The 115,343-nt window shown below is 54.5% G+C and carries 97 protein-coding genes (2 of these 97 only partly in view); 48 read left to right on the top strand and 49 right to left on the bottom strand.

The window, feature by feature from the left end; translation table 11 throughout:
- From ACZ5BW_RS02070 to ACZ5BW_RS02060, 3 genes are all read right to left on the bottom strand, one after another.
- Positions 1–373: the start of an O-antigen ligase family protein gene (locus ACZ5BW_RS02070; RefSeq protein ID WP_464542056.1), read on the bottom strand. The gene continues 869 nt to the left of window position 1, outside the view; the window shows 373 of its 1,242 coding nt (coding positions 1–373); its start codon is at positions 371–373; the stop codon falls past the left edge of the window.
- A 202-nt stretch (positions 374–575) separates the two neighbouring features.
- Positions 576–1,880, bottom strand: a complete 1,305-nt coding sequence (locus tag ACZ5BW_RS02065) for a sugar-transfer associated ATP-grasp domain-containing protein (RefSeq protein ID WP_464542054.1) — start codon at positions 1,878–1,880, stop codon at positions 576–578.
- Between the two features lie 185 nt (positions 1,881–2,065).
- Positions 2,066–3,019: a Kdo hydroxylase family protein gene (locus tag ACZ5BW_RS02060; RefSeq protein WP_464542052.1), complete on the bottom strand. Its 954-nt coding sequence runs from the start codon at positions 3,017–3,019 to the stop codon at positions 2,066–2,068.
- A gap of 317 nt (positions 3,020–3,336) precedes the next feature.
- Between ACZ5BW_RS02060 and ACZ5BW_RS02055 the strand changes: the two genes are divergently transcribed.
- The 6 genes from ACZ5BW_RS02055 to ACZ5BW_RS02030 all read left to right on the top strand — a co-directional run bounded on the left by ACZ5BW_RS02055 (position 3,337) and on the right by ACZ5BW_RS02030 (position 11,179).
- On the top strand, positions 3,337–4,689 hold the full coding sequence (locus ACZ5BW_RS02055) for a hypothetical protein (protein ID WP_464543750.1): 1,353 nt from the start codon (positions 3,337–3,339) through the stop codon (positions 4,687–4,689).
- Between the two features lie 105 nt (positions 4,690–4,794).
- On the top strand, positions 4,795–6,699 hold the full coding sequence (locus tag ACZ5BW_RS02050; protein WP_464542050.1) for a glycosyltransferase family 2 protein: 1,905 nt from the start codon (positions 4,795–4,797) through the stop codon (positions 6,697–6,699).
- A 96-nt stretch (positions 6,700–6,795) separates the two neighbouring features.
- A complete protein-coding gene (locus tag ACZ5BW_RS02045; protein WP_464542048.1) occupies positions 6,796–7,884 on the top strand; it encodes a phospholipase D-like domain-containing protein in 1,089 nt (362 codons plus the stop codon).
- Positions 7,885–8,010: 126 nt separating this feature from the next.
- Positions 8,011–8,895: a surface carbohydrate biosynthesis protein gene (locus tag ACZ5BW_RS02040; RefSeq protein ID WP_464542046.1), complete on the top strand. Its 885-nt coding sequence runs from the start codon at positions 8,011–8,013 to the stop codon at positions 8,893–8,895.
- Positions 8,896–9,098: 203 nt separating this feature from the next.
- Positions 9,099–9,977, top strand: a complete 879-nt coding sequence (locus tag ACZ5BW_RS02035) for an N-acetylneuraminate synthase family protein (RefSeq protein ID WP_464542044.1) — start codon at positions 9,099–9,101, stop codon at positions 9,975–9,977.
- A gap of 17 nt (positions 9,978–9,994) precedes the next feature.
- Positions 9,995–11,179 (top strand): HAD-IIIA family hydrolase, encoded by a 1,185-nt coding sequence (locus tag ACZ5BW_RS02030; protein ID WP_464542042.1) that lies wholly within the window; start codon positions 9,995–9,997, stop codon positions 11,177–11,179.
- Here the strand turns inward: ACZ5BW_RS02030 and ACZ5BW_RS02025 are convergent.
- From ACZ5BW_RS02025 to ACZ5BW_RS01995, 7 genes are all read right to left on the bottom strand, one after another.
- Positions 11,136–12,122, bottom strand: a complete 987-nt coding sequence (locus tag ACZ5BW_RS02025; protein WP_464542040.1) for a hypothetical protein — start codon at positions 12,120–12,122, stop codon at positions 11,136–11,138. The two genes, ACZ5BW_RS02030 and ACZ5BW_RS02025, sit on opposite strands and share 44 nt — an antisense overlap.
- Positions 12,119–13,081 (bottom strand): diacylglycerol/lipid kinase family protein, encoded by a 963-nt coding sequence (locus tag ACZ5BW_RS02020; protein ID WP_464542038.1) that lies wholly within the window; start codon positions 13,079–13,081, stop codon positions 12,119–12,121. The genes ACZ5BW_RS02025 and ACZ5BW_RS02020 overlap by 4 nt, the downstream gene beginning before the upstream one ends.
- A gap of 50 nt (positions 13,082–13,131) precedes the next feature.
- On the bottom strand, positions 13,132–14,331 hold the full coding sequence (locus ACZ5BW_RS02015; protein ID WP_464542036.1) for a CDP-alcohol phosphatidyltransferase family protein: 1,200 nt from the start codon (positions 14,329–14,331) through the stop codon (positions 13,132–13,134).
- Between the two features lie 128 nt (positions 14,332–14,459).
- Positions 14,460–15,524 (bottom strand): LPS export ABC transporter permease LptG, encoded by a 1,065-nt coding sequence (lptG, locus tag ACZ5BW_RS02010; protein ID WP_464542033.1) that lies wholly within the window; start codon positions 15,522–15,524, stop codon positions 14,460–14,462.
- Positions 15,521–16,597, bottom strand: a complete 1,077-nt coding sequence (gene lptF, locus ACZ5BW_RS02005) for an LPS export ABC transporter permease LptF (RefSeq protein WP_464542031.1) — start codon at positions 16,595–16,597, stop codon at positions 15,521–15,523. Before lptF ends, lptG begins: the two co-directional genes overlap by 4 nt.
- Before the next feature lie 41 nt (positions 16,598–16,638).
- Complete coding sequence (locus ACZ5BW_RS02000; protein WP_464542029.1) at positions 16,639–17,526, bottom strand: nucleotidyltransferase family protein; 888 nt, start codon at positions 17,524–17,526, stop codon at positions 16,639–16,641.
- The gene (locus ACZ5BW_RS01995; RefSeq protein ID WP_464542027.1) at positions 17,527–18,681 is read right to left on the bottom strand and encodes an N-acetyltransferase; all 1,155 of its coding nucleotides are present in this window, start codon (positions 18,679–18,681) and stop codon (positions 17,527–17,529) included. It abuts the gene before it with no gap.
- Between the two features lie 394 nt (positions 18,682–19,075).
- On the opposite strand from ACZ5BW_RS01995, the gene ACZ5BW_RS01990 reads away from it, so the two are divergent.
- The 3 genes from ACZ5BW_RS01990 to ACZ5BW_RS01980 all read left to right on the top strand — a co-directional run bounded on the left by ACZ5BW_RS01990 (position 19,076) and on the right by ACZ5BW_RS01980 (position 21,010).
- Entirely contained in the window at positions 19,076–19,330 is a 255-nt protein-coding gene (locus ACZ5BW_RS01990; RefSeq protein ID WP_464542024.1) for a hypothetical protein, read from the top strand.
- A gap of 186 nt (positions 19,331–19,516) precedes the next feature.
- Positions 19,517–20,737 carry a beta-ketoacyl-ACP synthase II gene (gene fabF, locus ACZ5BW_RS01985; protein WP_464574180.1) on the top strand — a complete coding sequence of 407 codons (1,221 nt, stop codon included), beginning with the start codon at positions 19,517–19,519 and terminating at the stop codon, positions 20,735–20,737.
- Positions 20,738–20,752: 15 nt separating this feature from the next.
- Positions 20,753–21,010: an acyl carrier protein gene (locus ACZ5BW_RS01980; protein WP_464542020.1), complete on the top strand. Its 258-nt coding sequence runs from the start codon at positions 20,753–20,755 to the stop codon at positions 21,008–21,010.
- A 107-nt stretch (positions 21,011–21,117) separates the two neighbouring features.
- Here the strand turns inward: ACZ5BW_RS01980 and ACZ5BW_RS01975 are convergent, their stop codons facing one another.
- Both ACZ5BW_RS01975 and dprA read right to left on the bottom strand, forming a co-directional pair.
- Positions 21,118–23,664 (bottom strand): DNA topoisomerase III, encoded by a 2,547-nt coding sequence (locus ACZ5BW_RS01975; RefSeq protein ID WP_464542018.1) that lies wholly within the window; start codon positions 23,662–23,664, stop codon positions 21,118–21,120.
- 279 nt (positions 23,665–23,943) lie between these two features.
- Positions 23,944–25,062, bottom strand: coding sequence for a DNA-processing protein DprA (gene dprA / locus ACZ5BW_RS01970; protein ID WP_464542016.1), 1,119 nt, complete (start codon positions 25,060–25,062; stop codon positions 23,944–23,946).
- A gap of 277 nt (positions 25,063–25,339) precedes the next feature.
- Here dprA and def point away from each other — a divergent pair, with 277 nt between their 5' ends.
- The 11 genes from def to fba all read left to right on the top strand — a co-directional run bounded on the left by def (position 25,340) and on the right by fba (position 39,682).
- Entirely contained in the window at positions 25,340–25,843 is a 504-nt protein-coding gene (gene def / locus ACZ5BW_RS01965) for a peptide deformylase (RefSeq protein WP_464542013.1), read from the top strand.
- 211 nt (positions 25,844–26,054) lie between these two features.
- Complete coding sequence (gene fmt, locus ACZ5BW_RS01960) at positions 26,055–26,993, top strand: methionyl-tRNA formyltransferase (RefSeq protein ID WP_464542011.1); 939 nt, start codon at positions 26,055–26,057, stop codon at positions 26,991–26,993.
- Positions 26,990–28,318 carry a 16S rRNA (cytosine(967)-C(5))-methyltransferase RsmB gene (gene rsmB / locus ACZ5BW_RS01955; RefSeq protein ID WP_464542009.1) on the top strand — a complete coding sequence of 443 codons (1,329 nt, stop codon included), beginning with the start codon at positions 26,990–26,992 and terminating at the stop codon, positions 28,316–28,318. Before fmt ends, rsmB begins: the two co-directional genes overlap by 4 nt.
- A complete protein-coding gene (locus ACZ5BW_RS01950; protein ID WP_464542006.1) occupies positions 28,296–28,913 on the top strand; it encodes a DUF4390 domain-containing protein in 618 nt (205 codons plus the stop codon). The genes rsmB and ACZ5BW_RS01950 overlap by 23 nt, the downstream gene beginning before the upstream one ends.
- Positions 28,913–31,144, top strand: a complete 2,232-nt coding sequence (locus tag ACZ5BW_RS01945) for a sensor histidine kinase (RefSeq protein WP_464543749.1) — start codon at positions 28,913–28,915, stop codon at positions 31,142–31,144. The genes ACZ5BW_RS01950 and ACZ5BW_RS01945 overlap by 1 nt, the downstream gene beginning before the upstream one ends.
- Before the next feature lie 58 nt (positions 31,145–31,202).
- Positions 31,203–32,453 carry a sigma-54-dependent transcriptional regulator gene (locus tag ACZ5BW_RS01940; protein ID WP_464542004.1) on the top strand — a complete coding sequence of 417 codons (1,251 nt, stop codon included), beginning with the start codon at positions 31,203–31,205 and terminating at the stop codon, positions 32,451–32,453.
- A 138-nt stretch (positions 32,454–32,591) separates the two neighbouring features.
- Entirely contained in the window at positions 32,592–34,607 is a 2,016-nt protein-coding gene (gene tkt / locus ACZ5BW_RS01935) for a transketolase (protein ID WP_464542002.1), read from the top strand.
- A 79-nt stretch (positions 34,608–34,686) separates the two neighbouring features.
- Positions 34,687–35,688, top strand: a complete 1,002-nt coding sequence (gap, locus tag ACZ5BW_RS01930; RefSeq protein ID WP_464542000.1) for a type I glyceraldehyde-3-phosphate dehydrogenase — start codon at positions 34,687–34,689, stop codon at positions 35,686–35,688.
- A 129-nt stretch (positions 35,689–35,817) separates the two neighbouring features.
- Positions 35,818–37,005 carry a phosphoglycerate kinase gene (locus ACZ5BW_RS01925; protein WP_464541998.1) on the top strand — a complete coding sequence of 396 codons (1,188 nt, stop codon included), beginning with the start codon at positions 35,818–35,820 and terminating at the stop codon, positions 37,003–37,005.
- A gap of 57 nt (positions 37,006–37,062) precedes the next feature.
- The gene (gene pyk, locus ACZ5BW_RS01920; RefSeq protein WP_464541996.1) at positions 37,063–38,517 is read left to right on the top strand and encodes a pyruvate kinase; all 1,455 of its coding nucleotides are present in this window, start codon (positions 37,063–37,065) and stop codon (positions 38,515–38,517) included.
- A gap of 100 nt (positions 38,518–38,617) precedes the next feature.
- A complete protein-coding gene (gene fba / locus ACZ5BW_RS01915; protein WP_074705074.1) occupies positions 38,618–39,682 on the top strand; it encodes a class II fructose-bisphosphate aldolase in 1,065 nt (354 codons plus the stop codon).
- 208 nt (positions 39,683–39,890) lie between these two features.
- On the opposite strand, the gene ACZ5BW_RS01910 is transcribed toward fba, so the two are convergent.
- The 5 genes from ACZ5BW_RS01910 to ACZ5BW_RS01890 all read right to left on the bottom strand — a co-directional run bounded on the left by ACZ5BW_RS01910 (position 39,891) and on the right by ACZ5BW_RS01890 (position 46,133).
- Positions 39,891–41,450, bottom strand: coding sequence for a CYTH and CHAD domain-containing protein (locus ACZ5BW_RS01910; protein WP_464541993.1), 1,560 nt, complete (start codon positions 41,448–41,450; stop codon positions 39,891–39,893).
- 75 nt (positions 41,451–41,525) lie between these two features.
- Positions 41,526–43,601, bottom strand: coding sequence for a polyphosphate kinase 1 (gene ppk1, locus ACZ5BW_RS01905; protein WP_464541991.1), 2,076 nt, complete (start codon positions 43,599–43,601; stop codon positions 41,526–41,528).
- Positions 43,602–43,655: 54 nt separating this feature from the next.
- Positions 43,656–43,928 carry an oxidative damage protection protein gene (locus ACZ5BW_RS01900; protein WP_464541989.1) on the bottom strand — a complete coding sequence of 91 codons (273 nt, stop codon included), beginning with the start codon at positions 43,926–43,928 and terminating at the stop codon, positions 43,656–43,658.
- A 106-nt stretch (positions 43,929–44,034) separates the two neighbouring features.
- On the bottom strand, positions 44,035–45,363 hold the full coding sequence (gene argA, locus ACZ5BW_RS01895) for an amino-acid N-acetyltransferase (protein ID WP_464541987.1): 1,329 nt from the start codon (positions 45,361–45,363) through the stop codon (positions 44,035–44,037).
- Between the two features lie 2 nt (positions 45,364–45,365).
- Entirely contained in the window at positions 45,366–46,133 is a 768-nt protein-coding gene (locus ACZ5BW_RS01890; RefSeq protein WP_464541985.1) for a 16S rRNA (uracil(1498)-N(3))-methyltransferase, read from the bottom strand.
- 225 nt (positions 46,134–46,358) lie between these two features.
- Between ACZ5BW_RS01890 and ACZ5BW_RS01885 the strand changes: the two genes are divergently transcribed.
- The 3 genes from ACZ5BW_RS01885 (at position 46,359) to prsT (ending at position 51,001) form a co-directional block, all read left to right on the top strand.
- Complete coding sequence (locus ACZ5BW_RS01885) at positions 46,359–46,916, top strand: thioredoxin family protein (protein WP_464541983.1); 558 nt, start codon at positions 46,359–46,361, stop codon at positions 46,914–46,916.
- Positions 46,917–46,919: 3 nt separating this feature from the next.
- Entirely contained in the window at positions 46,920–47,702 is a 783-nt protein-coding gene (locus ACZ5BW_RS01880) for an inositol monophosphatase family protein (protein ID WP_464541981.1), read from the top strand.
- A gap of 509 nt (positions 47,703–48,211) precedes the next feature.
- On the top strand, positions 48,212–51,001 hold the full coding sequence (prsT, locus tag ACZ5BW_RS01875) for an XrtA/PEP-CTERM system TPR-repeat protein PrsT (RefSeq protein ID WP_464541979.1): 2,790 nt from the start codon (positions 48,212–48,214) through the stop codon (positions 50,999–51,001).
- A 36-nt stretch (positions 51,002–51,037) separates the two neighbouring features.
- On the opposite strand, the gene ACZ5BW_RS01870 is transcribed toward prsT, so the two are convergent.
- The 4 genes from ACZ5BW_RS01870 to ACZ5BW_RS01855 all read right to left on the bottom strand — a co-directional run bounded on the left by ACZ5BW_RS01870 (position 51,038) and on the right by ACZ5BW_RS01855 (position 53,009).
- A protein-coding gene (locus tag ACZ5BW_RS01870; RefSeq protein WP_464541977.1) for an IS630 family transposase occupies positions 51,038–51,983 on the bottom strand; the annotation gives its coding sequence in 2 pieces (ribosomal slippage) (positions 51,038–51,658 and positions 51,660–51,983; 945 coding nt in all).
- A 77-nt stretch (positions 51,984–52,060) separates the two neighbouring features.
- Positions 52,061–52,324, bottom strand: a complete 264-nt coding sequence (locus ACZ5BW_RS01865; protein WP_464541975.1) for a lysozyme family protein — start codon at positions 52,322–52,324, stop codon at positions 52,061–52,063.
- A complete protein-coding gene (locus ACZ5BW_RS01860; RefSeq protein WP_464541973.1) occupies positions 52,324–52,737 on the bottom strand; it encodes a hypothetical protein in 414 nt (137 codons plus the stop codon). Before ACZ5BW_RS01860 ends, ACZ5BW_RS01865 begins: the two co-directional genes overlap by 1 nt.
- A gap of 62 nt (positions 52,738–52,799) precedes the next feature.
- Positions 52,800–53,009: a hypothetical protein gene (locus ACZ5BW_RS01855; RefSeq protein ID WP_464541971.1), complete on the bottom strand. Its 210-nt coding sequence runs from the start codon at positions 53,007–53,009 to the stop codon at positions 52,800–52,802.
- A gap of 474 nt (positions 53,010–53,483) precedes the next feature.
- On the opposite strand from ACZ5BW_RS01855, the gene ACZ5BW_RS01850 reads away from it, so the two are divergent.
- The 3 genes from ACZ5BW_RS01850 to ACZ5BW_RS01840 all read left to right on the top strand — a co-directional run bounded on the left by ACZ5BW_RS01850 (position 53,484) and on the right by ACZ5BW_RS01840 (position 58,877).
- A complete protein-coding gene (locus ACZ5BW_RS01850; RefSeq protein WP_464541969.1) occupies positions 53,484–54,311 on the top strand; it encodes a methane monooxygenase/ammonia monooxygenase subunit C in 828 nt (275 codons plus the stop codon).
- 481 nt (positions 54,312–54,792) lie between these two features.
- The gene (locus ACZ5BW_RS01845) at positions 54,793–57,621 is read left to right on the top strand and encodes a ribonucleoside-diphosphate reductase subunit alpha (RefSeq protein WP_464543748.1); all 2,829 of its coding nucleotides are present in this window, start codon (positions 54,793–54,795) and stop codon (positions 57,619–57,621) included.
- A 29-nt stretch (positions 57,622–57,650) separates the two neighbouring features.
- Entirely contained in the window at positions 57,651–58,877 is a 1,227-nt protein-coding gene (locus tag ACZ5BW_RS01840; RefSeq protein WP_464541967.1) for a ribonucleotide-diphosphate reductase subunit beta, read from the top strand.
- Positions 58,878–58,962: 85 nt separating this feature from the next.
- Here the strand turns inward: ACZ5BW_RS01840 and ACZ5BW_RS01835 are convergent, their stop codons facing one another.
- Together ACZ5BW_RS01835 and ACZ5BW_RS01830 are read right to left on the bottom strand one after the other, a co-directional pair.
- The gene (locus ACZ5BW_RS01835) at positions 58,963–59,142 is read right to left on the bottom strand and encodes a hypothetical protein (RefSeq protein WP_464541965.1); all 180 of its coding nucleotides are present in this window, start codon (positions 59,140–59,142) and stop codon (positions 58,963–58,965) included.
- Between the two features lie 254 nt (positions 59,143–59,396).
- The gene (locus ACZ5BW_RS01830; protein ID WP_464541963.1) at positions 59,397–59,600 is read right to left on the bottom strand and encodes a hypothetical protein; all 204 of its coding nucleotides are present in this window, start codon (positions 59,598–59,600) and stop codon (positions 59,397–59,399) included.
- 872 nt (positions 59,601–60,472) lie between these two features.
- Here ACZ5BW_RS01830 and ACZ5BW_RS01825 point away from each other — a divergent pair.
- From ACZ5BW_RS01825 to ACZ5BW_RS01795, 7 genes are all read left to right on the top strand, one after another.
- Positions 60,473–60,751, top strand: coding sequence for a hypothetical protein (locus tag ACZ5BW_RS01825; RefSeq protein WP_464541961.1), 279 nt, complete (start codon positions 60,473–60,475; stop codon positions 60,749–60,751).
- 267 nt (positions 60,752–61,018) lie between these two features.
- Positions 61,019–62,407, top strand: coding sequence for a class II fumarate hydratase (fumC, locus tag ACZ5BW_RS01820; RefSeq protein ID WP_464541959.1), 1,389 nt, complete (start codon positions 61,019–61,021; stop codon positions 62,405–62,407).
- 52 nt (positions 62,408–62,459) lie between these two features.
- Complete coding sequence (locus ACZ5BW_RS01815) at positions 62,460–63,689, top strand: patatin-like phospholipase family protein (RefSeq protein ID WP_464541957.1); 1,230 nt, start codon at positions 62,460–62,462, stop codon at positions 63,687–63,689.
- A 46-nt stretch (positions 63,690–63,735) separates the two neighbouring features.
- Positions 63,736–64,467, top strand: coding sequence for a TerC family protein (locus ACZ5BW_RS01810; RefSeq protein WP_464541955.1), 732 nt, complete (start codon positions 63,736–63,738; stop codon positions 64,465–64,467).
- A gap of 30 nt (positions 64,468–64,497) precedes the next feature.
- Positions 64,498–64,923 (top strand): universal stress protein, encoded by a 426-nt coding sequence (locus ACZ5BW_RS01805; RefSeq protein ID WP_464541953.1) that lies wholly within the window; start codon positions 64,498–64,500, stop codon positions 64,921–64,923.
- A 56-nt stretch (positions 64,924–64,979) separates the two neighbouring features.
- Positions 64,980–65,468 (top strand): pilin, encoded by a 489-nt coding sequence (locus tag ACZ5BW_RS01800; RefSeq protein WP_464541951.1) that lies wholly within the window; start codon positions 64,980–64,982, stop codon positions 65,466–65,468.
- A gap of 266 nt (positions 65,469–65,734) precedes the next feature.
- Positions 65,735–66,184 (top strand): hypothetical protein, encoded by a 450-nt coding sequence (locus tag ACZ5BW_RS01795; protein WP_464541949.1) that lies wholly within the window; start codon positions 65,735–65,737, stop codon positions 66,182–66,184.
- On the opposite strand, the gene ACZ5BW_RS01790 is transcribed toward ACZ5BW_RS01795, so the two are convergent.
- Positions 66,172–66,636, bottom strand: coding sequence for a sodium:proline symporter (locus ACZ5BW_RS01790; protein WP_464541947.1), 465 nt, complete (start codon positions 66,634–66,636; stop codon positions 66,172–66,174). The genes ACZ5BW_RS01795 and ACZ5BW_RS01790 overlap by 13 nt on opposite strands.
- A gap of 204 nt (positions 66,637–66,840) precedes the next feature.
- Between ACZ5BW_RS01790 and ACZ5BW_RS01785 the strand changes: the two genes are divergently transcribed.
- From ACZ5BW_RS01785 to ACZ5BW_RS01750, 8 genes are all read left to right on the top strand, one after another.
- Complete coding sequence (locus ACZ5BW_RS01785) at positions 66,841–67,401, top strand: YqgE/AlgH family protein (RefSeq protein ID WP_464541945.1); 561 nt, start codon at positions 66,841–66,843, stop codon at positions 67,399–67,401.
- Positions 67,402–67,553: 152 nt separating this feature from the next.
- Entirely contained in the window at positions 67,554–68,777 is a 1,224-nt protein-coding gene (locus tag ACZ5BW_RS01780) for an RNA-guided endonuclease InsQ/TnpB family protein (RefSeq protein WP_464541943.1), read from the top strand.
- A 62-nt stretch (positions 68,778–68,839) separates the two neighbouring features.
- Positions 68,840–69,295, top strand: coding sequence for a Holliday junction resolvase RuvX (gene ruvX, locus ACZ5BW_RS01775; RefSeq protein ID WP_464543747.1), 456 nt, complete (start codon positions 68,840–68,842; stop codon positions 69,293–69,295).
- Complete coding sequence (gene pyrR / locus ACZ5BW_RS01770; protein WP_464541941.1) at positions 69,282–69,791, top strand: bifunctional pyr operon transcriptional regulator/uracil phosphoribosyltransferase PyrR; 510 nt, start codon at positions 69,282–69,284, stop codon at positions 69,789–69,791. The genes ruvX and pyrR overlap by 14 nt, the downstream gene beginning before the upstream one ends.
- A complete protein-coding gene (locus ACZ5BW_RS01765; protein ID WP_074975559.1) occupies positions 69,784–70,734 on the top strand; it encodes an aspartate carbamoyltransferase catalytic subunit in 951 nt (316 codons plus the stop codon). The genes pyrR and ACZ5BW_RS01765 overlap by 8 nt, the downstream gene beginning before the upstream one ends.
- Before the next feature lie 5 nt (positions 70,735–70,739).
- Complete coding sequence (locus tag ACZ5BW_RS01760) at positions 70,740–72,014, top strand: dihydroorotase (protein WP_464541939.1); 1,275 nt, start codon at positions 70,740–70,742, stop codon at positions 72,012–72,014.
- A gap of 61 nt (positions 72,015–72,075) precedes the next feature.
- On the top strand, positions 72,076–74,184 hold the full coding sequence (locus ACZ5BW_RS01755) for a M3 family metallopeptidase (protein WP_464541937.1): 2,109 nt from the start codon (positions 72,076–72,078) through the stop codon (positions 74,182–74,184).
- Between the two features lie 206 nt (positions 74,185–74,390).
- Positions 74,391–74,957, top strand: coding sequence for a cytochrome P460 family protein (locus ACZ5BW_RS01750; protein WP_464541935.1), 567 nt, complete (start codon positions 74,391–74,393; stop codon positions 74,955–74,957).
- A 343-nt stretch (positions 74,958–75,300) separates the two neighbouring features.
- Here ACZ5BW_RS01750 and secA read toward each other — a convergent pair whose 3' ends face one another.
- Complete coding sequence (secA, locus tag ACZ5BW_RS01745) at positions 75,301–78,054, bottom strand: preprotein translocase subunit SecA (protein WP_464541933.1); 2,754 nt, start codon at positions 78,052–78,054, stop codon at positions 75,301–75,303.
- Positions 78,055–78,144: 90 nt separating this feature from the next.
- Positions 78,145–79,062 carry a M23 family metallopeptidase gene (locus tag ACZ5BW_RS01740; RefSeq protein ID WP_464541931.1) on the bottom strand — a complete coding sequence of 306 codons (918 nt, stop codon included), beginning with the start codon at positions 79,060–79,062 and terminating at the stop codon, positions 78,145–78,147.
- A 25-nt stretch (positions 79,063–79,087) separates the two neighbouring features.
- Here ACZ5BW_RS01740 and ACZ5BW_RS01735 point away from each other — a divergent pair, with 25 nt between their 5' ends.
- The gene (locus ACZ5BW_RS01735; RefSeq protein WP_464541928.1) at positions 79,088–79,540 is read left to right on the top strand and encodes a DciA family protein; all 453 of its coding nucleotides are present in this window, start codon (positions 79,088–79,090) and stop codon (positions 79,538–79,540) included.
- A gap of 440 nt (positions 79,541–79,980) precedes the next feature.
- Here the strand turns inward: ACZ5BW_RS01735 and ftsZ are convergent, their stop codons facing one another.
- The 18 genes from ftsZ to ACZ5BW_RS01645 form a co-directional block, all read right to left on the bottom strand.
- Positions 79,981–81,150 (bottom strand): cell division protein FtsZ, encoded by a 1,170-nt coding sequence (gene ftsZ, locus ACZ5BW_RS01730; protein ID WP_464541926.1) that lies wholly within the window; start codon positions 81,148–81,150, stop codon positions 79,981–79,983.
- A 157-nt stretch (positions 81,151–81,307) separates the two neighbouring features.
- On the bottom strand, positions 81,308–82,546 hold the full coding sequence (gene ftsA, locus ACZ5BW_RS01725; RefSeq protein ID WP_464543746.1) for a cell division protein FtsA: 1,239 nt from the start codon (positions 82,544–82,546) through the stop codon (positions 81,308–81,310).
- Between the two features lie 79 nt (positions 82,547–82,625).
- The gene (locus ACZ5BW_RS01720) at positions 82,626–83,336 is read right to left on the bottom strand and encodes a cell division protein FtsQ/DivIB (RefSeq protein WP_464541924.1); all 711 of its coding nucleotides are present in this window, start codon (positions 83,334–83,336) and stop codon (positions 82,626–82,628) included.
- The gene (locus ACZ5BW_RS01715) at positions 83,326–84,246 is read right to left on the bottom strand and encodes a D-alanine--D-alanine ligase (protein ID WP_464541922.1); all 921 of its coding nucleotides are present in this window, start codon (positions 84,244–84,246) and stop codon (positions 83,326–83,328) included. The genes ACZ5BW_RS01720 and ACZ5BW_RS01715 overlap by 11 nt, the downstream gene beginning before the upstream one ends.
- Positions 84,236–85,282 carry a UDP-N-acetylmuramate dehydrogenase gene (gene murB, locus ACZ5BW_RS01710; protein ID WP_464541920.1) on the bottom strand — a complete coding sequence of 349 codons (1,047 nt, stop codon included), beginning with the start codon at positions 85,280–85,282 and terminating at the stop codon, positions 84,236–84,238. Before murB ends, ACZ5BW_RS01715 begins: the two co-directional genes overlap by 11 nt.
- Positions 85,283–86,764, bottom strand: a complete 1,482-nt coding sequence (gene murC / locus ACZ5BW_RS01705; protein ID WP_464541918.1) for a UDP-N-acetylmuramate--L-alanine ligase — start codon at positions 86,762–86,764, stop codon at positions 85,283–85,285. It abuts the gene before it with no gap.
- A 63-nt stretch (positions 86,765–86,827) separates the two neighbouring features.
- Complete coding sequence (gene murG, locus ACZ5BW_RS01700; RefSeq protein WP_464541916.1) at positions 86,828–87,901, bottom strand: undecaprenyldiphospho-muramoylpentapeptide beta-N-acetylglucosaminyltransferase; 1,074 nt, start codon at positions 87,899–87,901, stop codon at positions 86,828–86,830.
- Positions 87,902–87,920: 19 nt separating this feature from the next.
- Positions 87,921–89,081, bottom strand: a complete 1,161-nt coding sequence (gene ftsW, locus ACZ5BW_RS01695) for a putative lipid II flippase FtsW (protein ID WP_464541913.1) — start codon at positions 89,079–89,081, stop codon at positions 87,921–87,923.
- Positions 89,082–89,085: 4 nt separating this feature from the next.
- Positions 89,086–90,540 carry a UDP-N-acetylmuramoyl-L-alanine--D-glutamate ligase gene (gene murD / locus ACZ5BW_RS01690; protein WP_464541911.1) on the bottom strand — a complete coding sequence of 485 codons (1,455 nt, stop codon included), beginning with the start codon at positions 90,538–90,540 and terminating at the stop codon, positions 89,086–89,088.
- A gap of 10 nt (positions 90,541–90,550) precedes the next feature.
- Complete coding sequence (mraY, locus tag ACZ5BW_RS01685) at positions 90,551–91,636, bottom strand: phospho-N-acetylmuramoyl-pentapeptide-transferase (protein ID WP_464541909.1); 1,086 nt, start codon at positions 91,634–91,636, stop codon at positions 90,551–90,553.
- An 88-nt stretch (positions 91,637–91,724) separates the two neighbouring features.
- Positions 91,725–93,137 carry a UDP-N-acetylmuramoyl-tripeptide--D-alanyl-D-alanine ligase gene (locus tag ACZ5BW_RS01680; protein WP_464541907.1) on the bottom strand — a complete coding sequence of 471 codons (1,413 nt, stop codon included), beginning with the start codon at positions 93,135–93,137 and terminating at the stop codon, positions 91,725–91,727.
- Positions 93,134–94,708, bottom strand: coding sequence for a UDP-N-acetylmuramoyl-L-alanyl-D-glutamate--2,6-diaminopimelate ligase (locus ACZ5BW_RS01675; RefSeq protein ID WP_464541905.1), 1,575 nt, complete (start codon positions 94,706–94,708; stop codon positions 93,134–93,136). The genes ACZ5BW_RS01680 and ACZ5BW_RS01675 overlap by 4 nt, the downstream gene beginning before the upstream one ends.
- Complete coding sequence (locus ACZ5BW_RS01670) at positions 94,705–96,468, bottom strand: peptidoglycan D,D-transpeptidase FtsI family protein (RefSeq protein ID WP_464541903.1); 1,764 nt, start codon at positions 96,466–96,468, stop codon at positions 94,705–94,707. The genes ACZ5BW_RS01675 and ACZ5BW_RS01670 overlap by 4 nt, the downstream gene beginning before the upstream one ends.
- The gene (gene ftsL, locus ACZ5BW_RS01665; protein ID WP_464574179.1) at positions 96,465–96,764 is read right to left on the bottom strand and encodes a cell division protein FtsL; all 300 of its coding nucleotides are present in this window, start codon (positions 96,762–96,764) and stop codon (positions 96,465–96,467) included. The genes ACZ5BW_RS01670 and ftsL overlap by 4 nt, the downstream gene beginning before the upstream one ends.
- Before the next feature lie 58 nt (positions 96,765–96,822).
- Positions 96,823–97,773 carry a 16S rRNA (cytosine(1402)-N(4))-methyltransferase RsmH gene (gene rsmH, locus ACZ5BW_RS01660; protein ID WP_464541899.1) on the bottom strand — a complete coding sequence of 317 codons (951 nt, stop codon included), beginning with the start codon at positions 97,771–97,773 and terminating at the stop codon, positions 96,823–96,825.
- A 4-nt stretch (positions 97,774–97,777) separates the two neighbouring features.
- On the bottom strand, positions 97,778–98,221 hold the full coding sequence (gene mraZ, locus ACZ5BW_RS01655; protein ID WP_074706155.1) for a division/cell wall cluster transcriptional repressor MraZ: 444 nt from the start codon (positions 98,219–98,221) through the stop codon (positions 97,778–97,780).
- Between the two features lie 437 nt (positions 98,222–98,658).
- A complete protein-coding gene (locus tag ACZ5BW_RS01650) occupies positions 98,659–100,908 on the bottom strand; it encodes a RelA/SpoT family protein (protein WP_464541897.1) in 2,250 nt (749 codons plus the stop codon).
- Positions 100,909–100,931: 23 nt separating this feature from the next.
- On the bottom strand, positions 100,932–103,331 hold the full coding sequence (locus ACZ5BW_RS01645; RefSeq protein ID WP_464541895.1) for a DNA internalization-related competence protein ComEC/Rec2: 2,400 nt from the start codon (positions 103,329–103,331) through the stop codon (positions 100,932–100,934).
- Positions 103,332–103,543: 212 nt separating this feature from the next.
- On the opposite strand from ACZ5BW_RS01645, the gene ACZ5BW_RS01640 reads away from it, so the two are divergent.
- Positions 103,544–104,677 carry an RNA-guided endonuclease TnpB family protein gene (locus tag ACZ5BW_RS01640; RefSeq protein WP_464541893.1) on the top strand — a complete coding sequence of 378 codons (1,134 nt, stop codon included), beginning with the start codon at positions 103,544–103,546 and terminating at the stop codon, positions 104,675–104,677.
- A gap of 204 nt (positions 104,678–104,881) precedes the next feature.
- Positions 104,882–105,478 (top strand): DUF2062 domain-containing protein, encoded by a 597-nt coding sequence (locus tag ACZ5BW_RS01635; RefSeq protein ID WP_464541891.1) that lies wholly within the window; start codon positions 104,882–104,884, stop codon positions 105,476–105,478.
- A 614-nt stretch (positions 105,479–106,092) separates the two neighbouring features.
- On the opposite strand, the gene ACZ5BW_RS01630 is transcribed toward ACZ5BW_RS01635, so the two are convergent.
- Complete coding sequence (locus ACZ5BW_RS01630) at positions 106,093–106,380, bottom strand: Nif11 family protein (RefSeq protein WP_464541889.1); 288 nt, start codon at positions 106,378–106,380, stop codon at positions 106,093–106,095.
- A gap of 85 nt (positions 106,381–106,465) precedes the next feature.
- Positions 106,466–107,362 carry a GNAT family N-acetyltransferase gene (locus ACZ5BW_RS01625; protein WP_464541887.1) on the bottom strand — a complete coding sequence of 299 codons (897 nt, stop codon included), beginning with the start codon at positions 107,360–107,362 and terminating at the stop codon, positions 106,466–106,468.
- A gap of 376 nt (positions 107,363–107,738) precedes the next feature.
- Between ACZ5BW_RS01625 and ACZ5BW_RS01620 the strand changes: the two genes are divergently transcribed.
- A complete protein-coding gene (locus ACZ5BW_RS01620; protein ID WP_464541885.1) occupies positions 107,739–108,488 on the top strand; it encodes an IS5 family transposase in 750 nt (249 codons plus the stop codon).
- Between the two features lie 4 nt (positions 108,489–108,492).
- On the opposite strand, the gene ACZ5BW_RS01615 is transcribed toward ACZ5BW_RS01620, so the two are convergent.
- Complete coding sequence (locus tag ACZ5BW_RS01615) at positions 108,493–111,291, bottom strand: hypothetical protein (RefSeq protein ID WP_464541883.1); 2,799 nt, start codon at positions 111,289–111,291, stop codon at positions 108,493–108,495.
- Positions 111,292–111,640: 349 nt separating this feature from the next.
- Between ACZ5BW_RS01615 and ACZ5BW_RS01610 the strand changes: the two genes are divergently transcribed.
- From ACZ5BW_RS01610 to ACZ5BW_RS01600, 3 genes are all read left to right on the top strand, one after another.
- Positions 111,641–111,973 carry a hypothetical protein gene (locus ACZ5BW_RS01610; protein WP_464541881.1) on the top strand — a complete coding sequence of 111 codons (333 nt, stop codon included), beginning with the start codon at positions 111,641–111,643 and terminating at the stop codon, positions 111,971–111,973.
- Between the two features lie 334 nt (positions 111,974–112,307).
- Entirely contained in the window at positions 112,308–113,429 is a 1,122-nt protein-coding gene (locus ACZ5BW_RS01605) for an ImmA/IrrE family metallo-endopeptidase (RefSeq protein ID WP_464541879.1), read from the top strand.
- A 15-nt stretch (positions 113,430–113,444) separates the two neighbouring features.
- Positions 113,445–114,245: a hypothetical protein gene (locus tag ACZ5BW_RS01600; RefSeq protein ID WP_464541877.1), complete on the top strand. Its 801-nt coding sequence runs from the start codon at positions 113,445–113,447 to the stop codon at positions 114,243–114,245.
- A gap of 87 nt (positions 114,246–114,332) precedes the next feature.
- On the opposite strand, the gene ACZ5BW_RS01595 is transcribed toward ACZ5BW_RS01600, so the two are convergent.
- Positions 114,333–114,584: a type II toxin-antitoxin system RelE/ParE family toxin gene (locus ACZ5BW_RS01595; RefSeq protein WP_464541875.1), complete on the bottom strand. Its 252-nt coding sequence runs from the start codon at positions 114,582–114,584 to the stop codon at positions 114,333–114,335.
- Between the two features lie 306 nt (positions 114,585–114,890).
- Positions 114,891–115,343, bottom strand: the 3' portion of a protein-coding gene (gene lolD / locus ACZ5BW_RS01590) for a lipoprotein-releasing ABC transporter ATP-binding protein LolD (protein ID WP_464541873.1). It continues 225 nt past the right edge of the window; 453 of the gene's 678 nt are visible here — the last part of the coding sequence; the start codon falls outside the window, past its right edge; its stop codon occupies positions 114,891–114,893.

The raw sequence follows: 115,343 nt of genomic DNA, 5'->3' as shown, positions 1-115,343 counted from the left end.
GCAGGCCGGCAATTGCCCATGATAGGCGGTCTTTATTGAGAAGCGATAAAAACGGGATGAAAACCAGGAAGCCGAAATATCGTCTCCATTTCAATCGTCCTGCCTCCGGATAATCGCCCCAAAGGAGCCCTAACGCCACCACGGCACATAGAAGGAGTATTCCCAGCACGAGCGGCTCTCTAATGATCTGACCGAGCCTGCGAGGGCCGTTATCGAGAATCCAGACGAAGGTCAGAAGAATGCCGGTGCCCAGGCTCAGCCATTTGCTCCATAAAGCGATCCCGAAAAACAGCAACACAAACTTTACGGCCACATCTTGCCACGCGCGCACGTCGTGTGCCGGACTGCAAGGAACTGCGGCTTTCTCACTCATGGAATATGGCTCATGCAAGGGATATAAAAGACACGAAGAGCGGGAATATAAGCAAATAACAGCAGAGAAATCAGTGCTGGTCAGCCAGCGCCATCAAGGAAGGCATGAATAGGCTACAAATGTCATCGCAATCATGCTTGAGCCGAATCCCTACCCGCTCTGACCAACTTCATCAAACACCGGTTTGATTCTTTGGATCTGCTTAAAAAGGCTGATGCATAGCCTCGACGGTGCGTTTCAGGTTGAATGCCAGAAGCTTCCCGAACCGCTCGTTACCGAGCGGGCACCGGCCTATCCGCTGGATCATGTCCAGATCCGGTGCCTTGTTGATTCCCATCATGCACGGCCCGCTGTCGAGCAGGGCGACATCCCAGCCAATCACCACCTGGTCGGAGAACGCGCTCTCATGCGCATGTCGAACCAAGTCGAGCAACTCGGTCCAACACGGGAGCTTGCGGTGCAGAATCTGCACGCCTGTCTTGTGATGCCGCTCGTACCATCCTTCTCCCGTAAGTCCCCACGCTCCGCAGGTGCCATTCCCCAGTTCGCCGGTATGAAGATCAATGCTGGCTGCGACGCCGCCCCTGTGAAAGTTGTCGACAACCACAGTCTCATTCTGCGCCATTCGAAAAACCGCATTGGTTGCTTCGAATTCCCCCCGTTCATTGCGGCAGCTCATCACTCGTACCGTCGCGAGGGCACCATTTGCAAGGTCGGCAACCTCCCTGTGGGTGATGAGCCGTGGCTGCACCAGGAAAGACCTGCGCCGTGATGCCTTGCACAGGCTTTCCAGCACCTCCTCGGCAGTGGCATGTTTACCATCGTTGCGCCGATACTGCCCCGAACCCAGATAATCCCAGCGCATCGCATTTCTTCCATTTTCGCCCTGCAGCGGTTTCACGAACAGATCGGTCTCCGGAAGTCCTGAATCACGCCAATCAATCGATTTGATCTTCCCCTTTGAGACAATCAAAAACACAGGGGCCGTGGTTATGGAGAACTTACGGCAGCGTGACAGGAAGCATAGTTTGTCCTTGATGCAGGAGGTGCTGCGCTCCGCAGGGATGGGGAGGCCGCCATTGTAGTCACGAAGGATGCGGTAGAGGCAGGTTTTTACTTCAAAACGGTTGATGTATTCAGAAGCGTGCTGCCGCTTGTCATCGTCATGCAGCTCGAAAATATAATACCAGGGGGGCAAAATCGCGCATTGCAGCGCGATCTCAACCTGCTCCCGGACTTGCCGGATTATCCCTTTCCCGGTCTGCTTCTTTATCGCCCGTCCATTAAGCACAGTGAAGGCGATAACCAGTACCAGAGTGACGAATGGCGCAAACGGTAGAGCCGCATACATGAGGATGCGTTCGCGGAACCCGGCTTCCCGCCAGCTTTCCCGCCGAAAGCATCGATGGACAAAAGTGGCGGCTGAGTTATCGTCAGGCAGGGAGGAAAACGTCCACATTGCACCGCTCAATGCCTGCGTAATTCTGTCGATACTCCAGGCGCTCATTGTATTCCGTCACTGGCGTTGAGTGTCTGGGGCATAGGTGATAAGGTTGTGGACTGATTCAGATGGATAACCGTCGAGATCATCCCGCTGCTTTCGTCCCGGTTTTCATCCCGATGACTGCCCGCATGATTTTATCGGATCCTGTGCCCCCTCTCACTGGCACCTTCCGCGGGCACCTCTCACGCTTAAACCAGAGCCTCGCCCGCCAACCTCTCCAGAATGCGCAATGACGAACGCGAGGAATCCTTCATCGCCTCAACGGGCAGATAGAAGGTCTGATCGAGGCTATGCTGCCCCGATATGGCCCCATGCAGCACCAGATCGGTGATCGCAATCCAGCTCGCGCCTGCTGGAAATTCCATGATCTTGCGCGGTGCCGTCTGCTGGTACTCCTTGTCGCGCATGCCGAGCGAACGCAGCGTTGCAATATAGCGGTCGTATGGAGTCTTGGGACCGTCGATGATACCGAGGCGGCCCAGGATAGAGGTGATCCAGCTCGGTTCACTTGGGTGCGCGGCAGGCAAAAAGCGCCGAACGAAGGGCTCAAACGGTTCGCCGAGCTGCCAGATACGCAGCCTGTCAGTGGGATTGATATTGGAGAACACGCGCAGCATGCCTCGCCCCTGGGTGGGATAGCCGTAGCTTGAATCAATGTGCAGGGATTGGATGTTATTACGGGGGAAAGGACGATAGGTAACGCGTTTCCGCTCCAGGGCTCCCTGGTAGCTGGGAAACAATTGAGTGATGACACTCTCTGTCCATTTGCTGTAGCGCGACATCATCGCCTCGATCTGAGGACGGGCTGAGTCCTTGACCTGAGCCCGCATCATCTTCCCACGCACTTGAGCATAATGATACTTCTTGATACGCCCGCGCTCTGGATCAAAAATGATGGTTGGACGCCCATCCTCGACATCTGGCGTTCGGGACAGGATATTCGCCGTGTCAGAGATCAACTCCCGCTCCTGACCGGACAACTCAAATCCACTTTTCGGCAGATAAATGACACCACCCCCTTCCAACGTGTCGATTGCCGCACGCTGCAACTCGGGTGTCCTCAGGTCGGCTCCCGGCTCTATCGTCAGCATCTGCACGGTATCACCTTCCTGATATCCCGCATCCAATTCCTTATTTATCATGATGTTCCTTGATCTGTTGGACGTATGAATAGTCTATAAGTAAAGTAATATATCAGCGGGAAAGCGGCAATGACTTCGGTCACTGAATTTGAACATCGATAAAGAACCTGCGCGATCACATTAACATATAAATTTAATGATCGGAATAAAACCAGCCGTGCTATACCAAACATAAGAAACTGCGACAACAGCTTCCATAGGGAAGCCCCGCAACAACTGACGATCTGAAACAGCTGTACCGTCTTCATACCTGGTTGCTGGGAATCATCAATGGCGCAAAACAACCTTCCGGCGTAAGCCTTTCCCTCAATTCCTATATGAAAGCGCTCGTTTTTCTCAGACATTACAATGATATAGACCATATCACACCGGTTATCTCAAAATGGCTTGAGTCTGGTCACCGGTGCGATGTCGTGTTGATAGGCAATCCGAAATTCCGTAATGATTACCGCGTTGAATTTCTGGATACGCTGGAGGGGGCGCGTGTTGCCCATATTCGCGATCTCCTGCCCTCCCTGGAATTTTTAGGATGGCGGCTACAGACACTGCTGCTGGCCAGCCGCCTCCGACGCTCCATAATGGGGTCGCTCGTCGATGCGCTTGCCCGCACGTACAGTTTGGATCGGCGTCAATCAATCTGGCGCAGCACTGCCGTCAGATTGCTGGAACGCAGTTTCACCTCTGCTGACAGAGGCGTAGTGGTGTTTGACTGGATCACAAGGGATTCGCCTGTTTCGGTGGAATGGGTTGAAGTGGTTGTTTCCCTCGCGCGCAGCAAGGGCTTGGGCACGGTGTCGCTGCCGCACGGGGACAGTCCGCATACCAGCCAGCTGATACGGCATCACGAGTGGAGTCTCAAGGCGGATTCCCTCTACTCCGCAGCAAGCATATTCGACAAGCTGGTGGTGCCCAACGAGTTATGCGCGGAACGTTTTCGCCCATTCCTGGACGATCAATCCATCGCCGTCCTCGGCTCCCCCCGCTACTGTGATGAGTGGCTGGTGAAATTGGCGGAACTTTCTCCTGTCCCGCCAGCGATCCTCTCTCAGAAGGGACTCCCTCGGAAGGAACCGAAAGGGACGGAGGAGTCCACAGAGACCGAAGGCCTTAAAGTCGTGATATTTCTGAGAAAGAGTAACTTTACGACCTTCTGGGAAGAGGTCGAGGAAATAGTGGGAATGATTGCAGCTTTTCCGAACGTGGAACTGGTGATCAAACCTCATACCCGTGGCGGCTGGAGACAACCTCTGACCAGAAACCTCTCGTTGCGTGGCCTTCCCAACGTGAGCGTGGCGCCCGACCACATTCATTCCATTCATCTGATGAACTGGGCGCATGTCATTATCGATCTTGCCACTTCGGTAGTATTTGAAGCAGTCAAAGGAAAAAAACCGGTGCTCGCTGCTGACTACTTGCACGCCGGTCGCTCTACTCTGGCGCATTTCATGCCGGAGACGGAATTGAAGTGTCGGGATGACGTATGCCGGAGAATCGATGGATTTCTTTCCAATGGTTGCGATTCATTCTATGTAGAGGAACACCGGCAACGCTTCATCAACGAAATGCTTCACGTGGGCGGGTCCGATGTATTGCCGCGTTATGTGGCGCTGCTTGAAACACAAGCGCAGGTATCGAGGACTGAAAACAGGCGAAAAGACGTATTCATGTGACTGAACCTTAAAAAATACTGACTTTGCTCCTATAATTAAACTTGCTTATCCGCGAGGAGGCGAGGAGCTAAGGCGGCCTCAGGTACACAACGATAAAAAGGAAACATGATGCCGCAGACATACTCTCCATCAGTCAGCGTAGTGGTTCCCACCTATGAGCAAGCGCGGTTCATCGGACGCGCGCTGGACAGCCTGCAGGCGCAAGTTCTGACGGATTGGGAAGCAATCGTCATCGACGACGGTTCACGGGATACTACCGCGGAAGCCGTATCGGCATACCTGGGCGACACGCGCATCCATTATTATCGCTTTCCCGAAAATCGGGGGTTGGGTCACGCCCTGAATGAAGGCATTGCCAAAGCAAAAGCATCGCTCATCGCTTACTTGCCAACCGATGATGTTTATTACCGCGATCACCTGCACAGCCTGAAAACATGCCTCGAGACGCAGAAAGGCGCTGTTTTGGCTTGTTCAGGCGTTCGCCACCATTACAACCGCGAGGCCGCTGGGCAGATTCCGGAATTTCCTTTGCAACTGGTACAGTGCATGCATCGGAAAATGCCGGTGCGCTGGGTGGAGCGCGCAGAACTGGAGTCGGATGATCTCGAGCGCCTCTACTGGAGCCTGCTGCGGCCCCTCGGCGCTTTTGCTGAAAGCGGAAGTCTTACCTGCGAGTGGGTCTCCCACCCGATGCAACGGCACAAGATCATGCAGGAACCGGAAGGCGGCATCAACACGTTTCGCTCCCATTATCGTGTCAAAGAACCGCTGCGCTTTCATACATCCGTAGGCCATCGGATCGATGAAGCAGACCACTACCGGAAAATGCGTGAACGGCCGGATACCCCCCGTGCCGACAACGGGTTGAAAATACTTCTGGTCGGAGAACTGGCCTATAACGCCGAGCGCGTGCTCGCCCTGGAAGAGCGGGGGCACAAGCTGTATGGCTTGTGGATGCAGAACCCGTACTGGTACAACGCGGTGGGGCCGATGCCTTTCGGACATGTGGAAGACCTGCCGCGCGACAACTGGCGCGAAGCAGTGAAGCAGGTGCAGCCCGATGTTATCTATGCGTTGCTCAACTGGCAGGCGGTGCCGTTTGCCCATGAGGTATTGATGGCCACTCGCGGCATTCCTTTCGTCTGGCATTTCAAGGAGGGGCCTTTCATTTGCCTTGAAAAGGGAACCTGGCCGCAACTGATCGACCTGCACCGATATTCGAATGGGCAGATCTTCTCCAGCCCCGAAATGCGGGATTGGTTTGATACTATCATTCCTGGCCTGTCGCTGGATAAACCCACCCACGTGCTGGATGGAGACCTGCCCAAGCGTGACTGGTTTGATCAGTCACCCGCGCCGCTACGTTCCGCCAGCGGAGGGGATATTCATACCGTATCGCCGGGGCGACCCATCGGTCTGCATCCGCATCATGTTGCGGAGTTGGCCCACCATGGCATTCATCTGCATTTTTACGGGGAGATAACCCATGGACAATGGCTGCAATGGATTGAAAAAACCCAGGCACTGGCACCAGGCTACCTGCATTTACATCCGAACGTGGACCAAAGCCACTGGACTGCCGAGTTTTCCCAATATGATGCAGGCTGGCTGCACCTCTTCGAAAGCAGCAACGGAGGGGAAATCAGGCGGGCAAACTGGGATGACCTGAACTACCCGGCACGACTCAGCACCCTTGCAGCAGCTGGGCTGCCGATGCTGCAGAAGGCAAATGAAGACGCATTCGTCGCCACCCGAACGTTGGCAAAGCAGCTTGGCGTTGGGATTTTTTTTGACACCATGGATGAGCTCGCCGCGCAGTTGCGCGACCGCAAACAGTTGCGAGCGACGCGTGAACGGGTCTGGCAGCAACGACACCTGTTCACGTTCGATCATCATGTACCGGAACTGGTTGATTTCTTCCGCCTCGTGATAGCGTCCACTTCCAGGAAACAGACGCGCACCAGAACTGCAGTAGAATCCGCTCACCTGCAAAGCCGCAGACTGGCATGAAAACATCGAATACCAGAATCTCACCCTCAGGATCATCCCTTAATTGAGCAAGCCGTTTGCACATTTCCCCAGACCCTCTTCAGTTCGATAATCGAGGTGGAGACCCAGGTTCCGTTCGAGATTCACTTTGGCGGCCCGGACCGGCCATCGGGCTACTTGCGCGATGTATTGGCGGCCCACATCGCTGCCGTACCCGGCGGAGGGACCATCGATTGGGTTACTTATTATTTCCGCGATATGCGCCTGGCGGAAGCACTTGTTCAAGCACACAGACGGGGAGTGAAAGTGACGGTGGCCCTGGAAGGAAAGCCGCGCGTTCCCTATGCCAACGATGAAGTAATTGCTCTGCTTTCCCAGCCCGGCGGTCTCGGAAAAGCGCTGCGCATCATCCGCGTTCCAGGTATTCCGGCACCGGCGGGAAAATCCTGGAAACCACAGTTGCACGAGAAGCTCTACTGTTTTTCGCATCCTGCGCCCATCGCCTTTGTCGGCTCTTTCAACCCATCAGGAAACATGCCTGACGAAAACCCGGAAATCATCCGTGAGTTGGGGGATCAGGACAGAGGACACAACGTGCTTGTCGGAATCCTCGATCCAATACTGGTCGCGCAGTTGACGGCGCATGCCCGGTGCTTGCACCGCGTACCCCCCGGCCTCCTGTACCGCTTCTCTGTCCGTGCAAATGAGACAATTCGCGGAAAGGACGCGGCCGTTTATTTCTGGCCTCGCATACATCCGCACCCGGTGGTGCAGTTCCTGGCCGGTGTGCGTGAGGGCGCACAGGTACGCCTCGTCGCATCCCACATCAGAACTGAACGCGCAGTTGAAGTCATGACCGCGCTTTCGCGGCGCGGAATAACGGTGCAGGTTCTTGCCGAATCAACGCTGAGGCGCGTAACAGCAAAGGTAGAGAGGCGCTTTTCAGCCGCCAACGTGCAATTTTCACGTTTCCAGGACCCGGAGAATCTGCCGATGCACCTCAAGTTTGTACTGGTGGAGGATGGCGATCATGTGTTCACCATTTTCGGCAGTTTCAACTGGACCAAGCCGTCATTCTGGCTCAATCATGAGATTGCCGTCATTTCCAGCAATCCCAGGCTTTTTCGGGCTTTTGCCGCGCGATGGGAAGTATTGAAAAACGAGACAAACCCGAAAGCCGTAGATAGTCTAAAATGTCCTGATTGAACTCCTAAAATAGCCTATGGAAAATTCTGTTTCGACGCTTATCATTCCCGTGGAAAGCCAGGTACGCGAACTGGATGCCAAATCCTTCTTTCCTGCGTCGCGGCTGAGCGGGGCTTTCCCGTCATCATGAGTTCACGCGCATACGCCCACTTCGAACCGGCGTCGATTCCACGCGGCGTTTATCTTGCGAAGAGCATGCGCAGCTTGAGCAACACCATGTTCAGAATCGTGCGTCAGCTCGGTCATGAGATTGTTGCCTGGGAAGAAGAGGCTCTCGTGCACCCCCCGGCGGATACCTATTTCACTCTCCGGCTTTCGCCAACGACGATAAAAAATGTGTCCCATGTAAATGTGTCCCATGTATTCGCATGGGGGCAGGAAAACGTCGACCTGCTTCGGCAGTATCCGGCTTTACCTGCGAACATGCAGATCCACATCACGGGAAATCCCCGCGGCGACATCCTTCGAGGTGAAATGCGCCCCTACTTCGAGACGGAGGTGCAAAGACTGCGAAATCTGCACGGAAATTTCATTCTTATCAATACCAATTTCAGCGATGTAAATCCTTTTATCGGAAGTATCGGCCTGTTTCAGCCGGAGAAAAAGGGAGGGGGAAAAGCACGCCGCGGTCAATCGGGAATCGGGATGAGCCGTGCGTTTGCCGAAGAGCTGTGGGATCACAAGCAGGCGATACTCAGAGATTTCACTCAGCTCATCCCGGCGCTCGAACGTGCATTCCCCGATCTCAACATCGTTGTTCGCCCTCATCCGAGCGAAAACCACGAGATTTATCACGATATTGCCGCACAGTGCGAGCGAGTGGCGGTAACAAGCGAAGGAAACGTGATCCCCTGGCTTCTCGCCGCAAAAACCATGGTGCACAATGGTTGCACGACCGGGCTGGAAGCTTATGTTCTGGGAGTACCGGCAATATCCTACCTGGCCACCGTTTTCCGCAGATTTCAGTGGCCGAGATCGAGCAGAGAATCGCTCGTTTCGGAAAATTACTGAATCGCTTCGGCACTATTCGCGTGGAGCAACACTCCAAGCATCTGTTCTGGATCAGGCGGTTGAATACCCAGTAGCAGGGTGTTTTTCGAAAAATGGAGAAAAAGCGTCATTTCGGAACGGAAAAGATAGCATTGAATGGACAGCCGCATTGCAGTTAAATTTTCGCCATCCCATCGCAGTATCTGTGTACAGATCGAATACTTATGAAAACCCCATCAGTGGTAGCCGAGATCGGCTGTAATCATAAAGGCGATATCGAAATCGCCCGGGAAATGATAGGAATTGCCGCAACCTTCGCCAAATGCGATTTCGTCAAGTTTCAGAAACGCTCGAACCGGGAATTGCTCACCTCCGAAGAATATAATGCCCGGCATCCGAACCCGCAGCACAGTTATGGCAACAGCTACGGGGAGCATCGCGAGTTTCTGGAATTCGATGTGGACCAGCATCGGCTGCTGCAGAAATGGTGCGAGGAGTTTGGAATAGGCTACTCCACATCAGTCTGGGACCTGACCTCGGCAAAGGAGATCGCCGGTCTCAACCCGGAATTCATCAAGATACCCTCGGCATGCAACCTGCATTTCCCGATGCTGGAGTATCTCGCAAAGAACTATGGTGGGGAAATTCATATATCGCTCGGCATGACCACTCCCGCCGAGCAGGAGCAGATCGTGCAATTGATGGAGAAGCATGGAATCGCCCACAGGGTTGTGCTGTACGCCTGCACTTCCGGCTACCCCGTTCCTTTCGAGCAGGTCTGCCTGCTCGAGTTACAGGCGCTGGAGGAGAGATTCGGGGCACGCATCAAGGAAATCGGCTTTTCAGGCCATCACCTTGGCATTGCGGTGGACATTGCCGCCCTCACGTTGGGCGCCTCATGGATCGAGCGGCATTTTACGCTGGACAGAACGTGGAAGGGCACTGACCATGCGGCCTCGCTGGAACCCGACGGGTTGCGGAGACTGGTCCGTGACACCCGCGCGGTATCCAGGGCGCTTACTTTCAAGAATGCGCCGATAGTGGAAATCGAAGTCGCACAGCGTAATAAGCTCAAACGTATCCAAGGGATTCACTTTCACTAGTGCGCTGGGTAGCTTTCATGCCTCTGCGCGCACATTCGAAATCGATTATCGAAAAGAATGTGCGCAACATCGCGGGACGGCCGTTATTCGCATGGAGCCTGGAACAGGCGATCGCATCGCAGTGTTTCGATGATGTCTATGTTGCGACCGATTCTCCCAAGATCCGGAAAGCGGTATTGGAGGAATTTCCATCAGTGACGGTTCTGGAACGCTCCGCCGCAACCTGCACGGACACGGCCAGTACAGAAAGCGCAATGCTCGAATTTCAACAGCAGGTTCCCTTTGACGTCATGTGTCTTATCCAGGCGACCTCCCCGCTCACGCGGGCAGACGATTTTCGCTCCGCCAGGCATAAGTTTCTGGCAGAAAACCTTGATTCCCTTCTGACTGCTGTGCCTTCAAAGCGCTTTTTCTGGAGCGTACATGGCGCACCCGTCAACTACGACCCGATGCACCGACCAAGACGGCAGGACTTCGAAGGATATCTCATGGAGAATGGCGCTTTTTACCTGACGCGGGGGAAATTGCTGGAGGAATGCGGTTGCCGGCTAGGGGGGCGTATTGGCGTCCATGAAATGGACGCCGAGAGCGCAGTCGAAATTGACGATGAAACTGACTGGATCGTTGTAGAACAACTCCTGCTCAAGCAGAAACGCCAGGCGGTTAGCACCGTCGCGGCGGAAATCGAGGCGTTGGTGCTCGATGTAGATGGCACGCTGACCGACGGCGGGATGTATTACGGACCCGCCGGTGAAGCCCTGAAGAAATTCAATACCCGGGACGCGCACGGACTGAAACTGCTGCGGGAGAATGGCATCCGGGTCGGTGTCATCACCACCGAAACCAGCCCTTCGGTCGAGGCACGGATGAGAAAACTCGGGATTGATGAATATTACCCTGGCGCCCGTGACAAATTCGCTCTTCTTTTGCAACTGGCGACACGCTGGTCGATTTCATTGCAACACATCGCCTACATTGGCGACGATCTCTGCGACCTGGAATGCATGCGGCGGGTCGGTGCTGCGTTTTGTCCCGTGGACGCTGTTCCGGAAATCATGCAGCAGGCACATCATGTCTGCGGGCATACCGGAGGGAATGGCGCAGTGCGGGAAGCCTGTGACCTCATTCTCAAAGCACGCACGTCAATGCTTGCCGCAGTCAGCGCATCACGCCTCGCCGCAACAGGCGCCATGAAACTTTAAAACCCCACAACAGGGGATGACGCCGCAGCATAGGGGTCACTTCGACGCGAACGCCGGTATGGCGCTCGATTTTCCAGGCGGCATAACTGATGCTGTCATGAAAGGTAAAAGCCGCCTTGGACAGCCGCAGCACGGACAGGACTTTTCCCTGCCAACGCCGCAGCCGCCAGTGCCAAAGCGACTTCTGACGTTCTGCATCGCCTATCAGACATTCGTAACCTCCATCCGGCAGGGGCCTCAATTTTCCTGCCAGTGCCGGTATTGCCAGAGCAGTCAGGCGTGAATAGACCTCCAGGTCCATCTGCGCGAGCTGGCGCGCACGGCTTGCTCTCTCGGGCCGCAATTCTGCGGCGTAAGTCTGGGCCAATCCATTGGTCCAGATCATTTCGGTGGTGATCACTGTGGCCCCGGAACAATCGAGAGTGGGCAGAGTGGATCCGAGAAAAGTGACGACCGCATGGGCCAGAGACTCCGAAATTCGCTTGCGAGCAGCCTCGTCGCGGAAAAATAATAACCTCGAGGGCTGAGCAAAACGCGCCCAGAGATAAGGGTGGAACCAGCGGCGGGTCCCCTGCTCGAAGTCCGCCATCGAAACCACGGCATATTTGGCACGAAACGTTTTCTCCTCTTGGGATATCTCCAGATAAAAGACATTCGGAGGCAGCAATGCGTTGAAATAGCGCAGGTAGCGCTCCGGGTAAGCACTGCTGTAACTGCTCACGACCGCGTAAAAATCGACCACCCCATCCCCTATCTCACGCGCGCGCAGGCACGATCCATAAAGAAGCACAGCGTCGAGGGCTGAACCGAAGCGCAATTTCAACGCCTCGAGCAAAACGAGAAAATCCGCGGATACCGTATTTGAACTCAGTGCCGTCATCTCCGAAATCAAACCCGCTGGAAGCGGCGGATCCGCTGTTGCAGGCCCTTGAAGCATACTCATGATTTTGCGTTTGCGGCTGCCCTCCCCGCCACCAGAAAGGTGATCGGGCCAGCAGGCGTAATGCGCAAGGGTCCACTCTGGCTGTCGGCACGATAGGACTCGCCGTCGACGATGTAATCGTCATCGATCAGCAGCTCCATCCCATCAGTGTTGTAACTATGATAACCATCCTTGTCCTTGAGATCGTTTCCACGCCCTATCAGCAACCGGAGCACGGAGCGCAGGGGAAGCTGCCGCTGCTGCCTGACGAATGTGACGTGCAGCGGCTCCGGCTGCTCGCCCCAGTACGGCCTCATGCCGAACAGCAGGCGGTCGAGGGTGCTGGCGAAAAGAAACGCGAAGGTTCCGTGGTGTCGGGGCAAGGTTTTCTCGGTAATGGTCATCCGGACCGGTGCCCATGCTCCCTGACGCCGTCCGAGCAGGAAGCCTGCAACATAGCCGAAGGTGATAAGGGCAGAGTAGATTTCTCCGGTAATACCCAACCGCTTTATCCTGCTCTGGGAAAAGATCACAGCGCGGGCGATGAGTCCCACGCCGAAGAACATTCCATAAACCTTCCCCGCGCCGGACTGCTCTATGCAAAGAACATGACGCTCCACGAGTGCGAAGGGGAAATCTTTTTGAAAACAGGCGCCCAGTTGCTGCAGGACGGATTCCGGGCTGCCGCTTATGCCGAGATCGAGCGCAGTCATGTTGGTTGTACCGCCCGGCACTATCGTCAGAACAGGCCACTTCACCAAAGGCTGAGTGGCGAACAGATGGCACAGTACACCCTGCACTGTGCCGTCCCCGCCGATAATTACCAGCAGATCCGTACCAGCGTTCACGAACGCATCCACCGAGGCGCTGATTTCGTGTGCGTTCGTCACTTCCCTGCAGGCGCCGGAAATCTCGCCTGCGGCGCGCCGGATCGCCTCCTTCCGCTTGCGAATGCGCCCGCTGAGCGGATTGAAAAGCAATCCGACAGATCCTGTTCCGGACTTCAATCTATCGACCCGTGATCTTTCTGTCATCTACGTGATCTTAAAGGTACAAAAATACGAACGACCAACTTTCCTTCATCCTGCCCCGCAACGATCTCCTCAAACCAGGAATGCAAGGGTCCACGCGACCGTCGCGATAGCCATCCCATCGCTACTCTCACTGCGAGAAAACCGGTCGAAAGCAGGTGCCAGATCACGACGGACAAGAGTCCGATATCCGGCCTGCCTGCCAACCAACCGAATGTCAGCAGAACCAGGTTGGGATTGCGGCGGGCAGTAATGAGCCGATTGAAGGAATCCAGTGGACGCCAGATGAAAATATCGAATGACGCGACCCAGAACTGGAATGCCCCCTCACACAGCCGCCCACCGATGTAACCGATAAGAATCAGCCCGAATAATAGCGGCAGATGCGAGGATAAGGAATAGTCGGCGGACAACCCCATGCCCCAGGCAATGTACCAGAGCGGTGGATGAATGATATCCAGGCCGTGGTCGAGCACATCACCGAAGCGGCTGGAGGTAACGGTTACCCGCGCCAGTTTGCCGTCGACGGTGTCCAGGAAGGTCATGAACCATCCCATCACCAGTCCCAATCCATAGAGACCGTACCAGAACGCAACCCCGGCCAGCACGGCAAACAAAAGACTGAGGAGCGTAATATGGTTAGGCTGCAAGCCCGCACGTATGCAGAAGCGCACCGCTCGAAACGCGGGCGCCGGCCACAGCCACTTTGTCACAAAATCGGTCACCCCTTTGTAAGACCGCTTGAACAGCTCTGATTCGAGATTGCAGCGGCTATTCCTTCTGATCGGCAAAACGTAAGGAGCATCTCTTTTCTTGAGATTCTGGCGCAGACTTGGCAGATCGAGGTCTTTCAGCTCATAACGCGGCAAGGAAGAAAGGGTTTGCCCTTCTCCTCCGCGCGCAAATTCGTCAAACTCCTGTTGCATGTTCTCGCCGGAAATTCGCACTGCGACCGGCTTATTCTCATCGCTGACGAGCATAAGATCCGTTTTTGCTTTGATCAGCGCGTCCAGTACGATAGCGTCAAAAAGATAATCTCCGCGTAAAAGCAGTGCCGAGGCAGGAGGGGGAATCCGTGCGGGATTGTCGGCCAGCCTCGTCCCGGCAAACGCCTTTAACATGCGCTGCAGACGTTCCCGGCCACTCAAACCCCAGATATCGGTTTCGCTATCGCCAATGATATGGATATAAACAGGCATCGACGAATCCGCCGGTTGCTTGATTATCTCTGCGTCTGGATTTGTCAAATTGATAGGTTTCGCAAGTCCTCCCGCGAGATTGCGGCAGGCATTCAGGTCAAGAAAATCGTGAACAAATCCGGGGTTTATTAAAAAATTCGCCGTAACCAGAAATAAGCCACGGCGATCAGCACCACCCCTGGAAGAAGTGCGCTCAGCGCGGGATTCAAATGCAGCAACAAGCCGGCATTGGCAATGATCTGATCGAACAGATAGACGCTGATTCCGAGCATTGATGCGACCACGAGCCTGTTGCCGAGCCCCGTCCGCACCGATCCAAAAACAAAGGGAATCGAAAGCAACAGCATTGCGATGGTCGTGAGGGCACCGCCCGCCTTGCGCCACAGGGCAAGCTCATAAGCATCCGACTCCTGACCTGTAGCGCGCAGAAAATGCACATGTAAAAATAACTCGGCGGGCGAGAGACTTTCCGGCGATTTGGTCAATGTCGAGATATCCTCCTCCTTCAGGAAGGGTTCCCAGGGTACCGATTCTCTGGTTACGATCTCCACGGCGTTACCGTTGAATGTCTTGATGACGACGTCCTTCAACTCCCACAACCTCTCATTTATGATATCAGCATACTTGGCATACGTATAGCGTAACAGGAAACCATTGTCGTCAAAATGCATTATTTCGATGTTCGCCGCCCTTCCCGCATACAACATTTCTCCGATTCGCAGTATATTCCGCTCATCCCGCGTCCATATCCCTAATTGTTTGCCAAGCGCGGCACTCTTCTCAAGCGCGGCTGCGCGGGATGAAATGGCCTTCTGCTGAAATTGCGGCGCCACGAACTGATCCAGTACAGTAATAAGCAGTAAAAGAACTATTCCAACGGCAACGGGCGCGAGGCTGATGCCCAGCGGAGATACACCTGCTCCCCGTAACGCCGTGAGTTCCGATCCGACGGCAAGCCTTCCCAATGCAGTTACATTGCCCATCAATGCGATGAAGGGTGCGAGTTGAATAAACCGTCGAGGCAGCAGTAGAGCCGTGTAAAGAAACGCATCCTTGATGCTGTATGTGCCCTTTCCCACGTCATCGAGCTGATCCAGCAAATCAAGGAAACCGAAGAGCGGCAGAAGCACCGCAGTAGCGATTCCCAGACCCATCAAAACCTGGAGCGCCAGGTAGCGGTAAATTATGGTCATCTGCGCAGAGGCAGCTTCCGCCAGAAACCGGGCGACAATAACGAGATTGCAAACAGCAGCATGACAGCATAGAGCCACCACACCCCCGGCACCCTGCCGATCGTGCCCTGCTCGACCCAGGTCTGGGCCAATCCGCTCAAAATATAGTAGATGGCGAAAACCAGAGCTGCCAGATAATAAGTCTTGTCCCCCTTTGTCTGGCGGGGTGAAGCGCGGCTGAAGGGCACCGCTATCAGCGCCAGCAGGATCGTTGCTAACGGGCGCGACAGCCGCCACTGAAGTTCGGCAGTATCCCGTGGCCGATCGGATTGCATCAATGCGGCGGTAGGGGCAGCCTTGCGCCTGTAATCCATTACGTTTCCGCTGTCCGTGAAATAAACCAGCTTTTCAAACTGGACGACGGTATCGCCCTTTCCGGTGTGCGATAGCCGGTAAATAGAGCCATCCAGCAGATGTATCTGGGGGCGCTGGCCGAACACAAGCTCAGGCTGGTAAGCCTTCCTGGCAAGAATGATCTCGCTGCTGTCATGCTTGTTCAGATAGTGGAATACCTCTCCCATCTGCTTGCCCGAGCTATCCTTGGCCTGTACATAAATCACCCGGCCTTTTTTTTCGCTGCCGTAGAAACGCCCAGCGCGGAACCGATCCGTATTCAACTCTGCCTCTGCCTGGGCATTGAGCAGGTAGCTTTCCTCATACGCCCATGGACGCGCAAAAATGGAAAGAAAACCACTGATAAGCCCCACAGGAACCGCAACGATGAGCACTGCATAGATAATGCGATGTTCACTGACTCCGGCGGAACGCAAAACGACTATTTCCTGGTCCCGGTGCAGGCGGCCCAGCCCCATGATGACAGCCACGTACAGGGCAATGGGCATCAGCACTTCCAGTGCGATCAGCGTTTTCAGAAACACGAGCCTGAGCACGGGGACAAGGCCAAGCGAATCTGTCACTGCCCCGGCCAGAAAACGGGCAGTGCTGAAACTTGCAAACAATGTCGCGAGAATCACGGTGACTACCATAAACGGTATCAGCAGTTCCCGCGTGATATATCGTTCTATTATTTTCACGTTGCCTGTCGCCGTTGATCGGAATTCAAGCCTCTCACATTTCAGGGAGTGGGTTCGCGCAAATCGGCCCCTCCTCCGGCAGCCGGCGCCTTGCCCGCCAGTACCGACTCCGCAAGTACCAGATCTGCAACCTTGTCCACATCGACCCCCGCCTGAGGATAAGGCAGGAATACCGGATGCGCCCTGATGGCGGTTTTTCTTCTGACTGCTCTCAATCCTCTTTCTATCGTCAATAATCCCAGCAGATAATAGAAGACAGTCGCGAACCCGAAAGTCTCCATGATCAAGCGTACCGGTCGCTTGCGCAGGTCTTCCGCACGTTGCCAGAATGATACGAGACCGCGGCCGCGGTCATTGAGAAAGGCATACAGGTTGCAGCCGCAGACATTCGCATCCTTTAACCTTATTACCGTTCGCCTTGCCCCGGGAAACGCAGCTGCCACATCTTCATATTTGACCACCCCCACAGCAGCATCGCAATCCGACGCCTGCAAGTTGCGAAGAAAATATTGCACGATGGCCGGTGTCAATAACGCATGATCGGCTGTGGTCAATAATACCGGGTCCTCCTGATTCACCTGGGAGAGGCCGCTGCGCGCGCTGCGACTGGGAGAATCGAGATTTGGCAGCCAGACGACGCGCCCACTGCGAATACGTTCCTCCAGCTCCGGACAAGCGGGCAGCAAAGACTTCGGTGGCCCGCACAAAATAATGCTCTTCACCATGCCGCTGGCTTCCAGCGCGTCCAGTACGCGGATGATCATCGGGATTCCCCCGACGCGCGCGAACGCCTTGCAGGGCGCTCCCGTTTCCACAGAGATGGGATCGCGAGCCGTGCGGTCCGCTGCCAGCACCACGGCGGTGAACAGATCATTCTTTTTCATTGCATCGTTTACCGATTCCAGTTCTTCAGTTGCTCCATCCGGCATTCACAGCATCTTCTGGTAAATCCGGTAGCGTTTATACTCCCTGCAGCCCAAACTATCCAGAATGGCACGCATGGGCTTGTTATCCTCAAGTATCCAGGATAATTCCATTGCCTTCACTCCCATGACTCTTCCGAGTTCCCTCGGCGCGTCGATGACCATGAAGGCAAGCGCCATACCGAGCGGAGTACTATGGAAGCGCTTGCGTACTCCCATTAATGGTATGCGACCGGTATGCACTCCTCCCCTGGATCTGATTCGGACCAGTCTGATCCAGCCAAACGGAAATAAGTGTCCGTTCAGTTCGGCAAAAATTTCGTTAAGGTTTGGCAATGCCACCATGAAAGCGGCGGGCATGCCGTCGACCTCCGCAATCTGGATACAATCATCGGGTACGAGCAAGCGAAGGCTTGCGCCAAGTTCTGCGAACTCCGCCTGGGTAAAAGGAACGAACCCCCAATTCTCGGACCAGGCATCGTTGAATATATCACGCAGGACTTCCAGTTCCTCGCCGAACTTGTCGCGACGCAGGGTCCTCAGGCGCACCTGATCCGCAAATTTACCGATCAAGGCATCCATCAGCCGCGGCACCTTGAAATCCAGCTCTATCCAATAGGCAAGCAGATCCTTTGCCTGTTGATACCCCTGTTCTTCCAGCAGGCGACCATACCATCTGCGGGAATGTGGCATCATCACCACCGGGGGGGTATCAAAACCTTCCACCAATATGCCGCATTCCTGGTTGATCGATAAATTGAACGGACCGGTCACATGCCTCGTCTGCTGCGCGCTCAGCCATGCCTCAGCTGTCTGGACGAGCGCGGCGGAAACTTCCTTATCATCTATGCACTCGAACAGACCGAAATGTCCGGTATCGCCGCCGTAGCGTTCCCGATGCAGCTGATCGATCTGGGCGCTGATCCTTCCCACCGGCTGATCACCCCTGTATGCAATCCATGCCTGCCATTTTCCGTGCTTGAAAAAGGGGTTGAATCTCGAAAAATGCAGACGTCGTTCCAGCCGCAAAGGGGGCACCCACATGGGATCATCAGCGTAAATACTCCAGGGAATATCGATAAAAATCCCCATTTCCCGGTAGCTTCTGACCGGATGGACAATGACTTCCGAGAAGTTTGGGCCGCTAATCTTTTTTTTCATGCAAAACTGGACAAGTAATGGTCAGATGTGGATATTCCATGGGTGCATTGGGTCCAGAGACCGGAAGATGTTTGCACCGTGAAAGGCTGCACGCCGGAAATGAGCTGACGGAAGACCGAAACGTTTCTGCTTTACCCAGTCCCGGCAGGAGCCAGTCTATACCCTGCGGACAGGGCAGATATGTTAACTTGTTAACTCGATGACATCTTGTTGACGTGTGATATTATAATTGGCGGTCTGCTACCTGGCGCGGATTTCAGCATTTATCCCTGCCATCTCCGAGCGCTCAGTCCGGAGAATGAGCGGCAGTATAGCGAATGAAGTAAAAGGAAAAGAAGAAAACAGCGACTGGCAGTGGATTCTGTAACGATTATTTGCGGAAGGTTGATTATTGATGGAAAGTTCTGAGTATAGCCTGCTAGTGTCTCTCGCCCTTATTCCTGTCGTTATCGGGCTGCAATTATGGGTAAGAAACCGCCGCAGGCGCCGGCGCAACGAAGCCGGGCAACAGGAATTCGATAGCCTGGCTGCAACGCTCTTGTCAGCGCTTATCGAAGGAGTAGCCGTCATCTCGAGTTTATTACTCGTCATCTGGATTATGGGAGGCATATTGAGATACCTGTTCCCAATGATATTCAACGCAAAGTAGCAATACGAGTGTCCTGTGCAACCGTGAAGCCCGGAAACCTTCGGGCAATGGCCGGCCAACGATTCCCGGGGGATTCCGCTACTCATTGCGCTGCCCATTGCACAATGAGAACTCACCTGTTCACTGCATTTGAATATCTCCACATAATGAGGTTGGGCAGATTCTTATGATTATTTCCGGTTTTGTATGCGTGTAGCCGTCACAGGGATGGGAGTTGTTTCCCCCATTGGCATCGGGATTGACCAGTTCTGGTCAGCGGCTGTCAATGGTGTGAGCGGAATAAAAAGAATAACCAGCTTTGATGCATCGAGCAGGCGTTCCCAAATTGCAGGAGAAGTGGCGGACTTTGACCCTTCAACCTTCCTCTCCCAAAAGTATATCGAGCAAACCGACAGGTTCACCCAGCTTGCCCTGCTTGCTGCGCATCTTGCCCTCGAGGACGCCGGCGGGCTTGATGCTTATGAATCTCGCCGCATTGGGGTGAGCATAGGTTCGGGAATGGGCGGTTTTTCCACCTTCGAATCGTCCGCGCTGCGCAAGTTTCGGAACCAGCCGGTACCGCCTTTCACCGTACCACGCACAATGGCCAACTCCGCCGCCGCCTGGATCGCGATCAAGCATGGGTTCAAAGGCATGAACCTGACCTCCAGTACAGCTTGCTCTTCGGGGGCCAATGCCATCGGCGCGGCACTCGATCTCCTGCGTGCAGGAAGAGCGGACGTGGTGGTTGCCGGCGGCGCTGAAGCGTGTGTATTGCCGCTCACCATCAACGGTTTTGAGATATTGCATGCCCTGACCACCACTTCCAACGACAATCCAGCCGGAGCCTCGCGTCCTTTCGCAAAAGGCCGCGATGGTTTTGTCATGGGAGAGGGTGCCGGAATACTGATTCTCGAGAAGGAAGAGCAGGCCCGCAGCCGGGGAGCGAAAATATATGCCGAGCTTGCCGGCTATGGACAGGCATGTGATGCAACGCATATCGTAATGCCCGACATGGAAGGCCAGATAGCTGCCATGCGGGAAGCCATCCGTGACGCCGGAATGGAGCCGGATTCCATTGAGTATATCAATGCGCATGCGACTTCCACGCCGTTGGGCGATACAGTCGAAACGCGGGCGATAAAAAATCTTTTTGGAGCGCGCGCCGCCGATATTGCCATCAGCGCCACCAAATCGATGGTAGGACATTCCATTGGCGCCTCGGCAGCAATCGGCAGTATCGCCACCATCATGGCGCTTCATACCGGCACCATCCATCCGACCATCAATCTTGATGAGGCTGATCCCGAATGTGACCTCGATTACACCCCCAACGTTGCGCAGAAAAGAAGTGTCCGCACCGGCTTGTGTAACGCTTTCGGATTTGGCGGCAACAATGCGAGCATCCTTTTCACAACCCTTGCATGAAGGAAGAGACTAGATATGGACACAGCGGAGATTGAAGCAAAGGTCGTACAATTCATTGCCACAAAAGTCGAGAATATCGATGCTTCCACTATCAACCGGTCTTCAAAATTTGAAGAGCTTGGGCTCGACTCCATGGATACGATCCAGCTTCTGTTTGACGCTGAAGATGCGTTTGGCATCAATTTCGATAGCGAGGAAGCAAAGGGATTCAGCACCGTAGGAGATATCGTCTCCTATATCGAAACCCATCAGCCCTCAGCAGCCTCCCAATAAAGGATGAGCGTTACGCAATCACGCTCTTTCCCTCTTCTTTCATTCTCTCAGTCCTCCGATCTCCCGACACGGGTCTTCACGAAGCAGGCTGCGCTCCACTGCCCTTCTCACCTCGTTTTCGCGGAGAGGGTTTTTTTCAATGGCGCAGCCCTCGCCCTCGATTTCGACACCTTTGCTTCCTCCGTCTCTGCCGGGGTTTTAACCTTTGCCTCCTTCACTTCGAACTCGAACCCGATTTTTCCGTCCTTGCCGGCAACGAGATAGGCTGAAAACGGCCTGCCCTTCTTGGAAATAAACTTTGTCAGCAAATCCGTTTTGCCGGTTTGCAACAGTTTCATAACCTGCTCGCGCTCGAGCGGTCGCGAGAGAATGATTTTCCCTATTCTAAAGCTGCACGTGTGCGCAGAACCGAGCGATTTTTCGCACAGGTAGCTCATGCCGTGATCGAATACACGGCCGCTGCAGCGGGGACACTTTCCGAGCGGTTCCTGCCCGGAAAAATCAACCTCTTCGGCATCCTGCTCCCCGTCTGCGCCGAAATCGAACTTCATTTCGAACTCATCAGTCAGTTTGATGTTGGCGTTGAACAACCGTCCCATCTTGCTCCGAAAACCCTGGAGAGGTCCCACCTCGCGCCGGGTAATGAGTTGTTCCATTTCCGCCGTTTCAAATTGTCGTCCCGCCAGAATTTTCCATAGCGCGAAATCACATTTCTGGCACTGAAATTTTTTATATGTCTCCTGAATCACGCCGCCGCATTTCGGACAGGGCGACTTGAGCGTCGAAAAATCTCCACTGATGGTTTCACCGCGATGACTTTTTGCCTGTTGTACGATATGGCTCGTCATCTCCGCGATTTCCGCCATGAACTTGTTGCGTTCGAGCTTTCCCTGTTCAATCTGGCGCAGCTTGTATTCCCAGTCCCCCGTCAGTTCAGGCGAAGTGAGTTCCGGTACTTTCAACCCGCGCAACAGGGTGATGAGGGAAAAGGCCTTGGCAGTAGGATGCAGTTCCCGTCCCACACGCTGGATGTAGTTTTCCGATACCAAGCCTTCGATAATGGCCGCACGTGTCGCCGGCGTGCCGAGTCCCTTTGCGCTCATGGCTTCCCGCAGTTCTTCATCTTCCACCCATTTACCCGCGCCTTCCATGGCGGACAACAGCGTGGCTTCATTGAATCGGGGGGGCGGCCGGGTCTGGTTCGAAGCAACCTCAATTTCCTCGGCGATCACCGATTCACCCGGCTCCAGCTTGACCAGAGTCGAACTGTCCTCTGTGCCCGAAGGCTGCGCCTCCTTGCCGTAAACGGCCTGCCAGCCGGGATTGACCAGGACCTTGCCTTCCGTCTTGAAGGGCTCGTTCTCCACTCGCGTGATACGGGTGGTAACGAGAAATTCAGCCGCTGGATAAAATATCGCGAGAAAACGCTTGACAACAAGATCGTACAGTTTTGACTCCACCTCGTTCAAACCCCGGGCTTCAATGGTCGTAGGAATGATCGCAAAGTGGTCGGAGATTTTTGCATTGTTGAATATACGTTTATTGGGTTTCACCCAGCCCGCTTTGAGAATCTGCCCGGCAAATGTGCTGTACCTCGTATTTTCTAGAGAACCCAGGGTTTCCTGGACGGTAGCAATATAATCCTCCGGCAGAGCCCGCGAGTCCGTGCGTGGATAAGTCAACACCTTATGCTTTTCATATAATGCCTGTGCCAGTGCGAGCGTAGTCTTGGCGGAAAAGCCGAAACGGCCGTTGGCGTCGCGCTGCAAACTGGTAAGGTCATAGAGCAAAGGGCAGGTTTCGGTAGCAGGCTTACATTCTTCGGTGACGACGCCGAATTTGCCGAGGCACTTGGCGCGGATAGCTTCCGCAGTCGCGTGATCCCATAGTCGCTCCGGTTTTTGCTCATTGTCTTTTTTGGCTTTCGTGAACGACTCGTCGAACCAGCGACCCTTATAGCTTCCTTCCCGGACGGAAAACGTTGCATGCACTTCCCAGTAGCTGCGAGGGACAAATTTCTTGATGATGTCCTCGCGCTCGATCAGAATCGCCAATGTAGGAGTTTGTACACGTCCCACCGTGGTTTTATGGAAGCCGCCTTCCTGCGAATTGAATGCGGTCATGGCGCGTGTGCCGTTTATGCCCACCAGCCAGTCAGCTTCCGAGCGGCTTACCGCTGCTTCCGCCAATGGCCACACGTCCTCATCATCCAGCAGCTTATTGAAACCCTCCCGGATGGAAGTGGGCGTCATCGATTGCAGCCATAGTCGTTTAACCGGTTTTCTGGTTCCAACATGGCGAGTGATGTAGCGAAAAATCAGTTCCCCTTCCCGGCCTGCATCGCAAGCATTGATCAGCGCGTCCACATCCTTCCGCTTGATGAGCCTGGTCAGAAGCTTCAGCCGCGATTCGGTTTTCTCGATGGGATTGAGGTCAAAATGCGGTGGAATGACAGGCAGATTCGTAAAGCTCCATTTCCCTCGCTTGACTTCGTGTTCAGGAGGAACCGCGAGCTCAAGCAAGTGCCCTACGGCAGACGACACGACATATTCATCGTTCTCGAAGTAATCGGTATGTTTCGTGAATCCGCCCAGGACACGCGCAATGTCTGCGGCAACAGAAGGCTTCTCGGCAATGATTAAAGTTTTACCCATGAAACTCCTGTAAATGTCGCGCACCTCCACGCGATTCATCAGCATAACAGGTGGCAGGCAAAAATAGATAGCACTGCCAGCGACCCGGAACCAAAAACGTCATCATGATAGGAATGCCCGAAAACAGGCAAGCTGAACAGAAAAACAGCCATGCTTCTCCGCACGGAATCATGCCTTCCGCACCGGTCGCTGCAGCTTTTGCAATTTCTTCCGGCCCCGCGTTACCTCCTCCAGACTTGGTTATCACATGGAAACCGTACACACCTCGAACACCGTAACCTACCGGAGCCGCTGGTAACGCCCGCCGGGAAGACTGGCGATTATGCCGTCCAGTTCAAGCGTCAACAGCATCGCCGATACCGTTTCTACCGTCAAGCCGCTACGAATGCAGAGGGTATCGACATCGATGATGTCGTGGCTGAGGTGTTTCAACAGCAAAAATTCTTCTCTTGCAGCCTCATCACATTCCGGAATGAGGGCGGGAGCTCCAGGTAGGCAGCCGAACTCCTCCAGAATATCCCCTGCGCTTTCCACCAGCTTGGCGCCCTGCTTGATGAGTGCATGGCATCCCCTGGACAAGGGCGAGTGGATGGAGCCCGGAATGGCGAATACTTCGCGCCCCTGCTCCAACGCCTGTCGCGCGGTGATAAGAGAACCGCTCTGCACCGCAGCCTCGACCACAAGGCACCCCCTGCTCAGGCCACTGATGATGCGATTGCGACGCGGAAAATTGCTGCCGATGGGAGGCGTACCCAGCGGAAACTCGGAGACAAGCGCACCCTTTTCCGCCAACTCATGCGCCAGCTTGCGATGGCTTGCGGGATAAACGATATCCAGTCCGGTACCCACCACGGCAACACTCCCTGCCCTTCCTCGCAGCCCTCCACGATGTGCTGCGGCATCCACGCCGAGCGCCATGCCACTGGCGATGCAAAACCCCGCATTGCTCGCTGCCTCGGCAAAAGCTTCTGCATTGGAAAGACCTTGGGGCGTAGCATTCCGGCTGCCGACAATGGCAAGCATTGGTGTGTTCAGCAAACCACGTCTTCCTTTGACGTAGAGAAGCGGCGGAGGATCGGGGATATTGAGTAACAGTGCGGGATAATCCGGATCTGCCAGAGTGATGACGGAATTCTGCGGGTCTTCCAGCCATCTGAGCGAAGCGCCCAGCTTTTGCGGGTCAGCTCCCCCGATAATGCTGTGCGCCACCTTCCTTTTAACCACGCGTTCCAATGAAGCCATGCTCGCCGAAAGAATTGCAGCGGGACTGCCAAAAACCGCAAGCAGACACCTCGTCGACTCGTCACCCAGGCCATCGATCAAATCCAGAGCAAGCCAGGATTCGATATCCGGTTCGATATTCCGCTGCGAAATTACCTGGTCAGGTATTGATGACATGGCCTTTTCATCCCGTAACTGCGGCCGGTGGTCTTCATTCCTTCACCACTGCAGAACTCATGGTGATCAACCTGGAGGCAAATCTCCGATTACCGTCATGACAGGACAATCTGATGAGATATAGGAACTTAGCAGTGATTGAAGGTCGGAGAAAAGAAGGTTGCGTAAATCAGGATATAATATATCCGAAGGAATCCTGCGAGGGTGCGGCGGACGATCCGCTATCAGGCATCGCCTTGAATTTTGCATTCAGTTTCTTTTATGTTCAAGCCTTTTTATGGCGTTATTAAAAATATTGCAATATCCTGACGAACGGTTGCACACCATTGCGGCCCCGGTTCCCGAAGTCACCGATGAAATACGCGTCCTGGTGCAGGATATGGCGGAAACCATGTACGCCGCTCCGGGAGTCGGGTTGGCTGCCACTCAGGTGGATGTGCACAAGCGCGTTATCGTAATCGATATTTCCAATACCCAGGACCAGCTGCTTGTGCTGATCAATCCGGAAATCACCGCACGCGACGGAGAATCGGACTATGAGGAAGGCTGTCTGTCCGTACCTGGCATATTTGGCAAGGTACAGCGTGCTGCGCAGATTACCGTTGAAGCACTGAACAAGAACGGCGAGCCCTTCACGCTGGATGCCGACGGCCTTTTGGCGGTATGTATCCAGCATGAAATGGACCACCTGCTGGGAAAAGTATTTGTGGAGTATTGGTCACAGATGAAGCAATCGAGGATTCAGGCAAAATTCCGGAAACAGCGCCGAAAGGTGATGTAGCAGACCGCGTAAAAATTTATATCTTTATTGTGCGTCTCTTGCAAGCTTTTGGTACATTCCACGGCGCATTTCCCTGTTTCCACAGCAACCCCAATGCAACCCGCAATGCGAGATTATCCGGAGAGTTTGCTGACCGGCGCTGGCAGCGGGAAGGGGATGCGAACACTGACAGCCCTTTCTTGCGGTCGAGCGCCTGCTTCTGCCTATCCCCATGAGAATCATTTTTGCCGGAACGCCTCCTTTCGCCGCTGTCGCGCTTGAAGCGCTGGCAGATGCCGGACACGAAATTGCACTGGTGCTGACCCAGCCGGATCGCCCTGCCGGAAGAGGCATGAAAAATGTTCCCAGTGCAGTGAAGTTACTGGCGCAAAAGCACGGGTTTGATCTGCTGCAACCCTCCTCCCTCAGCCAACCCGAGTTGCATGCGCAACTCGATGCCATCGGGGCGGATATCATGATTGTCGCCGCGTATGGATTGATTCTGCCTTTCTCCGTTCTGAATATTCCGAAACTTGGCTGCGTCAACATTCATGCCTCGTTACTGCCCAGATGGCGCGGAGCAGCTCCGATCGAACGCGCGATTCTGGCGGGAGACCGGGAAACAGGAATTACGATCATGCAAATGGATCGCGGTCTCGATACCGGCCCCATTCTGCTGGTACGAAGTATTACAATCGCAAAGGAGGATACTGCCGGAACATTGCATGAAAAGCTTGGGCAACTGGGAGCGTCCTGTATCGTAGAGGTGCTGGCTTTGTTGCAGCAAGGAAAAATTATCGCCACTCCCCAGAATGATCTGGCGGCGACATACGCCTCCAAACTGGAAAAGGTGGAAGCCGAAATTGACTGGCGGATGGATGCTGAAAACATTGATCGCGCAGTGAGGGCCTTTAATCCTCGTCCTGGCATGCATTCCACCGTGAATGGAATTTCCATGAAAGTGTGGCAGGCCAGCGTAGATACTGCAGAGGCAGATGAAAAACCGGGGGAAATCGTTGCAGTAAGGCCAGACGGAATTGTCGTTGCATGCGGCAAGCATGCCTTGGTATTGGAGATCGTGCAAAAATCCGGAGGTAAAAAATTAAGGTCCGCTGAATTCCTTCTGGGGCATTCTCTGCAGCGGGGCGATCGTTTTGAAAGCCGGGAATGATCAGGACCCAGCGCCTGGCCGCCACCGCTGTTGAAAGAGTGCTGAGCGGCGCGAGTCTGACAACCGTTTTGCAGGAAACCTGGCGCAGCCACAGCGGCCTCTCTGACCAGCAGCGCGGTGCGATTCAGGATTTAAGCTATGGCGTACTGCGCTTTTATGGTCAACTGGACATATTGCTTGGCTTATTGCTGAACAAGCCACTGAAGGATCAGGGTTTGCGCTACCTGCTGCTGGTGGGACTGTATCAGCTTCAATACAGCAAAACAGCGCCGCATGTCGTAGTGGACAGCGCGGTATCCGCTTCCTGCAGTCCCTCGATCGATAGCAGGAATAGCAGGAACACGCGGGATCCTCGGCATGCGAAAAGTGTAGGCGGACTGGTCAATGCGATATTGCGCAACTTCTTGCGCAAACGTCCTGCTCTGCTTGAACAAACGGCGGCAACCGATGTAGGAAGGTATTCTCATCCACAATGGTGGATCGACAGACTCCATGCGCAATATCCCTCACGCTATCAGGCTGTACTGGAAACTGCCAATCGACGGCCGCCCATGGCGCTCAGGGTCAATCGGCGGAGAACAAACGTTGAAGCCTATCAGAACCTGCTGCACAATGCCGGACTGAATGCCCGGCGACCGGAAAACGACTGGACAGAAGAGGCGCTTGAACTATCTCACCCCGTCCCAGTGGAAAAACTGCCGGGATTCGGTCAAGGCCTGGTATCAGTTCAGGATGTGGCCGCCCAAATGGCAGCGCCGTTACTATACCCCCAGAGCGGAATGCGCGTGCTGGACGCCTGCGCTGCGCCTGGCGGGAAAAGCGCTCATCTGCTTGAGTTGGCCGATCTGGAATTGATCGCAGTTGACAATGATGGCGAGCGGGTAGAACGGCTAAAGCAGAATTTCACTCGTCTCGGCCTCAAGCCTTATCGCATCATTCAGGGCGACGCCACGCACCCGGAGGAGTGGTGGGATGGAAGGCCATTCGATCGCATCCTGGCTGATGTCCCCTGTTCTGCGTCCGGGGTGGCGCGGCGTCATCCCGACATCAAATGGCTGCGGCGCGAAAGCGACCTGGCGCAGTTTGCCGAGATACAACGTAAAACGCTGGATGCCCTTTGGCAAACCCTGGTCAAAGGCGGCAAATTGCTCTATGTCACCTGTTCCATATTCGCAGAGGAAAACGGTCTTCAGGTGGAAAGCTTCCTGAATCATCACCCCGACGCTCGTCTGCTGCCCTTTTCCGTGCCAGAAATAGTCGACGGGCAGTTGTTGCCGGATCCCCATCACGACGGTTTTTTTTATGCATTGCTTGAAAAGCTCTGATTTCCTGGCGCGTCTCCTACGCATGACAGCGGCAATGCTGCTGCTTGTGCTCATAGGACAGGCATCCAGCGCACATGCGGAAGCACGCATAGAAATCAAGTCGGTCAGAATCAAACCAGTGGAAGGCGTCTACGAGTTTGACGCCGATTTCCAGATCACTCTCAATCACAAACTGGAGCACGCACTGGAGAAGGGTATTGTGCTTTATTTTGTCACGGAGCTCGGCCTGGTGAACTCACGCTGGTACTGGTTCGATAAAAGAGTAGGCTATAGCAGGGTACGCGAAGGGTTGAGCTACTACGCACTGACCCGCCAGTATCGCCTGACGCGAGGGGCATTGTCACAGAGCTTCGGTTCGCTCAACGACGCGTTACAGGCGTTGAGCCGCGTGCGGGACCGGCCGATCAACGCGAGTGAAGAATTGATCCCGGACGCGGAATATACCGTGGAATTGCGCATGCGTCTCGACATAGCGGCGCTGCCCAAGCCGTTCCAGGTGGAAACGCTTGGCTCCCGGGAATGGGATCTTGGTTCCGGTACTTTGCGATGGGATACCCGCCTACCCCCCCAGAAGCTGCAGGACAGCAGCAAATGATGAAATACCTCATCATCGCCGGCGTGGTGCTGGGGGCGATCATGCTGTTCCTGCTCGCGAGCGCTGGCGCCGATACCGGGCTCTTTGACCGTAAATACAGGCTTCTGATCAGGCTCAACGCCGGGTTGGTGCTGTTCCTCATGGCAATCGTCGGATACCTGCTATGGAGGCTCAGACGCAGGCTTCAGGCAGGCGTATTCGGTTCCAGGCTGGCGCTGCGCCTGTTGCTGATCTTCTCGCTGATGGCGGTGCTCCCGGGTGTCCTGGTCTATAGCATATCAGTCCAATTTCTGGGAAAAAGCATCGAATCGTGGTTCGACGTAAAAGTGGATCGCGCTCTGGAAGGCGGATTGGAACTGGGACGCACCATTCTCGACAGCCGGCTGGAAGATCTGCACAGAAAAGCCGATCTCGCTGCGCTTGCATTATCCGAGCAAACGGGGCCCTTGCGGCCGGCATTGAACCAGCTCGTTCATCAAACGCAGGTGCGGGAAGCAGTCCTGTTTGATCACGAAGGTAACGTCGTTGCATTTGCACGTGCGGACACGAGTGAAACCGTACCTGACGTGCTCAGCACGACGTCAATGCATCAGATCAGGACGGAGAACGGGTACAGCACGATTGAATCAATTCCCGGCGAGGGTTTGTACCTGAAGGTATGGTCACCTATCGATGTTCCCGGCGTAAGAAACAATACGCGCATTCTGCAGTTGACGCAGCCCGTGCCGAAACAACTGGCAGAAGACGCGGAAATAGTACAGGCAGCCTATCGGGACTACCAGGAATTGCTGCTGTCGCGCGAAGGTCTCAAACACCTCTACGGGGTGACCCTGACGCTCGCACTGCTGCTTGCGCTTTTCTCTGCCCTGGCCGCCGCATTCCTGATCAGCGAGCGGCTCAGCGCGCCCCTAGGAATGCTGGCGGAGGGCACGCGAGCAGTGGCACAGGGCGACTTCAGCAGACGTCATCCGGTACGGAGCCGCGACGAACTTGGCGTACTGACCGAATCATTCAATCTCATGACTCAGCAGCTGGAGGAAGCGCGGATAACTGCCCAGCACAATCAGCAGGAAGTGGAAAGTGCGCGGGCTTATCTGGAAAATATCCTGGCCAATCTTTCCTCGGGCGTCCTGGTATTCGATGAAAGCCTGCGCTTGCGCACAGCCAATCTGAGCGCGGAGCAAATCCTGAACGTTCCACTGCCCGGCCTGGAAGGATTGACGATCGAGGAATGCGCGATGCGTGAATCCGGGTTGAACGCTTTCGCATATGGAATTCTGGAAGGATTTCACCCGGAAATAAAGGGCGAGTGGCAGCGCCAGGTGGAGCGAACGAGAGAGGGCACGCGTCAGGTCCTGCTGCTACGAGGAACATGGCTGGCGCATGTGCCGGGCGGAGGAGGCGTCGTCGTGTTCGACGACATCACCCATCTGCTGGAAGCTCAGCGCGCAGCAGCCTGGGGAGAGGTGGCGCGGCGTCTGGCGCATGAGATAAAGAATCCCTTGACCCCGATACAACTGTCCGCCGAACGCATACAGCACAAGCTTGCCGCGAAGCTGAATGACAATGATGCTCAAATTCTGCAGCGTTCCACCGAAACGATTGTCAATCAGGTGGAAGCGCTCAAAAGGATGGTCAATGAATTCAGCGAATACGCGCGCGCCCCTGAACCCGAATTTCACCTTCTGGATTTCAATGCGCTGGTACGGGAAGTGCTCGCCTTATATGAAAGCCCAGCCACAGCAGCGCCGGATAATCGGCAACCGCACATCGATCTGGTTCTGGCGCCCGACCTGCCGATGATGAAAGGGGACTCCGCGCGACTGCGCCAGGTGATACACAATCTCCTGCAGAATGCCCAGGATGCGCTGGCCGGTTTGGCTCAACCCGCAATCATGATACAAACGGAAACCCTGTCCTCAGGAATACGTTTCACCGTCAGCGATAACGGCGGGGGATTTCCTGAACAGGTGAGAGCACGGGTATTTGAACCCTATGTGACAACAAAACCGAAAGGAACCGGACTCGGTCTTCCCATTGTAAAAAAGATAATCGAAGAACACAGGGGAACGATTCAGATTGAAAATATGCAGCCGCACGGTGCGCGTATTTCAATCATACTCCCCGTCTCGCCGGACAAGCTCGTGGTTTCTCTCAAGGATAGATGGCTCCGACCGATCGCGGCCAAACCTGCGCTTTCACTTTTCTGTGAAATGCAGTCAAAAGAATGAGAGGTAAGGCTTGACGTTCAATTTCATTTCCGTGGCAAGCAAATCCATTCCTGGAATTATGAGCAACAATACGATACTGATCGTCGACGATGAAATCGGCATCCGCGAGCTTTTGTCCGAAATCCTGCGCGATGAGGGTTATCGCGTCGCCCTCGCGGAAAATGCCGCACAGGCGCGCGCGTGGCGGAAACAGGCTCGTCCTGATCTGGTATTGCTGGATATCTGGATGCCGGATACTGATGGCATCACCCTGCTGAAAGAATGGGTCAGCAGCGGACTTCTCACCATGCCCGTTGTAATGATGTCAGGGCATGGCACAATCGACACCGCGGTAGAAGCCACGCGTATGGGGGCAGCGGCCTATCTCGAAAAACCGGTACCGCTGCAAAAACTGCTGAGCACAGTCGGCCGCGCATTGCGCAGCGGACAGGCCAAGCCACGCATGACGCTTCCCCTGGCGAGCCTGGGACGCGGGGCGCTGATTACAGACCTGAAAAGACGACTGGAACAGGTTGCCAGCCTCACGACACCGGTGCTGCTCATAAGTGAACCGGGGACTGGCGTGGAGCTGTGTGCCCGCTTTCTGCACCAGCCGAATACACCATGGGTAGAACCCGATACCCTCGCCGCCCTGTCGAATGCTCCGTTTGAGTTACTTGAACAGGCAAAAGGAGGATTGCTTTTTCTCAAGGAGATCGGCGAACTCAACAAACTGGCGCAAAAAGGACTGCTGCTGCTGCTGGGCAAGCTGGAAAGATACAGTGTCCGGCTCGTATGCGTGACCTCCATGCCGCTTGCCAGCCTGGCGGCCCAAGGGGTCTACGACCCAAGGCTGTATGAGATGCTGAGCGGACTTTGCATTAACGTGCCTGCATTGAGGGAGCATCGGGAAGACATTCCCGAGCTCGCGACCCAGATACTCTCGCGTTACATCGAATCGGGAGACGTCCCGTTGCGACAATTCAGCACCGCTGCCCTCAACTGCCTGCGAAATCACGACTGGCCGGGAAATCTCTCACAACTGACAGGCGCAGTGCATACCCTCGCACTGACCTGCACCAGCGATGAAATATCGGCAGAAGACGTAAAGCAGATGCTGGCCCCTTCCTCGCCTTCACAGGCAGTGGGAGGCATTCCGCTCGACATACCGTTGCGTGAAGCGCGGGACATGTTCGAAAAAACGTATTTTGAACAGCTTATCGAGCAGGAAAACGGCAATATGACCCGAGTGGCGGAACGCGCCGGCCTGGAGCGCACCCATCTGTACCGCAAACTCAAACTGCTCGGTATCAGACTGCGCGGCAATTGAGATTCATTCTCTACGATCGAGCTTGTCATATTGTCTGACATCCTATCTTAAGCGATAATAATGGTTTTGCCGACCCGCACCGCTACTTGAGCGGTGTTTTTGTGTGCGTATAAATTGTTGAGCTAGGAGTCCATGTTCATGGGAACATTTCGAGATTTTGAAGCGCCGGTATTCAAGAACCTGACCAGCGCCATTCGTGCACTGGCGATGGATGCCGTGCAAAAAGCCAACTCGGGGCATCCGGGAATGCCTATGGGCATGGCTGAGATCGCTGAGGTATTGTGGATACATCACCTACGCCATAATCCGGCAAATCCGAAGTGGGCCGACCGTGACCGCTTCGTTTTGTCAAATGGACATGGATCCATGCTCATCTACGCCCTGCTGCACCTCACGGGCTACGATTTGCCGATGGAGGAAATCAAGCGCTTCCGTCAGCTTCATTCCAAGACTCCCGGCCATCCGGAATATGGTTATACACCGGGCGTCGAGACGACCACAGGTCCGCTGGGCCAAGGGATCACCAATGCTGTGGGAATGGCTCTGGCAGAGAAAATACTTGCCTCGGAATTCAACCGTCCCGGCTTCGATATCGTCAATCACCATACCTACGTATTCCTGGGCGATGGCTGTCTGATGGAAGGTATTTCCCATGAAGCCTGCTCGCTTGCAGGCACATTGGGATTGGGCAAGCTGATCTGTTTTTATGACGACAACGGTATTTCCATCGATGGACATGTAGAGGGCTGGTTCACAGACGACACGCCCAAACGCTTCGAAGCCTATGGCTGGCATGTTGTGCCGAATGTCAACGGACATGACCCGGTAGCGGTAGAAGCCGCCATCGAGGCAGCCAAACAGGCGGTGGACAAACCCTCCATGATCTGCTGCAAGACCGTGATCGGGATGGGCTCACCCAACAAGGCAAATACTCACGAGGTGCATGGCGCGGCGTTGGGCGACGTGGAAATAGCTGCTGCGCGTCCGCACATCGGCTGGAATCACCTGCCATTCGAAATCCCCGAGGATGTCTACCAGACCTGGGATGCGCGCGCAAAAGGGCAAAGACTGGAAGACGGCTGGAATCACAAGTTTGCGGAGTACGCTGCGAAATACCCGGCTGAGGCGGCTGAGTTCAGCCGGCGGATGGCAGGCGAACTGCCGGAGGGGTGGCAGGAGCACGTGGATGCACTGGTCGCCCGTGTTGATGCGAAGGAAGAAACCATTGCAAGCCGCAAGGCATCGCAGAATGCGATTGAAGGGCTGGCGCCCAAGTTGCCGGAACTGGTCGGCGGCTCGGCAGACCTGGCCGGATCGAATCTTACCCTCTGGTCGGGTTCAAAAGGCATCGTCCGGCAGGATGGCGGCAACTACGTATATTACGGCGTGCGCGAATTCGGCATGAGCGCCATCATGAACGGACTGGCGCTGCATGGAGGAATCATTCCTTACGGCGCCACCTTCCTCATGTTCTCGGAATATGCGCGAAATGCGCTTCGCATGGCTGCCCTGATGAAAATACGCTGCCTGTTCGTATTCACCCATGATTCCATCGGCCTGGGCGAAGATGGTCCTACGCACCAACCGGTGGAACAGACCGCGACATTACGCTACATCCCCAACATGGATGTATGGCGCCCGTGCGATACGGTTGAATCGACCGTTGCCTGGGCACGGGCAATCGATCGCAAGGACGGCCCCTCCACACTGATTTTCAGCCGCCAGAACCTTCCCTTTCAGAAACGCGAAGGGAACACGATCAAGCTGATCGACAAGGGCGGCTATATCCTGTCGGAAGCGTCTGACAACCAACCGCGGGCAGTCATCATTGCCACAGGTTCGGAAGTCGGCCTGGCGATGATGGCGCAAAAAGCGCTGGCCGAAACGGGAATTCATGTGCGCGTCGTTTCGATGCCCTGCACAAACGTATTCGACCGCCAGGATGTCGATTATAAGAACAGCGTGCTGCCCAAGGGTATAGGGCGCGTGGCGGTGGAAGCAGGCGTGACGGATTACTGGCGCAAGTATGTGGGTCTGGAGGGAGCAGTGGTCGGTATCGATACCTTCGGTGAGTCCGCGCCAGCTGGAGAGCTGTTCAAGCACTTCGGCATCACCGTAGAGAATGTGGTAAAGGCGGTAAACAGCGTCATTTAATTCTGACCAATTGCCAGCCGAAACGCGGAGGAAATTTTCTCCGCGCCGGGATTCTTTTTTTATCCAAGGAGTGTAAAACATGACAATCAAGGTCGGTATCAATGGATTTGGCCGTATCGGACGAATGGTTTTCCGCGCGGCAGTCCAGAATTTTCCGGATATTGAGGTCGTTGCCATCAATGATCTGCTTGAGCCCGACTACCTCGCCTATATGCTGCAGCATGATTCCGTGCATGGCCGTTTCAAGGGGGATGTTTCGATCGAAGACAGTACCCTCATTGTCAATGGCAAAAGAATACGGCTGACAGCGATTAAAGACCCGGCTGAACTGAAATGGGGAGAAGTCGGTGCTGAAGTCGTGGTTGAGTCGACCGGCCTTTTCCTCACCAAGGAAAGCTGTCAGAAACATATTGCCGCAGGCGCAAAGAAAGTCATCATGTCTGCGCCGTCGAAAGACGATACACCCATGTTCGTATATGGAGTGAATAACGATACGTATGACGGTCAGGCGATTATTTCCAACGCCTCATGCACCACGAACTGCCTCGCTCCCGTTGCAAAGGTACTGAACGACACCTTTGGCGTCAAACGCGGCCTGATGACGACGGTTCACGCCGCCACCGCAACCCAGAAGACGGTGGATGGTCCTTCCAACAAGGATTGGCGCGGTGGTAGGGGTATTCTGGAAAACATCATTCCCTCCTCTACCGGTGCGGCAAAAGCCGTTGGCAAGGTTATCCCGGAACTCAATACGAAGCTCACCGGCATGGCTTTTCGCGTTCCGACCTCTGATGTTTCCGTGGTGGATCTTACCGTTGAACTGGAGAAGGAAGCCAGCTACGAAGAAATCTGCGATGCCATGAAGAAGGCATCCGAGGGATCGATGAAAGGTGTGCTGGCCTATACGGACCAGAAGGTTGTTTCCACCGATTTTCGGGGCGAAAGCGCAACCTCGATCTTCGATGCGGAAGCGGGAATGGCTCTGGACGGCAATTTTGTAAAAGTGGTTTCCTGGTACGACAATGAGTGGGGCTACTCCAGCAAGATTCTGGAGATGGTCCGCGTTGTGGCCGGCAAGTAGCAGAGGACGAATTCGTCACAAGGGGAAGAAACCCGGGATCATTTTTCTTCCCCCCTGATCCCTGTCCTTCTCTTCAATTCATCATAAGGAATCTCAAACTTCCTTATGTCTTAAAACTTGGAGTTCCCAGTGTCCGTCATTAGAGTCACCGACCTTGATCTGAAAGGCAAGCGCGTGTTCATCCGCGCCGACCTCAATGTGCCCGTGAAAGATGGCAAAGTTACCTCCGACGCACGCATAAGCGCCTCCATGGGCACCATCGACTATTGCCTGAAGCAAGGCGGCAAAGTGATGGTTACCTCCCATCTGGGACGACCGGAAGAAGGCGTATGGTCAGAAGAAAACTCGCTCAAACCGGTAGCCGACAATATTTCCGAGCGTCTCGGCAAGCCCGTGCGCCTGGTCAAGGATTGGGTGGACGGCAACTTCGACGTTGCCGAAGGCGAACTGGTCATCCTCGAAAATTGCCGCTTCAATAAGGGGGAAAAGAAAAACGCGGATGAAACGGCGCAGAAATATGCAAGGCTGTGTGATGTGTTTGTGATGGATGCTTTTGGCACAGCGCATCGTGCCGAGGCGTCGACCTATGGCATTGCCAGATACGCTCCTGTTGCCTGCGCTGGCATTCTCCTTACAGAAGAGCTGGACGCGCTGACCAAGGCGTTGTTGGATCCAGCCCGTCCCATGGTGGCAATCGTCGGAGGCTCGAAGGTCTCGACAAAACTGACCGTCCTGGAATCCCTGTCGGAAAAAGTGGATCAACTGGTGGTGGGCGGCGGCATCGCCAATACCTTCCTCAAGGCGGCGGGAAAGAACGTTGGAAAATCCCTGTGTGAAGATGATCTGGTTCCCACCGCCAAAATGCTCATGGAAAAAATGACAAAGCGGAATGCGACCATTCCAATTGCCGTTGATGTTGTTGTCGGAAAAAAATTCGACGCCAGTGAACCGGCGGTATTGAAGGATGCAGGTGCGGTAACGGATGACGATATGATATTCGATATCGGCCCGAAGAGCGCCCGCGAGTTGTCGGACATCATCATGAAAGCCGGTACCGTAGTATGGAACGGCCCTGTCGGAGTGTTCGAGTTCGATCAGTTCGGTGAAGGCACCAAAACCATCGCCATGGCTATCGCCGATACCGACGCCTTTACCCTGGCAGGGGGAGGAGACACCATTGCCGCTATCCAGAAATACGATATTTATGACAAGGTTTCTTACATTTCCACTGCGGGTGGGGCCTTTCTGGAATTTCTGGAAGGCAAGAAGTTGCCTGCCGTGGAAATACTCGAACAGCGCGCAGCCGGCAGCAGATAGGCCCAGGTAGCGAAATATGCGGATTGATACGCCGATTCAACGCGTGCCCTCATCAGAATGATTCGAAGAACAAAAATCGTAGCAACACTCGGTCCGGCATCCCGAGATGCAAAGGTGCTGGAGCGGATGATAAACGCCGGCGTTGATGTAGTCCGTATCAACTTTTCCCATGGGACCAGGGAAGAGCATATCGAAGGTGCCGAGTTGGCGCGCTCCCTGGCACGCGCCGCTGGTCACGCGGTGGGTGTGCTGGCGGACCTGCAGGGGCCCAAGATTCGAATCGGCAAATTTGAAAATAATAAAATTCTGCTGAAAACGGGCGATCAATTCATACTCGACGCCGAATGCGAGCTTGGAAACCAGGAACGGGTGGGCCTGGATTACAAGGAATTGCCCAGCGATGTCGAGACCGGTGCAACGCTGATCCTGGATGATGGACGCATCGTGCTCGGCGTTTCCGAAGTCAAGGGAAGCCAGGTTTATTGCGTGGTTGAACAGGGTGGAATACTGTCCAACAACAAGGGAATCAACCGCAAAGGCGGCGGTCTGAGTGCGCCTGCCCTCACCGGCAAGGACGTGGAAGATATCCGGACGGCCGCAGCGCTTAAAGCCGATTATCTGGCGGTATCATTTCCCCGTTCTGGCGATGATATGCGCTGGGCGCGCGATGTAATGCGCGAGGCGGGCGGAAAAAGTTTATTGATGGCGAAGATCGAACGATCGGAAGCCATCTTGGCGCTGGATGACATTCTGGAGGCCTCCGATGCAATCATGGTTGCGCGCGGAGACCTTGCGGTAGAAGTAGGCGATGCAGTGGTGCCGGCATTGCAAAAACGGATGATCCGCACTGCCCGAACCAAGAACAAGCTGGTGGTAACCGCCACACAGATGATGGAGTCCATGGTCAGCAGTCCCATCCCCACCCGCGCGGAGGTATCGGATGTAGCAAATGCGGTACTGGATGGCACTGATGCGGTGATGCTGTCAGCGGAATCCGCCACAGGGCAATATCCCGTTGAAGCGGTTGCGGCAATGGCAAGGGTATGCCTGGAGGCGGAAAAGGAATACCTGGTAAGCAGTGAAAATCGACGGCTGCAGGGCGGCCTGCCCGATAATATCGAGGAAGCGATTGCCCGTGCGACCATGTTCACCGCAGGAGGATTGAAGATCAGAGCCATTGCGGCGCTTACGCAAAGCGGCAGGACCGTGTTGCTGATGTCGCGTAGGAGTTCCACCGTGCCCATATTCGCGTTGAGCCCGCAGGAGGATACACGGCGCAAGATGACGTTATTTCGCGGCGTGTATCCGGTCAAGTTCGGCGGAGGTTCGAACGACCCCGAAATCATCCTGAATCACGCCGAAAACGAGTTGCTCAGGCGTGGCGCGGTGCGTAATGGCGACCTGATCATCATGACCATCGGTGAACCGGTGGGTAAGGCAGGCGGCACCAATACCATGAAAATAGTGAAGGTCGGCGAGCACAGGAAGCAGGAACGGAAGGTGGAATCCTGAGCACGGCGCAGCAGATTTCGCCATCCCGGGTTTTTCACTGCCCGTGATTCACGGGGTCCCGGTGGCACCATATACTGATTCTAACTTTGAGGAGGTTCTAATGGCACTCGTATCATTGCGTCAACTTTTGGATCACGCGGCAGAAAATGGCTATGGCCTGCCCGCTTTCAACGTCAACAACCTGGAGCAGATTCACGCCATCATGCAGGCCGCGGATGAATGCGACAGCCCGGTGATCATGCAGGGCTCAGCAGGCGCGCGCAAATATGCTGGCGAGCCTTTTCTGCGCCATCTCATTGCTGCGGCCGTAGAGGCATATCCGCACATTCCCATCGTCATGCACCAGGACCACGGAGCTTCGCCAGCGGTTTGCGTCAATGCCATTCGCAGCGGTTTTTCCAGCGTCATGATGGATGGATCCCTGGAAGCGGATGCGAAGACGCCCTCTTCCTATGAATACAACGTTGAAGTCACAGGCAAGGTGGTGGAAATGGCACATGCAGTGGGTGTTTCCGTCGAGGGTGAACTCGGGTGTCTCGGTTCCCTGGAATCCGGCATGGGGGAAGCGGAAGATGGCCATGGCGCCGAAGGCAAGCTGTCTCATGATCAACTGCTGACCGATCCGGAGCAGGCAGCCGACTTCGTCAAGCAAACGGGCGTGGATGCGCTGGCAATCGCCATCGGCACCTCTCATGGCGCATACAAGTTTACGCGCAAGCCAACTGGAGATATTCTCGCCATCGAGCGCATAAAGGAAATTCATGCGCGCATCCCCAATACCCATCTGGTAATGCATGGCTCCAGTTCCGTGCCGCAGGATTGGCTCGACATCATCCGTGAATATGGTGGAGAGATGAAAGAAACCTATGGCGTTCCGGTCGAGGAAATCCAGGAAGGCATCAAATACGGCGTACGCAAGGTCAATATCGATACCGATATCCGGTTGGCAATGACCGGTGCGATACGTCGCCATCTTGCCAAGAACAAGAGCGAATTCGACCCGCGTAAATATCTCAAGGATGCGACTGCCGCAGCCAAGGACATTTGCAAGGCGCGCTTTGAAGCATTTGGCTGTGCAGGGCAGGCGGCCAAAATCAAACCTATCGCGCTGGACAACATGGCAGGCAAGTACGCGAAGGGGGAATTGAAGGCTGTCATCAAGTAATCAGGTAAACTGACAGTTCCACCAGTTCAACCGTCAGTACTGGTTTTATAAGCAACTGGAATTCGAACGAGATAAAAGGCGAACCAATACGGTTCGCCTTTTTATTACCGGAGGTTGAAGTGCCCGGTCGAATTGCTCGAACTTCCAAAGCTGCCGGCTGGCCCCGATCTTGCACTTGCAATCACTACCCCGGCAGGCACCCGGGCGGCTACCAGAACACCTCCTTTTTCTCGAAATCCCCCCATACCTCATCAAGCTCACTTCTTTTCGTCAGCCCACGCTGGGCGATCCAACCAAGAACAATACCTTTTGCTTCGCACTCGCCGCCTTTCCCACCTTTGTCCTCCATCATGCCGACTTCATTCAGCAATCGTCCGGTCACGGCAGTGTCAATTACCGCGCCCAGCGCTTCCTGCAGCACGGTCAGAGACTTGATGTAGCGCTTCACCTTTTTTCGGCGGTACAGATCTGAGAAAAACTCGGCGGTATATCGCTGCTCTTTCACCGCAATACGCAGGGCATGCACTCCTTCTGTACTCTGCCTGTCCGCTTTTTTGTAATATTTTTTCAATTTTTCGTGCCCGTGCGACAGCGCGTTATCTGCGAATTTCTTCACCGACCATTCCAGCCGGATCTTTCGCGATTCACTCCGCTGCGGATCAGGTGCCGGAACCCAAGTCTCCGCGTTCAACCCGGCACCCAGCCTCAGCATCGCTTCCGTATAGCGAGTAGATTCTACCGCCTCACGCGCCGCATCATTGCGGTTTCGCCGCATCTGCTCGCACTCTTCCCATAAGGCAGAAGTGCCGGCATGTTCATGAAAGCAGTCCCTCACTTCGCTTAACGTTTCCGACATGAATACATCCCAGTCCCGCGCCGCCCCGAGAGAACGCGACAGCCATTTCAAGTCCGGGATCGCAGAAGCAAACGCAGTTGCATCGAATGCCTGGGTAAAAACACGGTGCGCTGTACGCACCCTGCGTAATGCCACGCGCATCTGATGCAGATACTCCGGATCCTCGCTTTGCAGCATGCCTGCTTCGTTGCCCTGCAGATGATCCAAGCAATTCCATGCGATCGCCTTGAATGCTTCGTCCAACTTCATTTCCGTCTCGAGTCGAACAGGCACTGCTTTGATCGGCGCGGATTTGGAGTCGACAGCGAGCCTATAGCCACGCTCGGCTTTGCTTGCATTTTCCAACCTGAAAGGAATGGTGTGCAGTATATCCAGCGCGAACTGGTATAACGCTTGCGCATTTCCGGACTTCAGTTCCAGCTCGATTTCGCAAATCCCCCGGGTGAAATCAGCCGGTGTTCTGATTACTCCTTGATCCAGCGAAAATTCGATCTCGCTTCCGTCCACCAGGCGCAACATGCGTGTGCTGCGCTTGAAGTCGGTGGTAAACAGGGCAAGCAATTGACCGTGCGATTCGGCATCGCCGAACAGGCGGATGAGAGACGGATCAGATATTTGGGTGAAATCGGGTTGTCCTGTCGGCACCATGGACTCCCATTCATGACGCTGGTGCAATCCAAGGGCAACATCACCCCCTCCTTTGATGGACTGTATCCATTTTTTTCCGATATGGCGCAACCGGAGCGCCATTTGATGCTTCTGAAGATACAGATCAGGGGTGTCGTAATAGGCGGTGAAAAGTTTTCGGCTAACGGGGCGAGAAACGGTAAGGGATGCCAGTAACGGATCATGTCGAAGCCGGCCGACATCCTCGGGTGACAATCTTAATTTGAGTTCGATTTCGAGCGGCACGATTCTTTTCCGACTATTGCCTGGAACGACTACTCGCTGCCGGACGAAACGCCATGCCTCTGAGGGCTGCCGTCTCTATTGCGCGGCGGCCAGTTCCATCAGCAGCGTCTCCTGAGCGCTTCGCTTCTTGCTCTGACCGGGATGCTTCAAATGATAACGGCCGTCGCTGTCCATTTCCCATGCCTGGCAATTGTCCTTCAGGAATACATACAGGCCTTCTTCGAGCACGCGCTTTTTCAGCTTTGGCTCCAAAACCGGAAAGCAAATCTCGATCCTTCGAAAAAAATTTCGATCCATCCAGTCGGCGCTGGAAAGGTAGATGTCGTAAGCGCCGCCATTGCGAAAATAGAAAATCCGGCTGTGCTCGAGAAAGCGGCCGATAATGGAGCGTACCCGAATGTTTTCTGAAAGCCCTTTGATGCCCGGCCGCAAGGCGCATACCCCGCGAACAATGAGATCGATCTTTACACCTGCCTCGGAAGCGGCATAGAGTGCCTTGATGACTCCCGGTTCCAGCAATGCATTCATCTTTGCGACAATCCGGGCTGGCTTCCCTGCTCTCGCATTTTGCGCTTCATTGTCGATGGATGCGATCATCTGGCTATGGAAACTGAAAGGGGATTGCCAGAGATACTGGAGTTTCCCCGCCTTGCCCAGGCCGGTGAGCTGCGTGAAAACTTCATTCACATCAGCGCAGAAATCCTCCCGGCAGCTGAACAAGCTGAAATCGGTATAGAGCCGGGCTGTGCTTGCGTGATAATTCCCGGTGCCGACATGGATGTAACGGCGCAAGCTGCCTTCCTCACGCCGCACTATCATTGCCATCTTTGCGTGCGTCTTGTGCCCTACCACTCCATAAACCACATGCGCCCCCACATTCTCCAGCCGGCTGGCCCAGTTGATATTGGCCTCTTCATCAAAACGAGCCAGCAGTTCCACCACCACCGTCACCTCCTTTCCGCTGCTCGCCGCCGCGATAAGCGCAGCCATGACCTGGGAATCGGCGCCGGTACGATATACAGTCTGCTTGATCGCCACCACATCCGGATCGGTTGCAGCCTGCTGAAGGAAATGAATTACCGGCTGGAACGACTGGTAGGGATGGTGTAACAGGATATCGTTCTTGCGAATCAACTGAAAAATGTCAGACGCTTTTTTCTTTTGCAGCGTCACCGGCAAACCCGGAATGAAAGACAGGTATCTCAGATCGGGCCGGTCTATGCGTTCAAAGACGTGCATCATCCGCGCCAGATTCACGGGTCCCTCTACCTGATAGAAATCCTCCTGGGCAAGAACGAGTTGCTCCAGTAGAAAGGCCGACATATGCGGTGGGCAATTGTCCGCCACTTCCAGCCTCACCGCATTGCCGAAGTGCCGTTGCGGCAGTTCGCCCTGCAGCGCAATACGCAGGTTCTTGACCTCTTCCTCATCCACGAACAGATCGCTATTGCGCGTGGCGCGGAATTGATAGCAACCCAGCACATTCATCCCAGCGAATAATTCCCCTACGTGCGCATGCAGAATGGAAGAGAGAAATACAAAATTATAAGCACTGCTGCTAATTTCAGCCGGCAACTGAATCAGCCTGGGCAGCACGCGCGGGGCCTGCACGATAGCAATTCCGGAATTACGCCCGAAGGCGTCCTTGCCCTCGAGTTCTACCGCAAAATTCAGACTCTTGTTAAGCACCCGGGGAAAGGGATGCGAAATGTCAAGGCCGATAGGAGTCAGCACCGGCATCATTTCGCGAAAAAAGTAAGACTTGATCCAGGCACGCTGTGCGTCATTCCAGGTGGCGCGCCGCAGAAAGTGGATCCCCTCGCTGGCAAGGCCCGGCAAGATCTGCTGGTTCAGCAACGCGTACTGCCGCGCCACCAGCGTGTGCGTCTGTTCGCTCACCAATCTGAATATCTGATGCGGCAGCATGCCAGCCGGATCAAAACCGCGGGTATCGAGTTTGATCTGCTCTTTGATCCCCGCAACACGAACCTCGAAGAATTCGTCCAGGTTACTGCTGACAATGCAAAGAAACTTCAGGCGCTCAAGAAGCGGGGTCTCCTCATTTTCGGCTTGGGCAAGCACCCTCCGGTTGAATTCAATCTGGCCAACCTCTCGATTGAGGAACTGAGCGGAAACTCTGGAATCGGTCATACCGTCTCTGAATGTGTCCAATGCAGTCACTTCAAGCTGCCGTGCTATCTGACACTATTTGGCAAGAGGTACATAGCCACGAGGCTGTTCCGCGCCGCTTCCGAAGAAATATGCCTCGAGCTGTTCTGCCAGATATTTGCGCGCCTTGATGTCCGACAGATTCAAATGATACTCGTTGACCAGCATGGTTTGGTGCCTGATCCAGCCTGCCCATGCCTCTTTCGAAACATTTTCAAAAATACGCTTTCCCAGCTCGCCTGGATAGGGTGGAAAATCCAGACCTTCCAGCTCCCGCCCGAGCTTGATGCAATTCACGGTTCTTGCCATTGCTTTCTCCGAAATATACAAATGTAGACCAGAGCGCTGCCGTGCGCTGCACTCTTCGATTACCACGACAGGATGGTCGATCCAGCAGCCAGAATCTGATCGCCGGTTAAAGCGGTTTCACAAATACCTTCGAGCGCCGTTGATAATTGTATAACCCCTGCTTCACCTTGGGTAATTGACCGACGTCTGCTGCAAGGAAGCCGCGTTCGATAAACCAATGGGCTGTCCGGGTGGTAAGAACGAACAGTTTTTTACTGCCCTGGGATCTCGCCTTCATCTCGATAGCCTTGAGCAACGCATCTCCACAGCCCGCACTGCGATAATCCGGATGAACGGTAAGGCAGGCGAGTTCGCCCGCCTTGTCGTCCGGGAAAGGATAGAGCGCAGCACAACCGACAGTCATGCGGTCATGCTCGATCACCACGAAGCGATCAATTTCCATCTCCAGTAACTCGCGGCTCCGCCGCACCAGCGTCCCATCCGCTTCGAGGGGCTCAATCAGTTGCAAAATCGCGCCGACGTCCTCTATTCGTGCATCCCGCAGGTTTTGCAACGGGCCTTCCGATATCATTGTCCCGATGCCGGTATGCGTGAACAGCTCCTGTAATATAGCACCGTCCACGTGGCGGCTTATGAGGTGGATGCGTGATACCCCGCGTTCACAGGCATGCAAGGCAAAAGGCAGATAAAGCTGGGCATCCTCTGCAAGCTTTACCCTTTTCCTGCCAAATTCCTTCAGCAAGCTCTTGCCCTCCGCCACCGTCAGTTCCCGCAGCAGCAACGCCTGTTCACTGTCAACAGCACTCTTTTCGATCCCCTGGGTATCCATCAGAAATATGAGTTTCTCGGCCTTGAGGGCGATCGCAGCCTCAGCTGCGACATTTTCCAGTGTCAAATTAAAGATCTCGCCGGTAGGCGAGTAGCCAAGTGGCGACAGCAACGCCAATTCACCTTGCTCGAGCCGCGAGCGGATGGCGGAAGTATCCACCTTGCGTACTTCTCCGGTATGCATCAGGTCGATGCCCTCTATCACGCCGATTGGCCGTGCAATCACAAAGTTGCCGCTGGCGACGCGAATCGCAGCGTTGGCCATCGGTGAATTTGGCAAACCCATTGATAGCAATGCTTCGATTTCGACGCGTACCCGCCCTATCGATTCCTTGACGCATTGCAATGCAGCCGCGTCGGTGACGCGCATACCCCGGATATATGTCGTCTGCAAGTCATGTTCGTTTAAGCGCGATTCGATCTGCGGGCGCGCACCGTGCACCAGCACCAAGCGTACGCCTAAGCTGGCAAGCAGATTGAGATCGTGTACGAGTTCGATGAATTTCCCGTCCGCAACGACTTCCCCGCCGAAAGCGACCACGAAAATTTTATGGCGAAAGCTGTTGATATAAGGCGCTACCGACCGGAACCAGGCCACGAAATCCATGATCAATAATCACCCCATAGCGCCTGCATTGCCCCCACTGCCGCCAGTGCGGCACTCTCCGTCCGCAGTATGCGGTTACCCAAGCGCAATGGGATAAAACCCGCAACCATTGCAGCCGCTTCCTCATCCCGCGTAAACCCTCCTTCGGGTCCCACGAGCAAAATGATCGAGCTGATATTTGAAGAGTGCTTGAAATCCCGCAAACCCTTTCTTGCAAAAGGCGAGAGCATGAAGCAAGCATCGGGGGAAAGACTGTCGCTGGATGTTCTGCATGATTCGGTTTGCGTACCCAGCCAGTTCTGGAGAGTCGCAAGCTGCAGCACTTCCGGCACACGGTTTCTGCCGCACTGCTCGCATGCGGAGACAACGACTTTTTGCAAATGACTCACGCGTTTTTCCCCGCGTTCACCACTGAGCCTCACGACGCTCTGCTTGGTAATGAGAGGCTGAATTCGGGTTACGCCCAGTTCGACTGCTTTCTGTACGATCCAGTCCATCTTTTCACCCATGCATATGGCTTGAGCAAGCAGGATGGTGAGCGGGGATTCGCGCTCGACCTGTACATGCCTTTCGACTACAACAGCTACACCCTGCTTGCTGATTCGCGAAATGACAGACGTGAATTCTCCACCGTCGCCATTGAACAACACCACTTCATCGCCTGGCTCGAGTCTCAGAACGCGCGCGGCATGATGCGCAACTGCTGAGGGCAATTCCAAGACCTGTCCCGCAAGAATCTCCACAGGGCAGTAAAAGCGGGGAAGCGTCATTGCATATTCAGTATCAGACGGTGGAGCAATCAATGTGCCTTTCTCATGATAGTATTGTCGTTTCAGCAGTCCTGCTTGAACAAGCGCTGTCGAGATAGCCGCGCTGCTTTCAATTATATCCGCACGACAAGCTTCTGCGAAAAGACACCGCTCTGCTTCTGCCTGGATAGCGCAGGAAACGACATCTGGTATTCGTTATAAGAAAATGAAATCTGGGGAGAAAATATGGCGAGCCTGGAAACACCGGTCTGTGATTTCGGCTGGAAAGCAATTGATTTCGATTTACCGGGAGTAGATGGAAAACAATACAATCTGGCCTCGGTCAAGGGTGAAAAAGGGTTGCTGGTGATGTTCATCTGCAATCATTGCCCTTATGTGAAGGCTGTGCGCGAACGCATCATCCGCGATGTCAACGAATTGCGTGAGCAGGGTATCGGCGCTATCGCAATCATGTCGAACGATCCATCGGACTACCCCGAGGATTCATTTGAAAACATGGGGCGCGTAGCCCGAGAATATGCCTACCCCTTTCCCTATGTCTGGGATGAAACCCAGGAAGTAGCAAAGGCATATGGCGCAGTCTGCACGCCGGATTTTTTCGGCTTCAACCACAAACTCGAATTGCAGTATCGCGGACGCCTGGATGCTTCCCGCAAGGAAGCCGCGCCGGTGGACGCACGACGCGACCTTTTCGAAGGAATGCTTGAGGTCGCCCGCACCGGCGCCGGTCCCGAGGACCAGATTCCCAGCATCGGCTGCTCCATCAAATGGCGAGCGGACTAGCCGGTGATTGATGCAGTTATCGCTGCTGTCAAAGCAGTTGCCCAGCAGGAAATTCTGCCGCGCTATATGAAAGTTGCGCGGCAGCGCAAGGTCGATGGAAGCCTGTTTACGGAAGCCGATCTTGCCACGCAGGAAACACTCTCGCACGAGTTGAGAAAGATCTATCCCGGTCCGGTGGTGGGAGAAGAAATGACGGAAAACGAGCAGGTCGCGCACTGGCGGGAAGGCGATGCGGGACTTTGGTGCATGGATCCGATAGACGGGACTTCCAATTTCGTCAACGGATTGTCCTACTTTGCCGTTTCAGTAGCACTGATGCGGCACGGCAGAAGCGTTCTGGGAGTGGTTTACAATCCAGTGGCGGATGAAATGTTCTACGCCGAAAAAGGCAGGGGTGCCTACCTGAACGGGGAAAAATTGCCGATAAAGGAGGATGTACCGCCGCTATGGGCGGCAATCGCGAGCGTGGACCTGAAACGGCTTGGTCGCAGGCTTGCACAGGAAGTCTCTACGGCAAAGCCGTTTTCTTCCCACCGGAATTTCGGATCCTGTGCCCTGGAATGGTGTTACACCGCTGCCGGACGTTTTGACTTGTATCTGCATGGCGGACAAAAACTATGGGACTACGCCGCGGGCAGCCTGATCCTGGAAGAGGCAGGCGGCCACATGTGCGGCTTGAACGAGGATGATTTCTGGACCGAGCCGCTCTGGCAACGCTCAGCCATTGCCGCTCTCGATCTGAATCTTTTCATGCAGTGGCGCGACTGGGTGCGCGCACATCGATAGCCTGCGGCCCTGAGCGGCTCACAACTTCGAATGCGAAAAGATTGGCAGGAGCTCCCTCCTTTGAGCTTTGGGAGGAAAATTGCTTGTCCACAGCCTCCATCCAAATCCCACAATACGCAATATTATACTATAGACCACTCTGCTCCCGCAGCCTTAGCAACCGCCGATAGCCAGTGCAAACGAACCGGAAGCACAAGATCATCTTTTCTACACGATAGCTTGATCTCTTGCTATATTTCTACGCTAAGTTTACTCGAACTCTGCCATTTAACGCGGAATATCAAGAAAGCCGGGGCGAACGAACTTATCCCGTCGCACTTTATATTCAGGCTGATGAGCCGTAATAGCACTGGCAAAACCAATGGAAAGCATGGGCATCGATTGTCCTCCTGAAATCGAACAGTCCCCGTTTCACTGGGACCGCGCAGAGGTGTAAAGTTGAGTGCTGGCTGCAGAGATGCAGGAGTTTGAAGGTGGACCTGGTCGCTGATTCGAAGAAGGGAATTTACATGCGCGCTTTTAGAAAGACTGCATTAAAAAAGACGGGGCTGATGCTCGCAATCGCTGCCGCCCTCACCACAGGGAGCATGCAAGGCTGTAACAAAGCGGGGGATCCGGCGAAGCTGATGGCGGATGCGAAGCGCTACGAAGAAAGCGGGGATCACAAGTCAGCCATTATCCAGCTAAAAAATGTCTTGCAGCAGAACCCGGATAATTCGGAAGCGCGGTATCTGCTTGGCGCAATATACAACAAGACTGGGGATTTTCAGTCTGCAGAAAAGGAGCTTCGCAAGGCATTGAGCCTGGATATGGATGCCGGCACGGTGCTGCCCGAACTGGGACAAACCCTGCTCAGGCTAGGCGCCTATCAACAAATCCTGGATGAAACGAAGGAACTGGCCGACAAAACAAAGTCAGCGCAGATACTCACGCTCCGGGGGAACGCGCAGCTCGGATTAGGCAAGGCTTCGGAAGCAAAGACACTGTTCGAGCAAGCACTTGGACAAAATCCGGATTCTGCCGACGCGTTAATCGGCCTGGCGAAATATTCCCTGCGGCAAAGGGATGTGGAAGCCGCAACCCATTTCTCGGAACAGGCGGTTTCCCGGAGCCCGCAAAACGTCGATGCCTGGTTGTTCAAGGGCGACCTTCTTCGGATGCAAGGCAAATCCGGGGAAGCTCTGGCTGCCTATGACCAGGTGGTGAAGCTGAAGCCGAACGCGAGCATTGCCTATATCAACAAGGCATTCATCGAAATTGGAACGGGCAAGTTCGAGGCGGCAAAGGCGGATATCGACGCTGCACGCAAGATCAGTCCCAGCTTGATGGTGTTCTATACCCAGGCTTTGCTCGATTTCAGTCAGAAAAAGCCTGCTGCCGCGCTGGAATCGCTCCAGCAGATACTCAGTAAATCGCCGGAGCACATGCCCAGCGTGTTGCTCGCGGGCGCAGTACAGTTTGCTCTGGGATCCATGCCGCAGGCGGAACAACACCTGAAATATTATCTGGAGAAGGATCCCGGAAATGTCTACGCGCGCAAGCTGCTTGCTTCCGTGATGTTAAAAAATGGCGAGACGAAACGCGCGATCGACATCCTGACCCCATCGCTCAAAAATGTGAAGGAGGATCCTCAGTTGTTCGCTTTGGCTGGAGAAGCTTACATGCAAGCCAGGGATTTTGCGAAAGCCACGGAATATTTTGAAAAGGCCAGCGATATCGCACCAAGAAGTGCGATGCTTCATACTGCTTTAAGCATGAGCAGGTTGGGACAAGGGGAGAGTGCGCGCGCCATCTCCGAACTGGAAACAGCGACAAAACTTGACCCCAAATCGCCACGCGCAGGAATCCTGCTGGTCATGACCCATTTACGCCTCAAGGAATTCGACAAGGCGCTCGCCGCGGTAAAGGCATTGGAGAAGGAGAATCCGGATAATCCGCTCATTCAAAACCTGAAAGGCGGTGTATATCTTGGCAAGAACGATATAGCGAATGCTAGAGTGAGCTTTGAGAAAGCGCTTGCCATCCAGCCATCCTACTTTCCAGCTGCCGCTAATCTGGCCCAACTGGATGTGCAGAACCACAAGCCGGAGATGGCTAAGAAACGCTTCGAAGCCATTCTGGAAAAAGACAAAAAGAATAGCCAAGCCATGGCCGCGCTGGCTGGCCTTGCTCTCAGCCAGGGACAAAAAAAGGAGGCGACCGAGTGGCTGGAACGAGCAATGCAAGCAAATCCGGATATCCTTCAGCCAGCCACCCTGCTTGGATCACATTATCTTCGTTTGGGCGAAAAGCAGAAGGCGCTGGCTCTCGCCAAGAAACTGGAAGGGACACATGCCAAGGAACCCGCGGTGCTGGATTTACTGGCACAGGCTCAACTAGCCAACAATGACAGATCAGGCGCCCTAGAGAGCTACACCCGCCTCGCTGCCGTACAACCGGAGTCGGCGCTTGTTCAATTCCGCATCGCCTCCATTCATATGGCAATGCAAAACCTCTCCGCCGCATCAGATGCGCTGAAAAAATCGCTGACTATAAAACCCGATTATCTGGCTGCACAATTGGCGCAGATCAAGATTGAAGCAGAACAGGATAATTATGAGAAAGCAATTGCGATGGCGCGCCAAATCCAGAAACAGCATAAAGGATCACCCGCGGGTTATATAGCCGAGGGCGACCTGTTGCTGAAACAGAAAAAACCTGCACTTGCTGCAAGTGCCTATGAACAGGCATTCGCGATTAATAAAAACCCGGCCTTATTGATCAAGCTCCACGCATCGCTCAGGCAGGCGGGAAAAGATAAGGAGGCAGACCTTCGCTTGACCGAATGGTTGAAAAAACACCCAGATGATTTACCTGCTCGAATGTACCTCGCGGACACGTTTCTCACAGAAGGAAAACTGACTGCCGCAGTCGAGCAATATCAAACTGTCCTGAAAGAGCAACCGAAGTTTGCTCCAGCACTCAATAACCTGGCTACCGCTTATCAGCGCCAAAAGGACCCTAGGGCCTTGGAATATGCGGAAAGGGCATATCAGCTAGCTACGGAAAACCCTGCCATATTGGATACCTTGGGGTGGATATTAGTCGAACAGGGAAATGCTGCCCGTGGGCTCCCGCTCCTTCAAAAGGCAACGTCGCTAGCGCCCGAGGCGCCGACAATCCGGTACCACTTGGCACATGGGCTGGCTAAATCAGGCGACCAAGCTAAAGCCAGAAAAGAACTTGAATATGTGCTTGCCAGCGGAAAGCATTTTGCTGAAATCGATGAGGCGCGAGTACTGTTGAAACAGATACAGTGAGTAATTAGAGCGTTTTTCTTCTAGAGCATTTCTCGTTTAGTTGGATACATATCCGGAGTTGGCGAAGTAGTTGCGGCATTCCTGGGGCCGGATGGTTTCAATAATGCGGCCGATGGCGACCCAGAGAGCATCAAAGGATCGTTCGGCAGCTTTACGCAGGAGGGTTTTGATTTTGGAGAAGGCCTGCTCGATAGGGTTGAGGTCGGGAGAATAGGGCGGCAGATAAAGGATTCTTGCGCCTTTGTCCTCGATCATTTCCCGGACACCCGCGACCTTGTGGCTGCCCAGGTTGTCACAGACGACAATATCGCCTTGCTTGAGCGCGGGGCAGAGCCGGGTTTCCACATAAGCCAGGAAAGCTGCGCCGTTCATGGGAGCATCCAGGCACCACGGCGCAACCAGGCCGTCAAGATGCAGGCCGGCAACGAAAGTCATGGTTTTCCAGTGACCGCCGGGAGCGTGGTCATGGCATCGCTCTCCCACAGGGCAGCGTCCATGCTGCCTCGTCATGTTCGTGCTTGCTCCCGTTTCATCGAGAAAGATCAGGCGCCCGGGGTCGCAGGTCTTTTGCCAGTCCCGCCAGGCGAGCCTTGCCGCCGCCACGTCAGCACGCTCTTGTTCGCTGGTCCGCAGTGTTTTTTTTATAACTGTATCCCAGCGAGCGGATAAACCGGTCAACGGAGGAGATGTGGACACGAACCCCCAAAGTCTCTTCAATCCAGTCGCGCAGCCCCGCAAGCGTTATTCCCTTGTCCTCCAGAAGCTTGCCCCTGACCTCCGCGGCATGGGCTTGCAGCGCATGACGCCGGTAGCCCCCGATCCTGCGCGGGGAAACGCTCCCTTCCTGTCTCCACAGGCAGGTTATCTTCGATACAAAGGATGGGCTGACTGAATATTTATCGGCCACGGCCCTGACACTCAGGCCCTTGTCCACGTCCGCCACAACCCGGCGGCGCAAATCCCCGGAATAAGCTCTCGGCATGTCTCACCTCCACCCTAATCCTCTCCTATTTTGACGCACAGAGGAATCCCCCCGATTCCAACTAGAAGAAAAACGCTCTAGGCGACGAGCGCATAGGAATAACATTCCGGTTGTGCCACATGCTCGGATCTGATGCCGTACTTGGCCAAATCGGATAAATACACAGTATTGAACTGCATCGGGCGGATATCGTAGGTATCGTTCGAGTTTTTCACACACTGCCCTGGCTTGCCGCTCTCCTTTTCCGCTATGGCGAGAAGGATGTTTGCGGGGACTTCATACGTAATCGCGGCCTCAATCGAGCAAGAGACCCGCTCCGGCAAATCGGGGGGTAGATCCATCACTCCCCTGCCCTCTTACTTACTGTCCCGGAAAGCAGCTGCTTCCGCTTCGGCGTCCAGCCTCGTCTCTGTCGATCCAGCGAAGGTGTTGCCCTTGAATTGCGGCTCAGGAATATTGGAGCGAATGGCGAGGCAACTTTTCCGCCAGGGGTTTGAGCGACACGCCCGCCTTGCGAAGCAAGTCCGCTCTTTACCGCCTCCATACCTCCACGAGCAAGGTGGGAGCCCATTTCGGCCACAAAGCGCGGGGGCGTGCCCATTGCCTGGGCCAACCCGCCCAACGGAATGCTCTGCCTGGGTTGCGTTTCGGCAAACATGCCCATGCCGCCTTCCATGCTGGCATGCGCCGCATCGAACGCCGCCTTGATGGCGGATGCTCCGCCTGCTGCATTGGTGGCTGAAGCCATCATCATGCCGGTGGCGATACCGGTTGCTGTTGCGGCAGTTGCAATCGCTGCCCCTGCACCCAGGTTGCCTATCCCCCTGCCCCGCCGCCTACAATGCTGCTTAGCATGGGTGGAATCTTGTTGACCAGCACGAGCAGCACGATAGAAATTACCATCAGAACATTCATTTCCTTGAGGCTGAGACCGCCACTCATCTGAATGTAATAATCATCCAGGGAGGTCTGCCGATCCCCACCAGCAGCATCATCGCAAAGAGTGATATCGCACTCCATGACCATACGGTAATAATTAATCCATCACCAGCTCTTTTTCTGACTTAGCTATACTCTTCAGGTAAGCCTTTTGGGCACTCCTTGAGTAAGGCCTTTTGTTTATCAGGGTCTGTCGTCCATGCCAATTCAGCGCAAGCTGGATTGGGCTCCTCCAGTTTCTCTGGTTCCTTGGCAGAATTATGATATGCATATATATAAAGTACACAAAAAACATTGCTGTCTATTTATATATCATTGCAATTGAACTTTATCTTATAGATGAGTACTAACAAGTACCTGTAAAAAAACAGGTATGACTAATTCATCTAAATAGGAGGATATGACATTGGAGACTTCTCTTCAGGTAATCAGACAAAGGTCGTATTCGATCTGATTATCATTTCTACCAGTCAAATTTGACTGAATCCTTGGGCTGGTAGTTTTTGTTCTTAATTTTGATACCCCGGTGGGGTTCTTGATTATTTGCAAAAGGAGTTAGCGATGTCTGCAATTACACCCGAGACCATTGCTGTTGGTCACAAGAGGGAGAGCAGTGCGAGCAGTCCTGCTTACGACATGTCGGAATGGTATGACTCCAGGTTCTACAAGCTGGGTCTGCTGCCGATACTGGGGATGGCGGTTTTCTGGATCTGGTTTCAACGCACCTATGCCTATTCCCACGGGATGGACTCCATGGAACCGGAGTTCGATCAAATCTGGATGGGGCTGTGGCGCTTCCAGATGATACTCTGGCCCACCATGGCCGCCTTATACTGGGGGTGGCTGTGGAAGACCCGCAGCACCAAGGAGGAATTGGCCAGCCTGACGATCAAGCAGGAGATCAAGCGGTACTTCTATTTCCTGATGTGGCTTGGCGTGTACCTGTTCGCCGTCTACTGGGGATCGAGCTTCTTCACCGAGCAGGATGCTTCCTGGCATCAGGTGATCATCCGCGACACGAGCTTCACACCCAGCCATATACCGCTGTTCTATGGGGCGTTCCCGATGTACATCATTATGGGCGTATCGACTTTCCTGTATGCAAGTACGCGATTGCCGCTCTACAACAAGGGAACGTCGTTTCCGCTGCTGATGGCCATAGCCGGCCCGCTGATGAGCCTTCCGAACGTAGGCCTCAATGAATGGGGTCATGCCTTCTGGTTCATGGAGGAACTCTTCAGCGCGCCATTGCACTGGGGCTTCGTGGTGCTGGCCTGGGCAGCCCTGTTCTCCGGTGGCGTTGCCATCCAGGTGATTACACGGTTCTCCAACCTCATGGATGTGCAGTGGAACAAGCAAAGCCGGGTGATCCTGGATAACGTTATCTAAAGGATCAAGTTTTAAGTCAGATCGTAACAGCGTGGTACACCCCATCCGCTTTCACAGGGATGGGGTTTTTTGGCAAGAACAGCATTACCGGAAGGCCTCTGGCGCTTCTCTCCCGGTCCTCCTCCAGGGAAATCAACTCTACACCTCTCGCCGCCATGCTCGGCTTTTCACCCCGGATTGACTCAGCTTCCGTGAACATCATCTTCCGGATATGGTCGTCAAAGTCCTGAAAGTCGCAGCCTCGAAGACCCAAAAAATACCTTTTGACACCCGTCAGAAAATATAGGACTATTGAGCCTTGGGCACTAGAGGTAGTTGAGCACACTATCATGCACTACTATATATAGTAGTGCACAGGTTTTCCACAGCATTTCCACAACACCCACAATATCAAGCTTTGCCCAGGAATTCGGCACATTTCCCTTACAAATGAGGAGCATCCAGCATGCAGCTTTCCACAGATCAAACGTCCCGGCCGGCAATGGCAGGCTACGAGTTTTCTTCGAACCCTCCCGGCCATGATCCGCGCTATTCCCAATACAGGATCATTCGCCGTAATGGCTCAGTGGCCGGATTCGAGCCGAACAAAATTTCCATTGCCATGACGAAAGCGTTTCTCGCCGTCGAGGGCAGCCAGGGTGCCGCTTCGGCCAGGGTACGCGAAGTGGTGGGGCGCCTGACCGAAGATGTAGTGAACGCCTTGATGCGTCGTCAGCCCTCGGGTGGAACTTTTCATATCGAGGATATCCAGGATCAGGTGGAACTCGCATTGATGCGCTCGGGCGAGCACGATGTGGCGCGAGCCTATGTGCTGTACCGCGAGGATCGCGCGCGCAAGCGGGCGCAGCAAAAGGAAACGGATGCAGCGGAGGTGACCGGCAGCGTCTTGAACGTGCTCGAGGATGGGCGCACGGTTCCGCTCGATACCGCGAGACTGCTGGCGCTGATCGAATCCTGCTGCGAAGGTCTGGGTGCAGCGGTCGATCCTGCGCTGATACTTAAAGCCACGCTCAAGGATTTGTATGATGGAGTGCCGATGGAGGAAGTAAGGAAATCGGTAATCCTGTCGGCACGTGCATTGCTGGAAAAAGAGCCGGCCTACAGCTACGTTACGGCGCGCTTGCTGCTGCACTCGCTCCGCTTCGAGGTGCTGGGCGAGGAAATCGTACAAAGGGAAATGGCTGAGCGCTATATGGAATATTTCCCGGCCTTCATAAAGCGCGGGATCGAGGCCGAACTGCTGGATGAGCGGCTGGCGCAGTTTGACCTGCCCCGGCTGGCAAAAGCCCTCCACGCGGAGCGCGATCTTAAATTTGGCTATCTCGGTTTACAAACCTTGTATGACCGTTATTTCCTGCATATACAGGAGCGCCGCATCGAGTTGCCCCAGGCATTTTTCATGCGGGTGGCGATGGGGCTTGCATTGAACGAAATCGATCGTGAAGCCCGGGCGATAGAGTTCTACCATGTGCTGTCTAACTTTGATTTCATGAGTTCCACGCCCACCCTGTTTAATTCCGGTACGCGCCGCTCGCAATTGTCTTCGTGCTATCTCACGACAGTGCCGGACGACCTGGATGGTATTTACGAGGCAATCAAGGAAAACGCGCTGCTTGCCAAGTATGCGGGAGGGCTGGGCAATGATTGGACGCGTGTGCGGGCAATGGGATCACATATCAAGGGCACCAACGGCAAATCTCAGGGCGTAGTCCCCTTTCTCAAGGTGGTATCCGATACGGCGGTAGCGGTAAACCAGGGCGGCAAACGCAAGGGCGCCGTTTGTGCCTACCTCGAATCCTGGCATCTGGACATCGAGGAGTTTCTGGAACTGCGCAAGAATACCGGGGACGATCGCCGGCGCACGCATGACATGAACACGGCTACATGGGTTCCCGACCTGTTCATGAAACGGGTAATGGAAGGGGGCGAATGGACACTCTTTTCGCCTTCGGATGTGCCTGATCTGCATGAGAAGTATGGCAAGGCATTCGAGCAGGCTTATCTCGCCTATGAGGATAAAGTCGCGCGCGGCGAACTCGGCCTGTACAAGACGATACCCGCGGTGCAGTTATGGCGCAAGATGCTGAGCATGCTGTTTGAAACCGGGCATCCATGGATCACCTTCAAGGATGCCTGCAATATCCGCTCGCCGCAAAACCATATCGGCGTGGTGCACAGTTCCAATCTCTGCACTGAGATAACGCTGAATACCAATGATCAGGAAATCGCGGTATGCAATCTCGGCTCGATCAATCTGGCAGCCCACATCGATGATATCGGGAAGATCGATGACGACAAGCTCAAGCGTACTGTCAGCCTCGCCATGCGCATGCTCGACAATGTGATCGATATCAATTTCTATGCCGTCGCCAAGGCACGCAACTCCAATCTCAGGCACCGGCCTGTCGGGCTGGGCATCATGGGCTTCCAGGATTGCCTGCACAGGATGCGCATTCCCTACGCCTCGGATGAAGCAGTGGAATTTGCGGACCATGCCATGGAAGCGATCGCCTACCATGCCTACTGGGCCTCGACCGAACTGGCCGAAGAGCGGGGACGTTATGCTTCCTATCGCGGCAGTCTGTGGGATCGCGGAATTCTGCCTCAGGATACGCTCGACCTGCTGCAGGAAGAACGCGGGGGATACATCGAGGCGGACAGATCATCGACGCTGGACTGGGAAACGCTGCGCGAACGCATCAAAAACCACGGCATGCGTAACTCCAACTGCCTGGCAATAGCGCCCACCGCGACCATTTCTAACATTGTCGGCGTTTCAGCCAGCATCGAGCCAACCTTCAAGAATCTTTACGTCAAATCCAATTTGTCGGGAGAATTCACCATTGCCAACCAATATCTGGTAAGCGACCTGAAAAAGCTTGGGCTATGGGACGAGGTCATGATTTCTGATATCAAGTATTTCGATGGAGCCCTGGGCAAGATAGATCGTGTACCAACCGATCTCCGCAGGCTTTATGCCACTGCCTTCGAGGTAGAACCCCAGTGGCTGATCGAAGCGGCAGCGCGCAGGCAGAAATGGATAGATCAGTCCCAGTCGCTGAATATCTATATTGGAGGCGTCTCCGGCAAAAAGCTGGATGAAACCTACAAACTGGCCTGGTTGCGTGGCTTGAAGACGACCTACTATCTGCGCTCGCTCGGAGCAACGTCGGCAGAAAAATCTACAGTCCAGGCGGGCTCTTTGAATGCAGTGTCCGCAGAAGGGAACATGCCAGCCATGAGTGCGGCAGCGCTCGCGACAGATGTGTTCTGTTCCATCGATGATCCGGAATGTGAATCATGCCAATAACAATTAAAATGTAATATTAGGAGAAAGATATGTTGATATTCGAGGATGAAATGATGCAGCCGGCGCCGCGGAGAAACGGCGATCCGGGAGCGCTTGCCGGAGCCGGGATGGGCCCTGAAGCAGCGAACCGCCTTGCCGACATGAGCGGGGCCGAGGCAGAAAGCGGCGTGAGCGATGTCGCGGGAGTGCGTGCAGGGAATGGCGCTGCGGAAAAGGGCTATGCCGCAGAGGACATACATCGGCGCGTGTCGGTGGAAGACAAGCGCATCATCAATTGCAAGGCGGATGTCAACCAGTTGGTACCTTTCAAGTACAAGTGGGCGTGGGAGAAGTATCTGGCGGCCTGCGCCAACCACTGGATGCCTCAGGAAATCAACATGAGCCGCGATATCGCCCTCTGGAAAGATCCGAACGGACTGACCGAGGATGAGCGGCGGATAGTCAAGCGCAACCTGGGCTTCTTCGTTACCGCGGATTCGCTGGCCGCCAATAACATCGTACTCGGCACTTACCGGCACATCACCAATCCGGAATGCCGCCAGTACCTGTTACGGCAGGCATTTGAAGAAGCGATTCATACGCATGCCTATCAGTACATCGTCGAATCGCTGGGGCTGGACGAAGGCGAGATTTTCAACGCCTATCACGAAGTGAGATCCATCCGCGAGAAGGATGAATTTCTGATTCCCTTTATCGATACGCTAACTGATCCGGCATTCAGGACGGGCACGCTCGAAGCGGACCAGAAACTGCTGAAAAGCCTGATCGTATTCGCCTGCATCATGGAAGGCCTGTTCTTTTATGTGGGTTTCATACAGGTCCTGGCGCTGGGAAGACAGAATAAGATGACGGGCTCAGCCGAGCAGTATCAATACATTCTGCGGGATGAATCCATGCACTGCAATTTCGGCATCGATGTCGTGAATCAGATCAAGATGGAAAATCCGCATTTGTGGACCAAAGAATTTCGCAGCGAAATCAGCGCACTGATGCAAAAAGCGGTGGAACTGGAATACCGTTATGCCGAGGACACCATGCCACGCGGCGTTCTGGGGTTGAACGCGCCCATGTTCAAGGAATACCTGCGCTATATCGCCAACCGCCGCTGCCAGCAGATAGGTCTGGACATTCTCTATCCGGGAGCCAGCAATCCCTTCCCCTGGATGTCTGAAATGATCGACCTGAAAAAGGAAAAGAACTTTTTTGAAACACGCGTTACCGAGTACCAAACTGGCGGGGTGTTGAACTGGGACTAGAATAAAAGAGAGGGGCAGCAGGCGCGTCACGAAGAGCCTGCCTGCCCTCACTCCCCGCTGAAAACAACTCTTCGCATTTCGGGTTTTAGCGTCGCCTGGCAGCAAGCCTCAATCCCGAGGTCTGCCACATTGCATTCCGCGCCTCGGCCACAAGCACAATATTCCCTTCTCCGTGGGTTGATTTGAATACTGCGATAGAGGTCTGAACATTCAGCGCCATATCCTTCATGTCGGCCACGCTCAGGTGGTGTGTCTTTTCCAGCACTTCGGCGCACGTTAATGGCCTGCCCGCTTCCAGCGTGGTTTGTTCTTGGTCAGCAGCCCGGCAGAAAATTCCGCTTCCCGGATTGCATCCAGCTTTTCACCGTTGCGAGACAGCAGTGCAATCCTGTCAAGGCCGGCAATACCGAATCAGGGATATCCAGCTTGTACAGATTGCCTTTCTGTCTTTCCGGATTTCCTTCAGAACTTCGGTAAGCCGCAATTCGTAGGGGCTGCTCGTAATATTAACGCCACGCCCTAACCATCCTTTGTCTTTCCGGTTTTTGTGGTTAAGGTCAAAAGCTCCGATTCGATCTTTTGTTTCATGATAAAAAACTCGCGGTCTTCCTCGCTCATCTCGTGTAACGGTCTGTCCGGCAGTTCCATTATCAGTGCCGCCAGCTCGTCGCCGGTCTTTGCCGCTCGCATCTTTCGCTTCAACTCTTCCATGTCGAAAGCCATTGAACCACCTCCAAAAATTCCTTATGCCCTCATCGATCGGCCATATCCGCTCGCCATTGCTTTCGTCGCCGGGTGCCCGGTACCATCGACTTCTATAGTATCCCTTGGCCGGATCTTTCCTGGAAAAAGAGATTTCCGGCGGATTGCGGATAGGATCAGTGTTATATACAATGGCATTGTCAAGGGTCGCCTTGGCTTGTGGCCGGAGCGAATTAGACGCTCCCATGTTCCTAAGCCAATCGCGGCCTTTGCGTTTTTTATAGCTTCTCGCTCAAGGTGTGCTGGGTTAGATGTATCGGCAAATCTGGCACATCGAGCAGTCGCAATATCTCGCTCGGGCGGCCAAACTGCAAAATCGCTTTCCGATTTAATCTCCCTTTTGCCCGTTGCTCAATCTGCCGGTTAACCTCAGCATTCCTTTGCGGTTGACCTGCTATACTTGGACTGGTCCCGAGCGTTTCGGACGTTTGAGCAGAGGGCGCTGCTGGTACCGGCAGTGATGCATCTGACGCGGGACTCTTCCACATGCTGTTCGGTGCAAACCTTCCGTTTCCCTTGCAGCTTGGCTTCTTCTACAACCATTACATGCCCGTCCATGCTGCGCTCGGCGCACTCCAGCACTGTTCCTGGGCCCGTCATGGCCTGACTCCAACAGGGTCGCAGCGCCGTGCCCTTTCTTCCGTATCTCCTGTAGCAATTCCATCCGCCTTATTCCCCGTACCTCCTTCGGTACAGTTGAACCCGGACAGATCATTTGCCACAAACCCCGACAGTTTATTTGTTCTCTACACACTGATTATTTGCGCTGGTAAAATTTAAAGGACGAGGTTAACATTGACTTTCATTCGAATCTCTATCTGATGGAGGTGGCAATGGCTCATACAATTCCACAAGGGTCCCGCGACTACGACACCACGCGCGTTGTTGAACGGCCCGATGGTTTTTATTGGCATGACGAAAAAGAGGGCGACAGGGTATTCGGCCCCTTCCCCACCTTACTTGAAGCCATCCAGGATATGGAGTACAACGCCGACTCGGACTATGAACCGGGAGAAACCCTGGAGCAAGCCGAGGACGAGATTGGCATATCCGACTGGATCGATCCTGAAACCGGTCAACCCGGCGAAGGATCCTTCCGGATCGAAAACTGATCAGTACATAATTGATCGGCACGTCTCATCGCATTATGTCCAGGCGATTTGACGTGTTCTTCTTCAGAATAAGTACGAATAAACTTTCGCTGGATCAGTTTTCAATCTTTGCAGCAGCACTCGCCGAATCTCCGTGCGCCTGTGTCAAACATGCGGCCTCTCCGCGGTCTCCCTTCCTGACTGCTTTTATTTCTGCCTGAGCCGGCGAATGCGTGCGCTCAGGTATTTCTTATATGCCCGCCTGTCTTTCCTTGATCTAAGGCTAATATGAATTACCGTAATGAACGGGATACGATGGGCTCAGTACAGGTGCCTGCGCAGGCGCTTTGGGGCGCGCAGACCCAGCGCTCCTTGCAGAATTTCAGAATTTCTGGCGAGCGCATGCCGCCTGCGCTGCTTCACGCGCTGGCACTCGTGAAGCGTGCGGCGGCTGCCGTAAATCGTGATCTGGGTGTCCTGGATGACGAGCGCGCTACTGCCATCATCCAGGCTGCGGATGAGGTGATTGCAGGTAATCATGATGCGGAATTTCCCCTGGTTGTGTGGCAGACCGGTTCCGGAACCCAGACCAACATGAATATGAACGAAGTGCTGGCAAACCGCGCTTCTGAACTGCTGGGGGGCGGAAGAGGGCCGGATTGCAGGATCCATCCCAACGACGATGTAAACAAGGGGCAGTCATCCAATGATGTGTTTCCCTCTGCCATGCATGTGGCGGCCGCCTGCTCCCTCCATCATCAGCTGAAGCCTGCCATTGCCGCGTTGCGGCATACGCTGGCCATCAAGGCGGAGGCATTTTCAGGCATTGTAAAAATCGGCCGCACCCATTTGCAGGATGCTACTCCCCTCACCTTGGGGCAGGAATTCTCGGGCTATGTTTCCCAACTGGACCACGGGCTGGAGCATATTGATGCCGCACTTCCGCATGTATATGAACTGGCCCTGGGAGGGACAGCGGTTGGTACCGGGCTGAACACTCATCCTGAGTTTGCAGTGCGGGTCGCAGCGGAATTGGCAAGGTTGACGGGCCTGCCGTTTGTGACAGCCCCCAACAAGTTCGAGGCCCTCGCCGCCAATGATGCGCTCGTCTATGCGCACGGTGCGCTCAAGACTCTGGCAGCCTCGCTCATGAAAATCGCCAATGATATCCGCTGGCTTGCGTCGGGCCCGCGTTGCGGAATCGGCGAACTGAAAATTCCTGAAAATGAGCCGGGCAGCTCCATCATGCCGGGCAAAGTCAATCCGACTCAGTCAGAGGCGCTTACCATGCTATGCTGCCAGGTGATGGGCAATGATGTCGCCATCAATATGGGCGGTGCAATGGGGAATTTCGAGCTCAACGTCATGAAACCGCTTATCATCCATAATTTCCTGCAGAGCGTGCGCCTGCTGGCGGATGGTATGATAAGCTTCAACGAGCATTGCGCGATCGGAATCACCGCAAACATCGATCGCATAGACGAGTTGCTGCACAAATCCCTGATGCTGGTGACTGCACTCGCGCCTCACATCGGTTACGACAAGGCGGCTGAAATCGCGAAGAAAGCGCATCGCGAAGGCACTACGCTGGAACAGGCAGCCGTTGCAACCGGCTACATTACCATCGATCAATTTCAGGATTGGGTAAGACCGGAAGACATGATTCAGCCGCAATGATCCTCGGGTTGAAGAAATGTCGCTGCTCCTGCGGCCTCTGCCATTCCGGTGAATGAGCCTGCTCCCGTCATCCTCCCGGGCGAAGGTGGGCCTTGTCCTGACTGGGGGAGGCGCGCGCGCCGCTTATCAGGTAGGCGTTCTGCAGGCTATCGCGACGATGCTGCCAAAGAGAACGCGCACCCCCTTCCCTGTAATTTGCGGCACGTCCGCCGGCGCATTCAATGCTGCGGTTCTCGCTATCTCCGCCCGCAACTTTCATGAGGGTGTGCGACGCCTGTCAGCCGTATGGGAAAACGCGCACGTCAACCAGGCCTACCGGACAGACCCTCTCGGCGTATACGGAAATGCAGTACGCTGGCTCGCATCTCTCCTGTTCGGCAGCCTGAGAAAACAGGGTGCGACCTCCCTGCTCGACAATTCCCCGCTTGCGCAACTGCTGGAAAACAGCCTGCCGCTTCAAGGCATTCAGAAGAGTATCGACACAGGTGCCTTGCATGCTCTCGGCATTACCGCCTGGGGCTATACAAGCGGACAATCGGTGACGTTCTATCAGGGTGCGGACAGCATACGGCCATGGAAGCGGGAACGCCGCATCGGCGTCGCTGCACCTATCGAAATTGAGCACCTGCTGGCCTCTTCCGCCATTCCGCTTCTTTTTCCAGCCGTGCGGCTCAATCGCGAATACTTTGGAGATGGTTCAATGCGCCAACTTGCGCCATTGAGTCCTGCGCTGCATCTCGGGGCGGACCGTGTGCTGGTGATTGGCGTGCGCAAGATAGTGGAAACCCAGCCTGAGCGGATCAAAGTGGACAGCTATCCCACGCTCGCGCAGATCGGCGGCCATATCATGAGCAGTATTTTTCTCGACAACCTTTATGTCGATCTGGAACGGTTGCAGCGCATCAACCGGACCCTACGCATGATTCCCGAAGAAAACATGAAAAATCACGACATTCCGCTGCGCCAGATTCAGCACATGGTCATTTCCCCCAGTGTCGAATTCACTGAAATTGCGCAGCATCACGCTGCCACCCTGCCGCATACCATCCGGCTTTTTTACCGGGCCATCGGCGCAATGAGACGCGATGGCTCGTCTCTCCTGAGCTATGTTCTGTTTGAAGAACCCTTCTGCCGTGCCCTCATCGATCTCGGCTATCAGGATACACTGCCGCGCAAAGCCGAACTCTTGCGGTTCCTCGATGCAGCGCCAATCAATGGACCGATACAAGCAGATTTATCCGACGCTGGTATAATCCGCAATCCAGTTCCGGGGATAGGCTGAACGCCCTGGTCGCTTCACCTGATTCCCTATTTTTCAGAGACTTCTTATGGACCTTGCCAGTCCGCAATTCTGGATTGCCGTACTCCAGATTATCGCTATTGATATCATTTTGGGAGGCGATAATGCCGTGGTTATCGCGCTTGCATGCAGGCGACTTCCCGAAAAGCAGCGAAATCTCGGTATTTTCTGGGGAGTATTCGGCGCCATTGTGCTGCGGGTGGTGCTGATCTACTTCGCCTTCACCTTGATGGCAATTCCATTCCTGAAAATCGTAGCGGCACTGCTGCTATTATGGATCGGCATCAAATTGCTTCAACCCGAGCCGGAAGGGAATGGACATGAGATCAGCGCAAGCACATCCCTGCTGGGCGCGATTAAAACTATCATTATCGCCGACGCCATGATGAGCCTGGATAATGTGATTGCCATTGCCGGAGCTGCCAGGGACAGTGTCGTTCTGGTGATCTTTGGTCTGGCGGTGAGTGTGCCCATCATCGTTTGGGGCAGCAAGCTGGTAATGAGACTCATGGAAAAATTTCCAGTCACTATCTTCGTCGGTGCGGGTCTGCTTGGCTGGATCGCAGGAGGCATGAGCACTACCGACGCGGTCAGCAGGGAATGGGTGGATAACAATGCGGCTTTTCTGCACTGGGTTGCACCCGCCGGCGGCGCTCTGCTGATCGTGGTCATCGGCAAATGGCTTGCGAACAGGACCGGAGCAAGAAGAGCCGCGATTGTCGACCTGATGGACGATATGAACGATAAACCGCGTTCGTAGGCGCAAATTAACTGTTATGAGGGAGAAAACATGCTGAAACTCCTGTTGCCGATAGATGGTTCAGCGGCATCGGACAATGCAGTCGGACAGTTCATCAAACTGGTTCCCTCATACAGGGAAGCACCTGAAATACATTTGCTGAACGTGCAATTCCCCCTGCGCGGCAACGTGCCGATGTTCATAGACAAGAAGAGCATAGAGCTGTATTACCAGGAAGAAGGTACGAAAGAGCTGTCATCGGCGCGGGCATTGTTCGATCAGGCCGGGATCAGCTACCGGTTCCATGTCTCTTCAGGACATCCGCCAAACATCATTCTGCGTTATGCGGAAGAAATGAATTTCGATCAGATCGTGCTTGGCCCGCGTGGACTTGGAACGGTGAAAGGAATATTGCTGGGTTCGGTTGCGAGCAAGATCATACAGCTTTCAACGATTCCGGTGCTCCTGATCAAATAGGAATGGCAGATATCAGGGGATAGTAATGCGTTTAACCAAGAAGGAGCTTTTTTAGAATGAAGCAGGATCAGAAGGGCTTAACCTTGATCGAGTCAATGATGGTAATTGCCCTCATTGGCATTCTGGCGACGATCGCTATCCCACCTGCATTTCGGCTCTATGAGGATTCCCAGGCCCGCGAACAGGTAACCGAAGCGTTCAATCTTCTCGACAGCGTTAAATCTCCTGTTGCCACGTTTTATTCGGATAAGGGAAGATGGCCTACCCCCGAAGAGTTCGACAATCTGGTGCCCACACGGACCGGAAAATATGTTGAGAGCCTCACACCGGAATCCCGGGAAAAAGGTTTTGAGGTAATAGCAAAATTCAAGAGTACCGGAGTGAGTCCGGGCCTGGTGACGGGGGGATCCGGTAGAACACTGGTTCTGGCGACAACAAACGGCAAGGAATGGTTCTGCAATGATAATACCGATCCTGCCTCCGGAGTTCCCGACCTTGTCCCGGGTACTGTCCTGCCCCAGCACCGACCCTCATCCTGCAAATAGGAGGAGCCCGAAAAAGAGGATTTGTGGTCCGCTTCGGCCGCTTTGTCCGCTGAGCATTGACCCCCACCTTCCAAAGCATATAATCGTCGAATAGTCGTGCTCCATTTTAGGGCAGAGCCATACTTTTTCCGGGCTCACTACGCTGCCCGCCTCCCTGAGCACTGGCATATCCGGCCAAGCTCACTCCCGGAACCCGGAAAAAAAGAAAAAAGGTGATACACCCCACGTTTTGGTATGTTCTAGCAACAAGATAACCGGAAAAATACATGAACGAATTTAGCGATCAAATATCAGCATACTTTACTCACGTACCCATGTGGCCCCTGGTTTTGCTGGGCGCGGGAATTGTAGTGGCCAGTATTTATGAGATATTCACCCGCAAACGGCGGACGGAGGCTGCTGAAGAATTCCGCTCGGCCATTTTATCCACCCTCTCGGGCCTGTATCCCGAACCTACCAACTGGCCGAGAAGCATCGATACTTATCTGCGGGCACGTTTACCGGTCATGCATGAAATCATCGAGGACTTCAGATCAAGTGTGCGGCAGCAGGATATCCCGGCGTATAACAGGGATTGGAATAATTACTATGAGTTCTGCCGCAATGAGATTACCGATGACAAATGTATTGCCGCGGAAACGAACCCGGGCAGGGAATCAGACCCGAAAAAAACTTTTCACCAGCTTGTCTCAAACCTCTTGCGTTATGCGGAATGAGGCCTGGACAATAATTTGTAAGGAACGGCCAGCGAGATTCCGAATACGATATGGGTAACCAGGGTGATCCAGTCCCGTGCTACGGAAAACCAGGGAAAAATCAGGGTCATTCCGTACATATTCGTTGCATAGATGATCAGCCCGAAGACAGCACCTGCCAGCATGGAAGCCATTATGCCAGGACGGGAAATGAGGGGCGCCAGAATCAGGCCATACGCAATGGAGAGCATGAAATGAATAAAGGTTGCGACGATCATGACTTTCCACTCGAATGTGGCGGGTGGCGGGAGAACATCGGGACCCATTAGCATTGCCGCAGTCAGCCGGGCATCCCGGAAAAAAATGGAGGGGAGTGCATCAGTGAATACCCACCAGAGAACGAGCTGAGCGCCGGTGGCAACGACACCAGCGATGATTCCGGCAGCAACTGCCGCGCCAGGATTGATGGACATTTACGGTAGGGAGAAAAGGTTCTTCACAGTTTCACCACTGAAAAACGTATTCGTTCTACAATGATAGTAAAGTTCTGAAAACCTCACCCTACAGGTTCGGAAGCCGGACGGTCCTTTTACAGGTGAGCATGAAACGGACAGGCAGCCGCCAGCCCACTCCGGAATACAATCCCACGAGATAGTAATCGCATAATCATTCGCCTCATGCAAAGTGTCGACCTGACCCATCATTTCCTCATCGCCATGCCTGCCATGACAGATCCCTTCTTTGCGAAGACGCTGACCTATATCTGCGAGCATAGTGACCAGGGCGCATTGGGCCTGGTGGTGAACCGGCCGATCGATCTCACCTTGAAGGACCTGTTGGATCAGCTTGATATTTCTTCCGATGACCAATTGACGCGAAGATTTCCAATCATGTTCGGCGGTCCGATACAACTCGATCGTGGCTTCGTCCTCCACCAACCCGTGGGTGAATGGCAATCGACCATGGCAGTGAATGAAGATGTAGGGCTTACCACTTCTCTCGACATTTTACGGGCGATAGCAAACGGCGAGAGTCCCAGGCAACTCCTGGTCGCGCTAGGCTATTCCGGGTGGGCGCCGGGCCAGATAGAGCACGAATTATCGCAGAATGCGTGGCTGACGGTGCCTGCATCCCCCGCCATCATTTTTGAGTTACCTGCAGAAGAACGTTTGACAGCTGCGATGCAATTGCTTGGAGTGGACTTTTCGAGCCTGTCGGATGAAGTGGGTCATGCCTGAAAGTATCGCTCATTCAACGAAGGAGCGACACTTCAGCCATTACAGGCAGAGCTGGCCTCGATGCGCGACAAGCCTCGTCCTTCAGAACGGGGAAGGATAGCGCGGATCGCGTAGCCGTCCTACAACACATTTATAAGCAGAGCCATTAAGCCTTGAAACGTCTCCAGGCCTTCAAATACGAGTTGATGCCAACCGGCGATCAGCAGCACCAGATGCGCCGCTTCGCGGGGTCGTGCCGGTTTGTGTTCAACAAGGCTTTGGCGCTGCAAAAAGAGCGCTTTGAGCAGGGGGAGAAGAAGCTCGGCTACGCCGGGCTGTGCAAGCTGCTCACCGTATGGCGCAATGGCACTGAGACGCCGTGGCTGAAGGATGCGCCCGTGCATCCGCTGCAACAGTCGCTCAAGGATCTGGAGCGTGCCTACACCAACTTCTTTGCCAAGCGTGCAGACTTCCCGCGCTTCAAGAAGAAAGGCCAAAGCGAGAGCTTTCGTTATCCCGATCCGAAGCAGATCAAGATCGATCAGAGTAACAGCCGCCTGTTCCTGCCCAGGCTCGGCTGGCTGCGCTACCGTAACAGCCGTGATATTCCCGGCACGGTAAAAAACATCACCGTGAGTCAGTCTTGCGGTAAGTGGCTTGTATCCATCCAGACCGAACGTGAAGTGGAAAAGCCCATGCCGAAGTCCAACAGTGTCATTGGCATCGATATGGGCGTGATCCGGTTCGCCACGCTCTCGGACGGCAGTCACCTTGCGCCGCTCAATAGTTTCAGGGGGCACGAAACGGCATTGCGCAAGGCGCAACAGGTCATAAGCCGTAAACAGAAGTTCAGCAACAACTGGAGACGGGCGAAAGCTCGCATCCAGCGTATCCATTCCCGTATCGGCAACGCCCGCCGCGACTACCTGCACAAGGCCACGACAGCTATCAGCCAAAACCACGCGATGGTGTGCATCGAGGACTTGCAGGTGTGCAATATGAGCAAGTCTGCCAAAGGCAATGTCGAGAATCCGGGCAGAAACGTTCGGGCCAAGTCTGGCCTGAACAAGTCCATCCTCGATCAGGGCTGGTTCGAGTTCAGGCGTCAGCTGGACTACAAGCTGAAGTGGAGCGGTGGCCACCTCATCGCCGTGCCGCCGCAGAACACCAGCCGCACCTGTCCATGCTGCGGCCATGTGTCCAAAGACAATCGCCCGAGCCAGGCCAGGTTCGAATGCGTGGAATGCGGGCTCACAGAAAACGCCGATGTGGTAGGCGCGATCAATATTCTAAGGGCGGGACACGCCCGGTTCGCCTGTGAAGTGAGCGATGCGGCAAGATCGCCAGCAGCAGGAACCCACCGAAGCGTCTCAGGGGTGGCTCAATGCCACGTCTGAGCGCCGCAGGAATCCCCCGACTTCAGGCGGGGGAGGATGTCAAGGATCGGCAGATACCCAATATGGAGGAGGCTGAAAAAGCGAGTCAGCCGCGCACCGGCACGACGTTGGCTTTCGATTTCGGCGAAAAACGGATCGGCGTCGCGATCGGGAATCTGGAATTGGGATTGGCCCATCCTCTTGTTACCATATCCAACGAGAATAAGGAGGAATGCTTGAGAAGCATCGCCCGGTTAATCAAGGAGTGGGAGCCTGTCTTGCTGGTGGTTGGACTGCCGGTTCACTCAGACGGTGCAGAGCACGAGCTTACCCGACGAAGCCGCCGCTTTGCGCGTCGTCTTCAAGCCCGGTTTGGCATTCGCACTGTCCTTGAGGATGAGCGTTATACCTCGGTCAGCGCCAGTGCAGCACTGGACGAAGCGAGTGTCAGAGGCAGGAGACAGAAACAGGTATTGGACCAGATCGCGGCGCAACTGATATTGCAATCTTACTTTGATAAACGAAATGCAATTACCTGAAGCGGAAGACCTGCTGGCTGCGCTGACTGCACGGATGCGGCAAGGCATTTCCAGTGATACCGCAGTCGTAGGAATTCATACCGGCGGAGTATGGCTTGCGGAAAGGCTGCATAGGGATCTGCAACTGGCGCTCCCCCTGGGAGCGCTCGATGTCTCCTTCTATCGTGACGACTTTGGACAGATCGGCCTGCATCCCCAGATCAGACCTTCGGACATCCCGTTCAAAGTGGAAGGAAGCGACATCATTCTCGTGGATGATGTGCTTTATACAGGACGAACGATCCGGGCTGCCATCAACGAACTATTCGATTACGGGCGGCCGGCAAGCATTCGCCTGGCTGCGCTGATAGACAGGGGCGGGAGAGAGCTTCCCATTGCTGCACAATACATTGGCGCAACGCTGGACGTGCCCCCTGCAAAAATGCTGGCGCTGGAGAAGAAAGCGGATGGAAAGCTGGGCCTGAGCCTGTATGACAAGCACCAGGGCAATGAGTAACAATCCGCAGTTGAATAAAAATGGTCAACTGCAACACCTTCTGACTACCGAGGGGCTGCCCGCTTCCATTCTCCTGAATATTCTCGATACTGCCGAGCCGTTCGTCGGAGTCACGGAACGTGACGTCAAGAAAGTGCCGTTGTTGCGCGGAAAATCCATATTCAACCTGTTCTTCGAACCCAGTACGCGTACACGCACGACCTTTGAAATTGCTGCAAAACGATTGTCTGCCGATGTCATCAATCTCAACATTGCGGTGTCGTCCCAGTCCAAAGGAGAGACACTGCTGGACACAGTGAACAATCTTTCCGCCATGCATGCCGATATGTTCGTGGTGAGACACGCTCAGAGCGGCGCGGCACACCTCATTGCGCAGCATGTCCGCTCTGAAATTCACGTCATCAATGCAGGGGATGGACGGCACGCGCATCCCACGCAGGCGCTGCTCGACATGTTTACCATTCGTCGCTGCAAGCGCGACTTTCATAACCTGCGCGTCGCCATAGTAGGCGACATTCTTCATTCCCGGGTGGCCCGCTCGCAGATTCATGCGTTGACGACGCTCGGCGTACCGGAGGTACGCGTCATCGCACCCAAGACATTACTGCCCGCCAAGGTCGAACGTCTGGGCGTGCATGTTTATCATGATATGGCGAAAGGACTGAAGGATGTCGATGTGCTGATGATGCTTCGTCTGCAAAACGAACGCATGCTCAGCGCACGCCTTCCGAGCACCGAAGAGTACTTCAAATATTACGGACTTACTCCCGAGAAACTGGCACTGGCGAAGCCGGATGCAATCGTTCTGCATCCCGGACCCATGAATCGCGGGGTTGAAATCGATTCGGTCGTAGCGGATGGAAAGCAATCTGTAATCCTGCCCCAGGTAACATTCGGCATCGCAGTGCGCATGGCGGTAATGTCCATTCTGGCTGGAAGCTGAAAGCCATGAATATCGCCATCCGAAATGGTCGTGTCATTGACCCGAAAAACAGCTTCGATCGTGTAACGGATATTTACATCCGGTCCGGCAAAATCGTCTCTCTCGGCGCCGTCCCGCCCGGCTTTGAGGTACGCCGGGAAATAAACGCCCAGGGATTGATCGTGTGTCCAGGACTTGTGGACCTGTCGGCCCGGCTGCGGGAACCCGGCCTGGAATACAAGGCGACGCTTGAATCAGAAATGGGAGCCGCGGTGACGGGAGGCGTTACAAGCCTGGCATGTCCCCCCGATACCGATCCTGTGCTGGACGAGCCCGGACTGGTGGAAATGCTGAAGTATCGCGCAAGGGGCCGCAATCAGACGCGTGTTTATCCCATTGGAGCGCTTACCCGTGGATTGAGAGGTGAATGGCTGACTGAGATGGCTGAGCTGCACAGCGCGGGATGTGTCGCATTCGGCCAGTCGGACTGGCCGCTTCCCAACAACCGGGTGCTCATGCAGGCGATGCAGTATGCATCCACCTTCGGGTTTTGCCTGTGGCTGCGTCCTCAGGATGTAAATCTCGCTGATGGCGGGGTTGCCCACGATGGGGAAGTGGCAACACGCCTTGGCCTGGCCGCCATTCCCGTCTGCGCCGAAACTGTGGCCCTGTCCCACATCATCCTGATGGCAAAAGAAACGGGCGCCAGGGTGCACTTGTGCCGCATCTCCAGCGCGGAAGGTGTGGCCATGACACGCGCAGCCCGGAAGCAGGGGTTGCCGATTACCTGCGATGTAGCGGCCAATCATGTCCACCTGTCTGAAATGGATATTGGCTTCTTCGATTCCAACTGTCATCTGGTACCGCCGTTGAGAAGCCTGGGAGACCGCGACGCCTTGCGCGCAGGACTGCTGGATGGCACTATAGATGCCATATGCTCCGACCACGCCCCCGTGGACGAGGACGCAAAGCTGCTGCCCTTCGCAGAGGCGGAGGCCGGCGCAACCGGTCTTGAATTGCTGCTGCCGCTTACGCTGAAATGGGCAGCGGAAACGAAGCTGCCCCTGGTAGCCGCGTTATCGAGGATCACGGGAGAACCCGCCCGCATCCTTGGGGTGGAAGCCGGCCATCTCACGCCCGGAGGCGATGCCGATCTGTGTATTTTCGACCCTGATCATTACTGGACGATTGAAGCCTCGACACTCAAAAGCCAGGGCAAGAACACGCCATTCCTGGGCTGGGAGCTGCAAGGCAAGGTAAAATATACGCTGATCAGCGGAAACGTTGTTTACGCGGACTAGGCGCCGCAACACGGGCATGTATTTTCGAGTTCTCTTCTTTCAAACTGACTGAATTCCATCAATGAACCCTTTGCTCGATTTTTCCGGATTGCCGCGCTTTGCCGAGATTCGCACCGAACATATCACACCGGCTGTAAGTCAATTGCTGAGTGATAATCGCGCCCTCATTGGGCGAATACGGCAGGATACCGGCTTGCCGACCTGGGACAACTTCGTTCAACCCTTGGCGGATGCCAACGAGCGGCTCTCCCGTGCGTGGGGGCAGGTATCCCACTTGAATGCCGTGGTAAACACACCGGAACTGCGCGAGGCTTATAATGCCAACCTGCCTCTTGTCACGCAGTATTATGCGGAGCTGGCCCAGGATCAGGCGCTGTTCGAAAAATTCAAGGAATTGCGCGGCGGCAGGGAATTCGAAGGACTGAGCGCCGCCCGGCAAAAAGTCATCGAGAATGAGTTGCGGGACTTCCGCCTGGGCGGGGCAGAACTGCCTGCCGAGAAGAAAGCGCGCTTCCTCCAGATTCAGGAAGAGCTGTCGGCGCTGGGCTCGCGCTTCAACGACAATCTCCTGGACGCCACCAACGCGTTTGTATTGCATGTGGAGGATGTCGGTGAGCTTTCCGGTATTCCTGATGATGTATTGCAAACAGCGAGAGAAGTTGCGGAAAGGGATAATGCGACTGGCTGGAAGTTCACCTTGCACGCGCCTTCCTACCTGCCTCTTATGCAATACGCGGACAACAGGGAGCTGCGTGAAAAAATGTACCGCGCTTATTCCACTCGCGCAAGCGAACTGGGCAAAGCCGCCTCCCCATCCGGGGATACGGGCAATCTGGATAACACTCCACTTATTGCAGGAATACTTGAACTGCGCAAGGAGGAGGCACAGTTGCTTGGATTCGAATGCTATGCCGAAGTATCGCTGGCAACGAAGATGGCTTCGACTCCGGCGCAGGTGTTGGACTTTCTTGGCGAACTCGCCACCAAGGCTCGGCCGTATGCCGAACGCGACCTGAAGGAGTTGCGCCAATTTGCGGCCGACAAGCTGCAACTGGATACCCTCGAAGCATGGGATCTGGCGTACGTCAGCGAAAAGCTGCGCCTCGAGCGTTATGCCTTCTCAGAACAGGAAGTAAAGCAATATTTTCCGGAAACGAGCGTGCTGCCGGGTATGTTTGGTCTGGTAGAAAATCTTTACGGCATCAACATCACTCCAGTGGAGGCAACCACGATTCAACTCTGGCATCCGGATGCCAAGCTGTTCAATATAGCCGACAGTGAGGGAAAGCTCATCGGCCGGTTCTACCTCGATCTGTATGCGCGACCAGGCAAGCGGGGTGGAGGCTGGATGGATGATGCGATCAGCCGCCGGTATGTCGGTGGTGTGAACAATCGGGAATATGCGGTTCAAGCGCCCGTCGCATACCTCAATTGTAATTTTTCCGGACCTGTTTCTCATGGAGAGAAAGTTCGCCCTGCCCTGTTCACTCATGATGAAGTCATTACCCTGTTTCATGAATTCGGACATGGCCTCCATCACCTGCTAACCCGGGTAGACGACCTCGGCGTATCCGGCATCCATGGCGTGGAATGGGATGCGGTGGAACTGCCCAGCCAGTTCATGGAAAACTTCTGCTGGGAATGGGAGGTAATCAGCAGGATGGCAAGGCATGTGGATACGGGCGCGTCCATGCCGCGTGAACTGTTCGACAAGATGCTGGCGGGGAAGAATTTCCAGAGCGGTCTGCAAATGCTCAGGCAACTCGAGTTTGCATTGTTCGATATGTATTTGCATTTCGATTTCGACCCGTATGGCCAAAAAACCGCACAACAACTGCTTGATGAAGTCCGCGAGCAGGTTGCCGTCATCATCCCTCCCAGATTCAACCGCTTTCCCAACAGTTTCTCGCATATTTTCGGCGGAGGCTATGCCGCCGGATATTACAGTTACAAATGGGCGGAAGTGTTGTCCGCGGATGCATACAGCATGTTCGAGGAAAGTCCCGCGGGTACCGTTGTCAATTCTGAAACCGGATTACGCTTCTGGAAAGAAATTCTCGCAGTAGGTGGAAGCCGGCCGGCATTGGAATCTTTTATTGCATTTCGGGGACGCGAGCCAGAAATAAATGCGCTCCTGCGGCATAATGGCATGGCGCCAGCGCCTGCATGACACGCTTGAGAAAAAGAGGGCAATGAAGCTTAAATCAACCTCATCCTGCAACTGAATTCCGAATCCAGGAATATGGGGCTCATGCTTCCCCCTATATCGGTTGCAACGTGCGAATTGTGGGAAAACGATTCCAATTCAGTCCTTTGAACCCAAGGAAGTGAAAAACCATAAGTAATTCAACGGTGTCGACTATAGGAGAAAACCAGATGAAAGGTGTGACACGGGAAGTCATTACGGCAGTGGTGCTGATAACGGCATTAGCGGGTTGCGCGCAAAAGCCGCCCTCTCCGAAAGTGGAGGAGCAGGCGCAGAAATATAGTGATGGTGAGCTGCCGCTGCCGGATAACTATAAAAGCTGGCCCAAGTTTCTATCCGAAGTGCAGCGTCCGGACAATAAGCAAGTCCGGGAAATCTATATCAATCCTACCGGTCACGGGACCAAGATGGGGGAGGCCTTCCCTGACGGAACCATTACGGTGATGGAAATCTATAAGGCAGGCGAGGCGGCTGACGGAACGCCGCTCAAAGGACCGGACGGCAAGCTCGTCAAAGGGGAATTGCAGAAGATCGGCGTGATGGCGAAAGGAGCCGGTTGGGGTGAAAGCGCGCCACCGGACCTCAGGAATGGAAACTGGGTATATACAATGTACATGGCGGACGGTAAAACAAAAGCGCCCGATGACCTCAATACCTGCCGGGGATGCCACCTGCCTTTGAAAGACAAGGATTATATTTTCCGCTACGACGAGTATTTCCAGAAGCGGGCAAGCTGATGCGGCATCGACGTATTGAAACTGCGCATTAAAGCTGCGTATTGAAACTGTTTCAGGAAGCAACCATTGAATCCTGCCGCCGAGCCAACCTCGGCGGCAAAACCAAGACCAGGGTTTCACTTAAGGCAATCGGATTATATCCTGCTATCCTGCTGAGCTTCGTTCTGCCAGTCCCTTTTCTTTCCGGCCATCCCATTAGGTGGAGAGGCCGGTGTCAACATCGGTGCCAACATCGCCCCCTCGGCTTTATCGCCGGACGCATAGATGTTACCGGACTGGAATGTTCTTCGCGCTGCCCCATTGCAACCAAAATAGACGGAACTGCGCAGGTAAACGGGAGAGATTAATTCAGCTTGCCATGACACTGTTTATATTTCTTTCCTGAGCCACAGGGGCATGGGTCGTTACGCCCGATCTTTTCTCCCTGGCGGACGAACGGCTGATGTTTCTGCGGACGCTCCTGGACTTCGATATCTTCCCCAATACTCTCGGGACTTCCTTCTTCACCCAGCGCTTCTTCAAAAGCAGCGTGATGGTACTGCACATTGACTGGCGAGTGGTGCGTTTCCGCCACGGCTTCCACCTGCTGCTCACTCCTGATCTGCACTGCCATGAGCGTCTTGCTGACTTCGGCCTTGATTTCTTCGAGCATGGACGTGAAGAGTTCAAAAGCTTCGCGCTTATATTCCTGCTTGGGATTTTTCTGCGCATATCCGCGCAAATGAATTCCCTGGCGCAGGTGATCCAGTGAAGCGAGATGCTCGCGCCAGTGAATATCAAGGCTTTGCAGCATGACCGCGCGCTCGTACTGATGCATGATAGCTGCTCCCACCTGCTCCACCTTGCCGGAGTAGAGCACATTCGCCGCCTCTATGATGCGCTGATGAAGACTATCCTCATGTAAGTCCGGTTCCTTTTCCAGCCATTCCCGCAAGGGCAGGGGCAGGTAATACTCGGCGGCCAGCGCCTTCTCCAGTCCTGGAATATCCCATTCCTCCTCGACACTTTGCGGCGGCACATGGAGTGTGATGAGATTGCGCAGCATGTCCGCCCGCATCGCGGTTGTCGTTTCGGTAATATCCTCCGACTCAAGCAGTTCATTGCGTTGCTGATAGATGACTTTGCGCTGATCATTGGCAACATCATCGTACTCCAGCAGTTGCTTGCGTATGTCGAAGTTGCGCGCCTCCACCTTGCGTTGCGCGTTCTCGATTGCGCGCGTCACCCAGGGGTGTTCAATGGCTTCTCCCTGCGGCATGTTGAGCCGCTGCATGATGCTTGCTACCCGGTCGGATGCAAAAATGCGCAACAGCGCATCCTCCAGCGATAGATAAAACCGGCTGGAGCCAGCATCTCCCTGGCGGCCGGACCGGCCCCGCAACTGATTATCTACCCGACGCGATTCATGGCGTTCAGTGCCGATGATATGCAACCCTCCTTTTTCCAGCACTTCATCATGAAGGGTCTGCCACTGCTGTTGCAGTTCCGCAATCCGTTCTGTTTTCTCTGGTTCGCTCAGAGTCTCATCGGAGCGAATGCGCTCGAATTCAGGTTCGGGATTGCCGCCCAGCACGATGTCCGTGCCCCGGCCAGCCATGTTCGTGGCGATGGTGATCATTTTTGGACGACCCGCCTGGGCGACGATTTCCGCCTCTCGCGCATGCTGCTTTGCGTTCAGCACCTGATGCGGCAATTTCTCGCGGGTCAACAGGGAGGAAAGCAGTTCGTTGTTTTCAATCGAGGTGGTACCCACCAGAACAGGTTGACCTCTCTCCTGGCAATCCTTGATATCCGCGATAATCGCCTGGTGCTTTTCGTCCATCGTGCGGAATACCTGGTCCATCCGATCGATGCGGATCATGGGACGGTGGGTCGGAATGATCACGGTTTCCAGCCCGTAAATCTGCTGGAATTCGTAAGCTTCGGTATCTGCAGTGCCGGTCATGCCTGCCAGTTTCTCGTACATCCGGAAATAATTCTGGAAGGTGATCGAGGCGAGCGTCTGATTCTCCTTCTGGATGGCAACACCTTCCTTTGCCTCCACCGCCTGATGCAAGCCTTCGGACCAGCGCCTGCCTGACATGAGCCGTCCGGTAAACTCATCGACGATAACGACTTCGCCATTCTGAATTACGTAGTGCTGGTCCCGATGGAACAAGGCGTGTGCGCGCAGACCGGCATAAAGGTGGTGAACGAGACTGATATTGGCGGGGTCGTACAGGCTTGTTCCAGGGGGAAGCAAACCGCTCTGGACCAGCAGTTTTTCCGCGTGCTCGAACCCTGACTCGCTCAACAATACCTGCTGGGCTTTTTCATCCACGCTGAAATCCCCCGGACTGTCCTCGTTTTCCTGCCGGACCAGTTTGGGAATCAGCGTATTCATGCGCACATAAACATCCGTGTTGCCTTCCGCCTGCCCGGAAATGATCAAAGGAGTACGCGCCTCGTCGATCAGGATGGAGTCGACCTCGTCGACAATGGCAAAATTGAGCATGCGCTGTACCCGTTCGACCGGGTGATTCACCATGTTGTCGCGCAGGTAATCGAATCCGTATTCGTTGTTGGTGCCATAGGTTATATCGGCCGCGTAGGCTGCCTGCTTGTCGCCATGATCCATCTGGGACAGAATCACTCCTACGCCGATCCCCAGGAAGCGATAGATGCGCCCCATCCATTCGGCATCGCGCTTTGCCAGATAATCGTTCACGGTGACAAGGTGCACACCCTTGCCCGCCAGGGCATTGAGGTAAGCAGGCAAAGTTGCCATCAGTGTCTTGCCTTCACCTGTCCGCATTTCGGCAATCCTGCCGTCGTGAAGCACCATGCCGCCAATCAACTGCACATCGAAATGACGCATTCCGAGTGCACGCTTGCCTGCTTCGCGCACGACTGCAAATGCCTCCGGCAGCAGCATATCGAGATTGGCTCCTTCCCCGATGCGCTGCCTGAACTCTTCGGTCTTTCCACGCAACTCAGCATCGCTCAGCGCCGCAATCGTCGCTTCCAGCGCATTGATCGCCGTCACGGTCTGTGAATACTGTTTGATGAGCCTGTCGTTACGGCTCCCGAACACTTTTTTGAGCAGATTGTTGAGCATGAAAATTCTATTTCTATTAAGCGATCGTCAAAAAAATAGGGGGTGAGGTTTTTTCGGCCTCACCCCCCACTGCAAAGTATTTATCCCGGCTCAACCCGGCATCTTCAGGAACCGTGACGGATTTTGCGGCGAGCCCCTATGCCTGACTTCAAAGTGAAGATGCGGACCGGTAGAGCGGCCTGTGCTGCCCACTTCCGCAATCTTCTGTCCACGCACCACCACCTGACCCACCTTCACCAAGCGCTTGGAGGCATGAGCATAGCGGCTGACAAAGTCATTGCCGTGGTCAACATCAATCATATTACCATACTCAGGATGATAATCGGAATACACTACCACACCCCCCGCTGCCGCGAGAACGGGCGATCCGGCAGGCATTATGAAGTCGATACCTTCATGAAAATGGCGCTTTCCGGAAAAAGGATCGATACGTATGCCGAAACCGGAGGAGTACGCCTTTCCCTCTACCGGCATTGCCGATGGAAGAAACTTCTTCCTGAGCCTGTCCTGCATCAGCAATGAGTCCAGGGCATCGAGTTTGTCGGTGCGATCATCCAGCGTCCGTGCCAACTCCTGTATCTGGCTGTTGAATTCGGTAAATGAGATATCCTGTAATTGCTGTGTAGACAACGTGCCTCCCTGCCCCGGATTCTGGTTGAACAGGTATTCCTGCGGCTTCATGCCGGCCAGCTCTGCCAGCCGCATGCCAACGGAATCGAGCCGCAGTAGCTGGGCCTGCATCTGGCCCATCTTGATCGCCATGGCGTTGAGACTGTCGCGCAGATAGGACTGCGTTTTCTGGTGCTCTTCCTGCTGTGCGCTTAAAACCAGTGATCTCACTGTGGGACTGTCGATCTTGTCTGCATATCGCAGGGATATATAGTTGAGTACCATTGCCATCAGCATGGAAGCAAAAAAGAACCCGGAAACCACGAGCGTAAGGTGTTTACTGGTTAAAGTCAGGGTTTTTGCTTTTGCCGAATTATTGGAAATTAGAATAATATTCATCTTCTCCCCTAATCATGATTCAGCCATGACTGCCCGCAAGATCGATTTCTACCTTGGGACCCTGAGGCTGACGCCTGAGCATCAGCGGTTATTCAATCACGTGGAAAAGTTAACCGAGATGCAACGGGCATTTAAGAAAATTGTGCTGCCCAACTTGGGCAAGCACTGCGCTTTAGGTGGCTTCTCTGAAGGAAGCCTGACAATTTGCGCGGATAACGGTGCGATTGCCGCAAAACTCAGGCACATGCTGCCATCATTATTATTAAAGCTTCAGGCAGCCGGGTACGAGGTTACTGCAATTCGGATTGCTGTGCAAGCAAATTACCGCGGCATTCGCGGAAATGATTTCCCGGACAGAAAACGCCAAATAGATAAAGGGGGCATCAAGAGCCTGAATGTCCTGGCTGCGGGTCTGGGAGATTCGCCCTTGAAAACCGCGGTGGAGTCGCTGCTGGAAAAACAGGAAAGAAGACTCTGAAAGAAAAGGCGATGATGCCTTGTTCTATCCCTGTTTTTATCCCTATTTTTATCCCCATATCCCGAACAAAACCGCGAGCCGACCGAAGGGGAGCAAAATCGGAAGGGAACAAAGGCAGAAGGAAGGATATCCAACCATCAGGGTTGAAATCAGCAAATCGCCGCGCATCACGAACGTGCGCTGCGCTGAACGCTGCCCAGGCGAGGGAATATTCCATCGCAGGAAGTAACGGATCGCTCAGTTTGCTGAGACGACCTGCAAGAAAAAACTCCCGGCGATAACAGCCTGTTCCGCCCCTCTGCGCTTCTGAGCCTGAATCAAGGTAGATCAGAAGGCAAAAGATATTCAGTGCAGCCAATGCTGCTGGTGAATCTCACCTCAGACCAGTCTTGCTCCAGACCGGGTGCAACCGGTAGCCGTTGCTCGATCAGCCTGCTTCCTCAGTCGGCTTGTTTTCTCAGGAATGCAGGAATATCCAGTATGTCCACCCCTGACTGCTTCATCGCTTCGACGGCTGCATCCCGCTGCCTGTTCGTTCGAATCGAAGCAGGACCTTCCGAATCCTTCCAGTTCATGCTGTCGATACTATCCCCGGGGGTGCGCGGGTGGACAACGCTCAAGGGCTTGGGCGCGACGCGATTTGCGCCTCCCAGGCCGACTCCGCCCAGACCGGTCGCCACCACCGTCACACGCAGATCATCATGCATGTCGTCGTCAATGACTGTCCCGACGATCACGGTAGCGTCTTCGGCGGTGAAGTCCTTGATCGTGTTCATTACATCATGTACCTCGCGCATCTTCATTGCGGCGTTGGCGGTGATATTTACCAGTACTCCACGGGCACCCGCAAGATTGATATCCTCCAGCAAGGGACTTGCAACTGCCTGCTCGGCTGCGGCATGAGCGCGCTCGGGACCACAGGCAATCGCCGAACCCATCATTGCCATACCCATTTCGGACATCACCGTTTTCACATCGGCGAAATCGACATTGACGAGTCCCGGGCAATTGATCACTTCGGCGATACCGGCGACGGCGCTATACAATACGTTGTTGGCTGCCTTGAATGCATCCAGCATGCTGACGTCATCTCCCAGCACCGCCATCAGCTTGTCATTGGGAATCACAATCAGGGAATCAACGTATTGCGCAAGCGCTTCCAGCCCCGCCTGGGCCGCTCTCACGCGCCTGCCTTCAAATACAAAAGGTTTCGTGACCACGGCGACGGTCAGAATTCCCATTTCCCTTGCAACCTGAGCCACTACCGGCGCAGCGCCTGTTCCGGTTCCGCCGCCCATGCCCGCGGTGATGAATAGCATGTCCGCCCCTTCAATCAGCTCGGCAATGCGGTCGCGGTCCTCAAGTGCGGCATGCCGTCCAATCTCTGGATCCGCACCCGCCCCCAATCCCTTGGTGATCGTCGACCCCAATTGCACCAGGGTACGCGCCTGATTGCGCTTCAACGCCTGCGAATCGGTATTGGCGCAAATAAAGTCGACGCCTTGCACACCGTTTTCCATCATGTGATCTACGGCATTACCACCGCACCCGCCAACGCCGATGACCTTGATAACAGCTTCCTGTGTTTGTGTATCCATGATTTGGAACATCACGCACCTCCCTTTTATGTATTCAAACAATAAACGTTACCCATTGAGACCCTGACGGTATGCAACTCGCGCTTGCACTTGCCAGGTACAAAGTACTGCTTTCGAACTCTTCGATGCCCCTTCGATGCCCCTTCCATGCCCGCCCGCAGCCAGCAACTCAGAAATTGACCTGAAACCAGCTTTTCATCCTGTCCAGAATCCGCGTGAATGAATTACCTTCCAGCCTGCTTTGCTGGTGCTGTTGAAACTGATCCACCCCTGAGAGGATCAAGCCTATTCCCGTGGAGTATCTCGGTGTGACCACCACTTCCTCCAGACTGCCGTGGTAATTGGGCAGTCCCAGTCGCACCGGCATGTGGAATATTTCTTCACCGAGCTCCACCATCCCTTCCAGCGAACTGCTGCCACCCGTGATCACGATCCCCGACGACAGCAATTCTTCGAATCCGCTGCGGCGCAATTCGGCTTGTACCAGAGAGTAGAGTTCTTCCACTCGCGGCTCGATGACTTCCGCCAATGTCTGTCTTGACAGATGGCGGATCCCACGATTGCCCACTCCCGCCACCTCCACCATTTCGTGCGGATCAGCCATGCTGCGCAGCGCGCATCCATAGCGGCACTTGATGCCTTCGGCGTCGCTTGGGGAGGTACGCAGCGCCAACGCAATATCGTTGGTAATCTGATCTCCTGCAATCGGAATCACCGCGGTGTGACGGATGGCGCCCCGGGCAAATACCGCAATATCGGTCGTCCCCCCGCCGATATCCAGCAGACAAACGCCGAGATCTTTCTCATCTTCCGATAGAACGGCCATTGCGGAAGCAAGAGGCTGCAACACCAGGTCGCGCACTTCCAACCCGCAACCGCGTACGCACTTCAGGATATTCTGGACGGCCGATACCGAACCCGTAACGATATGAACCTTGACTTCGAGCCGCACACCGCTCATGCCAATCGGTTCCAGAACATCCTCTTGCTCGTCTATGATGAATTCCTGGTTGAGCACATGGAGCACCTGCTGGTCGTTCAGAATATTCACGGCCTTTGCCGTCTCCATCACCCGCTCCACATCCTGCCGCGTCACCTCCTTGTTCCTGATAGGCACCATGCCGTGCGAATTGAAACTTTTGATGTGACTGCCTGCGATACCGGTATAAACCTCACGGATCTTGCAGTCCGCCATCAACTCCGCCTCCTCCAGCGCGCGTTGAATCGCATTCATGGTTGCATCGATATTGACGACCACGCCTTTCTTCAGGCCCCGTGATGGATGACTGCCCATACCGATCACTGTATATCCGCCTTCGGGCTTCATTTCAGCGACAACAGTCACAATCTTCGAAGTGCCGATATCAATGCCGACAACCAGATTTTTCGCTTCACTGCCTCTATTCATTTGCCTTGCAATCCCTGCTTCCTCCCGCTCCACGGGATTCCCGGAAATCCTGCCTGTCTGCTCCTGAGGAGCTTCACTGCTATCGCGTTCCACGCGCTGCGAAACCACTGACATAACGTAAATCTACATAACTCAAACGTTGATTCAATCGCGCTGCGACCAGATCGTGTGTCTGTACATAGCGCTCCAATCGCTTCTCCAGGTGCTCTCGCCCGAGCTCCAGTATCGTTCCGTTCCCAAGGCGAACCCGCCATGCACGCCGAGGTGAAAGTTCCATCTGCTCGACATCCTGCTTCAACGGCTGTAGCAATCTGGTAAAAACTGCATGCTGATGCACCATTTCACGAACACTCTCCCTTGGTCCTTCAAATATCGGCATCGGCTCGTCCGATGTAGCATTGAATATCTCTCCCTGCCTGTTGACCAGGGCACTGGGGCCCCAGTGTGCCAGCGGCACATGCTCCTCGACCACTACGTCCAGCCCATTCGGCCAGATCCGCCGAACACTTGCCACCCTTACCCACGCCAGTTTTTCGAACGTGTGTCGCGCAGCCTCAAGATCAATGGTTAAAAAATTTCCTCCCACTTCGCGATGAACTGCGTCAGAAACCTGTTCTCGCGTCACGTGCCTCAGTTCGCCGCTGCCGCTGTTGCTCCTGATATTGACTTCCTTCAGAGGCAGCAGCGGCAGATGGATCGTCCACTGGACCACAAGGTAGATCGCTATCAGTCCCGCCAGCGTGAACAGCCAGTCCGCCACCTGGTTCAATGCCTGATGGTTATCCCACATGGGCCAGTTCCAGTATCTTCAGTACCAGTTCCTCGAACGATATTCCTGCCGTTTTTGCCGCCATGGGAACGAGACTATGTGTGGTCATCCCGGGTGAAGTGTTCGCTTCGAGGAAATAGGGAGTGCCCGACCTGTCCAGTATCAAATCCACCCTTCCCCAACCTTCGCAGCCCAACAATCTGTGCGCCTGCAACGCCTGTTTCCGAATGACGCACTCCTGCTCCTCGGACACCCCGCTCGGGCAGAAATACTGCGTCTTGTCCGACAGGTATTTGGCTTCGTAGTCGTACAGATCACCCTCGACCTGAATTCGCACCAGCGGCAACGCAACATCTCCGAGAATGGAAGCCGTGAGTTCGGTTCCTTCGATAAACTGCTCCGCCAGCACCATGGCATCATGGCGGGCAGCTAGCCGCCATGCGGCGGCGACTTCCCCTGCCTTCCTTACCTTGCTCAGGCCAATGGTGGAACCCTCTCGCGAAGGTTTTACAATCAGCGGCAGGCCGAGCTCTTTTACCACTGCATCAAAATCGCTCTGCTCATCGAGCAGGATATGGCGCGGCGTGTTGATGCCCGCGGACTGCCAGAGCAATTTGGTGCGCCATTTGTCCATCGCCAAGGCACTGGCCAACACGCCGCTCCCGGTATAGGGAAGCCCCAGCAGTTCCAGCGCACCCTGGACTGTCCCATCTTCGCCATAACGGCCATGGAGGGCGATATGAGCACGCGCATACCCTTGCTGCAAAAGCGCATCCATGTGCTGTTCGGAGGGGTCGAATGGATGAGCGTCCACTCCGCAGCGGCGCAGGGCATCGAGTACGGCTTTGCCACTTTCAAGGGAAATCTCGCGCTCCGCTGATCGCCCTCCGAGGAGAACCGCGACTTTCCCGAAGTCATGACTACCCGCCATATCCACCATCCTTCCTGTACGCAGTCCGGGAAACACGCAACTCACGTCTGGCGGGGGTCCCTATAATGCGCACCTCCTGTTTCAGTTCCGTGCCAGTCTGCTTTTTTACGGTTTCACGTACCGCAGCAATCACCGCTTCTATATCGGAGGCGGTAGCGCCGCCGGTGTTCACAATGAAATTCGCATGCTGCGGCGAAACCATGGCGCCACCGATACGAAACCCCTTAAGTCCACACGACTCGATGAGCCGCGCCGCCTTGTCATTCTCCGGATTGCGGAACACGGACCCGGCATTAGGCAGGTTTAAAGGCTGACTCTGGATACGACGGGCAAGCAACTCCTTGATCTTCTGCCGAACTGACGCTGCATCGTCCCGCGGCAGCGCGAACCACGCGCCCGAGAACCATTCGCCCACCAGAGAATTGTCAGGGATGTTTTCTGTGCCGCCAGCCTTTTGGTTCCCGGCGCTCCCCTCTGCCTTCAACGCCACGTGCCGATAGCCAATTTCGTAATTCCCGGGCGATCGTCTGTGCAACTCCCCCGAGCGGTCCATAGTTTGCACGCTCGAGACGATGTCCCAGGTTTCGGCCCCATAGCATCCGGCATTCATTGCCAATGCGCCGCCCACGGTGCCGGGAATACCTGCCAGGAACTCCGCTCCCCCCAACCCCTGCAGCGCAGCAAACCGGGCGACTTTGGCGCACGCCACCCCTGCGCCGGCATAAATCAGCATCTCGCCCGCATCGGATTGTTCCAATCGCAAATCGTTCAGGCGGGCGTGCAGTACAACGACACTGCCCCGCACCCCGCCATCGCGTACCAGGAGATTGCTGCCAAGCCCCACCACATATACCGGTTCATTCCCGGGCAGACCGCGCAGAAACGCCGCAAAATCACCCAAATCCGCCGGCAGAAAGATGCGCTCCGCGCTCCCGCCCGCGCGCCAGGAAGTGTAGTTCTTCATCGGCTGATTATGGCGCAGCTCGCCACGAACGCTGGCATAATCAAGGGAAAGGTTGATTTCTGACATATCCATTCAGGAGCCCTGTAACAAAAGCACTGCGGGTTCCCTGTTTTCTTTCGGACTGACCGGCAGGCGAGCTTCAGCCTGCGAATCCCGGGAAAGGGTGGGAGCCACTCCTCCCACTGATCCTGCTCCCATTACCAGCACCACATCCTTATCCCTGGCGATGCTGTGAATTGCCTCCTCCAGTTCGTCCACTCGCTCGACAAAGATGGGCTCCACCTTGCCGAGCACGCGCAGCGACCGCGCGAGCGATTTGCTGTCTGCGGCAATTATGGGGGCTTCGCCAGCGGCATAAACTTCTGTCAGGAGCAGTACATCGGCAGTGGATAGAACTTTGACGAAATCTTCGAACAGGTCGCGCGTGCGTGTATAACGGTGCGGCTGAAACGCCAATACCAGACGGCGCCCCGAAAACGCGCCGCGCGCTGCGGCAATTGTGGCCGCCATCTCCACGGGATGGTGGCCGTAGTCATCGATCAGGGTAAAACTTCCGTTTCTGCCGGTTTCGGAATCAGTCAGGGGAATTTCGCCGTAACGCTGGAATCTCCGGTCAACCCCCTTGAAGTCCGCCAGAGCCCGGACCATGGCAGCATCCGGCAGTCCAACCTCATTGCACACGGCTATTGCCGCCAGCGCATTTTGCACGTTATGCAGACCAGGCAGATTCAGCACGATTTTGAGTTTCCGGGTTTTGCCGTTAACCCCTATCAGAGCGGTAAAGTGCATCTGACCTTCACTGTGACGAATATCCGCGGCGCGCACCTGCGCGGTTTCCGATAACCCGTACGTGGTCACAGGCTTGGTAATAGCCGGCATGATCTCGAGTACGTGAGCATCATCCACGCACAGCACCGCCATGCCGTAGAAAGGCAGATGCTGTACAAAATCCACGAACGCCTGCTTGAGCTTGCCGAAATCATGCTCGTAGGTATCCATGTGGTCGGCATCGATATTGGTGACCACCGCCAGCACGGGTTGCAGGTGGAGGAATGAAGCGTCGGATTCATCCGCCTCCACCACGATGAACTCGCCACGGCCCAGCTTCGCGTGGGAACCCGCCGCCTCCAGCCGGCCGCCGATAACGAATGTGGGATCCATGCCCGCTTCCGCCAGCACGCTGGTGATCAGGCTGGTGGTGGTGGTTTTGCCATGCGTACCTGCGATGGCGATCCCCTGCCGCAATCTCAGCAGTTCGGCCAGCATGATAGCGCGTGGAACCACTGGCACTTTGCTCTCCCGTGCTGCGAGAACCTCCGGATTATCGGGCAGAATCGCGGTCGAGGTTACGACTGCATCCGCCGATGCCACGTGAGTGCGCGCGTGACCGATATAAACTGTCGCGCCCAGTTTTTTCAGTCGCCGGGTGGTCACACTATCATGTATATCGGAGCCGCTGATCTTGTATCCCAGGTTGAGCAGTACTTCGGCGATTCCGCTCATGCCGGACCCGCCAATGCCCACAAAATGAATATGCTTAACTTTGTGTTTCATACTTTTCGTTGTTTACACATAAAGCAAGTGCAACTGCTGTAAGACGAAGGAAACATGATCACCTTAAACTGCAACCATTTCCATGCACGTCTCGGCCACGCACCGGGTAGCATCGGGTTGCGCCAACTCTCTCGCCCGGCACGCCATTTCCATGAATTGGTCCCTGCCCATACCCATCAACAGCTCTGCCAGTCCTTCGGGAGTCAGCTGGCTCTGCGGCAGCAATATCGCAGCGCCTTTCCCGCTCAAAAATTTTGCGTTCGTGGTCTGATGATCATCCACAGCATAGGGAAAAGGCACCAGAATGCTTGCTACACCCGCCGCGGCCAACTCCGCGACGGTGAGCGCGCCCGCGCGGCAGATCACGAGATCATTCTCTCCATAGCGGGACGCCATATTATCGATAAACGTAACCAGTTCACCCTCCACTCCCGCTTCGAAGTAATTCTGCTTCAGCGCTTCCAGATGCCGGGTCCCCGCCTGATGCGTCACCTGCGGACGCATCCCTTCAGGTATCCGCTTCAATGCCTGCGGTACAATGGTATTCAGTGCCTGAGCACCCAGACTGCCGCCTACCACCAGCAGCTTGATATTTCCGCTGCGGAATGCATACCTCTGTGCAGGTGGCGCCAGCCTGGCGATTTCGTCACGCACCGGATTGCCGCAAAACACCGCTTTTTTTTCACCTTTGATCGCGTCGGGAAATCCCAGCAATATCCTGTCGGCGAGTCTCGAGAGGATTCTGTTGGCGAGTCCCGGAATGGAGTTCTGTTCGTGTATCAGCAACGGCCGCGCCAGCAGCGAAGCCATCATTCCCCCGGGAAACGCGGGATAGCCGCCCATGCCCAACACCACGTCCGGCCGAACCTTCCGTATTACTCTTGCGCTTTGCCAGAATGCCAGCAATAGACGCGCGGGCAGCAACAACCAGGTGCGAATGTTTTTCCCCCTCAATCCGGAGAAGCGAATCGTCTCCAGGGTATGCCCCTGCTGCCGCGCCAGCGTTGTTTCCATTCCCCCCTCAGTTCCAAGCCAGACTATGCGCCACCCGGCCCGCTTCAAATACTCCGCCACGGCAAGACCGGGAAATACATGTCCGCCGGTTCCTCCCGCCATAATTAGAATCGTATGGCTCAAGATGCCATTCCTGTATTTTTCATATCCGATAACCTCTCGCCAACTGCCGGTTTTCCCAATCCGCGCGCAGCAGCACCGCCAGCGAGAGGCAGCTTGCAACTATGCTGCTGCCGCCGAAACTCATCAACGGCAGGGTGAGTCCCTTCGGCGGGAGCACTCCCATATTCACGCCCATGTTGATGAATGTCTGCACTCCCAGCCATACACCGATACCTTGCGCCACGAGTGCGGGAAAATGACGTCCCCTGACTGCCGACTGGCGGCCGATCATGAACGCGCGTGCAATTACCCAGACAAACAACGCCAGCACGATCAGGACGCCGACGAAACCGAGCTCCTCTGCAACCACAGCCAGAAGAAAGTCGGTATGCGCCTCCGGCAGATAGAAAAGCTTTTCGACACTTCCGCCCAGGCCGACGCCCAGCCATTCACCGCGTCCGAATGCAATCAGCGCATGGCTCAACTGGTATCCTTTTCCGTAGGGGTCATCCCAGGGATCCAGAAATCCGAAGAAACGCTGCATGCGATAAGGGGCATTCCAGACCAGGGCAAGCAGCCCGACAATCAGGAAACCAATCAACCCGGCGAATAGTTTCAGGTCCATTCCTCCCAGAAACAATATCGCCATCATGACAGTGGTAATGACAACGAAGGCGCCAAAGTCCGGCTCGAGCAGCAGGAGAGCCCCCACGATGAGCGTGATGATCAGCATGGGAAGAAAGCCCTTGCGAAAACTTCCCAGGAAGGCGGCCTTGCGCACCGTGTAATTGGCGACGTAAATCACCATGAACAATTTCATGAACTCCGACGGTTGAAGGTTCACCACCAGCAAGGATATCCAGCGCCGGCTGCCGTTGATTTCACGGCCCACGCCGGGAACCAGCACCAGTGCCAACAGGCACGAACCAAGCAGAAACAGGTGGAAAGAATATTTCTGCCACGACTCCATAGGGACCTGGAACGCAACCACGGCCACCAGCAAACCCGCGGCGACATAGGCAGCGTGCCGGATGAGAAAATAGGTCGGGTAACCGCTGCCCTCAGCCTCGGCAATCGAAATCGAGGCGGAATAAACCATCACCAGCCCAAGGCTCAGCAAGAGTATGGCTGTCCAGATCAGCGCCTGGTCAAAATCCGCAGACAGAACTTTCTGCTTTCCGGTACCGTACCGATAAATCATCTGATCAATGCCATCCTGCAACCGCAGCTGAATTGCCGCCTGCACATGTGGCGTGGATGCTTTTTACCGCCGCAACGAACACCTCTGCCCGATGCACATAGTTGTCGAACATATCGAAGCTTGCACATGCCGGCGACATCAGGACTGCATCGCCCTTCCGCGCCAGCTGAAAACTTTTCCGAACCGCCTCTTCCATCGTTTGAGCACGATGCAGAGGCACTCCGCACGCATTTATCGCCACTGCAATTTTTTCCGCATCCCGCCCGATGAGCACCACTGCGCGCCCATGCTCGCCTATCGGCGCAGCCAGGGGCGAAAAATCCTGCGCCTTCCCATCTCCGCCGGCAATCAAAACCACCGGTTGCCCAAGACCTTTCAGAGCAGCCACCGTTGCACCTACGTTAGTACCTTTTGAATCATCGTAGAAGGTAATGCCACTGAAAGTGGCCACTTTTTCAACCCGGTGCGGCAAACCCCTGAATTCGCGGAGCGCCTGTAACAAAGGATCAAACGGGACGGCCAGGGCACGGCATAGCGCCAGTGCCGCCAGCGCATTTGCACAATTGTGCCGGCCAGTAATGGCGAGTTCGCTGGTTTTCATTAGACGTGCGTCTCCCCGCATCAGCCATGTGTCTCCACCCTCCCGAAGCAAACCGAAATCGCGGTCACTTTGTGGCATGCCGAGGCTGAAAGTGACGTGTGGTCTCCCCGCTAACGCCATTTGCCGGACAAGAGGATCATCGCCATTCAGGATTTGCACGCGCCTGCTGTCACCCCTGCCTCCAGCGCCGGTCTCGTTGCTGCCATCGAGAAATATCCGCGCCTTGGCAGCGGCGTATTCCTGCATTCCCGCGTAGCGGTCCAGATGATCCTCGCTTACATTCAACACCGCGGCTGCATCCAGCCCCAGGCTCTCTGTAGTTTCCAGCTGGAAACTGGAAAGCTCCAGCACCCACGCCTGCGGCATTTTTCCTGTATCTTCCCGGCGCATCAATGCGTCCAGGACCGCAGGACCGATATTTCCCGCCACTTCGACGTCCCACCCCGCTTTTTTTAACATTGCTCCCGTCATGGCGGTCACCGTGGTTTTGCCATTGGAGCCGGTAATCCCAATGAGTTTTGGCCTGCAAATCCCCGCATCTCTAACCGCCCAGGCAAAAAGCTCCATATCCCCGACCACCGGGGTACCTTCTTTCAGCGCCTGCTGCACAAGAGGCTCCGACAGGGGCAGACCAGGACTGATTGCGATTAAATCCACGCCGGAAAAGGCTCTGGCAGCCAGGGAACCTGCAAAAACCTCCACCTGCGGCAGCGCGCTGTTAAACGCCTTCACACCCGGTGGCTCGTTTCGGGTATCAGCTGCTCGCACCAGCGCTCCCCGCCGAAACAACCATTTTGCCATGGAAAGGCCGGTCTCTCCGAGGCCGAGCACCAAGACAGTTCTGCCTTGCAGATTCATGATTTCAACTTCATCTCAGCTTCAGGGAAGACAAACCGAACAGCACCAGCATCATGGTAATGATCCAGAACCGGACCACTACCTGGTTTTCCTTCCAGCCTTTCAATTCATAATGATGGTGCAACGGCGCCATGCGAAAAATGCGCTTGCCGATCAGCTTGAATGAAGCCACCTGCAACATGACCGACAGGGTTTCCACTACAAACACGCCTCCCATGATGAGCATAACGATTTCCTGTCGCACTATCACTGTCACGATTCCAAGTGCCGCGCCCAGGGCAAGCGCTCCGACATCTCCCATGAAGACTTCCGCCGGATAAGCGTTAAACCACAGAAAAGCAAGACCTGCACCCGCCAGAGCGCCACAGAAAACCGCGAGTTCGCCGGCCTGGGGGATATGAGGAATACCGAGATACTTTGCGAATACCGCATGGCCGGCCACATAGGAAAAAATCGCCAGGGCGCTGCTGATCATTACGGTAGGCATGATAGCGAGGCCATCCAGCCCGTCGGTCAGATTTACCGCATTGCTGGTACCGACGATGACGAAATAGGCGAGCACCACGAATCCTGTCACACCAAGCGGAACGGCAACCTGTTTGAAGAAGGGAACGATCAGGGTTGTCTGCGCGGGCAGTTCGGCCGTCAGCACCAGGTAGAGCGCCACCAGGATCGCAATGGCCGATTGCCAGAAAAGCTTCGCCCTGGCGGAAAGCCCTTTCGGATTGCGATATACCACCTTGCGGTAATCATCCACCCAACCGATCATGCCGAAACCCAGGGTTGTAATCAGAACAATCCACACGTAGCGATTGCTGAGATCCGCCCAGAGCAAGGTAGTAATGGCGATAGAGACGAGTATCAGCGCTCCACCCATGGTGGGCGTTCCTGCCTTGACCAGATGTGTCTGGGGACCGTCATCGCGCACTGCCTGGCCGATCTTGTAGGCAGTAAGTTTCCGTATCATCGTCGGGCCTACAATAAACGAGATTACCAGCGCGGTGAGCGCGGCCAGAACGGTACGCAATGTAATGTAACTGAACACATTGAACAGGCGAATGTCCCTGGCAAGCCATTGAGCAAGCTCTAGCAGCATGACAGGCATCCGGGTGAAATATTCCGGGATTTACCAGAATCTCCGAAGAAGACCATGACGTCCATAACCTGATTCACGATCCGTAAACTCATAACCCGGATTCCAGACGCTTTACGACTCGCTCCATCTGCATGAAACGCGATCCTTTGATCAGCAGGGTGACGTCCGGCCCGGGCAGCGTTTCTATATCGGCCAACAGATCCTCCATTTTTCTGAAATGGCGGGCTCCGCTGCCGAATTTTTCCGCCGCGTACGCACTCAAATCTCCCAAAGCCATGAGTTCGTCTATCCCCGCAATTCTCGCTTCGTCACCGATCTGTTCATGAAACTCTCTTCCTTTGTCGCCCAGTTCTCCCATATCCCCCAGCACCAGGACTTTCTTACCTTCCGCCCTTGCAAGCACCGCCAGGGCCGCCCGTACCGAGTCGGGGTTGGCGTTGTAACAATCATCGATCAGCGTTGCGCCGCGCACACCACATTTTCTTTGCATTCTTCCTTTCACTCCGCCAAATGCGCTCAATCCCGACGCGATCGTCTTCGGAGGTACACCGACGGCTACGGCCGCAGCCGCAGCTGCCAGCGCATTTCGCACGTTATGTTCGCCTGGCACCTGCAGAGTCACCTCCTCGACCCCTTGAGGTAAAATCAGTGTTATTTGCGCGCCGGAAAAAGCCAGTTTGTAGCCTGCGCTCACTTTTGCCTTGCTCTTCAGACCAAAATCGATTATCTGCCTGCCATCCGCAAGTTCACGCCACAGCCCATTGTGCGGGTCATCTGCATTGATAACCGCTATTCCCTGCTGACTGAGCCCTTCGAAGATTTCACCCTTTGCGCGGGCTACTGCTTCAACTGACCCAAGTCCCTGAATGTGCGCATCGCCGGCATTGGTGATGAGCGCCACCGAAGGCTTTGCAAGGCGGGTAAGGTATGAGATTTCGCCCGGATGGTTCATGCCCATCTCTATGACGGCATAGTGATGCCGCTCACGCAATCGCAAAAGCGTGAGCGGCATGCCTATATCATTGTTGAGATTGCCCTGGGTTGCCAGTACTGCATCTGGAGCATCCGTCTCCATCCCCCCCGCCGCCTCCGCGTCGCGCCTTAAAATAGAGGCGATCATCTCCTTTACGGTCGTCTTGCCATTACTTCCCGTTACTGCGACCAGCGGTATGGTGAAGCGCTCGCGCCAGTATGCCGCCAGTTGTCCTAATGCCAGCCGGGTATTCTGCACCTGTATCAGGGGAATCCCGTATTCCTGATTCCCGGCCAGCCTGTCCTGCTGCACCAGGGCCGCTGTTGCGCCCCTGTCCCGTGCCTGGACGATAAAATCGTGACCGTCGAAGTTGGGGCCGACCAAAGCGACAAACAGATCACCCCGCGCAAGTGCGCGGCTATCCGTGCTCACCCCTGTAAAATCGATCTTTCCAGCAGCCGGTCGATCGTGCTGGGCCCCGGCCAGGGTTGCGGACATAACCTGGGCCGCCTTCTGCAAACTCATCATATTCGCGCCTGCGTCTTCTCCGTCATCAATGCTCTTCTCGCGACCTCTGCATCGCTGAAAGGAAACTTTTTACCGCCTGCCTCCTGCCAGGTTTCGTGCCCCTTACCCGCGATCAATATGACATCGCCCTTATACGCGCCCTGTATCGCGCGATAGATCGCGCCGGCCCGATCCTTCTCGATGCGATGATTGGCGGCAGCTCCCACGGCGATGTCACGAATAATGGAATCCGGATCCTCGCCCCGTGGATTGTCACTGGTGATGATGGCTTCGTCAGCCAATCGAGTCGCCACCTCCCCCATCAAGGGACGCTTGCCTTGATCGCGCTCGCCCCCGCAGCCAAATACGCAGACAAGCCTTCCTGATCCCGCCCCCGGCTTCCCGCCAGGGAAACCGGCGTCCACCGCTTCCCGCAGCGTGGTCAATACCTTTTCCATGGCGTCCGGAGTATGAGCGTAATCCACAACGATGAGAGGCTCATCTCCCTCCCCACCTATCTGCTGCATGCGTCCTGCTACAGGCTGGACTTCCTGCAAGGCTCGAACCGCTTCCGCGAAAACGATACCGCTTGCAAGCAGGGTAGCGAGCACCCCCAATAAGTTGGAAGCGTTGAAGCTGCCCAGCACTTCCGTTTTAAATTTCAGGCATTCCGCTTCAAATTCAATGTCGAACTCCAGTCCCGCCATGCTTGCCCTGAGATTGCGCCCCCATACCATCCTGAACAGGCCAGGATTAGGATGCGCGATTGTTGTATCGGCAAACCCATAGCCGATCATGCCGATTCCAGTTCCTTCCAGATCGTGCAGAAGCTGCACGCCAAATGCGTCATCGAGGTTCAGCACGGCATACTTGAGCCCGCTCCAATGAAACAGTCGCGCCTTGGCAGCTGCGTACACTTCCATGTTGCCGTGATAATCGAGGTGATCGCGGGAAAGATTGGTAAGCATGGCAACTGCAAACGTCGCTCCGTTTATCCGTCCTTGTACAATCCCATGTGACGAGACTTCCATTGCCACGCATTCCGCGCCGCGCCGCAAAAAATTAGCTATTTTAGCTTGCAATAACACTGAATCGGGGGTGGTATTTGCAGAAAATTCCATTTCTCCGGGAAAACCGGATCCCAGCGTGCCGATGACCGCGGCTTTACGATCCAGTGCCGCCATCGCCTGGCCAATCCAGTGGCTGCAGGAGGTTTTGCCGTTCGTTCCCGTCACTCCGATCAGCCATAGCTTTTGTGAGGGATGATCATACAGATAGTCTGCGATGAATCCCGCCCTGGATTTCAAATCCGAGACTGGCAGATTAGGTGTTTTCCATTGCGGATCCCACGCAAAGCTGTCGCGTTCCCACACTACTGCGCGGGCACCCCGCTCTATCGCTTGCGGAATGAATTTACGTCCATCCGTCTTTTCTCCGGGATAGGCCAGAAAAGTATCCCCCGGCTTCACGGTGCGGCTGTCAACCGCAAGATGCTCCATCCTGGCCCCGAGCCGGTCAAGCGCATGGAAATCAAAACCGGCTTCGGAGCCGCCGGGATATTCCGATATCCTCCTCCCCGACCTGAGGCTCATACATCACCCTTGTTGTCCTTGGGAGGAGCGGCTGTCAGGGACGTCGTATTGCCGCCCGGCGCATCGTGCGGCACATTCTGCATGTGCAGGAGGCCGTGCATCACCCGGCTGAAAACCGGCGCCGCCACCGTCCCCCCGTAATATTGTCCAGCTGACGGCTCGTCCAGCATCACTGCAATGACATATCTCGGGTTCGAGACGGGCGCATAACCGACAAAGGTCGAAAGATAGCGGTTTTTTGCATAGCCTCTGCCTTCCAGCTTGTGCGCGGTTCCAGTCTTCCCCGCCACCCGATACCCGTTGACCTGCGCCCGCGGAGCGGTACCGCCTGGTTGCGCCACCATCTCGAGCATACGGCTCACGGCCAGCGCTGTGTCGCGTGAAATCGCGCGCTTGCTGACGGGAGCCGAGTCGAGCTTCAGCAGCGATACCGGTTTTATTTCACCTTCCGCGGCAAAAATCATATAAGCGCGAGCAAGCTGCATCAGGCTCACCGCAATGCCATGACCATACGACATGGTCGCCTGCTCGATGGGACGCCAGGTTTTATAAGGCCGCAGCTTGCCGCTCACCTCACCCGGAAAGCCGGAGCCAGGCAACTCTCCGAATCCTGCTCCATTCAGCATTTCCCACAGTGTCTGCGGCGGAAGCGACAGCGCGATCTTTGCTGAACCGACGTTGCTGGATTTCTGGATCACCTGCGTGACAGTCAAGGCCTCTGTCCTGTGCGCATCACGTATGGTCGCCTTACCTATGGAGAATGAACCCGGCGCGGTTTGAAATACAGTGTCCGGGGTGATTCTCCCTGCTTCCAGCGCTGCCGCTACCGTGAACGGCTTGAGCGTGGAACCCGGCTCGAATATATCGGTGACAGCCCTGTTACGCGACTGCGCGCTATTCCTGTTGGACCGGTTGTTCGGGTTGTAGGTCGGGAGATTCACCAGGGCCAGGACTTCGCCAGTCTTCACATCGAGGGCCACCAGGCCGCCAGCCTTGGCCTTGTGGGTTTCCACGGCCTGCTTCAATTCACGGTAGGCGAGGTATTGTATCCTGCTGTCTATCGACAGCGCCATGTTCTGTCCCGGCTTCGGTGCGCGGATGCTTTCGACGTCCTCGATGATATGGCCTTTGCGATCCTTGATGACTCGACGGCTTCCCGGTTTTCCGGCAAGCTCATCCTGCCAGGCCAGTTCAATACCCTCCTGCCCCCTGTCGTCCAGATCGGTGAACCCGAGGACGTGCGAAGTCAGGTCTCCCGCAGGGTAGTAGCGCCGGTACTCGCGCTTGAGAAATATGCCCGGGATTTTCAGTCCGACGATGCCGGCCGCCACGGCTGGCGACAAATGCCGCTTCAGGTATACGAAATCGCGCCTGGACGCTGCCCGAGAACCCTGGGAAACTCCTGCCAGCCCATCCAGGCGCTTGTGAAGCTCATCCGCGTCCATATCGATCAGACCCGCGAGACTGCTTAACTGCTCGGGGGTGGCAACCACATCCTGTGGACTCAGCCATACGGATTCCACGGGAGTGCTTATCGCCAAGGGCTTGCCGTAACGATCGGTGATCATTCCCCGGTTTGCGTTCATTTCAAGCACACGGCCATAACGCGATTCACCCTTCTGCTGCAAAAACCCGTTGTGCATTCCCTGCAGATAAGCAGCGCGTCCTGCCAGGCCAGCGAATCCAAGCAACAATAAACCCACCAGGAGGCGTGAGCGCTTCGCGGGCAGGATAACAGGCGGCTTTTGATTGGCTTTCATGATTTCGATGCTTCCTTGGAGTCGGTCGAATCGACAGGTTCCCCCACGGGATGACTCAGGGGTATGGTCTGGATAAGCTTGGGGTCCGGCAGGCGCATCCGCAGCTGCTCCGTGGCAATTTTTTCAATACGGGCATGCGTCGCCCAGGTGCTTTGCTCAAGCTGCAACTGCCCCCATTCCTCCGCCAGCTGCCTCGCCAGCTGCTGCTCCTTCTCCAGTTCCACAAACAGCTTGCGCGCCTTGTGCTGTGAAGTCACAACACCCAGCGCGCAAGCGACGAGAATTAAGGTCAACAAAATATTTATTCTGATCACACCGACCTCTCATCAACCAAAAACGCGCAACGAGATTCCCCTAAGTGGTGTTTATCCGCTCCGCCACACGCATTATCGCGCTGCGAGCGCGAGGATTGCATTCGACCTCCGCCACGCCGGGCCGTACCGCCTTCCCAACCCTCTGCAGATTTGCCCTGCTGAAACGCCGCACCTCGTCGGCGCGCAGCGGCAGGTGCTTCGGCAGTTTGTCGGGATTCGCTCCTTCACGTATGAAACGCTTCACTATTCTATCTTCCAGCGAGTGAAAACTGATGACGACCAGCCGGCCACCCGTCTTCAGCATCTCGACACACTGCGGTAAGGCAAGCGACAGCCCCTCAAGCTCCTGATTGAGGTAAATCCGGATGGCCTGAAAGGTACGCGTCGCCGGATTCTGTTTTGGCTCACGCGAGCGCGCGGGTATGGCCGCTGCCACGATCGCGGCAAGTTGACCGGTAGTGACGAGAGGTTGTCGCGCTCTAGCCTTAACAATCGCTCTTGCAATCTGCTTAGCAAACCGCTCTTCGCCATATTCTCTTATCACCTCTTCCAACTGGACTTCCGACGCCGAAGCCAACCACTGAGCTGCTGTCTGCCCCTCTGTTGTATCCATGCGCATATCGAGCGGTCCCTCCATACTGAAACTGAAGCCGCGTGTGGTGTCCTCGAGTTGCGGTGACGACACGCCCAGATCCAGTAATACCCCATCGATCTGACCGACATTCAACTGCCGCAGCACTTCCTGCAACCTGGAATAACTGCTGTGAACCATGCAGAAGCGTTCATCTCCAAAATTCCGCCCAACCGCACAAGCGGCCGGATCCCTATCGAACGCGATCAGTCTCCCGCTCTTCCCCAAGCGCTCCAGTATCAGCCGGCTGTGTCCGCCTCGACCAAATGTCCCATCCACATATATCCCATCCGGCTTGAGTGCCAGCGCTTCCACCGCCTCCTGTAGCAGAACAGTAGTATGCTTCCCTGCCTCAGCCACAAAATTACAGTGAAAAACCTTCGAGTTCTTCGGGAATGCCGTCTCTGAACGCGAGCGCGCTCTCCATCTGCAGGTTCCATTTTTCGCTGTCCCACAACTCGAATTTCGCACCTTGTCCCACCAGAACCACCTCTTTGTTCAAGCCTGCAAATGCCCGTAGAGAGGGAGGCACAAGAATGCGACCGGCGCCATCCATCTCCACATCGCAGGCATTGCCAACGAGAAGCCGCTGCAAACTGCGGGTTTGTGGATTAAAGCTGGAAAGACTGTTGAGCTTTTGCTCTATGGGCTCCCATACGGGCTGAGGATAAATCAACAAACACTTGGATGGGTCGGCAGTGACAATCAGATGACCTGCGCAAAGGGATATGAGCGTCTCCCGGTATCTTGCAGGCACGGCGAGTCTACCCTTGTTATCCAGACTGACAGGTGTCCCACCGCGAAACATTGCTCCCTTTCTTTACTTTACGGAGGAAAACTGCAGAAAATCGTCTCCCACTTCTACCCACTTTTACCCACTGTAGTTAAAAAAAAAGCCAAAGTCAAGGAAGAGAATGAGGGATTATAAAAGGTAGGGGAGTATGGGAATTTCCGGTCTCGACTATGGGAAAAGATAAATGTTCCGGTTGCAAGCTGTCGGTGGGAGAGGTCCAGCGGTTGGTCGCAGCGTTGCTGCCGTCCTGATGGAACGGCTTGCTCCGCGGCCGTGCACTCCACCGGGCGATGGCTGCATAGTGCGTGACGATCGCACCTGTCTTCCCTGGCCGTTTGACTCCATCTGCTGGGGGAACTGCGAGCGAACCTGCTGCCATTGGTCTGGTTGCGATCAATTGCTGTGCGGAGTATCGGAGTGCTGATGGTGCGTCGCCGGAACTTGAATTATGTTTATTTGCGCGATGCCGATATGACTCCGGGGACGCTTGCTATCAACCCGAGAACACGCCGCAATTGATCCACGTTGCCAATCCTGATCACGAACTGCATGATGGCGTTCAGGTCGCGGCTATGGGCGCGGGTAGCGACGACATCAATTTTTTCGCGCGACAGAACACTCGAAATATCGTTCAGCAATCCTTGACGGTCCTGCGCCCGGATCTCCACCTCCACGGCGTAACTCGCATCTTTGGATGAATCCCATTGCGTACTGACGAGGCGCGCCGCGCCTTCTCCTGACAAGCGAGACACATTGGCGCAACCTGCCCTGTGGATGGTGATTCCCCGTCCGCGGGTGACAAAACCAATGATGGGATCAGGGGGTACAGGCTTGCAGCACTTTGCCAGTACGGTGAGCAGCTTATCGACCCCGACGACGAGTACGTCTCCTTGGAGTTCCGAGGTGAGGGTCTGCTTTTTGATGACTGGCGTTTCGGGAACGGATAGGCCAGGTTCGGTCTCCCCGCTCAAGAATGCCGATAGCTGGCGCGCATTGATATCCCCCCTTGCAACGGCTGCAAGAAAGGAATCAAGTCTGGCAAATTTGAACTCGACTGCCAGCTTATCCAGGCTCATCGCAGTCATGCCATGGCGCTGCAGTTCCTTTTCCACCAAAGCCCGGGCTTGTGTGAGGGAAGCAGTACGCATTTCACTGCTGAACCACTGCCTGACTTTCGTCCGGGCGCGCTGGCTCCTGATATAACCCAGGGCAGGGTTGAGCCAGTCGCGGCTAGGCCCCCCCTGCTTGATCGAAATGATCTCCACCCTTTGCGCATTTTGCAGCGGGTAATCGAGGGGCACCATGATGCCATCCACCTTGGCGCCCCGGCAACGGTGCCCCAGGTCGCTATGCACATGGTACGCAAAATCCACGGGAGTAGCTCCTTTGGGCAGTGCGATCACCTTCCCTTGCGGCGTCAGTACATAGACCGAATCTTCGAACAGTGCAACCTTGAAATGCTCAGCCAGTTCTCCCGCGTCCTCGACATCATTCTTCCACTCCAGTATCTGCCTCAACCAGGCGATCTTTTCCTCATACCGCGCGTCCCGCTTTGCACCTTCCTTGTAGCGCCAATGCGCAGCGACCCCCATTTCCGAATGACGGTGCATCTCATGGGTCCGGATCTGCACCTCGACCACTTTGTCTTCCGGGCCGATTACCGCAGTATGCAGCGACCGGTAATCATTGCCTTTCGGCTTGGCAATATAGTCGTCGAACTCCTTGGGGATCGGCACCCAAAGATTGTGCACCAACCCCAATGCCGCGTAACAATCCCTGACTTCGTCCACGAGAATGCGAACGGCACGGGTATCCTGGATTTCCTTGAAGTCCACCCCCTTGCGTTTCATTTTTCTGTAAATGCTGTAAATGTGCTTGGGACGTCCTGTGATTTGAGCCTTGATCCCGGCCTGATGCAGTTCGTTTTGCAACTTGTCAACCACCAGCGCGATATATTGTTCCCTGCTGCGGCGGGTTTCCTCCAGTAACGTGGCGATTTTTTTATAGCGTTCGGGTTCAGTGATCCGAAACGACAAATCCTCCAGCTCCCACTTCACTTGCCACAGTCCCAGTCGATTGGCGAGAGGCGCGAAAATGTTCAGGGTGACCTCAGCGGCCTCCCATCTTCCGGCAATATTGCTGGCAGCGACGTAACGCATCGTCTGCAACCGGTCGGCCAGGGCGATGATCACGACCCGGATGTCCTCCGCCATCGCGAGCAGCATCTTCCTCAATACTTCAATCTGCGCGCTGCCGTTCCCGATATTGTCCGTGCTGCTTGCTGATCGCAACCCCTGGATTCGGCTGACGCGCCTCACACCTTCCACGAGATGAGCGACCGTCGGACCAAAAGCGGTTGCCAATTCTTCTTCATACTCCTCCAGATACCCGGGAACTGCATGAAGCACTCCTGCTGCCAGCGTATCGCTGTCCACCCGCAATCCGGCAAGAATCGCCGCGACTCCATCTACATGCGAAGAGAGCAATTCACCGTTAGGCAGGCTTTTATCTATATAGAGTGGTTCGCAAAAAGCTTGCGCTCTCCGGAGCAGGTCGATTTCTGCCGGGGAGAAGATTGAACCCGGGGACTGGAGCCGGAAAGGTTCGTCCCCTTTTCCGGGAATGAGGGAGAAAGCGTTCATGGAACGGGTGTGGTGAGTATGGAAGCGGCCTTTTTCAACCGGGTCCTCGTGTCCTTTCATAACTGCTTTATCTTTATTTCCGGTTAAAACGTTGTTGAATCGTGCCAATAACGCATCCGCCGCACGCGCCATCGCTCCACGGCAAGGTCATTACCGGCAAAGCGCAGCAATATGGCGCCATCGGCATCGCTGCGCAACAATCTGCTTCCCGCCGACCGATACCGCTCCGCAACTTCCTCCTTCGGATGGCCAAAACGGTTGCGGTAACCTACGGTAAATACTACCAGCCGCGGGTTCACCTTGCGCACGAACTCCTCGGTGGAAGAAGTTTTGCTTCCATGATGAGGAGCAATCAATACCGTTGAGGAAAGCGCTTCCCCATAGCGTTTGAGCAATTGATATTCGGATTTTTTCTCGATATCCGCCGGCAGAAGCACGCTGCCATGCCGGGTGGTAATTTTCAATACGCAACTCAAGGCATTGCTCTTGAGGCGGGAGTCATTGTAGCTCTCTTCCGCCGGATGAAGCATGTCGAAGCGAACGCCATCCCATTCCCACGACTGTCCCGCCTTGCACCGGCGCCTGTTGAGAGCGGCCTGTTGCATGGGATGATCGTCGCGCAACGATGAGACGAGCCATTCCACAGGTACCGCTTGCAGCACGGACAACCCTCCGCCGCTATGATCCGAATCGGCGTGTGTGACGATCATTGCATCCAGATGCCTTACCCCTTCCCCGCGGAGAAATGGAACGATGGTGCGGCTGCCGCTATCGGCCTCGGACGTGAAGGCAGGGCCCGTATCATAGAGCAGCGTGTGCTTTTCCGTACGCGCCAGTACCGCCAGTCCCTGACCGACATCCAGCACGGTCAGCCACAGCTCCCCCTGCTCCGGCCTCGGGAGAGGCAGCAGAAACATCGGCAGCAGGGCGATGAGACCGAGCCAGCGAGCAGGAAAACCGGTATCGAGGCCGAGTCGCCATCCCCACTTTCCAGGCAACAGCGTCCAGAAAATGCCTGCCACCCCCACGGCTACTGCCCAGAAAGGCGGTGCTTGCTGGCTCCACACGGCCTGAGGCGCATCGCTCAGCCATTGCATCACGGTCATGCAACTGTCCAGCGCTGCATGCGCCGGTATCAACAGAAAATCGAGGGGCGGCAGGGTTGCCAGCAGAGTTAGCGGCACCACGACAAGACTCACCAGTGGAATCGCCACCGCATTGGCGATTGGGGAAACCAGCGATATCTGCTGAAACATCGCCAATAAAAGAGGTATCAGGCCCAGGGTTATGGCCCACTGCACCGTTGCCCAACTACTCAGCCAGTGCGGTCTGCCGATGCGGCCGACAGATATCAGCATGATTACCGCCATGGCGCCAAAAGATAACCAGAAGCCGGGTGAAAGCACTGCCCACGGATCGAGAACCACGACTGCAAGCAATGCCAAGGCCAGGATTGTGGTCATTGCAATGGAACGGCCGAGCCATAGGGCAACGGCGACCGCAGCAAGCATATAGAGCGTGCGTTGTGCCGGAATCGCAAAACCGGCCAGCAGCGTATAACCGAGCGCTGCCACCAGCCCAGCTACAACTGCGGCTTTCCTGGCTGGCAGCCGCAGCGTCAAATGATAGCTTCTGCGCCACAGCCAGTATGCCATCGTAAACACAAGTCCCGACAGCATGGTGATATGAAGGCCGGATATGCTGACGAGATGGTTTATTCCGGTCCGCGTGAATATCTGCCACTGCTCATGCGGAATCGCCCGCTGATCCCCCACCGCCAGCGCAACCAGGATCCCGGCATAAGCATGGCTGGGGAGTGCAGCAATAAAATTATCGCGGATATTCTGGCGCAAACGCTCGACATGATAAGCGGGACGCTCCACCACTTTCTCCAAGCGTCTATTTTCGTCATCCTTGCGCACATAGCCTGTGGCTCGAATGTTGCGCTCCAGCGCCCACTCCTCGAAGTCGGAAGCATGCGGATTGGCAGTTCCATGGGGGCGCTTGAGCCGTACAGTAAGCCGCCAGCGTTCCCCAGCGCTGAGGGAAGGTGTTGAAGGTCCTGATGCGAAGCCGCTCCCGCGCTCGTTATACCAGGAAAGAGAAAGGCGCGCGGGCACGATTGCGCTCTCCGTCAGGACCTGCTCTACATCGAAAGTAAAGCGGACACTGTTCTCGCCAGTTTGCGGCAACTCCGCAACTACGCCAATTATCTGTATATCTCTCCCTTCCCATTCGTGCGGAAGCACGTCGCTCAAACGCCATTGCGCAAAAGCAGCCGCCCAGAAAAAGCCGGCTCCCAGGAAAAGGCAAACCCAAAGCATCTTGCCGATGCGAGCAAAAACAGGAGCGCGGCAGCGAAATAGCAGAATTCCGAACACCACGCCGGGGAAAAGAGCCCACGCACCTGCAAGCGCTGGCAGCAGCGGCTGCTGTTGCAGCAGCACTACTCCTGCAACAAATGCCAGAATACAAAGTCGCATCAGCGATTTCCTGCCATCAGTAGAGCATACAGGCGGCCCCGGTAGCCAGGATAAAAACGTCGGAGAAGCCGGAGAAAACAGACAAGGCAGGTGACAGCGTCGCGTTCACAAATGCTTTTTCATAGAATCCTCGCAAGGAAACCCGCGACTTCAGTCGCGGGAGGAATTGCGTGATTGTTACAAGGTTCAGGTATTTCTTGTAAAATGCCTGAATGGAAGTTAAACGTGCCTACAAATTCCGGTTTTACCCGACGCCGCAGCAAGCGGAAGTTCTTGCCAGAACGTTCGGCTGCGCGCGTTTCGCCTACAACCACATGCTTCGCCAGCGCACTGACGCATGGTTTCAGCGAATGGAGAAGGTCAACTACAACGAGACTTCCGCAATGCTCACGGCACTCAAGAAAACTCCTGAGCATGCCTGGTTGAATGAGGTTTCCAGCGTCCCGGTACAGCAATCCCTGCGGCATTTGCAAACCGCTTTTTCCAACTTCTTTGCCAGGCGCGCCGGATACCCGGCATTTAGGCACAAGGACGGCGCCCAGGCGGCTGAGTACACGACCAGCGCGTTCAAATGGGACGGCAAAGCACTGAAGCTGGCGAAGATGGACAAATCTCTGAATATCCGCTTCTCGCGCACCATCCCGAAAGCGGTTGTCGTTTCCACCGTCACGGTCAGCAAGGACACGGCCAACCGCTATTTCGTGTCCATGCTTTGCACGGATCAAGTCACCGCCAGGAACAAAGCAGTCGGAAAGGTTGGCATTGATCTGGGCCTGACTCACTTCGCCATCCTCTCGACCGGCGAAAAGGTTGCTTCGCCCAACACATTCCGCAGGAATGAAACCAGACTGGCAAAGCTGCAACGCAGGCTGGCGAAAAAACAGAAAGGCTCCGCAAACCGGCGCAAGGCCAGACTGAAAGTAGCCCGGCTGCACGCGAAGATTACCGATTCCCGCAGGGACTTCCTGCACAAACTTTCGACACGGCTGATAAACGAAAACCAAGTGATCGCCATTGAAAGTCTCGCTGTCAGCAACATGCAGAAGAACCGCTGCCTGTCGAAGTCGATCAGCGATGCAGGCTGGTCTGAATTCGTGCGGCAGCTTGAGTACAAGGCGCACTGGTATGGACGCGAACTGATCGGCATTGACAAATGGTATCCGAGCAGCAAGCGATGCAGTGACTGCGGACATACCGCAAAGGCCATGCCTTTGAAGGTGCGCGAATGGACTTGCCCGGAATGCGGCAGTGTCCACGACCGCGACATCAATGCAGCGCGCAATGTTTTGGCCGCCGGACTGGCGGTGTCAGCCCATGGAGAAACTGTAAGTCCTGTTTGCATGTAAATGTGAATAGGCAAGGTTCTGTGAAGTGGGATCCTCCGTCTTCAGACGGGGGGAGGATGTCAACGCACGCAGAATTTCATATGGCCGTAGCTTCGGCTGACCAAGTGGTGTATGTTTGTATCAAGGAAGCCTGTCGCTGGTCGAACCGGAGGATTTATCGGGGTTCCCTGGCTCCTGTCCCTGTATATATTTCATGCCACCCCTGTGTTTCGAAAATTTTTCAAAAAATACCTGCCTTCCCATGAAACCATCCGGCACAACCGGTTTGTTGCCCTTTTCGGAGAACGGCTGCAACATCACAATCTCTGGCACCTGCATCGGAGGTCAGTCGCTGGCGGCTTTGCCGTCGGATTGTTCACCGGCCTTATCCCAGGGAGCAATCCTGTGCAATTCTTTTTTGCCGCGTTATTCGCCGTTGCCTTCAAGGTCAACCTTCCTGTAGCAGTCATAACGACGCTTTATTCCAATCCCTTTACCATTCTGCCGATCTATGTGGCTGCCTACGAAATCGGCGCTTTTGTAACGGGAGGTACGTCGAACGGCATGCCTGAAGTGGGATTGCACCTCATGGATAAAAGTATCAGCGAGTGGGGGCCTGCCCTGATCGACTGGGTCGTATCACTCGGCAAGCCTTTGCTGGTCGGAATGTTGCTGCTGGCTCTGTTACTTTCTTCAACGGGCTATTTTGCAGTGCGCGCCGGATGGCGTTTGTTCGCGATTTATGAATGGCGCAAGCGCGCAAAACGGCGTAGACAGAAGAATGAGCAGAATATGGGTGGAATGGATGGAGATAGCGGATAGAGCAAAGCCATTACAGCTATGGATGCCACGTTCGATTATTCCGCAGGATGGATTCGTGCAGATGTGGATAGTCAGTCGGAAGCCACAGAAGAGGAACAAGCCAGAATGGAGGCGCAGGAAACAGAACTCTCGAAGGCATGGAGGCTGAAACGAAGCTTAGGATGAGGACGAGAGCGGAGAATTCTACTGGGGCTCGAGGAGAAGGCCGCGGGTATTCAATGGGAATTGGATGCATTGAGTGAATCGCTGGCCGACCCTTATTCGATGGTCTTGAGATCGCCCGCCCCACCGTCCTCGACTACGAAGGGAATCTCCGCATCGAGCAGGGCCGGATCCCCAAGAAGGACATGAAGAGGCTGTCATTCAATTAAGGCAAAGGAACAGGGATTGCAGGAAGAGCAAAAATGATGAACCGAAGCCTCTGCATTCGGAAAAACTCACTCGTATGCTGGCGCTGCGCACCGTACTGCGGCGATTCAGGGCGAACTTTTGAAATAACCAGAAGTGGCGCTGGGAGCCCCCCGTGCATCGCGTGGTGTTACAGGTTTTCGGCAGCGGCTACAGATCAAATCGAGTTCAGCTGGCCGGGAAAACCCATGGACAATTGATCGGAACTACCGCAAATCAAGGGGTTTGCCGCTCAGAAATGCTTCAATTTGCATATCCGAAAGTTCATCCTGACTCTTAAGCAATCTAATCTGGTCGTCCTTCACCCGGGGGCTGTTTTGATGCAACCAAGCCCTACCTTCTTCTTCACTAAATTCGAGACCCAGCTTACGCCCTTCCTCCACTGCATTACCAATAAAACGATTAATATCAAAGGTGTCTTCCCTTAACTTTGCAACCAAGCTTGGATCGTTTTTAACTTCCTCGTAAAACCTGTCAATATTATCTTTAGACATTTTCGATCCTCCTCTTCTATATATGTCAAAAATTAGTCATTCACGAAAGATTATTATCATCTTCCCCTCTAAATCTTGCTTGCATTCAACGGCTTTCTAACGATTTTATAACTCCCCGCGTTTCGCCGAAAAACGTGCAGTATGGACGTAGTCGGCGTCGGGCAAAAGATGCAAACCCGGAATGATGGAGTGGGATTCCGAACATTCCTTTAGTGACTCCAATAGCAGACATTCGCTTGATAGCTTCGCTAAAAATGACTAATCCCATCCCCCGCTTGGCTAAATCACGGTGAATGAAAGAACAGGTAAAACGTAATACTTCACCGATTTTATGCGTAATACACCACCCAACCACCTTATTCCTATATTGCAAGGCAATACTTGTAACAGGCTCACAGTTGTACTCGAAATCAAAAGGAATAAGGTCATTCGCTATCCAATGCTCCCGTTCTTGAGATGATATGAGCCGAGCACGCTCTTCCGCTGGCACCTCAATCCAGGGCAAGATGGAATACCCTTTAGACAACCTCTGAAGATTTAGTATATGAGATTCTCTAATGGAATTGAGGTTGAAGTTTAATGCCAGCATGCGAGTCACTGGGATAGACCATTTTGTTTTCACGAAGACGTGTTCTAACGCCGCTGTTGTCGGTTGCCCCGTAATATAGACCGCACTGACAGATGGAACTTTTCGAATGGCCAATTCCTTACATAAGCATTCGATTAATGTGGTAGCAATGCCTTGGTTGCGGTAACTTTTATCGACATATACTGAGAATAACTCCGCCCCTGGCTTGTGCAAATTAATTGTCGTATAAGCAAGACCAATCGGGATGCCCTCAATCGTTGCGCCAATTAGAATATTCGCGAAATACGCGCTTCCGTTAATCTCTAATCTGGGGCGATACATCGGAAATGTGAAGTCTCGAAATTGCCGGATATCCGAAAGGCTAGTCAGTACTGAATACTCAACCATATCCATTTTGAAATCGTACTTGTTCGATTCCACATTATTTGCTGTTTCAGTTTCAAATGATAAAAGTTATTTTGAAGAAACCACATCGAGGGATAGCTCGGCAGGGATAGGTGCAGGATCACCCTTTATCCCAGGAGCAGCCGTGATTTTCACAAACTTCTTTTCAAGATTTCTCAAATTTAGATCAACAGTAAATTCCCTTTTGTCTTTTGGTAATTTATCTAGATTTACGATTTTGATTGAATCTCCAACAAGCGTTACCGAAAGTTCGGGATGGTCAGTTGATTGGCTAGGGCCTGTTGACGTTTTGATCTAAGGTTTTGTGATTAGGAAGAAAACCCGTATTGTTAAAGCTCTCATACAGTAACAACACGAGTTTTCGATGCCCCGATTGCTGCTCAGTGACGAGCATTGGTCGAAGCTGCATAAGATTCTGCTGCAGAAGACCATATACGACAAGCCTGATCTGCGCATGACCGTCGAGGCTATGCTTTACCGGATACGTACAGGCTGTCCCTGGCGAGATCTGCCCCAGGTGTTTGGTTGCTGGAACAGAATTTACAAGCGCTTCAATGCCTGGTCTGCCGCAGGCAAGTGGATCGAGATTTTCAAGGCGCTCGTGGTTGAACCTGACCTGGAGTGGACTTTTATCGATGGTAGTTATGCCAAGGCACATCAGCATAGCGCTGGGGCTGCCAGTAGTGAGGATGAAGCAATCGGGAAAAGTCGGGCAGGCAACACCAGCAAGATTCACCTGGCAGTGGATGCCCATGGTCTCCCGATTGAATTTGAAATCACCGGGGGACAAGTCAATGACTGCACGGTGGCACCGGAGCTGATTGCCAGACTCCCGCAGGTGGAAACGATCATCGCGGACAAGGGCTATGACAGCGAGCGAATCCGCGAAACCATCGAGTCGCAAGGGGTAAAGTCAGTCATTCCCAGGAAGCGTAATTCGCTCAAAGGCAATGCAGATTTGGATAGAGGATTGTATCGTTATCGGCATTTGGTGGAAAACACCTTTGCCCGCTTGAAGCATTATCGAGCCGTAGCATCACGATTCGACAAGCTGAAGAGAAATTACGAGAGTGTGGTAGCCATGGCCTGTATGATCCTCTGGCTACCAATGTGAAACGTCAACAGACCCTAGGTATCTTGGCAAAATTTGCTCCCTTCACGAAAAGGGTTATGGAAGAAACTGTTGATGGAGACGTGAGCTGAATAGGAAAGCTGCCTGCATTATTAGGATCTGGAGTAATGGAGGTAATACTGCTTTTAATTTGAAGCGTGGAGGAGCGGGTCGAGTTACTCAACTCTCCGCTGCAAGCCTGCCACTCTATGTATAGCGGAAAACTTACACTACCGTGAGATGTCCAAATTGTAAGTGGCAGTTCTTTTCTTATTCCAGGTACAGTTTTCGATAACAATGACGGGTCAATGATTGCGGAAATTCCTGCCATGTCCGGCAATACTTCAATAGAAGTACTTTCCGCCCCTCCATAAAAAATCTTTGGGTTGCGCCAAAGATCCATTCCGTAAATCAGCAGTGTGAGTTTTTTATTGGAAGAGTTTTGGCATAACTGAATCGTGTGCGGCTCCACCCTATCTATCCGCGCCTGATGAAACCCCTGCCCGGTAAGCGTTTGAGCAAGCCGGACAGTCATTGCATCCAAGGCAGTAGCGTTGAGTTTGAATCGAACTGGCAACTCGTAATGCGCCGTTCGATTTATTTCATGTCCCCATATATTTCGATCTTTACCTTCTTCCAGAAATTCTCCCTCGCCAGAAAAATTTCCTTTCCAGCCCGTCGTTACAGAGAGGGTAGCTCTCGGCCACCAGCTCGGAACAGATATGTCGGCGCTAACTTTTTCTGTGCGCGCATTTTGGCGAAGCAACAATTTGTTTCCGCCGGGATCTAGTACTAATTTTGGACCAAATAGCCAGCCAAACTCATATTTCACATTGTTTGCCGATGATTTTTCTCCATTCTCAGGTGTTTCTTTATTAACCAGGTTAGATCTCTTCTTAAACATTCCTGTATACGGAGTGGTACCCTTCGATTTTCCATTCTCGTTTTTCATGTCCTCCTCGTAACTGCCAGCAAAGCCAAAAACTTGTGGCACACGATCTATCGCATCCGCTCGCGCTGCTGCCCGTTGGGAATAACCAGACGAACCGCCAAGGCTAATAGGAAACTTCGGCACTTGTGCTGAGATAGCCATTGCGAGGTCCAATGCATTTGCCGCACTTGCAATGGTTGATACCCGCTGGGTTCTAAGTACAGGGTCGGCGCTATAGGGATATGCCACGCCCTTTTTATCAGCCACAGATTTGGATTTCTGAGAAGCGGTCCCATATCCGGGACAGCTAGCATCTAGTAAGCCTTGACAAAAAAGATCGGGGGCACTTATGGAAATAGTTTTCTTTCGCCAAGGTTGCCATTTTATTCGCCATTCATTAACTTTCGAGCAATTTTTTGCATCAATGATATATTTATTATCGCAGGCCACCTTAAAACTATTTAGAATCCATTGAACAGCCCTGTAGGAATCTATGAATATTTCTAGTTTGTGCCTCATAGAGGCTTCTTTCGAATCATGAGTATGGCTGCGATCGTCAAGAGCAAAAACCGCTGTTTGTACCGAGGGAGCCGTGTTTACAAGTGCGTGAGCAAATACTAGAAGAACATCCAGTGTCGTTGAGTTATCGAATTTATGTGAAGGAGATGTCAGCCCCTTAAGAAAACGTAAAGAATCTTTTTCGTCCTTTGCGCGAAGCTCCTCTGCTAACTTTATAACTTCTTTGTTCTCGTCTTGATTGTATTCCAAGCCGTTTTTGTGGCCTGGCGGCACCGCAACCAGAATTTCTGACTCATCTAGCTTTACCCGAGCGACATCATATAAGCCAGTCAGAGGTCCCAATACTCTATAGCTCAAGCGCTCAATGGACCTTTTTGTCTCCTTTTTATCACTCTCGCTTACTTTTTTATTGTCGTGCTCATCATTCTCCAGATTTTCGATTGACTGGTTCATTCTGCTGGTGAGATATGCAAGCCAGGTGAAGTAGAGTAAGTCAATGTCGTCTTGAGAAAACTCGGGGGATTCGATTCTGAGACGGGCAAGGCCAAATTGGCTCTTGTTTTTGCCCGGCAGAAGCGTTGCGGTGAATTGAAGGTGATAAAGCGCGTTGCCTTCCATGTCATGTGCGTCGTCGAGGGCATTCGCGTTGATGGCTTCGCGGATGCGGGCGCGCAGAGCAAGTCGATCTTCAAATTCATCTTCCAAAGTGCCCGTCAGAAGATTACTCCTTGGAGATGCGGAAACAAGCTGGGAAAGCTTGTCTAGCATTTTGTCGATACGTTCATGAAGACTTTTTAATCTTTCATCAGACTCTTGGGTGTCTATTCCGGGTTGAACTGTGGTGGCGGTAGCGCCGGCAGGGCCGGTAGGACCCGGTCCTGTCCCCGTCTGAAGTGCTTTGAGCTGGTTTTGAAGGGTGAGTAATTGACCTTGGAGCTGGGCGACAACGATCTGTTGCTGCAAATCGGCTTGCTGGCTACTATTTTGAAAATTAAGTTTTACGGCAGGATCAAAGCTAAGTGATAAATCCGCAGCAAGCGCGGAAATCGTTTGCAAATCCCGTGCAAGGCTCGTCCCCAAGGGATCTTTACCACTGCGTTCCAACTGATCAATAAGAAATCCGCCTTCTTTTAGGCGATCATTAATCAATCGTTCGCGGGTAAATACCTGAGGTGGACTTAAGCGAATGCGTGCAGAGGTTTGTGGCGAGTCTTCATCTATCGATCCGGCATCGACTGAAAAGGGCGTGAATGATCCACATCCTGTCAATGGTAGAAAGAGCATGATGGGCGCACATTGCAAGAGAATGAGAGGCCAATCGTAACTTCCCATAAATTGGACCAGCCTTGATTTCATGTATCGCCTTTGTTATATCGCATAGCTAATGATAAACGAATGTTCGTCTTATATCGCTCATAGTAAATATCCTACTAAAAGTATCGGTCGCCCTGGTAAATCAATCGATATTGGAAATATCAATTTCGGATTTTTTTCTACCGATGTTCCGACTGGTCAGGCATTCGACTTCATGATCACCGCTATAACGCGAGGAATTCAGCCCGGATTTCACCCAGTCGATACAAGAACACCGCTCGGGCTAGCGCATTGCGTGCTTCACGCTCGACCTATAGGGCAGCTCTATGGACACCCATATAGCAAATCTTGCAGTCCTCAATGTTATCTAATTATGGGATGAGCTTATATAATGACTCTCGGAGAGATTAAAGATATTGCTACCATTCTTGGTGTTGTAATTGCTGCTGGAGCATTTATTTCCGCCGCATTGAACACGGCTCTCGCAGCGAGAACAAATCGAGCAAAGTTCTGGCTGGAGCTTCGTTCTGCATTTGCCAAACACGATGAGGTGCACCAGAAGCTCCAGCCAGGGGTGAATAGACAATTAACACAGGCTCGAAAAGTATTACAGATATCGCCTGATAAATCTCATTTCTATAGATTGGGTACGGATAGAAAAGCTATGCCGAAACCCAGATGGGTGGCAAAGATTCATAACATCGCTAAAACGAATGAAAATTGAGTACGACTGTTAGCCCTTTTCAGAATTATGCTAAACCTGTTTATTCGGCGGTATCGCCTACGGAGGTATTAATAATAAAGTCCAGCCTATCTGGCCTAATTCAGTACACCATAAAATATATTATTAAGGGATCTTAAATTTTCAGCTTGTAAAATTTAACTGAAATTTAGCAGTTTTGTTACAACATTTGCTCTTTTTTTGTCTATCCTTCAAACATAGTCTTTTGGTTTAGATTAGAGGCTTCAATCATTAATTGTTTTTTAGATTATAGGTTCAATCGGAATATGAATTACCTCTAATCTTTAGTCATCGGCAGGCATTTCTGGGGGATCAAATGTCTGACGATCAGACAGACGATATGAACGAGGCGCAGCGGAGACGGCAGACAGCATGGTTAAAGCCACCTAGCGCCGAGGTGGCGGCGGTGTTCGCTGATGCGTGGAGTCGGATCAACCAATTGGGGTGGTTTTCCACTCAGATCAAATGCGAACTGCGCGGCACCGTGCCCTCTATCGTGTGTCTGAATTCCCCGGATGCCTATACCGATCATCATGCCGACGGCAGCATCAGCCTTATCATTCATCAGGGATTAATCTTATTCACGGACGATGTAGTCAACTCGCTGTTCGCCTCAGGACGGTGGCGGGATGAACAGACGGCACTCCCGCTCGATAGCGCCAATGATCTACTGTACCGCTGCTATGCCAATTGGAAGAAGTTCTTCGACAGCAATCAGGAACGTCCACAACTTCCCACACTGAGCGATGCGGTTAGCGAGATAGCGGCAACTCACCGCGCCGCCGCGCTGTGCTTCATCGCGCTCCACGAATATGGCCATGCTGCATTACACCGGGGGCGTAAGAGTGAACCACGCGCTAAGCAGGAGGACGAGGCGGATCGATGGGGGTTCGATGCGTTACTGAAGCTTTTCTGCCACTACCCGAACGAGTTCAGCTTCGTCGTCGCCGGCGGCTTCATCGTGCCACGTCTGTTCTCGGCGCTGCAGAGCTTTGGAGTGAGCTTCCCAGAGGACTATCCGACCCCGGCAGAGCGAATACAGTCGCTGCTCGATGTACTGCGCAACGGGTTGCCCGACGAAATATGTGTGGCACTGGCGACAAGCTCCGCGATGACGCTCAGCATGAGAATGCGTGCGGCCGAGGCGGCGGTGGCAGGCGGTCCCACAAACGATGGGCTGACCGAGGCGGAATTCACCGCAATGATGACCTCGTTCCTGCTGGAGGTTGGTTGGAACAAACTCCCGCTCGATCGCCTCCTCCCTATGATGGAGAAGATCAGTTTCCCGCTCGTGTGGATGTGGAATCAGGTGGAACTGCTGGATCATCTCTACCGATCGGATCAACCGACCTTGCATGATGTGTACCATCCCTATCACGACCCAGCCACTACCGTCGTAGCGACCTGGCCGAAGTTACGTTCGATCCTACTACAGTAAAATAAGGAGATATCTATGCCTATCATTGACCTGAACGATAGACTATTCGAGTTCCTCAACAATAAAGGATATATACCTATCCGGGCGCCTGAGGGCGAAATGGAGCCACCGACCGCCTATATTCTGGACGAGGAGGATAGCCTCCAGGTCCTGCGCAGCCGCAAGAATCTGTTCCCTGGAAAGCAGAACGTACCTGGGTTGGAAGTTGTGGATACAGCGGCTGTCGATCTCGAAGAGGCCATGGTTGGCAAAGTTGAAGGCAAGGCCAGCTTTAGCCTCTTTTCGTGGGTCCTTGCTAAATTTGGGGTCGGGGGTGAGCCCGAAGCCCATGCCGGATTCGGAGCGGGCGACGGTCGCCAGTTCACATTCAAAAATGTGAGGGTGCACCGCGTCGATTCTGGGGCGGTGCTCGACGCTCTGGAGGGATATGACCCCAAAAAGCTCGGCGTGGAGTTTCTTAAGGCTAATAAGGTGTATATCGCCTACTCTTTTCTCTATTGCAGCGAACTAGAGGTGAAAACGGATGGCAATATACAGGCTGGCGGCGGCGCCAAAGCAGAGATCACAGGAGTCGGTAAAGGCGAGATCGAAGTGCAGGGTGGCATTCAGAACGGCCAAAGGCTAAGGGCAAAGGAGCCGGTTGCCTTTGCCATGCGCTTGGTCCGGTTGAAGTGGGCGGATGACAAATATGAGCTCGAATTCACTATGGGTGGGGTCAAGGCACATGGTTTCGCAGGCGTCCCTGATGGAGCGTACGTTCCGCGCATGGGGATGCTCTTTGACATCGCAGAGGGCGAGAACATCGAACCCAAATAGCCGCGGCGGGCGAATACGACACCAGCTGTGGCCCATTGCTGTTGCTCCAGGAATTACGTTCAATAGCGGTATTAATGCCTATGTCATTTATCGATCCTTCTGGGCATGCCAGAGGCGAAGGATATAAATCGTAGTGGGAGTGCGTTCATAACGTACCTCATAATCACCGACGATTACCCGCTGCACATCCCGTGAAGCAAATTCATCAAGCGGTACGCCCAACTGCGGAAACTTCAAAAGCTGTTCTGCGCCGCTCATCAGCTGTTGCACACTTGCCCCCACTGCATGAGGGTTTACAGATGCAAGAAAGGCATGGAGTCGAACCAGATCACGCTCCACGCTCGTCGTCTATTTGCGCGCCACGAGTTAAGCAGACTCATCGAGGCTTTTAGCCAGGCACTAATTGAAGCGTGATCTACGACACGTCCGGCATCAACATCGGCCAAACCATCGCGGGTGAGTTGCTCACGTTTGGCTCAAGCGCAACCCGAGAAGCCAAAGATTGTTTGACGATCCCCCTTAGACTAGGGGACCTCTCGATGTGCAATAGGGCTGAGCAACTGACGAAGGCCGCCATGATGAAGATTGATAGGGCTCATGGAAGCTGGATAGGGACAACCTGCGCGGGCCGCCAGTCCCTGCGCCTCAGGCGGTCAGGATGCCATCCTCCAGATGCAGGGTTCGCCCGGCCTTTCTGGCAAGATCGGGATCATGTGTGACAATGACAAGGCTCGCGCCAACATCATGATTGAGCTCGAGCATCAGATCGAACACTTCTCCCGCAGTTCGCCGGTCGAGATTACCCGTAGGTTCATCCGCAAGCACGCACGCTGGCCGGGTCACCAGTGCGCGCGCCACGGCAGCCCGCTGGCGCTCGCCTCCCGAAAGCTCTCCAGGAGTGTGCGTCAGCCGGTGTCCCAGACCGACCTGCTTCAGAACTCCACGGGCGCTGTCGTAGGCTTTGGCCTTGGCCGTTCGACGGATCAAAAGCGGCATGGCCACGTTTTCCAACGCGGTAAACTCAGGCAGCAGATGATGAAACTGATAAACGAAACCGAGTGACCTGTTACGCAACTCGCATCTCTCTGCTTCACCGAT

This window comes from Nitrosospira sp. TNL300, from assembly GCF_055385915.1.
This window is presented reverse-complemented; position numbering and strand designations above follow the sequence as displayed.

Excerpts from the sequence above, each read along its gene's own strand:
- ACZ5BW_RS02040 (WP_464542046.1), top strand. The coding sequence starts at position 8,011 with ATGAGTTCACGCGCATACGCCCACTTCGAACCGGCGTCGATTCCACGC.
- ACZ5BW_RS01980 (WP_464542020.1), top strand. The coding sequence starts at position 20,753 with ATGGACACAGCGGAGATTGAAGCAAAGGTCGTACAATTCATTGCCACA.
- murC (WP_464541918.1), bottom strand. The coding sequence starts at position 86,764 with ATGAAACACAAAGTTAAGCATATTCATTTTGTGGGCATTGGCGGGTCC.
- ACZ5BW_RS01620 (WP_464541885.1), top strand. The coding sequence starts at position 107,739 with ATGCCCCGATTGCTGCTCAGTGACGAGCATTGGTCGAAGCTGCATAAG.
- ftsW (WP_464541913.1), bottom strand. The coding sequence starts at position 89,081 with ATGATTTATCGGTACGGTACCGGAAAGCAGAAAGTTCTGTCTGCGGAT.
- ACZ5BW_RS01825 (WP_464541961.1), top strand. The coding sequence starts at position 60,473 with ATGGCTCATACAATTCCACAAGGGTCCCGCGACTACGACACCACGCGC.
- ACZ5BW_RS01815 (WP_464541957.1), top strand. The coding sequence starts at position 62,460 with ATGAGCCTGCTCCCGTCATCCTCCCGGGCGAAGGTGGGCCTTGTCCTG.
- ACZ5BW_RS01800 (WP_464541951.1), top strand. The coding sequence starts at position 64,980 with ATGAAGCAGGATCAGAAGGGCTTAACCTTGATCGAGTCAATGATGGTA.
- ACZ5BW_RS01740 (WP_464541931.1), bottom strand. The coding sequence starts at position 79,062 with ATGAATATTATTCTAATTTCCAATAATTCGGCAAAAGCAAAAACCCTG.
- ACZ5BW_RS01605 (WP_464541879.1), top strand. The coding sequence starts at position 112,308 with ATGTCTGACGATCAGACAGACGATATGAACGAGGCGCAGCGGAGACGG.
- lptG (WP_464542033.1), bottom strand. The coding sequence starts at position 15,524 with ATGACCATAATTTACCGCTACCTGGCGCTCCAGGTTTTGATGGGTCTG.
- ACZ5BW_RS01995 (WP_464542027.1), bottom strand. The coding sequence starts at position 18,681 with ATGAAAAAAAAGATTAGCGGCCCAAACTTCTCGGAAGTCATTGTCCAT.
- ACZ5BW_RS01885 (WP_464541983.1), top strand. The coding sequence starts at position 46,359 with ATGGCGAGCCTGGAAACACCGGTCTGTGATTTCGGCTGGAAAGCAATT.
- ACZ5BW_RS01715 (WP_464541922.1), bottom strand. The coding sequence starts at position 84,246 with ATGGCGGGTAGTCATGACTTCGGGAAAGTCGCGGTTCTCCTCGGAGGG.
- ACZ5BW_RS01790 (WP_464541947.1), bottom strand. The coding sequence starts at position 66,636 with ATGTCCATCAATCCTGGCGCGGCAGTTGCTGCCGGAATCATCGCTGGT.
- ACZ5BW_RS01680 (WP_464541907.1), bottom strand. The coding sequence starts at position 93,137 with ATGATGAGTTTGCAGAAGGCGGCCCAGGTTATGTCCGCAACCCTGGCC.
- ftsZ (WP_464541926.1), bottom strand. The coding sequence starts at position 81,150 with ATGTTCCAAATCATGGATACACAAACACAGGAAGCTGTTATCAAGGTC.
- ACZ5BW_RS01850 (WP_464541969.1), top strand. The coding sequence starts at position 53,484 with ATGTCTGCAATTACACCCGAGACCATTGCTGTTGGTCACAAGAGGGAG.
- ACZ5BW_RS01950 (WP_464542006.1), top strand. The coding sequence starts at position 28,296 with ATGCATTGCTTGAAAAGCTCTGATTTCCTGGCGCGTCTCCTACGCATG.
- ACZ5BW_RS01830 (WP_464541963.1), bottom strand. The coding sequence starts at position 59,600 with ATGGCTTTCGACATGGAAGAGTTGAAGCGAAAGATGCGAGCGGCAAAG.
- ACZ5BW_RS01600 (WP_464541877.1), top strand. The coding sequence starts at position 113,445 with ATGCCTATCATTGACCTGAACGATAGACTATTCGAGTTCCTCAACAAT.
- ACZ5BW_RS02065 (WP_464542054.1), bottom strand. The coding sequence starts at position 1,880 with ATGAGCGCCTGGAGTATCGACAGAATTACGCAGGCATTGAGCGGTGCA.
- ACZ5BW_RS01860 (WP_464541973.1), bottom strand. The coding sequence starts at position 52,737 with ATGATGATGGCTTCAGCCACCAATGCAGCAGGCGGAGCATCCGCCATC.
- ACZ5BW_RS01670 (WP_464541903.1), bottom strand. The coding sequence starts at position 96,468 with ATGAAAGCCAATCAAAAGCCGCCTGTTATCCTGCCCGCGAAGCGCTCA.
- ACZ5BW_RS02015 (WP_464542036.1), bottom strand. The coding sequence starts at position 14,331 with ATGCCTGTTTATATCCATATCATTGGCGATAGCGAAACCGATATCTGG.
- ACZ5BW_RS01750 (WP_464541935.1), top strand. The coding sequence starts at position 74,391 with ATGAAAGGTGTGACACGGGAAGTCATTACGGCAGTGGTGCTGATAACG.
- ACZ5BW_RS02055 (WP_464543750.1), top strand. The coding sequence starts at position 3,337 with ATGAAAGCGCTCGTTTTTCTCAGACATTACAATGATATAGACCATATC.
- ACZ5BW_RS02050 (WP_464542050.1), top strand. The coding sequence starts at position 4,795 with ATGATGCCGCAGACATACTCTCCATCAGTCAGCGTAGTGGTTCCCACC.
- ACZ5BW_RS01840 (WP_464541967.1), top strand. The coding sequence starts at position 57,651 with ATGTTGATATTCGAGGATGAAATGATGCAGCCGGCGCCGCGGAGAAAC.
- ACZ5BW_RS02025 (WP_464542040.1), bottom strand. The coding sequence starts at position 12,122 with ATGAGTATGCTTCAAGGGCCTGCAACAGCGGATCCGCCGCTTCCAGCG.
- argA (WP_464541987.1), bottom strand. The coding sequence starts at position 45,363 with ATGGATTTCGTGGCCTGGTTCCGGTCGGTAGCGCCTTATATCAACAGC.
- ACZ5BW_RS01640 (WP_464541893.1), top strand. The coding sequence starts at position 103,544 with ATGGAAGTTAAACGTGCCTACAAATTCCGGTTTTACCCGACGCCGCAG.
- ACZ5BW_RS02035 (WP_464542044.1), top strand. The coding sequence starts at position 9,099 with ATGAAAACCCCATCAGTGGTAGCCGAGATCGGCTGTAATCATAAAGGC.
- ACZ5BW_RS02060 (WP_464542052.1), bottom strand. The coding sequence starts at position 3,019 with ATGATAAATAAGGAATTGGATGCGGGATATCAGGAAGGTGATACCGTG.
- murD (WP_464541911.1), bottom strand. The coding sequence starts at position 90,540 with ATGAATCTGCAAGGCAGAACTGTCTTGGTGCTCGGCCTCGGAGAGACC.
- ACZ5BW_RS01675 (WP_464541905.1), bottom strand. The coding sequence starts at position 94,708 with ATGAGCCTCAGGTCGGGGAGGAGGATATCGGAATATCCCGGCGGCTCC.
- ACZ5BW_RS01900 (WP_464541989.1), bottom strand. The coding sequence starts at position 43,928 with ATGGCAAGAACCGTGAATTGCATCAAGCTCGGGCGGGAGCTGGAAGGT.
- ACZ5BW_RS01795 (WP_464541949.1), top strand. The coding sequence starts at position 65,735 with ATGAACGAATTTAGCGATCAAATATCAGCATACTTTACTCACGTACCC.
- fabF (WP_464574180.1), top strand. The coding sequence starts at position 19,517 with ATGCGTGTAGCCGTCACAGGGATGGGAGTTGTTTCCCCCATTGGCATC.
- mraY (WP_464541909.1), bottom strand. The coding sequence starts at position 91,636 with ATGCTGCTAGAGCTTGCTCAATGGCTTGCCAGGGACATTCGCCTGTTC.
- secA (WP_464541933.1), bottom strand. The coding sequence starts at position 78,054 with ATGCTCAACAATCTGCTCAAAAAAGTGTTCGGGAGCCGTAACGACAGG.
- ACZ5BW_RS01720 (WP_464541924.1), bottom strand. The coding sequence starts at position 83,336 with ATGTGGGATAACCATCAGGCATTGAACCAGGTGGCGGACTGGCTGTTC.
- murB (WP_464541920.1), bottom strand. The coding sequence starts at position 85,282 with ATGGATATGTCAGAAATCAACCTTTCCCTTGATTATGCCAGCGTTCGT.
- ACZ5BW_RS01625 (WP_464541887.1), bottom strand. The coding sequence starts at position 107,362 with ATGGATATGGTTGAGTATTCAGTACTGACTAGCCTTTCGGATATCCGG.
- ACZ5BW_RS01785 (WP_464541945.1), top strand. The coding sequence starts at position 66,841 with ATGCAAAGTGTCGACCTGACCCATCATTTCCTCATCGCCATGCCTGCC.
- ACZ5BW_RS01990 (WP_464542024.1), top strand. The coding sequence starts at position 19,076 with ATGGAAAGTTCTGAGTATAGCCTGCTAGTGTCTCTCGCCCTTATTCCT.
- gap (WP_464542000.1), top strand. The coding sequence starts at position 34,687 with ATGACAATCAAGGTCGGTATCAATGGATTTGGCCGTATCGGACGAATG.
- ACZ5BW_RS01765 (WP_074975559.1), top strand. The coding sequence starts at position 69,784 with ATGAGTAACAATCCGCAGTTGAATAAAAATGGTCAACTGCAACACCTT.
- ACZ5BW_RS02030 (WP_464542042.1), top strand. The coding sequence starts at position 9,995 with ATGCCTCTGCGCGCACATTCGAAATCGATTATCGAAAAGAATGTGCGC.
- ACZ5BW_RS01760 (WP_464541939.1), top strand. The coding sequence starts at position 70,740 with ATGAATATCGCCATCCGAAATGGTCGTGTCATTGACCCGAAAAACAGC.
- ppk1 (WP_464541991.1), bottom strand. The coding sequence starts at position 43,601 with ATGACCGATTCCAGAGTTTCCGCTCAGTTCCTCAATCGAGAGGTTGGC.
- ACZ5BW_RS01735 (WP_464541928.1), top strand. The coding sequence starts at position 79,088 with ATGACTGCCCGCAAGATCGATTTCTACCTTGGGACCCTGAGGCTGACG.
- ACZ5BW_RS01610 (WP_464541881.1), top strand. The coding sequence starts at position 111,641 with ATGACTCTCGGAGAGATTAAAGATATTGCTACCATTCTTGGTGTTGTA.
- ACZ5BW_RS01890 (WP_464541985.1), bottom strand. The coding sequence starts at position 46,133 with ATGACGCTTCCCCGCTTTTACTGCCCTGTGGAGATTCTTGCGGGACAG.
- ACZ5BW_RS01650 (WP_464541897.1), bottom strand. The coding sequence starts at position 100,908 with ATGAAAGGACACGAGGACCCGGTTGAAAAAGGCCGCTTCCATACTCAC.
- pyk (WP_464541996.1), top strand. The coding sequence starts at position 37,063 with ATGATTCGAAGAACAAAAATCGTAGCAACACTCGGTCCGGCATCCCGA.
- ftsA (WP_464543746.1), bottom strand. The coding sequence starts at position 82,546 with ATGAATAGAGGCAGTGAAGCGAAAAATCTGGTTGTCGGCATTGATATC.
- def (WP_464542013.1), top strand. The coding sequence starts at position 25,340 with ATGGCGTTATTAAAAATATTGCAATATCCTGACGAACGGTTGCACACC.
- ACZ5BW_RS01975 (WP_464542018.1), bottom strand. The coding sequence starts at position 23,664 with ATGGGTAAAACTTTAATCATTGCCGAGAAGCCTTCTGTTGCCGCAGAC.
- ACZ5BW_RS01940 (WP_464542004.1), top strand. The coding sequence starts at position 31,203 with ATGAGCAACAATACGATACTGATCGTCGACGATGAAATCGGCATCCGC.
- ACZ5BW_RS01845 (WP_464543748.1), top strand. The coding sequence starts at position 54,793 with ATGGCAGGCTACGAGTTTTCTTCGAACCCTCCCGGCCATGATCCGCGC.
- dprA (WP_464542016.1), bottom strand. The coding sequence starts at position 25,062 with ATGTCATCAATACCTGACCAGGTAATTTCGCAGCGGAATATCGAACCG.
- prsT (WP_464541979.1), top strand. The coding sequence starts at position 48,212 with ATGCGCGCTTTTAGAAAGACTGCATTAAAAAAGACGGGGCTGATGCTC.
- pyrR (WP_464541941.1), top strand. The coding sequence starts at position 69,282 with ATGCAATTACCTGAAGCGGAAGACCTGCTGGCTGCGCTGACTGCACGG.
- fumC (WP_464541959.1), top strand. The coding sequence starts at position 61,019 with ATGAATTACCGTAATGAACGGGATACGATGGGCTCAGTACAGGTGCCT.
- ACZ5BW_RS01755 (WP_464541937.1), top strand. The coding sequence starts at position 72,076 with ATGAACCCTTTGCTCGATTTTTCCGGATTGCCGCGCTTTGCCGAGATT.
- ACZ5BW_RS01645 (WP_464541895.1), bottom strand. The coding sequence starts at position 103,331 with ATGCGACTTTGTATTCTGGCATTTGTTGCAGGAGTAGTGCTGCTGCAA.
- ACZ5BW_RS01805 (WP_464541953.1), top strand. The coding sequence starts at position 64,498 with ATGCTGAAACTCCTGTTGCCGATAGATGGTTCAGCGGCATCGGACAAT.
- ACZ5BW_RS01855 (WP_464541971.1), bottom strand. The coding sequence starts at position 53,009 with ATGGTCATGGAGTGCGATATCACTCTTTGCGATGATGCTGCTGGTGGG.
- mraZ (WP_074706155.1), bottom strand. The coding sequence starts at position 98,221 with ATGTTTCGCGGTGGGACACCTGTCAGTCTGGATAACAAGGGTAGACTC.
- fba (WP_074705074.1), top strand. The coding sequence starts at position 38,618 with ATGGCACTCGTATCATTGCGTCAACTTTTGGATCACGCGGCAGAAAAT.
- fmt (WP_464542011.1), top strand. The coding sequence starts at position 26,055 with ATGAGAATCATTTTTGCCGGAACGCCTCCTTTCGCCGCTGTCGCGCTT.
- ACZ5BW_RS01810 (WP_464541955.1), top strand. The coding sequence starts at position 63,736 with ATGGACCTTGCCAGTCCGCAATTCTGGATTGCCGTACTCCAGATTATC.
- ACZ5BW_RS01945 (WP_464543749.1), top strand. The coding sequence starts at position 28,913 with ATGAAATACCTCATCATCGCCGGCGTGGTGCTGGGGGCGATCATGCTG.
- rsmB (WP_464542009.1), top strand. The coding sequence starts at position 26,990 with ATGATCAGGACCCAGCGCCTGGCCGCCACCGCTGTTGAAAGAGTGCTG.
- ACZ5BW_RS01630 (WP_464541889.1), bottom strand. The coding sequence starts at position 106,380 with ATGTCTAAAGATAATATTGACAGGTTTTACGAGGAAGTTAAAAACGAT.
- ACZ5BW_RS02000 (WP_464542029.1), bottom strand. The coding sequence starts at position 17,526 with ATGCCGGATGGAGCAACTGAAGAACTGGAATCGGTAAACGATGCAATG.
- ACZ5BW_RS01615 (WP_464541883.1), bottom strand. The coding sequence starts at position 111,291 with ATGAAATCAAGGCTGGTCCAATTTATGGGAAGTTACGATTGGCCTCTC.
- ruvX (WP_464543747.1), top strand. The coding sequence starts at position 68,840 with ATGGAGGAGGCTGAAAAAGCGAGTCAGCCGCGCACCGGCACGACGTTG.
- ACZ5BW_RS01865 (WP_464541975.1), bottom strand. The coding sequence starts at position 52,324 with ATGGATCTACCCCCCGATTTGCCGGAGCGGGTCTCTTGCTCGATTGAG.
- tkt (WP_464542002.1), top strand. The coding sequence starts at position 32,592 with ATGGGAACATTTCGAGATTTTGAAGCGCCGGTATTCAAGAACCTGACC.